106 protein-coding genes, 4 tRNA genes and 4 pseudogenes (1 of these 114 only partly in view) are annotated in these 112,591 nt (G+C 61.5%); 46 read left to right on the forward strand and 68 right to left on the reverse strand.

Annotated features, from left to right (window positions below):
• Window positions 1–149 precede the first annotated feature (149 nt).
• Both hisI and AC0L3N_RS10385 read left to right on the forward strand, forming a co-directional pair.
• The gene (gene hisI, locus AC0L3N_RS10380) at window positions 150–620 is read left to right on the forward strand and encodes a phosphoribosyl-AMP cyclohydrolase (protein WP_473547535.1); all 471 of its coding nucleotides are present in this window, start codon (window positions 150–152) and stop codon (window positions 618–620) included.
• 84 nt (window positions 621–704) lie between these two features.
• Window positions 705–1,673 (forward strand): patatin family protein, encoded by a 969-nt coding sequence (locus tag AC0L3N_RS10385; RefSeq protein ID WP_473547537.1) that lies wholly within the window; start codon window positions 705–707, stop codon window positions 1,671–1,673.
• A 34-nt stretch (window positions 1,674–1,707) separates the two neighbouring features.
• Here AC0L3N_RS10385 and recJ read toward each other — a convergent pair whose 3' ends face one another.
• The 5 genes from recJ to AC0L3N_RS10410 all read right to left on the reverse strand — a co-directional run bounded on the left by recJ (window position 1,708) and on the right by AC0L3N_RS10410 (window position 7,754).
• Complete coding sequence (gene recJ, locus AC0L3N_RS10390; RefSeq protein ID WP_473547539.1) at window positions 1,708–3,492, reverse strand: single-stranded-DNA-specific exonuclease RecJ; 1,785 nt, start codon at window positions 3,490–3,492, stop codon at window positions 1,708–1,710.
• Between the two features lie 61 nt (window positions 3,493–3,553).
• Entirely contained in the window at window positions 3,554–4,537 is a 984-nt protein-coding gene (glpX, locus tag AC0L3N_RS10395) for a class II fructose-bisphosphatase (RefSeq protein ID WP_473547541.1), read from the reverse strand.
• A 141-nt stretch (window positions 4,538–4,678) separates the two neighbouring features.
• Window positions 4,679–5,992 (reverse strand): homoserine dehydrogenase, encoded by a 1,314-nt coding sequence (locus tag AC0L3N_RS10400; protein WP_473547543.1) that lies wholly within the window; start codon window positions 5,990–5,992, stop codon window positions 4,679–4,681.
• A gap of 44 nt (window positions 5,993–6,036) precedes the next feature.
• On the reverse strand, window positions 6,037–7,254 hold the full coding sequence (locus AC0L3N_RS10405) for an LL-diaminopimelate aminotransferase (protein ID WP_192355510.1): 1,218 nt from the start codon (window positions 7,252–7,254) through the stop codon (window positions 6,037–6,039).
• Between the two features lie 62 nt (window positions 7,255–7,316).
• Window positions 7,317–7,754: a hypothetical protein gene (locus tag AC0L3N_RS10410; protein ID WP_473547545.1), complete on the reverse strand. Its 438-nt coding sequence runs from the start codon at window positions 7,752–7,754 to the stop codon at window positions 7,317–7,319.
• A 66-nt stretch (window positions 7,755–7,820) separates the two neighbouring features.
• On the opposite strand from AC0L3N_RS10410, the gene phaC reads away from it, so the two are divergent.
• The 3 genes from phaC (at window position 7,821) to AC0L3N_RS10425 (ending at window position 11,402) form a co-directional block, all read left to right on the forward strand.
• Window positions 7,821–9,656: a class I poly(R)-hydroxyalkanoic acid synthase gene (phaC, locus tag AC0L3N_RS10415; RefSeq protein ID WP_473547547.1), complete on the forward strand. Its 1,836-nt coding sequence runs from the start codon at window positions 7,821–7,823 to the stop codon at window positions 9,654–9,656.
• 215 nt (window positions 9,657–9,871) lie between these two features.
• Entirely contained in the window at window positions 9,872–11,137 is a 1,266-nt protein-coding gene (locus AC0L3N_RS10420) for a YcbK family protein (RefSeq protein WP_473547549.1), read from the forward strand.
• 190 nt (window positions 11,138–11,327) lie between these two features.
• Window positions 11,328–11,402 (forward strand) — tRNA-Glu (locus AC0L3N_RS10425).
• Between the two features lie 468 nt (window positions 11,403–11,870).
• Here the strand turns inward: AC0L3N_RS10425 and AC0L3N_RS10430 are convergent.
• Window positions 11,871–12,047: a Lar family restriction alleviation protein gene (locus AC0L3N_RS10430; protein ID WP_473547551.1), complete on the reverse strand. Its 177-nt coding sequence runs from the start codon at window positions 12,045–12,047 to the stop codon at window positions 11,871–11,873.
• Between the two features lie 174 nt (window positions 12,048–12,221).
• Window positions 12,222–12,464, reverse strand: coding sequence for a hypothetical protein (locus AC0L3N_RS10435; RefSeq protein WP_473547553.1), 243 nt, complete (start codon window positions 12,462–12,464; stop codon window positions 12,222–12,224).
• Between the two features lie 114 nt (window positions 12,465–12,578).
• Here AC0L3N_RS10435 and AC0L3N_RS10440 point away from each other — a divergent pair, with 114 nt between their 5' ends.
• On the forward strand, window positions 12,579–12,818 hold the full coding sequence (locus tag AC0L3N_RS10440) for a helix-turn-helix domain-containing protein (protein WP_258116554.1): 240 nt from the start codon (window positions 12,579–12,581) through the stop codon (window positions 12,816–12,818).
• Window positions 12,819–12,885: 67 nt separating this feature from the next.
• Here the strand turns inward: AC0L3N_RS10440 and AC0L3N_RS10445 are convergent, their stop codons facing one another.
• Entirely contained in the window at window positions 12,886–13,179 is a 294-nt protein-coding gene (locus AC0L3N_RS10445; protein WP_123150685.1) for a hypothetical protein, read from the reverse strand.
• Window positions 13,180–13,191: 12 nt separating this feature from the next.
• On the opposite strand from AC0L3N_RS10445, the gene AC0L3N_RS10450 reads away from it, so the two are divergent.
• Window positions 13,192–13,473 (forward strand): hypothetical protein, encoded by a 282-nt coding sequence (locus tag AC0L3N_RS10450; protein ID WP_473547555.1) that lies wholly within the window; start codon window positions 13,192–13,194, stop codon window positions 13,471–13,473.
• Window positions 13,474–13,607: 134 nt separating this feature from the next.
• Here AC0L3N_RS10450 and AC0L3N_RS10455 read toward each other — a convergent pair whose 3' ends face one another.
• A complete protein-coding gene (locus tag AC0L3N_RS10455; protein ID WP_473547557.1) occupies window positions 13,608–13,901 on the reverse strand; it encodes a hypothetical protein in 294 nt (97 codons plus the stop codon).
• Between the two features lie 43 nt (window positions 13,902–13,944).
• Here AC0L3N_RS10455 and AC0L3N_RS10460 point away from each other — a divergent pair, with 43 nt between their 5' ends.
• Complete coding sequence (locus AC0L3N_RS10460; protein ID WP_473547628.1) at window positions 13,945–14,154, forward strand: helix-turn-helix domain-containing protein; 210 nt, start codon at window positions 13,945–13,947, stop codon at window positions 14,152–14,154.
• A 172-nt stretch (window positions 14,155–14,326) separates the two neighbouring features.
• Here AC0L3N_RS10460 and AC0L3N_RS10465 read toward each other — a convergent pair whose 3' ends face one another.
• On the reverse strand, window positions 14,327–14,578 hold the full coding sequence (locus AC0L3N_RS10465) for a hypothetical protein (RefSeq protein ID WP_128181854.1): 252 nt from the start codon (window positions 14,576–14,578) through the stop codon (window positions 14,327–14,329).
• Window positions 14,579–15,110: 532 nt separating this feature from the next.
• Between AC0L3N_RS10465 and AC0L3N_RS10470 the strand changes: the two genes are divergently transcribed.
• The gene (locus AC0L3N_RS10470) at window positions 15,111–15,437 is read left to right on the forward strand and encodes a hypothetical protein (protein WP_473547559.1); all 327 of its coding nucleotides are present in this window, start codon (window positions 15,111–15,113) and stop codon (window positions 15,435–15,437) included.
• A gap of 22 nt (window positions 15,438–15,459) precedes the next feature.
• On the opposite strand, the gene AC0L3N_RS10475 is transcribed toward AC0L3N_RS10470, so the two are convergent.
• Window positions 15,460–15,690 (reverse strand): hypothetical protein, encoded by a 231-nt coding sequence (locus AC0L3N_RS10475; RefSeq protein ID WP_473547561.1) that lies wholly within the window; start codon window positions 15,688–15,690, stop codon window positions 15,460–15,462.
• Window positions 15,691–16,013: 323 nt separating this feature from the next.
• On the opposite strand from AC0L3N_RS10475, the gene AC0L3N_RS10480 reads away from it, so the two are divergent.
• Window positions 16,014–16,193 carry a hypothetical protein gene (locus AC0L3N_RS10480; RefSeq protein WP_192356397.1) on the forward strand — a complete coding sequence of 60 codons (180 nt, stop codon included), beginning with the start codon at window positions 16,014–16,016 and terminating at the stop codon, window positions 16,191–16,193.
• Window positions 16,194–16,486: 293 nt separating this feature from the next.
• Here the strand turns inward: AC0L3N_RS10480 and AC0L3N_RS10485 are convergent, their stop codons facing one another.
• Both AC0L3N_RS10485 and AC0L3N_RS10490 read right to left on the reverse strand, forming a co-directional pair.
• Window positions 16,487–16,720, reverse strand: coding sequence for a hypothetical protein (locus tag AC0L3N_RS10485; protein WP_123150678.1), 234 nt, complete (start codon window positions 16,718–16,720; stop codon window positions 16,487–16,489).
• Window positions 16,721–16,950: 230 nt separating this feature from the next.
• A complete protein-coding gene (locus AC0L3N_RS10490) occupies window positions 16,951–17,211 on the reverse strand; it encodes a hypothetical protein (RefSeq protein WP_473547563.1) in 261 nt (86 codons plus the stop codon).
• Window positions 17,212–17,497: 286 nt separating this feature from the next.
• Here AC0L3N_RS10490 and AC0L3N_RS10495 point away from each other — a divergent pair, with 286 nt between their 5' ends.
• Window positions 17,498–18,787 carry a CYTH and CHAD domain-containing protein gene (locus AC0L3N_RS10495; RefSeq protein WP_473547629.1) on the forward strand — a complete coding sequence of 430 codons (1,290 nt, stop codon included), beginning with the start codon at window positions 17,498–17,500 and terminating at the stop codon, window positions 18,785–18,787.
• Between the two features lie 318 nt (window positions 18,788–19,105).
• Window positions 19,106–19,348 (forward strand): DUF2905 domain-containing protein, encoded by a 243-nt coding sequence (locus AC0L3N_RS10500; RefSeq protein ID WP_473547565.1) that lies wholly within the window; start codon window positions 19,106–19,108, stop codon window positions 19,346–19,348.
• 1,094 nt (window positions 19,349–20,442) lie between these two features.
• Here the strand turns inward: AC0L3N_RS10500 and AC0L3N_RS10505 are convergent.
• Together AC0L3N_RS10505 and AC0L3N_RS10510 are read right to left on the reverse strand one after the other, a co-directional pair.
• Window positions 20,443–21,102, reverse strand: a complete 660-nt coding sequence (locus AC0L3N_RS10505) for a DUF2161 domain-containing phosphodiesterase (RefSeq protein WP_473547567.1) — start codon at window positions 21,100–21,102, stop codon at window positions 20,443–20,445.
• 116 nt (window positions 21,103–21,218) lie between these two features.
• Window positions 21,219–21,515: a DUF982 domain-containing protein gene (locus AC0L3N_RS10510; protein WP_473547569.1), complete on the reverse strand. Its 297-nt coding sequence runs from the start codon at window positions 21,513–21,515 to the stop codon at window positions 21,219–21,221.
• Between the two features lie 290 nt (window positions 21,516–21,805).
• Between AC0L3N_RS10510 and map the strand changes: the two genes are divergently transcribed.
• Window positions 21,806–22,633 (forward strand): type I methionyl aminopeptidase, encoded by an 828-nt coding sequence (map, locus tag AC0L3N_RS10515; RefSeq protein ID WP_123150673.1) that lies wholly within the window; start codon window positions 21,806–21,808, stop codon window positions 22,631–22,633.
• Here map and AC0L3N_RS10520 read toward each other — a convergent pair.
• Complete coding sequence (locus AC0L3N_RS10520; protein WP_473547571.1) at window positions 22,630–23,133, reverse strand: hypothetical protein; 504 nt, start codon at window positions 23,131–23,133, stop codon at window positions 22,630–22,632. The two genes, map and AC0L3N_RS10520, sit on opposite strands and share 4 nt — an antisense overlap.
• Before the next feature lie 236 nt (window positions 23,134–23,369).
• Between AC0L3N_RS10520 and radC the strand changes: the two genes are divergently transcribed.
• A complete protein-coding gene (radC, locus tag AC0L3N_RS10525) occupies window positions 23,370–24,125 on the forward strand; it encodes a RadC family protein (RefSeq protein WP_473547573.1) in 756 nt (251 codons plus the stop codon).
• A 51-nt stretch (window positions 24,126–24,176) separates the two neighbouring features.
• Here radC and AC0L3N_RS10530 read toward each other — a convergent pair whose 3' ends face one another.
• Window positions 24,177–25,628: an MFS transporter gene (locus AC0L3N_RS10530; protein WP_473547575.1), complete on the reverse strand. Its 1,452-nt coding sequence runs from the start codon at window positions 25,626–25,628 to the stop codon at window positions 24,177–24,179.
• A gap of 142 nt (window positions 25,629–25,770) precedes the next feature.
• On the opposite strand from AC0L3N_RS10530, the gene AC0L3N_RS10535 reads away from it, so the two are divergent.
• On the forward strand, window positions 25,771–26,679 hold the full coding sequence (locus AC0L3N_RS10535) for a LysR family transcriptional regulator (protein WP_123150670.1): 909 nt from the start codon (window positions 25,771–25,773) through the stop codon (window positions 26,677–26,679).
• Window positions 26,680–26,706: 27 nt separating this feature from the next.
• On the opposite strand, the gene AC0L3N_RS10540 is transcribed toward AC0L3N_RS10535, so the two are convergent.
• Window positions 26,707–26,844, reverse strand: a complete 138-nt coding sequence (locus AC0L3N_RS10540; protein ID WP_244603016.1) for a hypothetical protein — start codon at window positions 26,842–26,844, stop codon at window positions 26,707–26,709.
• A 67-nt stretch (window positions 26,845–26,911) separates the two neighbouring features.
• On the opposite strand from AC0L3N_RS10540, the gene AC0L3N_RS10545 reads away from it, so the two are divergent.
• The 7 genes from AC0L3N_RS10545 (at window position 26,912) to AC0L3N_RS10575 (ending at window position 32,713) form a co-directional block, all read left to right on the forward strand.
• The gene (locus AC0L3N_RS10545; RefSeq protein ID WP_473547578.1) at window positions 26,912–27,049 is read left to right on the forward strand and encodes a hypothetical protein; all 138 of its coding nucleotides are present in this window, start codon (window positions 26,912–26,914) and stop codon (window positions 27,047–27,049) included.
• 454 nt (window positions 27,050–27,503) lie between these two features.
• Complete coding sequence (gene coxB / locus AC0L3N_RS10550; RefSeq protein WP_077381602.1) at window positions 27,504–28,319, forward strand: cytochrome c oxidase subunit II; 816 nt, start codon at window positions 27,504–27,506, stop codon at window positions 28,317–28,319.
• 90 nt (window positions 28,320–28,409) lie between these two features.
• Window positions 28,410–30,179, forward strand: a complete 1,770-nt coding sequence (gene ctaD, locus AC0L3N_RS10555) for a cytochrome c oxidase subunit I (protein ID WP_473547579.1) — start codon at window positions 28,410–28,412, stop codon at window positions 30,177–30,179.
• Window positions 30,176–30,880, forward strand: a complete 705-nt coding sequence (locus AC0L3N_RS10560; protein ID WP_473547580.1) for a cytochrome c oxidase subunit 3 — start codon at window positions 30,176–30,178, stop codon at window positions 30,878–30,880. Before ctaD ends, AC0L3N_RS10560 begins: the two co-directional genes overlap by 4 nt.
• 13 nt (window positions 30,881–30,893) lie before the next feature.
• Complete coding sequence (locus AC0L3N_RS10565; RefSeq protein ID WP_123150667.1) at window positions 30,894–31,616, forward strand: heme-copper oxidase subunit III family protein; 723 nt, start codon at window positions 30,894–30,896, stop codon at window positions 31,614–31,616.
• A 31-nt stretch (window positions 31,617–31,647) separates the two neighbouring features.
• The gene (locus AC0L3N_RS10570) at window positions 31,648–32,052 is read left to right on the forward strand and encodes a cytochrome C oxidase subunit IV family protein (protein ID WP_123150666.1); all 405 of its coding nucleotides are present in this window, start codon (window positions 31,648–31,650) and stop codon (window positions 32,050–32,052) included.
• Between the two features lie 187 nt (window positions 32,053–32,239).
• A complete protein-coding gene (locus tag AC0L3N_RS10575) occupies window positions 32,240–32,713 on the forward strand; it encodes an aminoacyl-tRNA deacylase (protein ID WP_123150665.1) in 474 nt (157 codons plus the stop codon).
• Between the two features lie 57 nt (window positions 32,714–32,770).
• Here AC0L3N_RS10575 and AC0L3N_RS10580 read toward each other — a convergent pair whose 3' ends face one another.
• The 3 genes from AC0L3N_RS10580 to AC0L3N_RS10590 form a co-directional block, all read right to left on the reverse strand.
• A complete protein-coding gene (locus tag AC0L3N_RS10580; RefSeq protein ID WP_473547581.1) occupies window positions 32,771–33,589 on the reverse strand; it encodes a DUF2189 domain-containing protein in 819 nt (272 codons plus the stop codon).
• Window positions 33,590–33,995: 406 nt separating this feature from the next.
• Complete coding sequence (locus tag AC0L3N_RS10585; RefSeq protein WP_123150664.1) at window positions 33,996–34,925, reverse strand: heme o synthase; 930 nt, start codon at window positions 34,923–34,925, stop codon at window positions 33,996–33,998.
• Window positions 34,926–35,012: 87 nt separating this feature from the next.
• A complete protein-coding gene (locus AC0L3N_RS10590) occupies window positions 35,013–35,393 on the reverse strand; it encodes a c-type cytochrome (RefSeq protein ID WP_473547582.1) in 381 nt (126 codons plus the stop codon).
• Window positions 35,394–35,687: 294 nt separating this feature from the next.
• On the opposite strand from AC0L3N_RS10590, the gene AC0L3N_RS10595 reads away from it, so the two are divergent.
• Both AC0L3N_RS10595 and AC0L3N_RS10600 read left to right on the forward strand, forming a co-directional pair.
• Window positions 35,688–36,575 carry an alpha/beta fold hydrolase gene (locus AC0L3N_RS10595; protein WP_473547583.1) on the forward strand — a complete coding sequence of 296 codons (888 nt, stop codon included), beginning with the start codon at window positions 35,688–35,690 and terminating at the stop codon, window positions 36,573–36,575.
• A 72-nt stretch (window positions 36,576–36,647) separates the two neighbouring features.
• Complete coding sequence (locus AC0L3N_RS10600; RefSeq protein WP_473547584.1) at window positions 36,648–36,974, forward strand: antibiotic biosynthesis monooxygenase family protein; 327 nt, start codon at window positions 36,648–36,650, stop codon at window positions 36,972–36,974.
• 81 nt (window positions 36,975–37,055) lie between these two features.
• Here AC0L3N_RS10600 and tig read toward each other — a convergent pair whose 3' ends face one another.
• Together tig and AC0L3N_RS10610 are read right to left on the reverse strand one after the other, a co-directional pair.
• On the reverse strand, window positions 37,056–38,528 hold the full coding sequence (gene tig / locus AC0L3N_RS10605) for a trigger factor (protein WP_473547630.1): 1,473 nt from the start codon (window positions 38,526–38,528) through the stop codon (window positions 37,056–37,058).
• Between the two features lie 543 nt (window positions 38,529–39,071).
• On the reverse strand, window positions 39,072–39,779 hold the full coding sequence (locus tag AC0L3N_RS10610; protein WP_473547585.1) for a hypothetical protein: 708 nt from the start codon (window positions 39,777–39,779) through the stop codon (window positions 39,072–39,074).
• Between the two features lie 528 nt (window positions 39,780–40,307).
• Between AC0L3N_RS10610 and AC0L3N_RS10615 the strand changes: the two genes are divergently transcribed.
• Window positions 40,308–40,390, forward strand: a tRNA-Leu gene (locus AC0L3N_RS10615).
• A 76-nt stretch (window positions 40,391–40,466) separates the two neighbouring features.
• Here AC0L3N_RS10615 and AC0L3N_RS10620 read toward each other — a convergent pair.
• From AC0L3N_RS10620 to AC0L3N_RS10630, 3 genes are all read right to left on the reverse strand, one after another.
• A complete protein-coding gene (locus AC0L3N_RS10620) occupies window positions 40,467–41,915 on the reverse strand; it encodes an aromatic amino acid lyase (protein ID WP_473547586.1) in 1,449 nt (482 codons plus the stop codon).
• Between the two features lie 84 nt (window positions 41,916–41,999).
• Window positions 42,000–42,581, reverse strand: a complete 582-nt coding sequence (locus AC0L3N_RS10625; RefSeq protein WP_473547587.1) for a GDYXXLXY domain-containing protein — start codon at window positions 42,579–42,581, stop codon at window positions 42,000–42,002.
• Window positions 42,578–43,693 (reverse strand): DUF2157 domain-containing protein, encoded by a 1,116-nt coding sequence (locus AC0L3N_RS10630; RefSeq protein WP_473547588.1) that lies wholly within the window; start codon window positions 43,691–43,693, stop codon window positions 42,578–42,580. The genes AC0L3N_RS10625 and AC0L3N_RS10630 overlap by 4 nt, the downstream gene beginning before the upstream one ends.
• A 236-nt stretch (window positions 43,694–43,929) precedes the next feature.
• Between AC0L3N_RS10630 and AC0L3N_RS10635 the strand changes: the two genes are divergently transcribed.
• Complete coding sequence (locus AC0L3N_RS10635) at window positions 43,930–44,070, forward strand: DUF1127 domain-containing protein (RefSeq protein WP_091596947.1); 141 nt, start codon at window positions 43,930–43,932, stop codon at window positions 44,068–44,070.
• A gap of 54 nt (window positions 44,071–44,124) precedes the next feature.
• Entirely contained in the window at window positions 44,125–44,265 is a 141-nt protein-coding gene (locus AC0L3N_RS10640; protein WP_023802557.1) for a DUF1127 domain-containing protein, read from the forward strand.
• Between the two features lie 381 nt (window positions 44,266–44,646).
• Here the strand turns inward: AC0L3N_RS10640 and AC0L3N_RS10645 are convergent, their stop codons facing one another.
• Window positions 44,647–45,318 carry a hypothetical protein gene (locus AC0L3N_RS10645; protein WP_473547589.1) on the reverse strand — a complete coding sequence of 224 codons (672 nt, stop codon included), beginning with the start codon at window positions 45,316–45,318 and terminating at the stop codon, window positions 44,647–44,649.
• A gap of 30 nt (window positions 45,319–45,348) precedes the next feature.
• On the opposite strand from AC0L3N_RS10645, the gene trmFO reads away from it, so the two are divergent.
• The 4 genes from trmFO to AC0L3N_RS10665 all read left to right on the forward strand — a co-directional run bounded on the left by trmFO (window position 45,349) and on the right by AC0L3N_RS10665 (window position 47,947).
• On the forward strand, window positions 45,349–46,758 hold the full coding sequence (trmFO, locus tag AC0L3N_RS10650; protein WP_473547590.1) for a methylenetetrahydrofolate--tRNA-(uracil(54)-C(5))-methyltransferase (FADH(2)-oxidizing) TrmFO: 1,410 nt from the start codon (window positions 45,349–45,351) through the stop codon (window positions 46,756–46,758).
• Window positions 46,759–46,877: 119 nt separating this feature from the next.
• Window positions 46,878–47,276, forward strand: coding sequence for a hypothetical protein (locus tag AC0L3N_RS10655; RefSeq protein WP_473547591.1), 399 nt, complete (start codon window positions 46,878–46,880; stop codon window positions 47,274–47,276).
• Window positions 47,277–47,354: 78 nt separating this feature from the next.
• Window positions 47,355–47,645: a type II toxin-antitoxin system ParD family antitoxin gene (locus AC0L3N_RS10660; protein WP_473547631.1), complete on the forward strand. Its 291-nt coding sequence runs from the start codon at window positions 47,355–47,357 to the stop codon at window positions 47,643–47,645.
• A 26-nt stretch (window positions 47,646–47,671) separates the two neighbouring features.
• Complete coding sequence (locus AC0L3N_RS10665; RefSeq protein ID WP_473547592.1) at window positions 47,672–47,947, forward strand: type II toxin-antitoxin system RelE/ParE family toxin; 276 nt, start codon at window positions 47,672–47,674, stop codon at window positions 47,945–47,947.
• An 85-nt stretch (window positions 47,948–48,032) separates the two neighbouring features.
• Here the strand turns inward: AC0L3N_RS10665 and AC0L3N_RS10670 are convergent, their stop codons facing one another.
• The 4 genes from AC0L3N_RS10670 to yajC form a co-directional block, all read right to left on the reverse strand.
• The gene (locus AC0L3N_RS10670) at window positions 48,033–48,860 is read right to left on the reverse strand and encodes a phytoene/squalene synthase family protein (RefSeq protein ID WP_473547632.1); all 828 of its coding nucleotides are present in this window, start codon (window positions 48,858–48,860) and stop codon (window positions 48,033–48,035) included.
• Window positions 48,861–48,885: 25 nt separating this feature from the next.
• A complete protein-coding gene (locus AC0L3N_RS10675; RefSeq protein WP_126106226.1) occupies window positions 48,886–49,275 on the reverse strand; it encodes an Mth938-like domain-containing protein in 390 nt (129 codons plus the stop codon).
• A gap of 104 nt (window positions 49,276–49,379) precedes the next feature.
• Window positions 49,380–51,932, reverse strand: coding sequence for a protein translocase subunit SecDF (secDF, locus tag AC0L3N_RS10680; protein ID WP_473547593.1), 2,553 nt, complete (start codon window positions 51,930–51,932; stop codon window positions 49,380–49,382).
• A gap of 325 nt (window positions 51,933–52,257) precedes the next feature.
• A complete protein-coding gene (gene yajC, locus AC0L3N_RS10685; protein WP_065007771.1) occupies window positions 52,258–52,596 on the reverse strand; it encodes a preprotein translocase subunit YajC in 339 nt (112 codons plus the stop codon).
• Between the two features lie 292 nt (window positions 52,597–52,888).
• On the opposite strand from yajC, the gene AC0L3N_RS10690 reads away from it, so the two are divergent.
• Window positions 52,889–53,764: an ATP-binding protein gene (locus AC0L3N_RS10690; RefSeq protein WP_473547594.1), complete on the forward strand. Its 876-nt coding sequence runs from the start codon at window positions 52,889–52,891 to the stop codon at window positions 53,762–53,764.
• Between the two features lie 156 nt (window positions 53,765–53,920).
• Here the strand turns inward: AC0L3N_RS10690 and AC0L3N_RS10695 are convergent, their stop codons facing one another.
• The 13 genes from AC0L3N_RS10695 to AC0L3N_RS10755 all read right to left on the reverse strand — a co-directional run bounded on the left by AC0L3N_RS10695 (window position 53,921) and on the right by AC0L3N_RS10755 (window position 70,463).
• Complete coding sequence (locus tag AC0L3N_RS10695; protein ID WP_473547595.1) at window positions 53,921–55,414, reverse strand: peptidoglycan DD-metalloendopeptidase family protein; 1,494 nt, start codon at window positions 55,412–55,414, stop codon at window positions 53,921–53,923.
• A gap of 212 nt (window positions 55,415–55,626) precedes the next feature.
• Window positions 55,627–56,292 (reverse strand): protein-L-isoaspartate(D-aspartate) O-methyltransferase, encoded by a 666-nt coding sequence (locus AC0L3N_RS10700; RefSeq protein ID WP_473547596.1) that lies wholly within the window; start codon window positions 56,290–56,292, stop codon window positions 55,627–55,629.
• A complete protein-coding gene (gene surE / locus AC0L3N_RS10705) occupies window positions 56,289–57,047 on the reverse strand; it encodes a 5'/3'-nucleotidase SurE (protein ID WP_473547597.1) in 759 nt (252 codons plus the stop codon). The genes AC0L3N_RS10700 and surE overlap by 4 nt, the downstream gene beginning before the upstream one ends.
• Window positions 57,047–58,351: a serine--tRNA ligase gene (serS, locus tag AC0L3N_RS10710; RefSeq protein ID WP_473547598.1), complete on the reverse strand. Its 1,305-nt coding sequence runs from the start codon at window positions 58,349–58,351 to the stop codon at window positions 57,047–57,049. Before serS ends, surE begins: the two co-directional genes overlap by 1 nt.
• A gap of 298 nt (window positions 58,352–58,649) precedes the next feature.
• Window positions 58,650–59,459 carry a twin-arginine translocase subunit TatC gene (tatC, locus tag AC0L3N_RS10715; protein WP_123150775.1) on the reverse strand — a complete coding sequence of 270 codons (810 nt, stop codon included), beginning with the start codon at window positions 59,457–59,459 and terminating at the stop codon, window positions 58,650–58,652.
• Between the two features lie 44 nt (window positions 59,460–59,503).
• On the reverse strand, window positions 59,504–60,193 hold the full coding sequence (gene tatB / locus AC0L3N_RS10720) for a Sec-independent protein translocase protein TatB (RefSeq protein WP_473547599.1): 690 nt from the start codon (window positions 60,191–60,193) through the stop codon (window positions 59,504–59,506).
• Between the two features lie 29 nt (window positions 60,194–60,222).
• On the reverse strand, window positions 60,223–60,444 hold the full coding sequence (locus AC0L3N_RS10725; protein ID WP_095493766.1) for a twin-arginine translocase TatA/TatE family subunit: 222 nt from the start codon (window positions 60,442–60,444) through the stop codon (window positions 60,223–60,225).
• A 179-nt stretch (window positions 60,445–60,623) separates the two neighbouring features.
• On the reverse strand, window positions 60,624–61,403 hold the full coding sequence (gene scpB / locus AC0L3N_RS10730) for an SMC-Scp complex subunit ScpB (RefSeq protein WP_473547600.1): 780 nt from the start codon (window positions 61,401–61,403) through the stop codon (window positions 60,624–60,626).
• On the reverse strand, window positions 61,400–62,200 hold the full coding sequence (locus tag AC0L3N_RS10735) for a segregation and condensation protein A (RefSeq protein WP_473547633.1): 801 nt from the start codon (window positions 62,198–62,200) through the stop codon (window positions 61,400–61,402). The genes scpB and AC0L3N_RS10735 overlap by 4 nt, the downstream gene beginning before the upstream one ends.
• 127 nt (window positions 62,201–62,327) lie before the next feature.
• Window positions 62,328–63,347 carry a beta-N-acetylhexosaminidase gene (nagZ, locus tag AC0L3N_RS10740; protein ID WP_473547601.1) on the reverse strand — a complete coding sequence of 340 codons (1,020 nt, stop codon included), beginning with the start codon at window positions 63,345–63,347 and terminating at the stop codon, window positions 62,328–62,330.
• Window positions 63,348–63,510: 163 nt separating this feature from the next.
• The gene (locus tag AC0L3N_RS10745; protein ID WP_473547602.1) at window positions 63,511–67,314 is read right to left on the reverse strand and encodes an SPOR domain-containing protein; all 3,804 of its coding nucleotides are present in this window, start codon (window positions 67,312–67,314) and stop codon (window positions 63,511–63,513) included.
• A gap of 103 nt (window positions 67,315–67,417) precedes the next feature.
• Window positions 67,418–69,175 (reverse strand): arginine--tRNA ligase, encoded by a 1,758-nt coding sequence (argS, locus tag AC0L3N_RS10750; RefSeq protein ID WP_473547603.1) that lies wholly within the window; start codon window positions 69,173–69,175, stop codon window positions 67,418–67,420.
• A 73-nt stretch (window positions 69,176–69,248) separates the two neighbouring features.
• The gene (locus AC0L3N_RS10755; protein ID WP_473547604.1) at window positions 69,249–70,463 is read right to left on the reverse strand and encodes a deoxyguanosinetriphosphate triphosphohydrolase; all 1,215 of its coding nucleotides are present in this window, start codon (window positions 70,461–70,463) and stop codon (window positions 69,249–69,251) included.
• Window positions 70,464–70,536: 73 nt separating this feature from the next.
• Between AC0L3N_RS10755 and erpA the strand changes: the two genes are divergently transcribed.
• From erpA to AC0L3N_RS10780, 5 genes are all read left to right on the forward strand, one after another.
• Window positions 70,537–70,884: an iron-sulfur cluster insertion protein ErpA gene (gene erpA / locus AC0L3N_RS10760; protein WP_095493771.1), complete on the forward strand. Its 348-nt coding sequence runs from the start codon at window positions 70,537–70,539 to the stop codon at window positions 70,882–70,884.
• A 4-nt stretch (window positions 70,885–70,888) separates the two neighbouring features.
• Window positions 70,889–71,401 carry a hypothetical protein gene (locus AC0L3N_RS10765; RefSeq protein ID WP_473547605.1) on the forward strand — a complete coding sequence of 171 codons (513 nt, stop codon included), beginning with the start codon at window positions 70,889–70,891 and terminating at the stop codon, window positions 71,399–71,401.
• Between the two features lie 2 nt (window positions 71,402–71,403).
• The gene (locus AC0L3N_RS10770; protein ID WP_473547634.1) at window positions 71,404–71,796 is read left to right on the forward strand and encodes a VOC family protein; all 393 of its coding nucleotides are present in this window, start codon (window positions 71,404–71,406) and stop codon (window positions 71,794–71,796) included.
• Between the two features lie 7 nt (window positions 71,797–71,803).
• Window positions 71,804–72,598, forward strand: a complete 795-nt coding sequence (xth, locus tag AC0L3N_RS10775; protein WP_123150642.1) for an exodeoxyribonuclease III — start codon at window positions 71,804–71,806, stop codon at window positions 72,596–72,598.
• Window positions 72,599–72,696: 98 nt separating this feature from the next.
• Window positions 72,697–72,987 (forward strand): hypothetical protein, encoded by a 291-nt coding sequence (locus AC0L3N_RS10780; protein WP_123150771.1) that lies wholly within the window; start codon window positions 72,697–72,699, stop codon window positions 72,985–72,987.
• A 65-nt stretch (window positions 72,988–73,052) separates the two neighbouring features.
• On the opposite strand, the gene AC0L3N_RS10785 is transcribed toward AC0L3N_RS10780, so the two are convergent.
• The 9 genes from AC0L3N_RS10785 to AC0L3N_RS10825 form a co-directional block, all read right to left on the reverse strand.
• Window positions 73,053–73,889: a tetratricopeptide repeat protein gene (locus AC0L3N_RS10785; RefSeq protein ID WP_123150641.1), complete on the reverse strand. Its 837-nt coding sequence runs from the start codon at window positions 73,887–73,889 to the stop codon at window positions 73,053–73,055.
• Window positions 73,876–75,600 (reverse strand): dihydroxy-acid dehydratase, encoded by a 1,725-nt coding sequence (gene ilvD, locus AC0L3N_RS10790; RefSeq protein WP_123150640.1) that lies wholly within the window; start codon window positions 75,598–75,600, stop codon window positions 73,876–73,878. Before ilvD ends, AC0L3N_RS10785 begins: the two co-directional genes overlap by 14 nt.
• A 280-nt stretch (window positions 75,601–75,880) precedes the next feature.
• Entirely contained in the window at window positions 75,881–77,089 is a 1,209-nt protein-coding gene (locus AC0L3N_RS10795; protein WP_473547606.1) for an OmpP1/FadL family transporter, read from the reverse strand.
• A gap of 433 nt (window positions 77,090–77,522) precedes the next feature.
• Complete coding sequence (locus AC0L3N_RS10800) at window positions 77,523–80,306, reverse strand: valine--tRNA ligase (protein WP_473547607.1); 2,784 nt, start codon at window positions 80,304–80,306, stop codon at window positions 77,523–77,525.
• A gap of 222 nt (window positions 80,307–80,528) precedes the next feature.
• On the reverse strand, window positions 80,529–81,497 hold the full coding sequence (locus AC0L3N_RS10805) for a PopZ family protein (RefSeq protein WP_473547608.1): 969 nt from the start codon (window positions 81,495–81,497) through the stop codon (window positions 80,529–80,531).
• A gap of 216 nt (window positions 81,498–81,713) precedes the next feature.
• Window positions 81,714–83,126, reverse strand: a complete 1,413-nt coding sequence (locus AC0L3N_RS10810) for a TolC family outer membrane protein (protein ID WP_473547609.1) — start codon at window positions 83,124–83,126, stop codon at window positions 81,714–81,716.
• Between the two features lie 186 nt (window positions 83,127–83,312).
• The gene (locus AC0L3N_RS10815; RefSeq protein WP_473547610.1) at window positions 83,313–83,981 is read right to left on the reverse strand and encodes a protein-L-isoaspartate O-methyltransferase family protein; all 669 of its coding nucleotides are present in this window, start codon (window positions 83,979–83,981) and stop codon (window positions 83,313–83,315) included.
• Between the two features lie 107 nt (window positions 83,982–84,088).
• A tRNA-Cys gene (locus tag AC0L3N_RS10820) sits at window positions 84,089–84,162 on the reverse strand.
• A gap of 335 nt (window positions 84,163–84,497) precedes the next feature.
• A complete protein-coding gene (locus tag AC0L3N_RS10825; protein WP_029353198.1) occupies window positions 84,498–84,758 on the reverse strand; it encodes a hypothetical protein in 261 nt (86 codons plus the stop codon).
• Window positions 84,759–84,979: 221 nt separating this feature from the next.
• Between AC0L3N_RS10825 and AC0L3N_RS10830 the strand changes: the two genes are divergently transcribed.
• A tRNA-Asn gene (locus AC0L3N_RS10830) sits at window positions 84,980–85,054 on the forward strand.
• An 811-nt stretch (window positions 85,055–85,865) separates the two neighbouring features.
• Window positions 85,866–85,955 (forward strand): excalibur calcium-binding domain-containing protein, encoded by a 90-nt coding sequence (locus AC0L3N_RS10835; protein WP_128181921.1) that lies wholly within the window; start codon window positions 85,866–85,868, stop codon window positions 85,953–85,955.
• A 573-nt stretch (window positions 85,956–86,528) separates the two neighbouring features.
• Here AC0L3N_RS10835 and AC0L3N_RS10840 read toward each other — a convergent pair.
• Window positions 86,529–86,801 (reverse strand): annotated as a pseudogene (locus tag AC0L3N_RS10840) (peptidase); the annotation flags it as partial.
• 77 nt (window positions 86,802–86,878) lie between these two features.
• Between AC0L3N_RS10840 and AC0L3N_RS10845 the strand changes: the two are divergent.
• Window positions 86,879–87,343 (forward strand): hypothetical protein, encoded by a 465-nt coding sequence (locus tag AC0L3N_RS10845; protein WP_473547611.1) that lies wholly within the window; start codon window positions 86,879–86,881, stop codon window positions 87,341–87,343.
• 434 nt (window positions 87,344–87,777) lie between these two features.
• Here AC0L3N_RS10845 and AC0L3N_RS10850 read toward each other — a convergent pair whose 3' ends face one another.
• On the reverse strand, window positions 87,778–88,617 hold the full coding sequence (locus tag AC0L3N_RS10850) for an ATP-dependent DNA ligase (protein ID WP_473547635.1): 840 nt from the start codon (window positions 88,615–88,617) through the stop codon (window positions 87,778–87,780).
• 235 nt (window positions 88,618–88,852) lie between these two features.
• The gene (locus tag AC0L3N_RS10855) at window positions 88,853–89,113 is read right to left on the reverse strand and encodes a DUF982 domain-containing protein (RefSeq protein ID WP_473547612.1); all 261 of its coding nucleotides are present in this window, start codon (window positions 89,111–89,113) and stop codon (window positions 88,853–88,855) included.
• Between the two features lie 293 nt (window positions 89,114–89,406).
• On the opposite strand from AC0L3N_RS10855, the gene AC0L3N_RS10860 reads away from it, so the two are divergent.
• Window positions 89,407–89,643: a hypothetical protein gene (locus AC0L3N_RS10860; protein WP_473547613.1), complete on the forward strand. Its 237-nt coding sequence runs from the start codon at window positions 89,407–89,409 to the stop codon at window positions 89,641–89,643.
• Window positions 89,644–89,999: 356 nt separating this feature from the next.
• Here AC0L3N_RS10860 and AC0L3N_RS10865 read toward each other — a convergent pair whose 3' ends face one another.
• From AC0L3N_RS10865 to AC0L3N_RS10875, 3 genes are all read right to left on the reverse strand, one after another.
• A complete protein-coding gene (locus AC0L3N_RS10865) occupies window positions 90,000–90,200 on the reverse strand; it encodes a hypothetical protein (RefSeq protein ID WP_473487403.1) in 201 nt (66 codons plus the stop codon).
• Between the two features lie 75 nt (window positions 90,201–90,275).
• Window positions 90,276–90,575: a DUF1236 domain-containing protein gene (locus AC0L3N_RS10870; protein ID WP_473487306.1), complete on the reverse strand. Its 300-nt coding sequence runs from the start codon at window positions 90,573–90,575 to the stop codon at window positions 90,276–90,278.
• A gap of 304 nt (window positions 90,576–90,879) precedes the next feature.
• Window positions 90,880–91,245 (reverse strand): hypothetical protein, encoded by a 366-nt coding sequence (locus AC0L3N_RS10875; RefSeq protein WP_473547614.1) that lies wholly within the window; start codon window positions 91,243–91,245, stop codon window positions 90,880–90,882.
• A 226-nt stretch (window positions 91,246–91,471) separates the two neighbouring features.
• Here AC0L3N_RS10875 and AC0L3N_RS10880 point away from each other — a divergent pair, with 226 nt between their 5' ends.
• The gene (locus tag AC0L3N_RS10880) at window positions 91,472–92,356 is read left to right on the forward strand and encodes a class I SAM-dependent methyltransferase (protein WP_473547615.1); all 885 of its coding nucleotides are present in this window, start codon (window positions 91,472–91,474) and stop codon (window positions 92,354–92,356) included.
• A gap of 293 nt (window positions 92,357–92,649) precedes the next feature.
• Here the strand turns inward: AC0L3N_RS10880 and AC0L3N_RS10885 are convergent, their stop codons facing one another.
• From AC0L3N_RS10885 to AC0L3N_RS10900, 4 genes and pseudogenes are all read right to left on the reverse strand, one after another.
• Complete coding sequence (locus AC0L3N_RS10885) at window positions 92,650–92,898, reverse strand: DUF982 domain-containing protein (protein ID WP_374120258.1); 249 nt, start codon at window positions 92,896–92,898, stop codon at window positions 92,650–92,652.
• Between the two features lie 83 nt (window positions 92,899–92,981).
• Window positions 92,982–94,256: a hypothetical protein gene (locus AC0L3N_RS10890; protein WP_473547636.1), complete on the reverse strand. Its 1,275-nt coding sequence runs from the start codon at window positions 94,254–94,256 to the stop codon at window positions 92,982–92,984.
• Window positions 94,257–94,562: 306 nt separating this feature from the next.
• Window positions 94,563–95,099, reverse strand: a pseudogene (locus AC0L3N_RS10895) (cation efflux transmembrane domain-containing protein); the annotation flags it as partial.
• 45 nt (window positions 95,100–95,144) lie between these two features.
• A complete protein-coding gene (locus tag AC0L3N_RS10900; RefSeq protein ID WP_473547616.1) occupies window positions 95,145–95,438 on the reverse strand; it encodes a hypothetical protein in 294 nt (97 codons plus the stop codon).
• Window positions 95,439–95,680: 242 nt separating this feature from the next.
• On the opposite strand from AC0L3N_RS10900, the pseudogene AC0L3N_RS10905 reads away from it, so the two are divergent.
• Window positions 95,681–95,998: pseudogene (locus tag AC0L3N_RS10905) on the forward strand (alpha/beta fold hydrolase); the annotation flags it as partial.
• A 15-nt stretch (window positions 95,999–96,013) separates the two neighbouring features.
• On the opposite strand, the pseudogene AC0L3N_RS10910 reads toward AC0L3N_RS10905, so the two are convergent.
• From AC0L3N_RS10910 to AC0L3N_RS10920, 3 genes and pseudogenes are all read right to left on the reverse strand, one after another.
• A pseudogene (locus AC0L3N_RS10910) lies at window positions 96,014–97,259 on the reverse strand (adenylate/guanylate cyclase domain-containing protein).
• Window positions 97,256–97,645 (reverse strand): response regulator, encoded by a 390-nt coding sequence (locus AC0L3N_RS10915; RefSeq protein ID WP_473547617.1) that lies wholly within the window; start codon window positions 97,643–97,645, stop codon window positions 97,256–97,258. Before AC0L3N_RS10915 ends, AC0L3N_RS10910 begins: the two are co-directional and overlap by 4 nt.
• On the reverse strand, window positions 97,642–103,341 hold the full coding sequence (locus AC0L3N_RS10920; protein WP_473547618.1) for a GAF domain-containing protein: 5,700 nt from the start codon (window positions 103,339–103,341) through the stop codon (window positions 97,642–97,644). Before AC0L3N_RS10920 ends, AC0L3N_RS10915 begins: the two co-directional genes overlap by 4 nt.
• A gap of 820 nt (window positions 103,342–104,161) precedes the next feature.
• Here AC0L3N_RS10920 and AC0L3N_RS10925 point away from each other — a divergent pair.
• From AC0L3N_RS10925 to AC0L3N_RS10935, 3 genes are all read left to right on the forward strand, one after another.
• Window positions 104,162–105,940: an adenylate/guanylate cyclase domain-containing protein gene (locus tag AC0L3N_RS10925; protein ID WP_473547619.1), complete on the forward strand. Its 1,779-nt coding sequence runs from the start codon at window positions 104,162–104,164 to the stop codon at window positions 105,938–105,940.
• Window positions 105,941–106,691: 751 nt separating this feature from the next.
• A complete protein-coding gene (locus AC0L3N_RS10930; protein ID WP_473547620.1) occupies window positions 106,692–108,710 on the forward strand; it encodes a B12-binding domain-containing radical SAM protein in 2,019 nt (672 codons plus the stop codon).
• 142 nt (window positions 108,711–108,852) lie between these two features.
• Window positions 108,853–110,640, forward strand: a complete 1,788-nt coding sequence (locus AC0L3N_RS10935; RefSeq protein WP_473547637.1) for a S9 family peptidase — start codon at window positions 108,853–108,855, stop codon at window positions 110,638–110,640.
• Between the two features lie 10 nt (window positions 110,641–110,650).
• Here AC0L3N_RS10935 and AC0L3N_RS10940 read toward each other — a convergent pair whose 3' ends face one another.
• Both AC0L3N_RS10940 and AC0L3N_RS10945 read right to left on the reverse strand, forming a co-directional pair.
• On the reverse strand, window positions 110,651–111,205 hold the full coding sequence (locus tag AC0L3N_RS10940) for a SagB/ThcOx family dehydrogenase (protein WP_473547621.1): 555 nt from the start codon (window positions 111,203–111,205) through the stop codon (window positions 110,651–110,653).
• 264 nt (window positions 111,206–111,469) lie between these two features.
• On the reverse strand, window positions 111,470–112,591 hold the 3' portion of the coding sequence (locus tag AC0L3N_RS10945; protein ID WP_473547622.1) for a YcaO-like family protein. The gene runs 192 nt beyond the window's last position; the window shows 1,122 of its 1,314 coding nt (coding positions 193–1,314); the start codon falls outside the window, past its right edge; it ends in the stop codon at window positions 111,470–111,472.

Below are 112,591 nucleotides of genomic sequence, written 5' to 3' on the forward strand. Positions count from 1 at the left end.
CCGGGGCCCCCCCCCCGGCCCGGCGTCCCCCCCCCGCCCCCGCCCCCGCGCCACCCTCGTATCAAAAAACACACCCCACACACCCCCCCCCCCCCCCCCCCCACCCCCCCCCCCCCCCCCCCCCCCGAGGCTCTGAACAAGGACCGGCGATGTCGGCAGTGGAATTTCCGAAAGCTCCATCAGACAAGAAGGCACTGGAAGAAAGCATGGTCTTTTCGCCGCGCTTCGATGCCGGCGGCCTCGTCACCGTCGTCGTCACCGATGCCGAAGACGGCATGCTGCTGATGGTCGCGCATATGAACGCCGAAGCGCTGGCGCTGACGCTGGAAACCGGCATCGCCCACTACTGGTCGCGGTCGCGCAACGCTCTGTGGAAGAAGGGCGAAACGTCCGGGAATGTCCAGAAAATCGTCGAGATGCTCACGGATTGTGACCAGGATGCCATATGGTTGCGCGTCAAAGTGATGGGCCACGACGCAACCTGCCACACCGGCCGGCGTTCTTGCTTTTATCGGACGGTGGGACTGATCGGCGGCAAGGGGACGCTTGCCAGCGACGGCAGCAAGCCGCTGTTCGATGCGGAAAAAACGTATCGAAAGCCCCGTGAACCATCCATATGAACCATTCGCCGAACTGCAGCCACGTATATTCATGATTTCGGAACGGTCAGCCCGTATGTTGGCCGTGGGACAAGGGAGATTGTGATGCTCGAATGGGCGTCATCACGCAACAGACCGGACGTTCGAGAGGCCAATGGCCTGTCATCGTCCGCCGGTGCATCCGAAACGAACCCCGCCAAGAAAACAGGCATTTCGCTGGCATTGGGCGGCGGCTGCGCGCGCGGCTGGGCCCATATCGGCGTGCTGCGCGCGCTCGACGAAGCCGGCATCGAAGTGTCGATGATCGCCGGCACCTCGATCGGCGCGCTGGTCGGCGGCTGCTATCTTGCCGGCAAGCTGGACGAGTTGGAAGAATTCGCCAGAAGCCTGACCAAACGGCGCATTTTTGGCCTTCTCGACCTCAATCTGCGCGGCAGCGGCTTGTTCGGCGGCATGAAGCTCGATGCACGGCTGCGCGAGCACATGGCCGGCATCCGTTTCGAGGATCTGCCGAAGCCTTTCGTCTGCGTCACCTCGGAGATCCGCACCGGCCATGAAATCTGGCTGTCGGGCGGGTCGCTGATTACCGCCATGCGCGCCTCCTATGCGCTGCCCGGCGTTTTCGAACCGGTCAGTTGCAACGGGCGCGTGCTCGTCGACGGAGCGCTGGTCAATCCGGTGCCGGTCTCGGTCTGCCGCGCCTACGAGCAGCCGCTCGTGGTCGCGGTGAACCTTCACTACGATCTGTTCGGCCGCGCCGCCGTCATCAAGCACAGCGCCGGCGAACTGGTCATCGAAAAGGATGCGCCAAGGCCCGGCCAGATCGACGCAGGGCACCAGTACCAGACACGGCTCGGCATCACCGGCGTCATGGTCGAAGCCTTCAACATCATCCAGGACCGCATTTCGCGTGCGCGACTTGCCGGCGACCCGCCTGACATGTCGCTGCAGCCTAAACTCAGCCATATCGGCCTGACCGAGTTCCACCGCGCCGACGAGGCGATCCGCATCGGCTATCAGGTGACGATGGCCCAGATCGACGAGCTGGCCCGGCTGCAGACGGTTCTGGCTTAAACGCGATCCGCGCGGCAGAATCGGGAAGCGATTTTCAGGCGCATGCGGCATCGACGATGCGGAACTGCACCGTGCGGTTGCCGTTCCAGTGATTGCCCGACAGCGAACCGGCGACGTGCACCGGCTTGCCCCTGTTCTTGAACAGGAATTCGCCGAGCGCCGTATCGACGGCGCGAAAGGCGATCGCCTGGATGCGGCCGCCGCTTTCCGACTGCAACTCGGCGCGGATGTGATTGGTGCCGACCGGCCTTGCATCGGCGAGGCGATGGCGCGGCAGCGCGAAGATCGGTGCGACATGCCCGGCGCCGAACGGGCCGGCTTTCTCCAATGCATCGAGCAAGCCGAGCGTCGCGCCCTCGGCGGCCAGCGCACCGTCGATCGCCAGGCTTTCCTCGCCCTGCAGCCGGAACACGTCGGCCGCCGCTCGTTCCTCGAAGAAGGCCCTGAGCGCACCAAGTTTCGCCCGCTCCACTGTGATGCCGGCCGCCATGCCATGGCCGCCGCCCTTGACGATCAGCCCGGCAATGGCCGCCTCGCGCACCAGCCGGCCAAGGTCGAAGCCCGACACCGAACGGCCCGACCCCGTGCCGACACCGTTGGCGTTAAAGGCGATGGCGAAAGCGGGCCGGCGCGCATGGTCCTTGAGCCGCGAGGCCAGCAGGCCGACGATGCCCGGATGCCAGTTGGAGCTGGCGGTGACGACGATGGCCGGCCCATCGCCGCCGGCAAGCTCGGCATCGGCCTCCACGCGTGCCGCGGCCAGCATTTCCAATTCCATCTGTTGCCGCTCCTGATTGAGCCGGTCCAGCGTCTCGGCGATGGTGCGGGCCTCGACGGGATCGTCGGTGGCGAGCAGGCGGCTGCCGAGTGCTGCGTCGCCGATGCGCCCGCCGGCATTGATGCGCGGGCCGATCAGATAGGCCAGATGGAAGGTACTGACCGGCTCGCCGATGCGCGAGACCCGCGCCAACGCGGCCAGCCCTTCGTTCCTCTGCTGGCGCGCCATCTGCAGCCCCTTGACCACGAAAGCGCGGTTGACGCCGGTCAGCGGCACCACGTCGCAGACGGTCGCCAGGGCCACGAGGTCGAGCAAGCCGAGCAGGTCGGGCGATGCGGCATCCGGCAACCGGCCGCGCAGGACCTTCGCCGTCTGCACCAGAGCCAGGAAGACGACGCCGGCGGCACAAAGATGGCCCTGCCCCGAAAGGTCGTCCTCGCGATTGGGATTGACCACCGCAACCGCTGCCGGCAACGGACCGCCGAGCTGGTGATGATCGAGCACCACGACATCGGCGCCGGCAGCCTTCGCCGCGTCGATGGAGACGGCGCTGTTGGTGCCGCAATCGACGGTGACGATCAGCGTCGCGCCGCGCGAGACGAGTTCGCGCATGGCTTCCGGGTTGGGACCGTACCCCTCGAAGATACGATCCGGTATGTAGATCTCCGCTGGCACGGAGAAATGCGTGAGAAACCGCTTGAGCAGCGCCGAAGAGGCGGCGCCATCGACATCGTAGTCGCCGAAGATCGCCACCTTTTCCCTGGCAATGATTGCCCCGGCGATGCGGGCGGCGGCCTTGTTCATGTCGGTCAGCGACGCCGGGTCCGGCAAAAGGTCGCGGATGGTCGGATCAAGGAACCGCTCGGTCTGCTCGGCGGTCACGCCGCGCCCGGCAAGGACGCGCGCGACGATGTCCGGCACGCCATAGCCTTGCGCTATCGCAAGCGCGGTGATGTCCTGCCGCTCGGTCAGCCGGTGTTCCCAGGAAACACCTGATGCCGACTGCCTGACGTCGAGGAAGATACGGTTTTCGCCCGTCATGCGACGCGCCGTCTGCGGATTGTCATTTCTCACAATATGCGACGGCTAGCCGAGTCGGGAATCAAAACTTTTCCAGATCCTGATGCCTTGCCTTGATCTCGCGCACGGTGCGCGACGACGAGCGCAGCACGATCGTGTGCGTGGTGATGGAATTGCGGCCGAACTTGACGCCGGCCAGCATGTTGCCGTCGGTCACGCCGGTTGCCGCGAACAGCACGTCCCCGCGCGCCATGTCTTGCGCGCGGTAGACCCGCTTCGGATCCAAGACGCCCATCTTCGCCGCGCGCGCCAGCTTTTGCGGCGTGTCGAGGATCAGCCTTCCCTGCATCTGGCCGCCGGTGCAGCGCAACGCTGCCGCCGCCAGAACACCCTCCGGGGCGCCGCCGGTGCCGAGATAGATGTCGATGCCGGTTTCGTCCGGATCGGTGGTGTGGATGACGCCAGCGACGTCACCATCGCCGATCAGCCGGATCGCAGCGCCCGTGGCGCGCACCGCCTCGATCAGCGCGCCATGGCGCGGCCGGTCGAGGATGCAGGCGGTGATCTCCGACACCGGCACGCCCTTGGCCCTGGCCAGGCTGGCGATGTTTTCGGCCGGCGAGGCATCGATGTCGATGACGCCGTCCACGTAGCCCGGGCCAATGGCGATCTTGTCCATATAGACGTCGGGCGCAAACAGGAGACTGCCCTTTTCCGCAATGGCGATGACGGCCAGCGCATTAGGCAGGTTCTTGGCGCAGATCGTCGTGCCTTCGAGCGGGTCGAGCGCGATGTCGACCGCCGGGCCTTTGCCGGAACCGACCTCTTCGCCGATGTAGAGCATCGGCGCTTCGTCGCGCTCGCCCTCGCCGATCACCACCGTGCCGTTGATGGCGAGGCGGTTGAGCTCCTCGCGCATGGCGTCGACCGCAACCTGGTCGGCGGCCTTTTCGTCGCCGCGTCCGCGCAACCTTGCCGCCGCAACCGCAGCGCGTTCGGTGACACGCACCAGTTCCATGGTGAGTATCCGGTCTAGGCCGGCGACGATGTTCTGGGCAACGTTCATCGGTGGACAATCCTCGTTGGCACATTGCCTCCCGCCAGAGGCGCGCCGGTTGTGTCAAAGCTCCATGACAACAGCAAGACCTGGGCGGGACTTTTTTGAAAACACAACGATATCAATCGATTGAAGGAGAAGGAGAAATCCCTATTCCGCGCGCTCGATGCGGATAACCTGAGGCTTGTCGGTCAGATGATCGTCCTTGGTGATGCCGTCGACAGCCTTGCGGACCGCCGCTTCCGTCGTCTCGTGGGTGACGAGGATCACCGTCTTTTGCAAGGCGGTATCCGGCCCGGCGGCGTGCTGCACGATCGATTCCAGCGAAATGTCGTTGTCGGCCATGCGCTTGGCTATGGCGGCAAAGACGCCGATGCGGTCATGCACGGTCAGCCGGATGAAATAGCCGCCGGCATGGCTGCGCATCTGCGCCTTCTTGTACGGCCGCAATTCCTTCGCCGGCAGGCCGAAGACCGGACCGTGCTGGAAACCGGGCCGGCTCTTGGCGATGTCGGCAATATCGCCGACCACCGCCGATGCGGTGGCGTTGCCGCCGGCACCCGGACCGGAGAGCAGGAGTTCGCCCAGAATATCGGTCTCGATGGCCACCGCATTGGTGACGCCGTGCACCTGCGCGATGACCGAAGCCGTCGGCACCATGGTCGGGTGCACGCGCTGTTCGATACCGCTTTCCGTGCGTTGGGCGACGCCGAGCAGCTTTATCCGGTAGCCGAGATCGCTGGCCGCGCGGATGTCGGCCTGGCTGATGTTGGAAATCCCTTCCATGTAGATGTCGTTGGCGGCGATCCTCGTGCCGAAGGCAAGGCTGGTCAGGATCGACAGTTTGTGTGCGGTGTCGTGACCCTCGATGTCGAAAGTCGGGTCGGCCTCGGCATAGCCGAGCCGCTGCGCGTCCTTCAGGCAGTCGTCGAACGAGATGCCCTCGGCCTCCATGCGGGTCAGGATATAGTTGCATGTGCCGTTGAGGATACCGAAGACGCGGGTCACCGAATTGCCGGCCATCGCCTCGCGCATCGTCTTGATGACCGGAATGCCGCCCGCCACCGCCGCCTCGTAATTGAGCAGCACGCCCTTCCTCTCGGCGATCTCGGCCAGCGCCACGCCATGCTTGGCGAGCAGCGCCTTATTGGCGGTGACGACGTGGCGGCCGGCTTCAAGCGCTGCTTTCACGGATGATCGCGACGGCCCTTCGTCACCGCCGATCAGTTCGACAAAGACATCGATATCGGCGGCCTGCGCCATTCCTACCGGATCGTCGAACCACTTGACCGCGTCGAGATCGACGCCGCGGTCGCGTTTGCGATCGCGGGCCGAAACGGCTGACACGACGATCTCGCGGCCGCATTGCCGCGTCAGTTCCGCCGCCTTGTCGCGCAGCACGCGCGCCACCGACGCGCCAACGGTGCCGAGACCGGCGATTCCAACATGCAACGCTTCAGCCATGACCGCCGACGCCCCTCAAGGATTTGGTTGATGTGATCAAGCACTCAACGATGCGCGGCGAGCGGCACCACATTGTTGGGCTGTTTGGCGCTGGACGTTAGGAAGCGCTTGATGTTGCGCGCCGCCTGCCGGATCCGGTGCTCGTTCTCGACCAGCGCGATGCGCACATGATCGTCGCCATGCTCGCCGAAGCCGACGCCCGGCGCCACCGCCACATCGGCGTGCTCGATCAGAAGCTTGGAGAATTCGAGCGAACCGAGATGCTTGAACGGCTCCGGGATCGGCGCCCAGGCGAACATCGACGCCGCCGGCGCCGGAACAGTCCAGCCGGCGCGGCTGAAGGCGTCGACCATGACGTCGCGACGCTTGTGGTAGATGTCGCGCACTTCGGCGATATCGGCGCCGTCGCCGTTGAGCGCGTGCGCGGCCGCCACCTGGATCGGCGTGAAGGCGCCGTAGTCTAGATAGGATTTCACCCTGGTCAGCGCCGAGATCAGCCGCTCGTTGCCGACGGCAAATCCCATGCGCCAGCCGGGCATGGAAAACGTCTTCGACATCGAGGTGAACTCGACCGCCACGTCGATCGCGCCCGGCACCTGCAGCACCGAAGGCGGCGGATTGCCGTCAAAATAAATTTCCGAATAGGCAAGATCCGACAGGATGATGACGTCGTTCTTCTTGGCGAAGGCAACCACGTCCTTGTAGAAATCGAGCGAGGCGACCTGCGCCGTCGGGTTCGACGGATAATTGAGGATCAACGCCAGCGGCTTCGGGATCGAATGGCGAATGCCGCGCTCCAGCGCCGGAATGAAGCCGTCGTCCGGCTCAACCTGCAACGAGCGGATGACGCCGCCCGACATGATGAAGCCGAAAGCGTGGATCGGATAGGTCGGGTTGGGGCACAGGATCACGTCGCCGGGCGCGGTGATCGCCTGCGCCATATTGGCAAAGCCTTCCTTCGAGCCCAGCGTCGCCACCACTTGCGTGTCCGGGTCGAGTTTCACGCCGAAACGGCGGGCATAGTAATTGGCCTGGGCGCGGCGCAGGCCCGGAATGCCGCGCGACGACGAATAGCGGTGCGTGCGCGGGTCGCGCACGACCTCGCACAATTTGTCGACGATGGCCTTGGGCGTCGGCAGATCCGGATTGCCCATGCCAAGGTCGATGATGTCGGCGCCGCGCGAGCGGGCACTGGCCTTCAGCCGGTTGACCTGCTCGAAGACATAGGGCGGAAGCCGGCGGACCTTGTGAAATTCTTCCATGTCAATTCCAGACGGTCAAAGTGGTTTTTGGCAAAGGTGCTTGTCGGTCGCGCGATATAACCCTATTTGCAGGTAGGGTCGAGGGCGGGATCGCATTTGGCTTCGATCTGCTTCAGCGCGTCGGTGCCGTGCTTCCTTGCCAGTGTGTTCAGCGCCGCCTGGTTCGTGGCTTTGACTGCGCCGCCTTTTGAGCCCTGCGCCTGCTCGTCGGCTTTCAACTGGGCGAGCTTGGCGTTCTTTTCCGCCTCGGTGAACTGCTCTGCCGCTGCCTGCGGCGGGATATTCAGGTTGGGATAGGTGCCGGTGTTCTTTGGCCCGTCGCTAGCCGCGACAGGCGTGGTACCCTCGACGTTGGTGCTCGAACAGCCTGATATCGCCAGCAGGACGATCGCCGCCCCCATGCGGCAAAAACGACCAGTGCCAGAAAAACCAGTGGTAGAAAAAACAGCGTCGCCAATATTAATCGTCATATTGTTTCCTTGGCAGCCGAGGTAGAGCACGTTGGACCCTGTCGGACATCCCATGGTAATATGTCAAGAAAACGCTTCGGGAGGAACCCGCCAACCATGTCCAAAACACCCGATTCGGGAAAAACGGAAGATGAGCGGCCTTCCACCGTCGAGCAATATCTGGTGAAGGACCCGGAACGCTTCGCCTTGAACATGGCGCGCATGATCGAGCAGGCCGGCAAGGCGGCCTCCGCATGGGCCGAGCCGCGGGAAAAAGGTGAGGTGCGCGATCATGTCGCCGAGCCGGTCGTCGACATGGTGAAAACCTTCTCCAAGCTGAGCGAGTACTGGCTTTCCGATCCGCAGCGCGCGCTGGAGGCGCAGACGCGGCTGTTCTCCGGCTACATGACCGTCTGGGCCAACTCGATCCAGCGCCTCAGTGCCGGCGGCGAAGATGCCGACGACGCGGTCAAGCCCGAGCTCGGCGACAAGCGTTTCCAGGACCCGGAATGGGGCCGCAACGCTTTCTTCGATTTCCTCAAGCAGGCCTATCTCGTCACCTCGCGCTGGGCGGGCGAACTGGTCGAGCACGCCGATGGCCTGGACGAGCACACCCGCCACAAGGCCAGCTTCTACGTCAAGCAGGTATCCAACGCCATCTCGCCATCGAATTTCATTCTGACCAATCCGGAACTGTTTCGCGAGACCATCGCCTCGAATGGTGAAAACCTGGTGCGCGGCATGAAGATGCTGGCCGAGGACATCGCCGCCGGCAAGGGTGACCTGAAACTGAGGCAGGCAGATTACTCGTCCTTCGAGATCGGCAAGAACCTGGCCACGACACCCGGCAAGGTGGTGGGCCGCAGCGATGTCGCCGAGATCCTGCAATACGATCCTGCGACCGAGACCGTACTCAAGCGGCCGCTGCTGATCTGCCCGCCATGGATCAACAAATTTTACATTCTCGATCTCAACCCGCAAAAATCCTTCATCCGCTGGGCGGTCGAGCAGGGTCACACCGTCTTCGTCATCTCCTGGATCAACCCGGACGAGCGCCACGGCACCAAGAGCTGGGAGGCCTATATCAGAGAGGGCCTGCAATACGGCCTGGACACGATCGAAAAGGCCACCGGCGAAAAGCACGTCAACGCCGTCGGCTATTGCGTCGGCGGCACGCTTCTGGCGGCGGCCCTGGCGCTGATGGCGCAGGAAGGCGACCACCGCATCAAATCGGCCACGTTCTTCACTACGCAGGTCGATTTCACCTATGCCGGCGACCTGAAAGTGTTCGTCGACGAGGAGCAGGTCGCGGCCGTCGAAAAGGCGATGAACGAGAAGGGCTATCTCGACGGCACCAAGATGGCGACCGCCTTCAACATGCTGCGCTCGGGCGACCTGATCTGGCCCTATGTCGTCAACAACTACATGCGCGGCAAGGATCCCCTGCCCTTCGACCTGCTTTACTGGAACGCCGATTCGACCCGCATGGGCGCGGCCAATCATTCCTTCTACCTGCGCAATTGCTATCTCGAGAACAGACTTTCGCAAGGCATGATGGAGTTGGCGGGCCGCGTGGTGTCGCTGAAGGATATTACCATCCCAGTCTACAACCTCGCCTCGAAGGAAGACCATATCGCGCCGGCGCTTTCGGTTTTCCTCGGCTCCAAATATTTCGGCGGCGAAGTCGACTACGTCATGGCCGGCTCCGGCCACATCGCCGGCGTCGTCAATCCGCCGGCGGCGCAGAAGTATCATTACTGGACCGGCGGCAAGCCGGCGGGCGACTTCGACCAGTGGATCGCCGAGGCCACAAACCATCCCGGCTCCTGGTGGCCGCACTGGCAACGCTGGATCGAGGCCAAGGACAATACCCGCGTGCCGGCGCGTAAACCCGGCAAGCACATGAAAACCCTGGGCGATGCGCCAGGGACCTATGTCAAGGTGCGAGTGTAACCTTCTGTAATGTGTGGTGAGTTGACGCGCCGCCAAAAGAGGACGAAATGGTGTCGTCAACCCTTAAGCAGCCTCGATTCCTCTCTAGCCGTCGAATTACTCTGGGGCTTGCGGATTTGACACAGGTCTCGTTTCCGTTCGGGGACAAGGATTTATTTCGGCGAGTCGTTCCGACGCCGCGCCAATGATTTACCGGCCGGACATCGAGGGGGAATTTGGTTTTGAAATCAGCAGGATCGCGCCTCGCGAAGGGAGAAAGCCGCGCCATTGCGGTCGCGCTTTTCTCCGTGCTCCTGGCGTCCTGCACCTCGGCCGGTGACCCGTCCCTGTCAGTCGGCATGCCCGGTTATAACGCCTCTGCTACGGATATCAGCACGGCCTCTGGTACCCAACAGGTCGCCGTTGATTCGTCGTCGCAGATCACGACTTCACAGATGACGATGACCGCCGAGGGCGACGCAAGCCTTCCCGAGCAGGTCGCTTATGTGCCAATGGCCAAGCCGGGAACCCAGGGGGGAGCCCCCCAGGGAGGCGCCAAGTCCGATGCCGGCTTCCCCGTCACGGCTCCTGCGCGCGCAGACGCTACTGCGGGCCAGACGCCGCAGCCACAGGAACAGTCGGCGCAGACGGTTGAACAGGCCGACGCTGCTGCGCAGAAGACTGAAACCGCCGATGCAGGCACGGCCGCGCCGAAGTCCAAGGCCGAGGCCGCCGCGCCGGCGATGAACAACCCGGTTTATGTGACCGCCGGAGAGCCGCAGCCGCAAGCCTATGCGCCGAAGAAGAAAGGGTTCCTCGCCTCTTTGTTCAGCGCCACGCCCGCCTCGGCGGCCCCTGCCCCGCAGGCCAACAACAGGTCGGGCGAGCAACCGAAGGCGGCGCAGCCCAAGGCGGCGGCAAAACCGACCATCACCTTGGCCTCGGCCAAATCGGCTGAAAAGCCGGTGCAACTGGCTTCGATCGGCGATACCAGCCATTTCACCGATGACGCGCTGCCTGGCGTACGCAAGACCGCACTCTTCGAGATCAAGCGCAAATCCGGCCTCGACGACGACAGCGACGTCGATCTGAACGAGGATGAAGGCGGCGCCTATCAGGTGGCATCCGCTGCCGGGCTTGCCCGGCTGGCGCCCAACGGTCTTTTGAAGCAGACCGAGAATGTCGACGTTGCCTGCCTAAAACCTTCGCTGGTCCGCGTGCTCAAGACGATCGAGGGCCACTACGGCAAGAAGATGATCGTCACCTCCGGCTATCGTGACCCGGCCCGCAACCGCCGCGCCAACGGCGCCAAGAATTCGCTGCACATGTATTGCGCCGCTGCCGACATCCAGGTTCCAGGCGTCTCGAAAGCGCAACTGGCAAGCTACATACGCAGCATGCCCGGGCGCGGCGGTGTCGGCACCTACTGCCATACCGAATCCGTTCACATTGACGTCGGTCCCGAGCGCGACTGGAACTGGCGCTGCCGCCGGCGGCGGTAGCGGCTGGTTCTTCCCTCGTTTAATGCAACGTCCGCAATGCGCCGTCTCACGACGGCATACGGTGCCGCGTCGAACCGGGCTAAATCGCCGAAAATACGCGGTTTTGCGGCCACTGAAAAAAGTTGTCGCAGGCGGCTGCAGACGGGTTGCCGGTTTGGTGCAACGCAACTATAAGCGCTCACATCTGAGCGCGCCCATCGTCTAGCGGTCAGGACACCGCCCTTTCACGGCGGTAACAGGGGTTCGATTCCCCTTGGGCGTACCAGAAAAATCAAGCACTTAAGCCTCCCTGGCCTGATTTCATCGAATATCCACCGAATAAACCCCCGCGAATTTCAGCGAACAGAGAGCCAATGAAAAAGCCCGCCACCGTAAGGCAGCGGGCATTCCGATCAGACTTCGCGGAATAATGATGGACCTGAGACGTTGTCGATAGAGAACACCCTACCAAAGGAGGTTATCGATATGCGCCTTTTCATCCTGTTTTCGGTATTACTTTTGACTGCCTGCATGACAGCACCACGCGGCGAGGCTCCGCCCGCACCGCCAACCGCGTCTACATCGAGCGGGGGCAGTAGTGGCAGTGCCGGCGGTACTGGCGGTGGCGGCTACTAAAGACGCGATCGACACTCAGTTTTGGAAATCGCAGAGAACGCTAATCGCGCCGAACTGGACCGCCCCAGCAAAAAAGCCCGCCACCGTGAGGCAGCGGGCTTGCTGGTGTGTGTGCGGGTCAGTGCTTGTCGCTGCTGTCGCGATCATTCCAAAGCCGCTCGGCTTCTGCCCATGTGTCGGCAGTCGGCCCCTGTGCGCCGCAGCGCTTGCAGCGGACGTGATAGTCGCCGTCGAAATGCTCGACCGCGACGTCGCGGCTCTTGTCGAAGGGGCATTCCCGAAGGCGGGTTGGCATCAGGTTGGTTTCCGTTCAATCTCGATCGGTGCGGTGCTCATATTCCCCGTGCCCTCTTCACGTCCATGTGATTTTGCTGACACCGGGTTCTGACAAAATTCCTGATCGTTTGGAAATCGTCGCCTCGGGCGCACATCTCTTTGACTGCGGCGATGATCGCGAAAATTTCTAGCCTCAACCGCTGAGCCTCTTCCGGCGGCAGATCCAGCAGCATTGCATCGAGACTGGTTTTCTTCCGCGTAGCTGGATCGCGACATCGACAGGCGGCGCGGCGGTAGCGTCGATGATCATTGAAGCGGCAGCCAAGGCCGCCGCAGCGGCAGCGGCGGTTGAAGTAGCCGCGAGGCCAAGCAGAAGGCGGCGGCGGTTGATATCGGGCATGCCTTCGGCGGCTGCCCGAACAGTGATGTTCGACATGTGGTCTATTCCTCGTTAACTAGTTATATTTACCAGTTCACCATGAACCCGAATTATGTTACCGTCAACATCAAACTATGAAATATTCCTAGTAAGCCAATATGAGGACACAGAATGCTCACAACCGGAAACCAGCTTCGCGCAGCCCGCGCCTTGGCTGACATGGACCAAGGGACGCTTGCGAAGCGTGCCGGAATCAACATCAACACGGTAAGCGCCATGGAAAAGAAGGGCGCCGAAGGGCTCACGAGTGGCCTTGATAAGGTGCGCGCCGTGATGACCGTGCTGGAGGCGGAGGGTATCGAGTTTCTGAATCACGGAAGCCCAGGCGTCCGGCTGAAGGCGAAGCCGTGATCGTGGATGATCTGAGGCCAAGGGCTACCTGCCGAAAGGCGCAGCAGAATAGCTATGCTCGTCACCGTCAGCCGGGAGGAGTGTAGAGCGGCTCTCTGCATCGATGAACCAGGCACTGGCCATCGCGCGTCGGCACAAACCCTACCGCTGGGATTAACGACCAGTCGCACGCATTGCTGTACTGGCGGACGTAGAGGGCATAGGTGTTCGGGCCGGTGGTCAGCACCGCCGAGCCATGGCTCTGGATTAGCGCCTGCGTCTGTTGGCAGGTCATGGCGCGGGTGTCCGGCCTGGCCTGGGCGAGGGTTGTGAAGGCAAGCGTGACCGCTGCCGAGGTCAACGCAATCCGGCGAATGGACATGACGAGACTCCCATGATGAGCCATTTGGTTGACAAACTCGCATGTCGCAGGGCAGCTGTGCAATGGCGGCCTCCAAATCGGAATTCCCGACTGGAGCAAACCGCCCGCCCCGTGCGAACTGACGGCGTGCCGCTGGAGCCCGCAACCGAGGACGCTCTCAACTCCATCGCGGCTGAAATGAAAATTGGCCGGGCGGATCTCATTCAAACCGTGCTCCGCGAATGGCTGGAGACAAACGCCTATCTGCCAGTCCGAACGATCGACGAGGAAAGCGAGACGGACGGCAGCGCTTAGGGGGCTTCCGTGATCGCGTACCTACCGCCCGCCCCAACCTCTGTTAGCCTGGTCGTGCGGCGGACCCCAATCCGCCCGGCCGGCGCCCTACAGGCAATCTACCCCAACGCCCCCCACAGTGGCGCCAGCCACTTTCAGCCCCCTCGTTCGAATGTTGGCTTCCAGTCGCGATTGCGCGCCCGCTGCTGGCCTTCGTAGTCAGGAATGCATGTGAAGAACACCTGCCGGCGGTCACGACCGGCAGCCTTGCAATTTGCGCAGACAAAGAGCCCGACTAGGTCGTCATGCATCGAGCCGTGGTCACGGCCGAGCCTGTCAATCAGCGCCTGGATATCGAGCTTCGTCGATTTGGAGCACATGGGGTGTCCGCAATTGACATAGAGGGTTTCGCGGGCGGCCCGGCTGTCGGCGAGGGTCTTTTGGGGCATAGCGATCTCCGTTGAAGGGCTCGCCGCAACGGGGAGGAATATAATTCGGGCGGCGCGCGGACTGTTGAACTGGACTGTCCGCGATCTTGCCGACAAGTCGGGCGTGCACAGGAACACCGTGACCAGAATCGAGACTGAAGCGACAACGCCAGGGCACTCCATCGCGGCCGTTCAAGCATCCCTCGAAGCGGCCGGCGTCGAATTCATCCCGGAGAATGGCGGTGGCGCCGGCGTGAGGCTGAAGAAGGATTGACGCGCCGCCCATGCCCGCGCGATGCCTTAGCGAGGGTGCGAGAAGGCGCGAGAGCGCCGGCACAAGCGGATTCTGGACACGGTGCGCGACAACGACATCGCGATCATCGGGCGCTGAGATCAGGGCGATCCTGCAAGGCCTCCGGCTTTGCGGGTTTGTTAATCCCGCCCGATCAGGACGCTTCCTGCACTTCCTCGACTTGTGGCGTCACGGGTGCAGGATTAATGACGTAGGTGTTCGAGGTCAGGTCGCTTGTAGATCGGATGATGATACCGTCGTCTCTTAATCGGGCAAACGTTGCCCTTGCGATACGCATGGGCTTGCCTTTGGCATCTGCGGCTGTGACTTTGTTCGACCAGGGAACGTGAGTGATGGTGTCAACGCGCTTGAGAAAGCGCTTTTCCCTCTCGGTCAACTCGATCACGCCCGTTCCTCCATATCGTTGGCAGCGTTTGGCTGGCCGGTAACGCCGATGATGCGACTCCGTTCCAAGGACCCACACGCCAAGCGCTCGCGCGGTGCACCAAATTGAGATCGTGTCTTGCTGCCGGTCATCGCCCGTCCTTTGCCTTGCCGTACGCATTCGGGATGGTGTCGGGCGTGTAGATCAGCCCGACTTTCTTGCCGCCGCACTTGGCGCATTTCAGCTTTGGAATGAGGTCATCCGCGCCATTGCCGGCGCGTCTGGACGCGGCAGCACCGCTTAGGGCTTTCGCGCCCTTGCGGGGCGAAGCTTGCGAGTCACTAGACGTTGCTCCACGATGACCATCATGCGAGGGGCACAGCAATCATGGCCACAAGGTTTCAGTCATCTGAGAGCCGCAGCTTTTGGGCAGGCATTATCCTGTGGTCAATTTTGGATTTTGCGATCGTCCTGGCTATAGCGTCGATGTGGAACGATTGGCCGGCCATTGGTGGTAGCCGCGGCAGCCACCATCGCAATTTGGTTGGCTCAAATGGTGCTGGCCCTCTACAGCTTCGCTCGCTACATGGCATACTTCTGGTTTTTTGAGAGGGAGAGCCTAACTAGGGCAACGGTTGATCAGCTTGTTCAACTGAAAATGCCGGCTCCCAATGAGCTTTACAACGACGTTGATGAATATCTGCTGTCGGCGGCAAACGATCCATCAACATCAAACGACGGCAGATTGTTTGCTGGAGCTACGCTCGGCATTTTGGAAGCCACAAGGAAGTTCGGACCCAGGGGCGTCGCTATCTCAACCGCTATGGTCATCGAAGAAAGCCTCCGCCGATATAGTCGTTTGAAGCTGGCTCAAGAATGACCGGTTGCCGAGTGCTTTGCCGTCACTGCGAACGCTCGACAGCAAACGTTGGCGCGTCATCTCCCCCGCCGGCCTGGAGAAATTCAACGACAGCAGAAAGAAGTCGCTCGGCCACGATCCTATTCATGGCCAGCTCAATCGTGCCGCTGTCGGTCTCCAGTTCGAGCAGTCCGATCAGCGGATCGGCCGACATCCATGTGGTGTCGGCGGAGAGCAGTTTGGTGAATCCGGTTTTGCTGGGCTTGCGTTTCATGGTGCCTCCATCGGCTGGAGAAGCTTCCGGGGGCAGTGTTCGTTCGAATGATGCTTTTCGGTTGCCTTTGAGCGCAAGTTTTTGGTCAGCCAGCACAGCGCCTCCTCTTAAGCTCGCTGGTGGTCAAGGCCCGGCGGCCGGCTGATGGTCACCCCAATAGGGCTGCCGGGCCGCTAGAACTTGCTCAACGGATGGCGCGGACTTCATGACCCGGATTAGAACCAACAACCACACCAGCGGCATCCTCTTTGGCGAGGTGCTATATCATGCCGATCCCGAGCACCCGCCGCCATCCTATGTGTCGCAATATGGGGTGCAGGAAGATGAAACGGCTAATCAAATACGACCCTAAGCGCCACATGCGCTACGATCCGGACCTGCTGCCCCGCACGGGGCACAGGTACAAGCCAGCCAAACCGGCCCACGATGCCGTATGGTGGCCCAATGTCATTTCGGTAATTGCTATTGCCGGTTTCTTCTTCCTCACGTTCATCTGGAGCTGACGATGCTGCCTTTTGTGCAGGCAGATGGTCTCTCAGGCAGGCCGCTGCTCAGCCATTTGTGCAAGAAGTTCGTACCGCGGGTGCTCATTCCGTCACAAGCCGGCGGAGCGCATTAAGTTCCTTCGTCCCAGAAATCCTGCAGCGAGGCATGGCGAAGGTCTTCCTCGCCGCGCAGGTGCTTACGCGGGCTTTGATTCCCGGCTTGACCCACTGAGTTGCCGGCCGCTTCTTCATGTCCTTGGGCGCCGGACTATTCGGTCGGCATTGGTTGGACGCAAGCGCCATGCTCCTGATCAAGAGCCGTCGTCTACACGCTCGGCTATAGCGAACGCCTGTAGGTTTTTCGCCTTTCCGTCGTCCTGGTCGGCGTTGGCGATAATCGAAAAGAACGCCGCGCGGGCGATGTCTTTCTTTGACGCGTTCGGATGTTCTTTCCTTGCCGCCTTCAGCAGTTGTTTCGGCGTCATATCCGGCGTCACGATCCGCATCAGAGTATCGCTGATCGCCTGCAATTCGGCTGCATCCATTGCGACAACGCTCCTTCTTTGGCTCCCCACTGCCAAGTCTAGCAGAGCGCCTTTATGAGCTGAAACTAAAATTCACGCTACATGGAAGCCTCGCCGGCGCGTTCCGGCTGGCCGGCTGTCTCATACGGGCGAAAGCAGCCCTTCGCCAGAAGGGCGTTAACCAGCCAGGCCGTGCAGTGCCGCTCCGCAATGGGGCGGAGAGACAGAGAGAAGAAGCCGCGCCGAGAGTTTCAGTCTTCCTTCAAATCTCCGGCTTCGTCTTTGAGCTTGGCCCAGTCGGCACCATGTTTACGCAACAAAGCGCGCGCCTGTTTCGGCGAGACGTCGGTAATTTCAGTCAGGTGCTCTACCTCCAGCTCTTGCCCCTGCACCACGCGGCTCGCCTCCTTCTTTCCCTTCTTTTCTTTCTTTTCTTTGGTAGCCATCTCTGTGTCCTTCTCCTGCATCATCGGATGAACGAGGACTGAGAAGTGTGGTTCCGGCTCGCGCATTGTCGTTCGCCGGCTTGAGGTCCGGCCGCAGTTGGTCGAGGCGGGCGGTTGTTTGTGACAGTTTTATGACCCATCATGCGGTGGGGTGCCTCCGATTACCGTGAAGCGACGCTGCGCGAGGCCATCATGCAGGAAACGGAACTGAAGCTCGAGCTTTCGCGGTCGGGTGCAGGGTCGCTCCTGAAGAAAAATCCGTTCGGATCCTCGCCCACCATTCTTCAGCAGAGATCCATCTATTTCGACACCCCCCGGATGGGATCTGTCCAAGCGCGGCCTGTCGCTTCGCATTCGGCAATCGGGAAATGAACGGATACAAACCGTCAAAGCCGGCGATGGCGCCGCGGCCGGATCGATTACACGCGAGGAATGGGAGCGACCGGTCGCCGGCGATGCACCGATACTTGACGATCCGCAGATCCGAGACCTGCTTGCAGGGGCTGGCTCAAAGCTCGCGCCCTTGTTCGAGGTTCATGTCAAACGGCATTCCTGGAATGTGATTGATGACGACGCCACGGTCGAGGTCGCTTTGGATATCGGCAAGGTCGTTGCAGCCGATCGCGAGTCGCCGCTCTGTGAGATCGAGTTGGAAAAGAAGGCGGGCCCACCGAGAGCGCTGTTCGCGCTCGCCCGGAAAGTCGACCTGATCACGCCGGCGCATCTCGGGGTGATGAGCAAAGCGGAACGGGGCTATCGTCTGCTTGGCCCGGCGCCCGGTGCTGCGAAAGCGGCTCCGACCCCGCTCACGTCCGACATGAGCGCAGCAACGGCTTTCGCGTGCATCGCCGCGGCTTGTCTCAGACAGTTTCGTCTCAATGAGGCGGCGCTGGGCTGGTCCGGCGATGCCGAGGCCCTGCACCAAGCTCGGGTGTCGCTGCGACGGTTGCGCTCCCTATTCTCGATCTGCAAGTCGCTGTTCGATGACAGCCGTTTCGACCACCTGCGAGAAGAATTCAAATGGCTTACCTCGGAACTTGGCGATGCGCGCAATATCGACGTGATGATCGACCGTGCTTCGAGCGAGGCTCTTTCAAGCTGCCTTCGTGAAGCACGCGACGAGGCCTATGCGGCGGTCGAAGCATCGCTGTCCTCAACGCGCGCCCGCTCCTTGATGATCGATGCCACCGAGTGGATCTCCATCGAGGGCTGGCGAACCCAATCGGACGAAACGTTGCACGTGCAGTCGTCAAAGGATTTCGCCTCGATGGTATTTGATAAATTTCGGAAAAAGGTGGCGAAGGACGGCGACAACCTCATCGATGCCGATGACGAGAGCCGTCATAAAGTGCGCATCGCCGCAAAGAAACTGCGCTATGCGGCGGAGTTCTTCGAGCCGCTTTACAACAACAAGACGGAAGCCAAACGCCATCGACGGTTCATCAAGGCCCTGAAGGACCTGCAGGATCAGCTCGGAAGCCTCAACGATATCGCCACCGCCCCCGATATGCTGGCAGCGCTGGAGCTTTCGGAGGTGGCTGGGGCGAAGGATCTCTACAGCGCCGAAGACAAATCCAAGCTTCTTGAGGACGCCGCGAAAGCGCACGACGCCTTTGTCAACACGAGGCGCTTCTGGCGTTGAGGCAGCATGCAGAACCATAGGGACCGACGAAGCTCTAGCACCGCTTGCCAGCAGGCGACGAGGAGGCGGATCGTGCGGAGTGGAGAGAAGTTGTGACGGTTGTTTTTGGGCTTGACCCAGTGCTCGAGCCCGAGCGCGCGCGGCACACTCACGACACGCATCTCGCCCGAGCGCGTTGGATGACCGAGCATGGCTACCGACAACTTGTTCGAGCCGGTCACCATTGATTCCCAGCTAATGACAAAGCGAGTCATTTGAAACTGGAACCTTTGTTATCATCGCGTGTTCGACGGTCATGATCAGGTTCAGGGATGCCCGGTGCCAAGGTTTTACGCCGAGCAGATGGTCGGTGGTGCAGTCATGTCGCGAACCCTGATTGTCGTTGGTCTCATCATAGTTGCGGTGGGCTTATTGTGGCCCTGGTTGTCACGGATGGGCCTTGGCAGACTGCCTGGTGACATCGTGATCGAGCGTGAGAACGTCACGTTCTATGCTCCGATCGCCACCGGGATCCTGATCAGCGTCGTGCTCTCGATTATTCTGTGGCTGGTCAACCGGTAGCGGGACACTCGGGACCACAGCCGGCCCCCTTCTGGACTCTTCCTCGCGATGGTCGCATTCTCCCTTTGGGGAAGAAGGGCGTGGACAAATCTCGCTACGACAATCGGTCTGGCCGGTGGCGAAAGCGCGCCGGCAGAAGAACGCCGTCACGGCGGATGCCGCGACCGCTCTTGGGGCTGATCTTCCTCGGCGTCGGCACGCTTGCCTCCATAGCCACCCAATTCGTGATCCAGAGCACAGCAGGCCTCCAGAGCACGGTAACGAACTGGATTGAGCCGCCGCCTAGTGCAATGGAAGGCCGGGCCTCTGTAATCGACGGCGACACCGCACCGTGGGATGATCCCAGCCCCAGCTTCTCCTGTGGCTGCCTTGTGTGTCCTCGCCCTGCTCTGTCAGATTTGTCCATGTGATGTTGTTCGTGTTGCGCTTGCACGCTCCACCGATCAGGAGGCCATCGGCAACGGTATCGATATTGAGGGTTTGCCGGTTCCGTTTTGCTCAATGTCCGGTAGCTGTGCCGAATCCGATCGCGTTGTCAGATCAAACCCGACCACGCGCAACATCACCAGGAAGAGAGCGGGCCGGGCAGAAGTCGCCGCAACGTCGCCGCTGGACGCTGCCGGTTGCGCTCGAGCGATGCAGATGCCGGTGGCGGAGCCAGCGCCGTTCCCGGTATGATCGACCTGTTATGCCCGGGGCCGCAGCCTTCTCGCCCTTCAGCGGACGGATGAGGCGGCCCAGGCTTTCACGCTGGTCCTTGAAATGGATCGCCCGCGCCGGCGGAAACCGCCCTGCGCGCCAAGGCCCGGCGACAATTGCAGCAGTTGAGGACAGCCAAGCCGCTCTACATTCTAAAGAAACCTGAGCGCGAGACGCCCGTCATCCAGCCGTCGGTGCCGCTGGGGCTGACAAATCTGCTTAAGGTTGCGCGGCCGGCAACCACGAGCCGCTCCATCTCTTCTGTTGCTTGACGAGGGGCTTGCCTTAGGATCAGCACGCGATTGGCCCGTCCAGAGCGGCCAAACGCAACGGCAATCAAGTCGGGAGAGGTCCCCTGCCGCTGCAAGCCGCTCAAACAACTCGGCGCCGCCTCGTCATGGAGCCGGTTGGGGCCAGCGCTGCAACGCAGCACGGCCAAGGTCGCTCAGCGCATAGACGCCGCGCTCGGCCCTGGCGAACCAGCCATAGACGTTGTGAAGCAGGATCTTGGCAGCGCGCGGTGAAATGGTTTTCAAGTCGCGCGGACGCTTCGGGCCGTCAACCATCGCGGCGGCGCAGGCCAGCGCATCCTGCCGGTAAGCGGTCATTATCGGCGTACGCGAGCCACCGCCGACTACAGGGTCGCCTCGCCGGCGCCGATGCTCGTCCACCAGACGCGATCTTCGCCTCGGATCTCGCCTTGGCGGCAGGGCGGCCGGGCTGAGCAGCAATTCGACGTTGCCGGCGGAGCCAACCCCCAGAAGCCCGAAACCAAGCCGCCTGCAGAGTGCGCGGAACCGGCGATCATGCTCACGGCCTTTGCCGTGGGCCGACATCCGCGCCGCAAGCCAGACCTCATCGCATGACGCAGCACGATCGACACCTTGAAGTATGAGCTCGAGGTTGAACTGCAATTTCAATTCGCAGATGACGACCACGGGCGGCTCGCCGTCGCGCAACCCCACGACGTCGCAACCACCAACTTCGCCTTTTACGGTGAATTCCAGGCCCTCAAGAAACCGCTTCACCGGCATGTAAAGAGACGTTTCCTGCATGCGCGAGGCATAGCCGATTCGTGACTGGCTGGCACAGCATCACCAAAGGGCATGCCGCTCTGGGGCAGATTTGCCGCTCGTCGAACGCATGGAAGTGTGGGATGCCAGCTCGGCCGCTAAGCCCTCAGCCCCCTCGCCTCGCCAGAACGCTTGCCCGGAACGATCATATCCCTGGCCAGCAGGCGGCTGACTCGGCAGAACGCCATGAACGCCCGGCAAGCCTCCTCGGTCTCGACCAGGTCGACCGTGGCGCCGAAGCAGGCATTGAATGCGGCCTGATAGACCGGGCCCTGCCGACGAACCGGCCAGCCTTGCAGGAAATCCAGCGCCTGTTCGACGCTGTAGATTTCCTCGACCGGCAGGCCAGGCGCGGTCGTGATGCGCACCGGCACCTCGAATTGCAATCTGTCCATTCCTGTCTCTCCAGAACGCGTGCCCGCAGCAGCGCCGCTCGTCGCAAAAAAGTTGCTTTGACCGGCTTTTCGCTTAGGCCTCTCTTCTTGTTCAGAAATATGTCGTCAGTGCGGACGAGCACCCCGGCACGGGCCGGATAGGCACAAGATGAAGCCGCAAGACATGAATATCGCCGGCTTGAGCCCATCGCCGGCAGTTCGTCCTTGAACCTGGCGCCGTCCGGTGCCAAATCTGGGAGGATTTTCGCGCGGGCTCATTGGAAGCCCTTTCTTCCGGCAAGACGGACACAATGGTCACCTATCTCGACGCCGCCATGGCACCACTCAGAAACACCGGCCAGATCCGCCTCTATGGCGAAGAAGGCTTTGCCGGCATGCGCAAGGCCTGCGATCTCACCGCGCGCTGCCTCGACGAACTGGTGTCGATCGTCGCACCGGGCGTCACCACCGAAACCATCGACCGTTTCGTCTTCGAGTTCGGCATGGATCACGGCGCATTGCCGGCGACGCTCAACTATCGCGGCTACACGAAGTCGTCCTGCACCTCGATCAACCACGTTGTCTGCCATGGCATTCCCGACAACAAGCCGTTGAAGGACGGCGACATCGTCAACATCGACGTCACCTACATCCTCGATGGCTGGCATGGCGATTCCTCGCGTATGTATCCGGTTGGCACGATCAAGCGCGCCGCCGAGCGCCTGCTCGAGGTCACGCATGAATGCCTGATGCGCGGCATCGCGGCGATCAAGCCCGGCGCCCGCACCGGCGCCATCGGCGCCGCCATCCAGACCTATGCCGAAAGCGAGCGCTGCTCGGTGGTGCGCGATTTCTGCGGCCACGGCGTCGGCCAGCTCTTTCACGATGCGCCGAACATCCTGCACTATGGCAGCGCCAGCGAGGGCGTCGAGATGCGGCCGGGCATGATCTTCACCGTCGAGCCGATGATCAATCTCGGCCGGCCGCACGTAAAAGTGCTGTCGGACGGCTGGACGGCGGTGACACGCGACCGCTCGCTGTCGGCGCAGTACGAGCACACGATCGGCGTCACCGAAACCGGATGCGAGATTTTCACGCTGTCGCCAAAAAGCCTCGACCGTCCCGGCCTGCCGGCCTAAGCTGGAGGCAAGGGAATACCAGACAGTTTGCAACCATCTATTACCCGCTGCATAGCCTTGGTCGAACCACGGGAACTGAAGGAGGCGGAATCTTGGTTGCCGGAGATATCGTACCCGACGTTGATCTTTCCCTTTGAGTCTTTGATCTCTGCAATAACAGCCATCAACTCTGGTATTCGGCCTACCGCGACGACCCCTGCATAATTGTCATTCCACGTCCGTATTGTCGCCTCAAGCTTAAGCGGAGAGGCGCTGCTGCCTTGGATGTAGAGCATTGCCGGTGTTTCAGTTACCTCTTCAAACTCTTTCTTGCGGAGGACATAGGCAACAAATAACGTCTCTTTGCTATCGCATTGAACAACCAGCGAATCGCGAGCGCCACCTTCGGTCGCGATCACCTTTGTCACGCCAAACACATCTGGACCTTCGGTTCTGGCCTCCCAAGCACAAGCAGGCTGAATACTAATCGCCGCAGCAAGCAGAAAAAAAATCTTAAACATTTCAGAACCCTCCACCGAGATAAATAGAAGCAGATGGGCGAGGGTTTGTCGACTTCATATCCTCGGCCTGCCGTTTCAATTTCCTTCAGCGCACGCTAGTGCTGGACGCGCAAGAATACTCCAAGTTTTTTGAATCCATCCACCGTGCTTTCGAAAATTGATTCCGAATTTCGGGCCGATGCTGTAGTGCTTCTCCCTGCGTCGGATCTTCCCGGCCAGAGAATGCGGGCGGGCCTATGGGTAAAACCAGCGACGAAGACGACCGGATCTTCTTTCCCGAAAGACCGATAAAATCGCTCGCGAGAGCCACGTCGGTCGAAAAGCCGCACTATCTCGGCCATCGCGACCGCCTGCGCCAACGGTTCGCGGCCGCGGGCTCCGACGCCCTCCCCGATTACGAATTGCTGGAGCTCTTGCTCTTTCGCCTGATCCCCCGTGCCGACACCAAGCCCGTCGCCAAGGCATTGCTGGCGCGCTTCGGCACGCTGGCCGAGGTGCTTGGCGCGCCGGTCGCGCGGCTCGAGGAGGTCAGGGGTATCGGCCCGGCGGTGGCGCTCGATCTGAAGATCGTTGCCGCGGCCGCCCAACGCGCGGCACGTAGCGAGATCAAAGGCCGCGAGGTCTTGTCGTCCTGGACGCAGGTTCTCGGATACTGCCGGTCGGTCATGGCCTTCGAGGAGCGCGAGCAGTTCCGTATCCTGTTTCTCGACAAGAAGAACGCACTGATCGCCGACGAGGTGCAGCAGGTCGGCACCGTCGACCACACGCCGGTCTATCCGCGCGAAGTGGTCAAGCGCGCGCTCGAACTCTCCGCCACAGCGATCATTCTGGCGCATAATCATCCGTCAGGCGATCCGACGCCGTCACGCGCCGACATCGAGATGACCAAGCTGGTCATCGAGACGGCCAAACCGCTCGGCATCGCCGTCCACGATCACATCATCATCGGCAAGAAGGGTCATGCCAGCATGAAGGGCCTGCTGCTGATCTGACGCCCTGCTTGAACATGCGTCGGCTTCTCGCCGAAAGCGTCCCGTCTTGTGTCATGACACGCCAGGCAGCGAAGGACGTGTCGCGGGAGCACGGCTGCCAACCGCGATGGCGAGCGCGACGACGATCAGTATAGTCGCGACCGCGAACGTGATCCGCATACCGGCGGCAACGGCTCCGGGGCGCGCCGTTGCGATGTCGATCGCCTCTGAGGCGAACGCGAACACGGCACCCATGACGGATGCGCCGGTGATGAGTCCCAGATTGCGCGACAAATTGAGCAAGCCGGAAATGACGCCCCGCTGGTCCGGGCGGATATCCGACATGACGGCGGTGTTGTTGGCGGTTTGGAACAGCGCATAGCCCGATGTGATGACTGCGATCGGGGCGATGTAGCCAGGGATGCCCGATATTGCCGGCATCACGGATAAAATGAAGCAACCGGCGGCTATCGCGATGAGCCCAATGATGGTCATGCGCCCAGCGCCAAAACGGTCGGCTATGCGACCAGCCGGCACACCGGTCAGCGCGGCGACAAGCGGACCGACCGACATGACGATGCCAACAAGAGCCGCGTCGAGCCCGAGCGCACGAGACAGATAGAACGGCCCGACCACCAGCGTCGCCATCATCACCGTCGCAGCGAGCGCGCTCATGGCGAGGCTCGCACTCAGCATCGCATTGCGGAACGCGCCCAATCGGATCAAAGGCGACGCCACTCTCGCCTCCACAAGCACAAAGAAGCCGGCTCCGAAGACGGCAGCCACCAACAGAGCCATGTTGAGCGGACCAAAACTGCCACGCCCGATCGTCATCGCGAGCGCATACGCGCCAAGCGTCAAGGCAAGCAGCAGCGTGCCGACAACGTCGAAGCCGGCCCGATCCGTCTTCGGCCCCCGGCGATCAGCCGGCAGATAGCGATAGGCGAGAACAAATGCCAGCAACCCCAGTGGCACGTTGACGAGGAAGATCGCCCGCCAACCGGCTCCGGCAATCAGAAGGCCGCCGAGCGAGGGACCGAGAGCGGTGCCGATCGCCGACATCGTTCCGAGCAGCCCCATGGCGCTGCCGGTCCTTGCCTTCGGAACCGTCTCAGCGACAAAGGCCATGGTCAGCGCCATCATGATAGCCGCCCCCAAGCCCTGCGCCGTCCGGGCTGCGATCAGCAGCCAGAGCGTCGGCGCGAAACCACATAGGACTGAGGCCGTCGTGAACAGGAAGAGCCCGGCCAGCAGCAGCAGCCGGCGGCCGGTGATGTCACCGAGCCGTCCGACGCTGACGATCAGCGTGGTGATGGCGAGGAGATAAGCCAGCACGATCCACTGGACGTCCTGGAACGAGGCGTTGAACGCCTGCGCCAACGTCGGCAAGGCAACATTGGCGATGCTGATCCCGAGTGAGGACAGCAACATCGACAACGAAAGGCTGGCGAGTGCCCACCGAACCGAAGGTGCCCGTTCTGGATTTCCAGCGACTGCCCGTCCTGCATCGATTGGCTTCAACATGAACTCCGTTTTCTGGCGACTCCTGAAACGGAGCTGTCAGAGACGTAGTCCTTTGCCTAATATGGCGGAAGATGCATCATTTGCACTTAATCATTGCGTTTGACGCTATGTCAGATCGTGCTGACCGTGCTACGCTCAGCACATGTCGCATCCCGATCTCAATCTGCTTGTCACCCTTGATGTGCTGCTGACGGAAGGCAGCGTTGCGCGCGCCGCCAAGAGGCTGCGGCTGAGCCCGTCGGCAATGAGCCGGGCGCTGGCGCGATTGCGTGAGACGACCGGCGATCCGCTGCTGGTCAGGGCTGGACGCGGCCTCGTGCCCACCCCCCGAGCCATCGAGCTCCGCGAGCGCGTCGGTCAGCTTGTAGAGGACGCCGAATCCGTTCTGCGTCCTGTTGAGACGCTCGACCTGAAACGGCTCGTGCGAACCTTCACGCTCAGAAACCAGGATGGCTTTGTCGAGAATTTCGGACCGGATCTCATTGCGCGGGTCGGCCAACAAGCACCGGGCGTGCGGCTGCGTTTTGTGTTGAAGCCAGACAAGGACAGCACGCCCCTGCGCGACGGCAGCGTAGACCTGGAAACCGGCGTCGTCGGCAACGCCACGGGACCGGAGGTGCGCGCGCAAGCGCTGTTTCGTGATCGTTTCGTCGGCGTCGTGCGGATGGGGCATCCATTATGCGAGCTGACGATCACCCCTGCCCGTTACGCAGCCTGCCGGCACATCCTCATCTCCCGTCGCGGGCTCGACAGGGGGCCGATCGACGACGCCTTTGAGCCGTTAGGGTTGAAACGAGAAATCGTCACGGTCGTCGGCGGCTTTTCGGAAGCTCTGGCCCTGGCGCGTGCCTCGGACCTGATCGCCAGCGTTCCCGAACGCTATACGGGGAACCTGCGCGACGGGATGTTCTGTTTCCCTCTGCCGGTTCCCTTGCCGGAAATCACGGTTTCACTTTTGTGGCACCCGCGGCTCGATGCCGATCCGGCGCATCGCTGGCTGCGCGGTTGCGTTCGAGACGTTTGCGCCGGAATCACTCACTGGATTTCTTAGTGGTTGAGGCGAGCGTTGCTGGTCCGATCACGGCAACTCGGTGTTGCAGGTGCTGGCGATCTGGCCGACCGCCTCGCTGAGCCCGGCGAGGTCGAAATCGGCTTCGCCTCGCCCCGACAGCAGCCCGAACCGCCAGGACAGCTGGAGCCGGTCTGCAGAAACCAATCGCCTGATCCCGTCGACACCATCCCGAACGAGCCTCCTCCCGCGCTTGCTGACCGACTAGCTTTCGTTGACCTTGCAGGCCTTGTCGACGGTCACCGACACGGTGATGGTCCGGCTGGCGGAGACGGCATCGTTCAACTGCAGCCATTCGCTCCAGCGCGAGGAGGAACGCCGTGGCGACCGCGCCTCCAATGCCGACGAATAGCTTCAACGATCCCTCCAACGACCTGCACTTTGCAACTCGGCGCAGATAATGATCAAAACCTGGTATCGCCAGCCACCAACCGCTGCTTGGGCACGAATCTATCGCCTACCGCATCGGCTCGAAAATCGGAATCGATTCGCGGACAGCACGATGCGCAGATAGTGAGCGTGCAGAGTGTATTTTGTCCGTCTAAGTGGCCGCACGTCGCTCTAAGGTCAAAACCGCACATGGGGCGGCCTTTTACAATTCGGCGGAAACCCGTGTTGTTCGGCGCTTTTGGCGGGCTTTTTCTTCGCCGCAGCCTTCTTCTTCTTAGGTTTTTCCACATCACCGCCACTGCGGTTTCGGCTGGCCGGAAGACCGCACTAGAATTTCGATCAGAAATCGAGCTATGATGCATTTGGCATTTCCTGGGACGGCTTCGCGCCCTTGGAATGCCGGGAGGAAACGGGATATGGCCATAGCGCTTGTACTCGTTTTGGTAGTTGTGGGCTCAGTGTTGTTCCACTTCCTGAGCCCATGGTGGTGGACGCCGATTGCCTCTAACTGGGATTATATCGACAACACCATCATCATCACCTTCTGGATTACCGGCGTCGTCTTCGCCGCCGTCGTCCTATTCATGGCCTATTGCGTCTTTCGCTTCCGTCATCGGGAAGGCAATCAGGCGGCATACGAACCCGAGAACAAGCGGCTCGAATGGTGGCTGACGATCGTCACCGCAATCGGGGTCACGGCCATGCTGGTTCCCGGCCTGTTCGTCTGGAACCAGTTCGTCAGCGTCCCAAGCGACGCAACAGTGGTCGAAGTCGTCGGCCAGCAATGGCAGTGGAGTTTCCGGCTGCCCGGCAAGGACGGCAAGCTCGGCACATCCGACACCCGCAACGTCAGCCCTGAAAATCCCCTGGGCGTGAACGCCAGTGATGCCAACGGCCAGGACGATGTCGTCGTCGAAGCCGCCGATCTGCATCTGCCGGTCGGCAAGCCGGTCAAGATGCTGCTCCGCTCGATCGACGTGCTGCATGATTTCTACGTCCCTGAATTCCGCGCCAAGATGGACATGATCCCGGGCTCGGTCACCTATTTCTGGTTCACCCCGACCAAGACCGGAACTTTTCAGGTCCTGTGTGCCGAACTTTGTGGCCAGGGGCACCCGTTGATGAATGGCGTGGTCATGGTCGATACGCCGGAAGACTATCTGGCGTGGCTCGGCGAACAGCAGACTTTCGCGCAATTGTCGGCCCCCCAGCAGGTGGGCTCGGCAGAGTAGACGCCGGCAAGGACGGCGATTTTGGGTTGAAATTGCGGCAGGGCTCGAAACTGTCGAGCCCGGTCGAAAAGGGCACGGAGGTGTTCCTATATGGTCGATGTCACACCTGCAGATGCGGTACCGCCGGCCGAGGTCGCGGAGATGGAACTCTATCATCCGCACAGCTGGTGGACGAAGTACGTCTTTTCGCAGGACGCCAAGGTCATCGCCATCCAGTATTCGGCGACGGCCACGGCAATCGGCATGGTGGCGCTGGTGCTGTCCTGGATGATGCGGCTGCAACTCGGCTTCCCCGGGACGTTCGACTTCATCACCCCGGAAGCCTACTACCAGTTCATCACCATGCACGGCATGATCATGGTGATCTACCTGCTTACGGCACTGTTCCTGGGCGGCTTCGGCAACTACCTGATCCCGCTGATGGTCGGCGCGCGCGACATGGTCTTTCCCTATGTCAACATGCTGAGCTACTGGATCTACCTGCTCGCCGTGCTGGTTTTGGTCTCGAGCTTCTTTGCGCCCGGCGGACCGACCGGCGCCGGCTGGACCCTCTACCCGCCGCAGGCGATCATGACCGGCACCCCGGGCGGCCAGGACTGGGGCATCATCCTGATGCTCGTCTCGCTGATCCTGTTCATTATCGGCTTCACCATGGGCGGCTTGAATTATGTCGTGACGGTGCTGCAGGCCCGCACACGCGGCATGACGCTGATGCGCCTGCCGCTGACTGTCTGGGGTATCTTCACCGCGACAGTCATGGCGCTGCTCGCCTTCCCGGCGCTGTTTGTCGCCTGCGTGATGATGATGTTCGACCGTGCGCTCGGCACCAGCTTCTTCATGCCGGCCATCGTCGAGATGGGCGAACAACTGCAGCACGGCGGCGGCAGCCCGATCCTGTTCCAGCATCTGTTCTGGTTCTTCGGCCACCCCGAGGTCTACATCGTGGCGCTCCCGGCCTTCGGCATCGTGTCCGATCTGATCAGCACCCATGCGCGCAAGAACATCTTCGGCTACCGGATGATGGTCTGGGCCATCGTCGGCATCGGCGCGCTGAGCTTTGTGGTCTGGGCGCACCACATGTATGTCAGCGGCATGCATCCCTATTTCGGCTTCTTCTTCGCCACCACGACATTGATCATTGCCGTCCCGACCGCGATCAAGGTCTACAACTGGGTGCTGACACTGTGGCGCGGCGACATCCACCTCACCATACCGATGCTTTTTGCCCTGGCCTTCATCGTCACCTTCGTCAATGGCGGGCTGACCGGACTGTTTCTCGGCAACGTCGTCGTCGACGTTCCGCTATCGGACACGATGTTCGTCGTTGCCCATTTCCACATGGTCATGGGCGTTGCCCCGATCCTGGTGATCTTCGGGGCGATCTATCACTGGTACCCGAAGGTCACTGGCCGGATGCTGAACGAGGCGATGGGCCAGTTCCATTTCTGGGTCACCTTCCTCGGCGCCTACCTGATTTTCTTTCCCATGCACTACATCGGCCTGATGGGCGTACCGCGCCGCTACAACGAACTGACCGCCACGACGGTGATGACCGAGTCGGCCCACGATCTGAACGCGTTCATCAGCATCATGGCGTTCCTCGTCGGCTTCGCCCAGGTCGTGTTCCTGTTCAATCTGATCTGGAGCATCCGCCATGGCCGCGAGGCCGGCGGCAATCCGTGGCGCGCCACGACACTCGAATGGCAGACGTCCGAAACACCGCCCGCCCATGGCAATTTCGGCAAGGAACTGCCGATCGTCTATCGCTGGGCCTATGACTACAGCGTGCCGGGCGCCAAGGAGGACTTTATCCCGCAAAACATGCCGGGCTCCTTCGGATCCTCCAGGGAGCCGGCATGAGCGTCATTCTGGTCTTCCTCCTCGTCATCGTCGGCTTTGCCGGATGGTGGCTTTCCCATCAGCGGCTGATGGCCAAGCCATGGCTCGAGCAAGGTGTGATCGGGGATATTATCGGCCCGGAAGGATCAGCGCTGCCGACCGCCAAGATCGGCCTCGGCGTCTTCCTCGCCGTCGTCGGCTGCCTGTTTGCGCTTTTCACCAGCGCCTATTTCATGCGCATGGCGCTGTCGGACTGGCAGGCGCTGCCGCTGCCGCGCGTGCTCTGGTTCAACACCAGCGTGCTGGTCCTGAGCAGCATCGCGCTGCAATGCGCCTCGGTCGCTGCGCGCCGGGGTCAGGTCGACACGGTCAGGCTCGGCCTGGTCACGGCGGGGCTCACCGCGCTTGCCTTCCTGATCGGACAGCTTGTGGCATGGCGGGAACTGACCGCCGACGGCTACTTGCTGACCGCCAATCCGGCCAACAGTTTTTTCTACCTGATAACCGGGATGCATGGGCTGCACATACTGGGAGGGCTGGTCGCCTTGAGCAGAACGACTGCCGGCGCCTGGACCGGAGCACCGCCGGAGCGGCTTCGCCTCAGCGTCGAATTGTGCGCCATGTACTGGCATTTCCTGCTTTTCGTCTGGCTCGCCATCTTCGCGCTTCTGGCCGGCTGGGCCGCTACTTTTATCGAGATTTGCCTACAGTTGCTGACCTAGGAGGGCCGGGCGAATGGCAGACACGACACTGACTCATACTGGCCAAGCACAGCCGCGGCCGGCGGGCTTGCAAGGCGTCGCCGCCGACTGGTCCTCGGATCAGCGCGCGTTCAAGAACGTGTCCTGGGGCAAGGCCATGATGTGGATCTTCCTGCTCAGCGACACCTTCGTCTTCGGCTGCTTCCTGCTCTCCTACATGACCGCGCGCATGTCTACCCGAGTGCCGTGGCCCAATCCGAGCGAGGTCTTTGCCCTTCACATTGGCGGCTCGAATATTCCACTGATCCTGATCGCGATCATGACCTTCGTGCTGATCTCGAGCAGCGGAACGATGGCCATGGCGGTGAATTTCGGCTATCGCCACGACCGCCGCAAGACGGCGATCCTGATGCTTCTGACCGCAGCGCTCGGCGCGACCTTCGTCGGCATGCAGGCCTTCGAATGGACCAAGCTGATCACCGAAGGGGTACGGCCCTGGGGCAATCCGTGGGGTGCGGCGCAGTTCGGGTCATCCTTCTTCATGATCACCGGCTTTCACGGCACCCATGTGACGTTCGGGGTGATCTTCCTGATCATCGTGGCGCGAAAGGTCTGGCGCGGAGATTACGAAACCGGCCGGCCCGGGTTCTTCACCAGTCGCAGGGGCCGCTACGAGCACGTCGAGATCATGGGGCTCTACTGGCATTTCGTCGACCTGGTCTGGGTGTTCATTTTCGCATTCTTCTATCTTTGGTGAGAGGCAGATATGGCTTTGGTGAGAGGCAGATATGGCTGAAGCAACCGCAAATGGCCTGGGGCAACATACGCTGCACGGAGCTCAAGCGCATGATGCGACAGCAATCGGCATCGCCCCCGCGGAGGTTCATCAGGAGCACCCGATCAAGCTCTATCTGGTCGTCTGGGCATGGCTGTTCATCCTCAGCGCCTGCTCCTATATGGTCGATTATCTCGGCCTCCACGGCTATCTCAGATGGTCGCTGATCCTGATCTTCATGATGCTCAAGGCCGGGCTCATCGTCGCGGTCTTCATGCACATGGCCTGGGAACGGTTGGCGCTGACGTATGCGATCATCTTGCCGCCGATACTGGTGCTGGTGTTCGTGGCAATGATGGTCTTCGAATCGGATTACACGCTTCTCACCCGGACGGTGTTTTTTGGGGCCGGCCCCTGACACGCAATCCGGGTACAGGGTCGACGGCGTCTCCCGTCAAGAGCTGGAAGCGCTAGTTGCGGTCCGCTCCTGTCTGCCTTGAAACAATCGACAGCTGGCCCATTTTTGTTAGCACGGGAAACGACGGAAGGAGAATGATTGCCTGCGTTTCCACATGCGTCGCGAACTCCAGCAAGGGAGGCTCAGGATGACGATCGCAAACAGACTGAAGGACTTTATCGACGGGAAAGGAATTTCCTATGACACCGTCGAGCACCACCGCACGTCGACAAGCAGGCAGGCCGCCATAGCGGCGCATGTGCCCGGCAGCATAATGGCCAAATCGGTGGTCGTTCACCACGAACTCGGCTATGCGCTGGCCGTGGTTCCCAGCACGCACAGGATCGAGCTCGGCACGTTGCAGGATGTCATGGACAAACGTATCGGACTCGCCTCCGAAGACGAGGTGGTTTCGCTCTTCGAGGATTGCGACACCGGCGCCATCCCGCCGATCGGCGCGGCCTACGATGTGCCGGTGATTCTCGATGAGAGCCTCGGCAATGCCGCCGACATCTATTTCGAGGGCGGCGACCACAGGACGCTCGTACATGTCAGCGGCAAGGATTTCCGCAACCTGACCAGCGACGCACGCCAGGCCCGCTTTAGCTACCCGGCTTACTGAACACCCTGGCCAACTTGCCGCACCGATGCTCTCGCCGGTGCGGCAGGCAGGATTTTGTCAGTTAGCCGGTCTGGTGGAGGCCGGCGATTCCACAACTTTCCGATAGACGTGCCAGGTGGCGTGACCGAGGATCGGCAGCACCACCGCCAACCCGGCGAACACCGGCAGCGAGCCTATGATCAGGGCGACGGCGACAATCAGGCCCCACACAGCCATCACGATCGGGTTCGCCAGGACCACGCGCACCGAGGTGTGGATGGCTTCGTAGGCGCCGACGTCACGGTCGAGCAACAACGGGAACGCGACGACCGTGGTGCACAACACGACCGCGGCGAAGACGAAGCCGATGGCGTGGCCAAGGATAATCAGCGTCCAGCCGCGTCCGGTGGCGAATATTTCACTGATGAAGCTGGAGAGCGAATCCGGCGGGGCCGGGCCGAACACTTGCTGGTAAAATATCTGCGCGGTCAAAAGCCAGGCGATGAAGATCGCAAGCAGCATGATCCCGACCGCCGCGATGGCCGGCAGCGCCGGAGAATTCCTGACCCCGAAAGCGTGGCTCCAAGAGGCGTCGAGCCCGGCCTCCCGTCGCCGACTGATCTCATAGAGGCCGATCGCCGCGAACGGACCGATCAACGCAAAACCCGACACCAGCGGAAACAACAGCGGCAGCGCATTGTTGCCCGACGTCCAGACGGCGAGCACGACGCCGACAAGCGGATAGATCAGGCAGAGGAAAACGATATGCGACGGTTTGACCATGAAATCGTCGACGCCGCGCTTGAGCGCGTCGAAAAGGTCGGAAACGCCGATCCTTCGAATTCTGGTGTGCTCCAGCGTCTCGCTGGCGCCTGCAATCACGTGAAAACTTGCCATGACCATTCCTCCAGACCAGGTCCGGTAAGGTCGCGATTTTACGGTGCTGTCGTTCAGCGTGACTGGCCACGCAAAACCGCGACCTGCACCATGATCAACATACGCTCTTGCAGGGGATTTGTCGCCGCCCTTTGTCTTGAGAGGACGGCTCCGGTGATCCGGCTAGCTCTAACCGCCTTTCTTCGATATTCTCCAAGCTGGGTTGAAGGGTGAAGGTCATGGATGGAAAGACCGTTCTCATGCTCGGCCTTGGCGTAGTTATTCTGCTGTTGCTGGGATTCTGCGCAGTGCCAATGTGAGGTTTGAGCAGGTTCGGGGCGCACCTCGTTCAGCAATCGCCGATTCTCAACGCGGCAAGCAATCCGAGAACATCAGGATTCAATGCAGCCACGAGGCAGGTCTGCCGTCAATTTCCGGCTGACATGACGGCACGCATTGCAATGGTATCGGCAAGCAGCACGGCAAAGATCGCGAAAAGATAGAGAATCGAATAGGCAAACAGCGCCTTTGCGAATTTCATCTCCTTGTCGATCAGAAGCTTCCAGGCATGCCAGATGAAACCCGCGCCCAATGCGGCCGAAACAATCCCGTACAATCCGCTCGCGAATCCAAAAGCCCAAGGCAGCACGCCAATTGGTGCCAGGATCAGTGAATAGACGAAGATCTGTTTTCTGGTCGAGGCCTGGCCGGCCACGTTCGGCATCATGGGAATGCCGGCAGCAGCATAGTCGCCGATCTTGAACAGCGCGAGCGCCCAGAAATGCGGCGGCGTCCAGAGGAAGATGATCAGAAACAGGATGAGACTTTCAGCCCCGACGGCGCCGGTGGCCGCCGCCCACCCGATGACAGGAGGAAGGGCACCCGCGGCGCCGCCTATGACGATATTCTGCGGCGTCGAGCGTTTCAGCCACATCGTGTAGATGACAACGTAGAAGAAGATGGTGAAGGCCAGCAGCGATGCGGCAAGCCACCCAACCAGCACGCCGAGCGTCATGACCGAAAGTACGGAAAGCACCAGGCCGAAGCCGAGAGCTTCGCCTGGCATGACCCGGCCTGACGGGACCGGCCGCTTTGACGTGCGCGACATCAACGCGTCAATATCGGCATCGTACCACATGTTGAGTGCCCCGGCCGCTCCCGCTCCAACCGCAATTGCACCGATTGCAATCACGGCGATGACCGGATTCATTGCCCCAGGCGCCACCATCAGGCCGACGAAAGCGGTAAAAACAGCAAGCGCCATGACGCGTGGTTTCAGGAGCGCGAAGAAATCACTGACCGTCGCTTCAGAGATCTGGATACCGGTATCCTTGAGGCCGCTTTCCCGAGCCGACATTTCAGGCGACCACCGATGGAGGCCGGCAATCTGGCCGGTCCATCGGCCGGCGGAAGAACCGGGTTACTTCCTGGCGGAAGAACCGGGTCATTTGGAGAATTGCTTCAGATAGGCGATGACGTTGGCGAGATCCTCGTCCTTCTTGAGGCCGGGAAACGCCATCTTCCCACCTTTGATCATGGCCTTGGGATCGCGAAGGTAATTCGTCAGCGTAGCGTCGTCCCATTTGACGCCGGATTTTCCCGCCTCGGTCATGGCTTTGGAATACTTGAACCCCGGATGCGTGCCGGCCGTCCGGCCGATAACGCCGCTCAACGACGGACCGACCTTGTTCTGGTCTTTGTCCACGACATGACAGACCTTGCATTTGGTGAAGACCTTCTCACCCGCGGCGGCATCCTGTGCCTGCGATTGGTTTGTGACAAAGGTCGCAACGGACACGACGGCGAAAAACGCGATTGCACGCATGGCATTCCCTCCCCGATCGCCAAATCTGCCTTGACGATCTGCGCGTGCCGACAGTTTCGCCGGCATGCGCCCCTTGCACGACAGAGCGGAATATCCGCGTCTCCCGCATGGAATTGCGGCATCTACATACCACAGAAACTGGCCGGCAGATAGAAGAAGTCGACGAGCAGGATTGCCCCCGAAACGATGAGGCAGCTCGATCGGCGTCGAGCGCAGTCGGAACGCATACCGGCTAAAAGGCGTTAGACCAGCTACGGTTCAACGTCTGCAAGATCAAAGATCAGAGAAGCGTCCATGAACGACAGGAGCGTCCTGGACGTGCGCCACGGCACCCGCACGATCGAAGGCGAGACGGTCTTTTACAGAGACGCGGGCCCTCAAGCCGCGCCGGTGCTGCTGCTTCCGCATGGCTATCCCTGCTCATCCTTCCAATATCGCCGGCTGATGCCGGCGCTCGCCGATCGCTGGCGAACGGTCGCGCCGGATTTCCCCGGCTTTGGCTACAGTGGAACCCCCGATCCGGCACGGTTCGGTTATGATTTTGACGCCTACGCGACTTTCCTGGAGCGGTTCACCAACGCGCTGGGGCTCGGCAGCTACGCGTTATGGCTGCAAGATTACGGCTCGCAGATCGGCCTGCGCCACGCTATAGCGCACCCATCGCGGATCAGTGCCTTGATCATCCAGAATGGCGACATCTACGCGGATGCTCTTGGCCCAAAATACGAAACGGTCCGGCGTTTCTGGCGGGATCCTTCACCGGCGAACCGTGCGCCGCTCGAAAACGCGGTGAGCGAGGATGGCTTTCGCGCCGAGTTCGTCGGCGAAGTCGATGGTGACGTCGCTCGACGTGTCCCGCCCGATATGTGGAAGTTGCATTGGCCGCTGATGAATACGCCTGTGCGCCGTGCGCTTTCAGTCGGACTGATGGAGAAGCTCAAGGCTAATCTCGACTGGTTCCCTCGTTACCAGAAATACCTGCGCGAGCAGCGGCCGCCGGCGATGATCCTTTGGGGACCGAAGGACGAATACATGCCCGAACCGGCAGCGCGCGCCTATCTGCGCGATCTCCCCGAGGCCGAACTGCATGTGCTGGACGACGCAGGGCACTGGCTGCTGGAGACCCATTTCGAGGTCGCCTTGCCACTGGTGCGACGGTTTCTCAGCAAGGTCCTGCATTAATCGCCCGCACAACACCGCAGCGGATCCCGCCATCGCTGCCCCATCCTCATGACAACCCACCGAGCGCAAGTCATGACCGACAACGCCACAATTGCCCGGATCTGGCGGGGAAGGACACGCAGTGATTTGGCAGACGTCTACGAGCACTATCTACGCCGCGAAGGCATTCCGCCGCTTCAGGAGAAGGCACTTGGCGTGCAGTTGTTTCGCGAAGATCGCGAAGAAGAAACAGAGTTCGTGACGATCTCGTACTGGCCTGACGTCGAAGCCATGGCGAGCTTCACCGGCGGCGACCCGCACAAGATCCATCACCTGCCGCGTGACGAAGAGTTTCTCGTTGAACTGCCCCAACGAGTGACGGTGATGCGGATCCTCGTCAATCAATTACCTGGCAACTAGGGCGGCAGCGGCCTTGCGACGTCGACAGCATCGAAAAAGGCCGCCTCGAGGGCGGCCTTTCGCAATTCGCAGAATGCCGTGTTATTCGGCGTCCTTGGCGGCTTTCTTCTTCGGCGCGGCCTTCTTCTTGGGCTCTTCCGCATCGTCGGCCTTCTTGGCGTCGGCCTTCTTCGCGGCAGCTTTCTTCGCCGGCTTCGCCTTGGCCGTCTCGCTGTCCTCGTCGTCGGCCATCAGCTCTTCCTTGCTTACCTTGACGTCGGTGACCGAAATCTGGCTGAGTAGATGGTCGACCACCTTCTCCTCGAACAGCGGCGCGCGCAGCGTGTTCAGCGCTTCGGGATTGCTGCGGTAGAATTCGAAGGCTTCCTGCTGCTGGGCGGCCGGATAGCGGCGCACCTGCTCGAACAGGCCACGCTGCAATTCCTCGTCCGACACGGCGACGCCGGCCTTCTCGCCGATTTCGGCGAGAACCAGGCCGAGACGCACGCGGCGCTCGGCAAGCCGCATATATTCGGCGCGCGCCTCTTCTTCCGTCGTCTCCTCGTCGGCGAAGGTGCGGCCGGCGGCTTCCAGATCGCGGTTGACCTGGTTCCAGATGTTGTTGAACTCTGCCTCGACGAGCTTCGACGGCGCCTCGAACGAGTAGGCGGCGTCGAGCTGGTCGAGCAGCTGACGCTTGATCTTCTGGCGCGTCATCGAGCCGAACTGGTTCTCGATCTGGCCGCGCACCACGTCACGCAGGCGCTCCAGCGATTCCAGGCCGAGATTCTTGGCCGTTTCGTCGTTGATTTCCAACGCACCGGGCTTGGACACTTCCTTGACGGTGACGTCGAAGGTGGCTTCCTTGCCGGCCAGATGCGCCGCCTGGTAGTTTTCCGGGAACGTGACCGTGACCTGCGTCTCGTCGCCGGCCTTGCTGCCGATGAGCTGATCCTCGAAGCCGGGAATGAATTCCTTGGAGCCGAGCACCAGCGGCTGGTCCGTGCCGGCGCCGCCGCTGAAGGCTTCGCCGTCGATTTTGCCGACATAGTCAATCGTCACGCGGTCGCCTTCGGCGGCCTTGCCGGTCTTCGGCTCGTAGGTGCGCGCCGATTCGGCGACACGCCGGACCTGCTCGTCGATTTCGGAATCCGGTACGTCGAACACCTGACGTGTCACCTTGATGTCGGAGAAATCCTTGATCTCGATCGGCGGAATGATCTCGTAGTTCAGGCGGAACTCGAAGTCGGCGCCGCCGGCCAGGATCTTCTCGGCCTCCTTCTCGTCCTCGGTCATGATCACTTCGGGCTGCATGGCGGCCTTTTCGCCGCGCCCGGTGATGATCGAACGGGTCGAATCGTTGAGGATCTCATTGACCACTTCGGCCATGAACGACTTGCCATAGACCTTGCGCAGGTGCTGCACCGGCACCTTGCCGGGACGGAAGCCGTTGATGCGAACCTTGTTCCTGGCATCGGAAAGCCGCGCCATCAGCTTGGCTTCCATGTCACCGGCCGGCACGGTGATCTTGATCTCGCGCTTGAGACCGGAGTTGAGCGTTTCGGTGACCTGCATCATAGAACCTTTGTTTCCACCAATGAGGCAGCCAAACGGCTCCTGCCGTTTACAGCCTGCCGGTATGATCTTGCCGGGAATGGCTTTTGGTGCGGGACTTGGCGATTTGTCCGCCCAACGCGGCGCAAATCCTCCAGAAAATACACTCCAAAATGTGAATAAGTCTTTGTTTTTCCTACTTCTTATCACATTCTGCAGAAGCGGATCGTCGCATCCCGTCACATTCGACACGCCTTTTGTCACAGGCGCGGCTAATTTTCAACCATCTTCGCGTCTACAGCGCCGCGCGTCCTTCTTGGACGCGCAAGGACGCTGTAGCACCTTGATTTTGGCGCATGATCCCAAAAAACGATTTTTCGATTTTCGGGATCATGCGCCGGCGAACGGCCCCTATTTTGACCGCGACATTGACAGAATAATGGCTCAGCCCAGCGATCCTGATGCAGAGAAGCCCGCCACGTTGCGGGTGGCGGGCCGGCCGCGAAGCCAGGAGAGTATTGTCAAAGCCTCCACGGCCGATGCGACGCTCTCGTTTGCGAGTGCTCAGCGACGCGCGATCAGCATGCAAAGCTGCCGCAGGTCAAGGTCATAGGTGCCTTCGCTGCTGAGCACGTCGACACAGCGTTTCTTCATGCGCATCAGTTGGCTGCTGGACATCTGCGCGACCACGCTCGGCATGCCGGGAGTCCCCGGTGTTCCAAGAGTGCCAAGTGTCCCGGCAAGCGTTCCGCCGCCGACGCCGACACCGACACCGCTCGTGCGAGCGACGTTGGCACCCAGGCCCGCTGTAATGCCGCCGGTGCCGCCCACTTTTGCGCCTGCACCGGCAGTGGTACCACCAGTCCCACCGACATTGGCACCCAGGCCAGCCGTGACGCCACCATTGCCGCCCACATTGGCGCCGGCACCAGCGCTAACGCCCCTACTGCCGCCAATCGATGCACCGGCGCCTGCATTTACCCCGCTCCTGCCGCCGATCGAGGCGCCGGCACCAGCGGTAAAGCGCTTGCTGCCGCCAACCGATGCACCGACGCCGGCATTCACCCCGCTGCTGTCGCCGATCGAGGCGCCGGCTCCCGCATTGATGCCGCCACTGCCTCCGACCGAGGCGCCGAGACCGGCGTTTACGCCGCCTCGGCCGCCGACCGATGCGCCGGCGCTAATGCCGCCTGCACTGGAGGGAAAAGATAGAGATAAAACAAGTGCACCACTGGCCAAAGCTGTGGCGAAACTCTTAACGACCTTTGCCATGACACTCTCCCTTTCCTTTGGTAGTTACCTCACAGCAGCAGTTTCAGCGCCTGCTACTTTAGCGATAACGAACTCAGGGAGTTGTTGAATTGCTAACGCGAAACAATGTTTGCGATCGTAACTTACGGGTAGCAAAATATTCCGATTCAATTTGAAAGAATTTGGGAATACATCCTTGGGCAGGAAGACTTGCCCGCCGACGAGTTCGTTCGCGCCGCCGTCGCCTACTTTGGACGGAAGGTCCGCGCCGTGCCGCCGACGGCACCATCTCGTGTTCATCTTAGCCTACAGCTTGTAAGGAAATTGAATGTCCCATCACGACTTTATGCTCCAGCGGCAGACCTAATATGACCGTCAGTTTGGGCGCGATGCCGATGCATGGCGCGGCGTGAGCCCACGGTCCACGGGCTGGGACTTGCCCAAGCGACCGGCGTAGCCGGCAACGCGAGGCCCAAAAACCTCGAAAATCTAAGTCTTGAACTTGTGACATGGCTTGTGACATAGACATGTCACGGTGACACGAAGCCAGCGGGTATGGCGGAATTGGTAGACGCACCAGATTTAGGTTCTGGCGTGAGAACGTGGGGGTTCGAGTCCCTCTACCCGCACCACTGCTCCCCTCGAACAGTGGATTAAGGTTCCAGTGCCGAAAGGGTTCGAGTCCCTTCATCCGCACCAATTTGGTGCCTACTCCTCAAAGACCTGGCGCGTGAACCATCCGGTCAAAGTCGCAAGTTCAGGCCCCAGCACGCGATCGTCACCGACCGGCGGCACGATGCTTCTGATATCTGCGACGAACGACTGAAGCGCCAGAGGCGCCACGCGCTCGGTGACATGCAGTGCCTGCGAGGCGATCACCGCCAGCATCGCCATCGCGGCATCGAGGCAGCGGCCGGCGCGTGCTTCCTTCGTCCATGCGAGGAACACCGTCGTGGCGACGTCGTCCTGCCCGGCGCCGGCCGATTCCGTTCCCGGGATGAAGGTGCGCTGGGCCGCGAGTTTCGCCTGCTCCAGATAACCCGTGATCGCCATCGGCACATAGCCGACATTGCCGTGGCCGTCGCTGTCGCTCCAGTCCCGCCCCGTCAAAAGCAGATCGGGCAGGAGCGAGACCTTGCCGTTCAAAAGCTTCGAGGCGTGGCGGTCGCACAAGAGGCAGATATCGGCCCATATCGCTGCCAGGTCATCCAGGGCGGGTGTTGCCATGGCATTGTGATAGCCGCCCGTGCTGATGCAGCGCCCGAGCGGATGCTCGTCGTCTGGCGGGATGTAGGCCGGGTTGTCCGATACAGAGGCGAGCGACACGGTCGCCGCGCGTTCCGCCGATGCCAGCGCGCGATGCGCGTGCCCCAGGATGCGAGGAACGATGCGATAGCTGACCGGCGCCTGATAATTGCGGCGCCCAGTGCCGGCGCCGGCAAGAAACTCCCTCAATCCGCGCAGCGCCGCTGCTTCGTGTTCATCGCCCCAAAGCGCGTCGAGCGCCGGGTCGTAATGTTCGAGCGGCGCGCGAAACGCTTCGATCGAAAGCGCAAAGACTTTTTCGGCAAGGCGAATGCGGCGGCGAGCCGCCAAGGCAGCGTCGGCCACAAGTGCGGCAGCGCAGGGCGAGCCATTGATCAATGATCCCCTTTCCTTGACTTCCAGGTCGAAGCGCGTCGAAAGTTCTGCAAAGAGCGGATAGAGGGCGAGGATTTCACCGGCACCGCCCTGGCCGGAGGATGGCACCAGGGGCATAGGTCCGCCATCCAGCATCGCAGCGACGGCGAGCGCCATGCGTGGTGTGGTCGCAGCATTTCCTTCGAGGAAATTCGCCAGGCGGGCGAGCACGATCGCCCTCACCACGCGATCTGGCAAAGGCTCGCCGAACGATGTGGCGGCTGCGAAAGCCTTGATGCGCGCATGGCGACCCCGCTCCCCAAGTTCGAGCCGCCTGCTCGCCAATTCTCCCATAGCGGTGGTTACGCCATAGATGACCGGTATAGGGTCGGTTTCAATAAGACGCAGGAACGACGCGCGACACTCTGCGATGCGCTGCAAAGCCTTGCCGCTGATTTGCACCGTGTCTTTCTTCCAGGCGACGCGGAAAACCGAGTCGAGATTTATGTCTTCTCGTGTCGTCAGGATAATTGTCATGTTTGATGCTGTCCGAGCCGGCCACGCTTTCCAATTCTAATCCGGCCAGGCTTTCCAATTCTAATCCGGCCAGGCTTTCCAATTCTAATAAGGCGGTTCCTCGAACAGCGTCTTGTCGCCGTCCATCAGCGCCTTGATCTGCGCGGCGCCATCGGCCGCGATTGCAACACGGATGCCGAATGGCCGCACCCGCATGTCGTTCTGGATCGCCATCCCCTCGCCTTCCGGCAGATAGAAGCGTTCAATGCCGTAATTCGGCGCGATCGTCGTGGCTGCGCTGAGATCCCACCCCTCAGCCACATGCCCGACGATATCGGCTTCGTCGGATGCTGCCGGCGCAGGCGCTTGCCCGAACCAGGCCGCGGTCGCCTCCCAATAGCCGTCGGCGCCCTGCTTCAGCCTGACGACGATCGGCGTGTCGTCGCTCGTGAGCTTACCGGCCGGAATGTTGGCGATCAGCTTCACCGGTATGCGCGAAATCTCATAGCCAAGGCGAATAAAGTCGCCGCGCAGGAGATCGCGCGGATCGATCGGTTCGACCCTCAGCAGCACTTGCCTGCCGTCGCGCAAGATCGCCGCACGGCCGGCGATGATCCAACTCAGGAAGCCGATCTGGACGAGCGCCAGCACCACCGCCGAAACGATCAGTCTTTTACCGGTCATCATGCCGCCGCTCCTTCCACGATCGAGGCCCTCATGCGCTTTTCCACGCGGAGGATGACAAGGGCAAGCAGGCCAAGAAGCACAGCGGCTGCAAGGAAGAAGCCTGCTGTGTCGAGCATCGACTGCAACATCACCACATAGATGATGGCGAGTTCGAGGGCGAAGCCGGCATAGGCAACCCAGCGCAAGCCCCTGCTCTCGCGGCCTCCCAGCACAATCGCCGCGCCAATGCCGGCAAGCGCAACGGCCGAGGCAATGCCGAAGCCGCTGTTGTTGCTCTCACCGGCCAGTTCGAACTGGATCATCGCCAGACCGGTGAGAAATCCGATCAGCGCGTGTAAGGGCTGACGGCCGCCAAGCTGCAATATTCGGTCGACGGGCCCGGCAGCGAAGATCGCAGTCGCGAAAAGCAGCGTCGACACGACAATGAGCGGGACGGCGACCTGCAGCGTTTCGTATTCCGTAAACAACAGCACGAGATAGAAGATGACCGACAGGATGATCAGGTGCCGAGCCGCCTGGCTGCGGGTCCAGAACGAAATGGCGAACAACACGCTCGCCATGACGACGAAGAGATGCGGAAATTCCGCGCGCCCGAAATAGTCGAATTCCCTCAGGAACAGCCATGCGTCGGCAATGCCGACAGAAGCGACGGTCAGCGGGTTCGAGCGCAGCGCAACCGCCGCCAAGGCCGTGCCAGCGCCCCAGGTGATCAAGGCCGATGTTTCGTCGCCGGACAAATGATACATCTGGCCGATCAGCGCGATCGATCCGCCGAATGCCGCCGCGGCGATGATCCAGAGTGCCTCGCCGATAGCAGCATGGTCGCGTGTCTTCAGCACCGCGCCGCCGACATAGCCGGCGACGATGATGGCGAAGAGCGCTGCCACCCGCGCCAGCCGCGGGATGGCTTCCCAATTGGCAGCGACGAAGATAAGGACGGCCGCACCAAAAAGCAGCGCCGCCATCATCGCCAGGATCGAGCCGAAGCTCAGCGATTTGCGCTCATTGGCCTCGACGTCGCGCGTCAGCGCGTCGGCCGTCGAGGCGTCGATCAGGCCAGCCTGCAGCCATCGTGCGATATCGGTCCTGACGCGTGACGAATAGCTCGCCATGCCTTTCTCCCCAGCTTTCTCTTTTTTTCAGCCGATCCGGCCAAACCGTTGACGCTACGGCATTTTCCGATTCGGGCCTATCTAGGTCGAAGACGTGATTTGGCGGCAATGGTGCATTGCACAATTTGCATTGCTGCCATGCACCAATAGCGCTTTTAAATCGATATGACCCCACCTATCTTCAGGGCGTACACAAAGACGGAATGATCCGGAAGAAAGACGAAACGAGAAATACCATGAACCTGATCCGCAACTACCGCAACTGGCGCCGCTACCGGGACACCGTTTCCGAGCTGAGCCGCCTGAGCACCCGCGAACTGACCGACCTCGGCATCAGCCGCAGCGATATCCACTACGTCGCCCGCAAGGCGGTCTAATCCTCTTCGGACCGCAAATGGTCCGAACCAGTTTGACTTGAAAAGAGAACGACAATGAACCTGATCCGCAACTATCGTAACTGGCGCGTTTATCGCTCGACGGTTACCGAGCTGGGTCGCCTTTCGAACCGCCAGCTGCATGATCTCGGGATCGTCCGCGAAGAGATCAAGAGCATCGCCCGCAAGGCGATCTAGTCAAGGAATTTCGCCAGGGTCGACCTCCTCCCCGCCCCTGACGAATACGGTCAACCTTCACCTCCTCCCGAGGGTTGACCACAAAAACGGCGCCCGCCGCACCTCCTCCCGCGGCGGGCGCTGTTTCCCCGGGCGAAATGAATTTCGTCCCAGGGGCGAAACGAATTTCGTCCCCAAGGGTTTCGCCCCCTTTCATCAGGCGAAAGGAATTTCGTCAAAGCCGACCTCCTCCCCGGCGATGACGAATACGGTCGATCTTCACCTCCTCCCGAGGATCGGCCAGCAAAACGACACCCGCCGGACCTCCTCCCCCGGCGGGTGTTGTTGTTTTTCAGAGTGGAGGCAGTCTAAGAGCCGTTTTGGCCGGGATGTCCCTGCCCGTCAGTCCAGCGCACCGCTTTCCAGCACGCCCCGTTTCTTCCACTGGCTCAGCGGAAAAATGTCCGGTGCGCCGCCCATCGGCGCATACCAGGAATCCACCACCCATTCGGTGCCCCCGCGGTCGCTGATCACCGCCGTCCAATGAGGATAGCGTCCGTCGACAAACAGGCCTCGCGAAGCCTTGTCCTCGACCTTGTGAAACCTGAGCAGTTTTCGCTCGGCAAGATAGACCAGCAGCGCATGCGTATTGGTCGATTCGTCGACACAATCCATCTGGCCCCTGATGCGCGATGCACCGAATTCCGATTGCGGCAGATCGCGAATGCCGGTGGCCCGGAAAATGCGCTGCTCGAAATAGCGGACAGCCTTCGAAATAGCGGAGCGCTCGGCTTGGGGCGAACCCGCACCCGCACGCAGGATAGAGCGGAAACGCGCGCCGTCACCGGGGCCAAGCGCCAGCATCGTGCGATAGTTGCAACTGTAGCCGTGGCATATGGGGATCCGCCTGGAAGCCGTCGCGGCCAGTTCGCCGGCGGCCGCTGATCCGCCCATGGCGATCACGACTGTCAGAAATGTCGCTCTGGCAAAGCTCCCGAGCATCCCGTCCATTCTTCGACAGTAGACGATTGCAGCACTTGGCGGCAACAGCGCGGCCAACTCGCGTAATTGCATTCGCCGCGCCAAAGCATTATCTCGGCGCTCATGAACAAGAACCCCATTCACGTCATCGGCGGTGGTCTCGCCGGCTCCGAAGCCGCCTGGCAGGCAGCCGAAGCCGGCGTTCCAGTCGTGCTGCATGAAATGCGTCCCGTCCGCGGCACCGAAGCGCACAAGACGGATGGGTTGGCCGAGCTCGTCTGTTCCAATTCCTTCCGCTCGGACGATGCGCAAACCAACGCCGTCGGGCTGCTGCACGCCGAAATGCGGCTGGCCGGTTCGCTGATCATGAGCGCCGGCGACGCGCACCAGGTGCCGGCCGGCGGTGCGCTGGCCGTCGACCGCGACGGATTTTCCCAAGCGGTGACAAAAAAACTCGAAGCGCATCCGCTCATCACCATCCAGCGCGAGGAAGTGCCCGGCCTGCCGCCGGCGGACTGGGACCAGGCGATCATCGCCACCGGCCCGCTGACCGCACCTGGGCTCGCCCACTCGATCGCGGAAGTGACCGGCGCCGATGCGCTCGCCTTCTTCGACGCTATTGCGCCGATCGTCCATTTCGACACGATCGACATGGACATCTGCTGGTTCCAGTCGCGCTACGACAAGGTCGGGCCTGGCGGCACCGGCAAGGATTACATCAACTGCCCGATGGACAAGGAGCAGTACCTTGCCTTCGTAGGGGCGCTTGTGGAGGGCCAAAAGACCGAATTCAAGCAATGGGAAGGCACGCCCTATTTCGACGGCTGCCTGCCGATCGAGATCATGGCCGAGCGCGGCGTCGAGACGCTGCGCCATGGGCCGATGAAGCCGATGGGGCTTACCAATGCGCACAATCCATCGGTGAAGGCCTATGCCGTCGTGCAACTTCGACAGGACAATGCGCTGGGCACGCTCTACAACATGGTCGGCTTCCAGACCAAGCTTAAGCACGCCGAGCAGGTGCGCGTGTTCCGCACCATCCCGGGCCTCGAAAGCGCCGAATTCGCCCGCCTCGGCGGCCTGCACCGCAACACCTATATCAATTCGCCGACGCTGCTTGACCAATCGCTGCAGCTCAAGTCGCGGCCCGGCCTGCGCTTCGCCGGTCAGATCACCGGCTGCGAAGGCTATGTCGAAAGTGCCGCCATCGGCCTGCTTGCCGGGCGCTTTGCCGCCGCCGAGCGGCTGGGCCAAGCGCCGGCGCTGCCGCCGATGACCACAGCCTTTGGCGCGCTGCTCAACCATATCACCGGCGGTCACATCGTTTCCGACGACGAGCCGGGAAAGCGCTCCTTCCAGCCTATGAACATCAATTTCGGCCTGTTTCCCCCGGTAGAGGCGCCGAAAGCCGAGGGAAAGCGCCTGCGCGGCAAGGACAAGACCGTCGCCAAGCGGCGTGCGGTGACGTCACGTGCGTTGGGTGATTGCCGGCAATGGTTGGGGCTGGCCGCCCAGACGGAAGCGGCAGCGTAATTGATGCGTGATCTCTCAAGCCTGCCTCAACTTCTGCCGCCGGGTCAAGTGAAGAACCTTTCGCCGGTGATTACGAAATTTTCTGGAGCATCTACATCCGCTGCAGCAACCTGCGGAAATTGCGCGAAGTTCATATACCCGCGCTTGAATCGCTGATCGGCCAGCCCCACGGCGGCAGGGGCTGGATATTCGATAACGAAAATTACATTGAGAACCGCGATCGAAGCTTAAAGAGAATCGTTGCTGTACAGCGCCTCGGAGGTCCCTACACCGAGCAGTTCCTCCTCGATTTCATGAAGACGCTCTATTCGCTGTCGCCGTTTTGGGCCATCCAGGCCCGTCTGAACCCGTCACATCCTCATGGCGTGTATGTCCACGCTCATTTCAAGCAGGAAACTCCCGCTTCAGAGGCGCCGGCTGTAGTTGATGCGCTTGTCGAGTTGGAGCCAAATCTCACGGATGCCATAGGGGGTGAATCTGGGCGCTATGTTGGATCAGGTCGACGCATCAGGAGTTAAATGTGCGCCCAAGTTAAACGAAATTGGACACCTTGGATGAAGGATAAAATCCTATTTTATAGCGCATGGAGCTACGTCATGGAATCCGCAGAGAAATTGTCCGTCACCGTGACGCCCGCCATGGCGAGTATGATCCGTGAGAAAGTCGAAGACGGCTCCTTCGGATCGGCGAGCGAGGTCATCCGCGCAGCACTACGCGCCTTCCAACGCGAAGAGGAAGAACACGCCGAGCGGATGGCATCGATCAGAGCGCGCGTGAAGGCATCGATCGAAGATACAAGGCCGGGCTATTCAGGAGAGGAGGTTCGCGCTCACCTTCGGGGATTCGTCGCCCGACATTCGAGCCGTGCTGATGATTCAGCGGCTTGAAGTCGAGTATCGAGAAACCGCTAGGAATGATCTGGCCGACATTTCAGAAACATCGTAGAGGCCGGCGGAAGTACGGACGTCGCGCTGAAATTCGTCTTGCGTATCGAAGACCGCTGCCAAAGCATCCGCAATGCGCCTCGCGCGATGACATTGCGCCGGGACTGCGAACAGTGCCGTTCGAGCACTCTGCGGTAATTGCTTACGTTGTCAGCGATGATCTCGTTCGCATCGTCAACATCTTCTATGGCGGTCGCGACTATGAGACGCTGATGCGCGATGGCGAATCGAGCGATCCATCGTGATGGACAGTTACTCGCCCAGCTCAACGATCGCGGTGACAATTCCGGCTTTCCGTTCCCCCCCGGATTCCTTCATACTTGGCAGCTTTCAGGCGTCCGGCCAGCCTCGCATTGCGCGACGCAACAGCAGCCAATGCCGGCGCCAGGCCGAGAGCCGAGCCACGCCGTTCAGAGGTGACTGACGAGAGCCTTCGATCTTTCCGAGATAGGCGCGCGACAAGGCCAGCGGCAGAAATGCCGGTCGCAGCGAAACCGGCAACGCCGATGCGCCGCTTTCGAAAGCTGCAAGATGTTCTTGCGCCAGTGCGATCATCGCGGCGACAGCGCGTTCTGCGCCCGGCCCGCCATCGCCCGCAACGAACTCTTCCGGCGATGATCCTGCCGCGGCCAGAATGTCGGCCGGGACAAAGCACTGCCCGCGCTTGCGGTGCAACGGCAGCAGCAGCAAAAGGCCGGTCATCGCTTGTGCGCAACCTGCCCTGCCCGCAAGTTCGGCAAACCGCGGTGCTGCGACGGGATCGAGTACCATCGCTGCAAGCTGGATGAGCGCCGCTGCGGTCTCGCCGCAATAGCCTTCCAGGTCAGTGCGCGACGGCATAGGGTCGTCATACAGATCGAAAACGCGGGCTTCGAGCATGTTCTCGAAGGCGGGTATCGGCAGGTGGTGGGCGGAAATCGTAGCCTTTAGCGCGTCCGCGACAGGATGGCCAACCCCGTCCCCACTGTCCTCGGTTGCGATGACATCGCGCCACCATTGCAGCCGCACCTCGCCGGGTAGCGCCTCGCGAATACGGTCGCGAATGCCTGATATCTCGGCATTGAAGGCATAGAGCGAAAAAAGTGCGTCACGCTTGTCCTCAGGCGCATAGAGCGCGCAAACATAGCGGTCATGGTCGGCGGCTCGCACCGTTTCCATGACGATTTTGGCGTTTTCGGTCACGTCACTCGACGGCGATCAGTGCGGCGGCCACCGCACGGTTTTCCGCCAGAAGAACATTGTAGGTCCGCACGGCAGCACCAGTCGACATCGGATCGGCCGCAATGCCCGCCGCCTTCAGCGCAGCACGCAGGGCCGCCGGCAACGGCCTGAGATCCTTGCCGGCGCCAACCAGCAGGATCTCGACCTTGTCAGCCTCGTTGAGCAGCTTGGCGAAATCCGCCGCCGTCAGTGCCAGGGGATCAGCCGGCTCCCAGCCATAAATGCCCGACGGCAGGCACAGGAGCGAGCCGCGATGAGACATGTCGGCGAAACGAAACCCGCCATTGCCGTAGGCCTCGATCGGCGCACGGCCAGGGAAATGCGCTTCGCGGATGACGATGCCTTTTGCCACTAGTGGTCCGATTCTAACATTCGCATCCCATTCCAACAGCGTCGTTTGCGAATGTTAGAACGATAGGGACCACCAGCAAATAGATGTTTCTGCCGCGGCAATCGTCAGGTTGCCAAGGCTTTGCCGCCCCCCACCGGCTTCTCCTCATCGGCCGTCGCGGCCTGCGGCCGCAGCTTGAACAGGATGAGCAGTGGCGCGGCGATAAAGATTGACGAATAGGTTCCGAAGACGACGCCGAACAGCATCGCCAGCGTGAACGAGCGGATCACCTCACCTCCGAACAGCACCAGCGCCAGCAGCGCTAGCATCGTCGTCACCGAGGTCAGCGTCGTTCGCGACAGCGTCTCGTTGATGGCGTTGTTCAACAATTGCGGCAGCGGCATCCTCTTGTATTTTCGTAAGTCTTCACGAACACGATCATAGACGACGATCGTATCATTGAGCGAATAGCCGATGATGGTGAGTATCGCCGCAAGCGACGACTGGTTGAATTCGAGGCCGGTGATGACGAAGAAGCCGATCGTCATGACCACATCGTGGACCGTGGCGATGATGGCGCCGACCGCGAACTGCCATTCGAAGCGGAACCAAACATAGATCAGGATTCCGAGCAGCGCTATCAGCATGGCGATGGTGCCTTGCTTGGCGAGCTCGCCGGAAACTGTCGGTCCCACCACCTCGACGCGGCGGAAATCGTAATGGTCCTGCAACTCGCCGCGCACCTTGTCGATGACGGTCTGTTCGGCATTCTCGCCGCCCTCCTGCGTGCCGACGCGAATCAAGACGTCGTTCGGGTCGCCGAACTGCTGCACCTGCACTTCGCCGATGTTGAGTTCCGAAAGCCTGCCGCGAATGTCGGCAATGTCGGCGGTGCCATCCTTGGCCTGCACCTCGATCAGCGAACCGCCCTTGAAGTCGATGCCGTAATTGATGTCGACGGTCATGAACAGCACGACCGCCAGGATCGACAGCACGCTGGACAGCGCGAATGTCCAGCGGCGAATGCCCATGAATGGAATTCTCGTGCCCGCCGGGACGAAGGTCACCGGCGCGCGCGGCAACTCCTTCGGGCGGGCGCGGCGAAGCCAGATCGACACCAGCAGCCGGGTGAAGGTGAAGGCGGTGAAGACGGTGGTCAGAATGCCGATGGCGAAGGTCACGGCAAAGCCCTTCACCGGTCCGGTCCCGAGCCAGAACAGCACCACGGTCGCGATCAGCGAGGTGACGTTCGAATCGACGATGGTCGCCAGCGCTTTCGAAAAGCCCGTGTCGATCGCCTGGATTACAGAGCGACCGTTTCGCCGCTCCTCGCGGATGCGCTCGTAGATGAGGACATTTGAATCGACCGCCATGCCGATGGTCAGCACGATGCCGGCAATGCCCGGCAATGTCAGTGTCGCTCCGAGCAACGACAGCAACGCGATGATCATCGCCACATGCACCGCCAGCGCGATGTTGGCAATGAAGCCGAGAAAGCCGTAGGCCACAAACATGAACACGACGACGAGGATGGAGCCGATCACGCCGGCGACCTTGCCGGCGTGAATGGAATCCTCGCCGAGCCCAGGGCCTACTGTGCGCTCTTCGATCACCGTCAGCGTCGCCGGCAGCGCGCCGGCACGCAACAGCACGGCGAGGTCGTTGGCGCTCTCGGCGGTGAAATTGCCCGAGATCTGGCCGCTGCCGCCAAGGATCGGTTCGCGGATCTGCGGCGCCGAAATCACCTGATTGTCGAGGATAATGGCAAACAGCTTGCCGACATTCTGCGAGGTCGCCTGGCCGAAACGCGCCGCTCCCTTGGAATCGAAGGTGAACGAAACCACCGGCTCATTGGTCTGGGAATTGTACGTCGCCTGCGCATCGACGAGATTTTCGCCCGAAACGATGACGCGGTTCTCGATCAGATACGGAACCGGCGGATCATCCTGCGAATACAGCACCGAGGATCCCGCCGGCGGACGACCGTTGAGCGCGTCCTGCACCGGCATCGACTGGTCGACCATCTGGAAGGTCAGCTTGGCGGTCTGGCCAAGAATGTCCTTCAGCCTTTGCGGATCCTGCAGGCCCGGCACCTGGACCAGAATGCGGTCGTCGCCTTGGCGTTGCACGATCGGCTCGGTGGTGCCGAGTTCGTTGACCCGGCGCTCGACGACCTCGAGCGACTGCGCCAGCGCCGTCGACGTGCGGTATTTGATGCCGGCATCGGTAACGGTGAATTTGAGCAGGCCGGGCTCGGAGTCATCCAGCGACATCTCCTGGACGGAGCCGCCGCTGAACAGGCCGGCCGCCACCGGGTCGGTCAGTGTCTTCAGCGCCGTCTTGGCGGCATCGACCTGTCCGGGATCGGTGATACGGACCTGCACGGTCCGGCCTGATCCGGCAAGGCCGGTGTAACCGATCTTGGCGTCGCGCAGCAGTGTCCTGATTTGGTCGCGCGTCGTCTCCAGCCGATCCTTGGTCAGATCGTTCGGATCCATCCTGAGCAGGATATGCGAGCCGCCCTGCAGATCGAGGCCGAGCGTCATCTGGCGCTTCGGCACCCAGTCGGGAAGCTTGGCCAGCGTGCTGGCTGAGAATAGATTGGGCGCAGCGAAGATCACTGTGGCGGCCACGGCCAGCCAGATCAGGATCATCTTGAAGCGCGAGAAATAAAGCATATGGCCTCGTCCGTCAGGGCATTCTGGCGGATCGTTCCGCCTGGAATTGGGTTATTTCTTGGCGTTCTGGTTCGCCACCGGCTCGCCCCGCTCCGCACATCGGTGATTGTCGAACACAGGCAGTTCACTTTGGTGCTGCCATCGGGCTTTCTTCCACTGTTGTCAATCTTGCCGGCAAGAGACCAGCGCGCAATGGCATCACGAGATCGTTGGCGCCCTGGACCGGGTGGCCAGCCGGATCAGGGTCGTCTTGAAGTTCGAAAATACAGCAAATGGCGTCGTCCGTCAGGGGCGTATCCGCGGACCGCTCCGCCAGAAATTTCGGCTATTTCTTGGCGTTCTGGTTCGCCACTGGCTCGCCCTTGACGCGCACATCGGCAATCGTCGAGCGCAGCGCCGTTACCTTGGTGCCACCGCCGAGATCGATCTCGAGTTCGTTGTCGTCGATCACCTTGGTCACCTTGCCGACGAAACCGCCGCCGGTGATGACCGTGTCGCCGCGGCGAACCGCCGCCAGCATCTCGCCGCGCTTCTTCAACTGCGTGCGCTGCGGCCGAATGATCAGAAAATACATGATCACGAAAATCAGGACAAACGGCAAAATGCTGATGAACATATCCGGGGAGGTGCCGACGCCTTGGGCATATGCCGGTGTCACGAACATCGAGGTACTCCTGAATTTTGAAAAACAGCCGCCAAACCGTCCTAGGGAAATTTGGCGGCCCCGTGAAATTTGGCCGGAATATAGTCGGTAAAGTTGCCAATGCAACTGCGGCCAGGCATTTCGGCTGCTTTTCGGGCGGGTTGAGCCGTGTTAGAGCATGATCCCGAAAATGGAGCGCGGTTTTCGAAAAAGATCATGCTCTAACAAAAGGTTGGAGCCGGTTCCGAAACCGCCGGAATCAAATAGGTTCCGTTGTCACGCCTTCCTGAATGCAAAAACAAAAAGACAAGAAATGACCGACAGCACCATCGAAGCCCTGAACAAGAAGCTCGACCGCCTGATCGAGGCGGTCGCCCGCCTCGCTCCGCCGCCGGTGCCGGAAACCGATCTCGGCGGGGCCGACTGCTTCGTCTGGCAGGCTGATCCCGGCTATCTGGAGCCGGTGCTCAAGGTCAACCGGGTCGACATCGGCCTGATCCGCGGCGTCGATCGCGTCCGCGACATACTGGTCGACAACACCGAGCGCTTCGCCGCCGGATACGCAGCCAACAACGTGCTGTTGTGGGGCGCGCGCGGCATGGGCAAATCCTCGCTGGTCAAGGCCGTGCATGCCGCTATCAACGCGTCGGCAAAGCTGGACCTGCCGCTCAAGCTCATCGAGATCCACCGCGAGGACATCGACACGCTGCCGAAGCTGATGAATTTGCTGAAGGCGGCACCTTACCGTTTCATCCTGTTTTGCGACGACCTCTCCTTCGACCACGACGATACGTCCTACAAGTCGCTGAAGGCGGCGCTCGAAGGCGGCGTCGAGGGCCGCCCGGAGAATGTGATCTTCTATGCCACGTCGAACCGGCGGCATCTGTTGCCGCGCGACATGATCGACAATGAGCGCTCGACCGCCATCAACCCGTCAGAGGCAGTCGAGGAAAAAGTCTCGCTGTCCGACCGCTTCGGCCTCTGGCTCGGCTTCCACAAATGCTCGCAGGACGAGTATCTCGACATGATCGACGGTTATATCAGCCATCACGGCCTTGCCATCGCTCCCGAGGCGCTGCGCGCCGAGGCGCTGGAATGGGCGACGACGCGCGGCAGCCGTTCGGGCCGCGTCGCTTGGCAATTCACCCAGGATCTGGCAGGCCGGCTCGGCAAATCTCTCAAAGATTAGGGACAAGGACTGAAAAAGCCCGCCCCTGCGGGGCGGGCTGAGCCGGCGGGCCGGACTGGAGGTCAGGCGGCGCGCAATTGCTTTTCTTGTTCTAATTGAGATAGGTCGAAGGGTCGATTTTCTTTATTCAAGATAGGTCGAAGGATCGACTTTCTTTTATTCAAGATAGGTCGAAGGATCGACCGGTGCCGAATTCTTGCGGACTTCGAAATGCAGTTTCGGCGAGTCGGTGGTGCCGCTCATGCCGGACTGCGCGATTTCCTGGCCGCGCTTGACCTTCTGGCCGCGCTGGACCTCGATCGAGCGGGCGTGGCCATAGACTGTAACCAACCCGTTCTCGTGGCGCACCAGAACCGTATTGCCGAATTCCTTGAGTCCATCGCCGGCATAAATGACGACGCCGTTCTCGGCCGCCTTGACCGGCGTTCCTTCCGGCACGGCGATGTCGACACCATCCTTGCCGCCGCCAAAGCTTGAGATCACGCGGCCGCGCACCGGCCAGCGCATCTTGCCGATACCGGTGGCGTTTGGCGCCACCGCGTCGTCATCCTCTGCCTGCTCGATGACCTTCGCGGCCTTTTGGGGCGGCGTGTAGGCGGCGAGCGTCTCCGACGGCGTAGTCTTTGCCGCAGGCGGGGTGGTGGCAGTCGTTACCGGATCGACCTTTGCCGGCTTGGCGCTGGCAACTGTCGCGGTTCCGTCAGCCGGCACCTTCAGGGTCTGGCCGATCTTGAGCAGACCGTCCTGCAAACCATTCGCCTGCTTCAACGCAACCACGCCGACGCCTGTCTTCCTGGCGATGGCCGACAGCGTATCGCCCTGCTGGACCGTGTAGGTGCCACCGGCACCAGCCGCCTTGGGTGCGGCGCCCTTCGGCTGGCTTGCTGCGGCCGATGCATCCACCTGCGCGGCGGACTTGCCCTCCTTGAGCTTCGGCTGCTGCGGCAGCACGGCCACCATCTCCGGCGCCTTGGCCGGCAAATCGAGCTTGGTGTCGTTCGCAGGCTTGGCGTCGGCAAGCTTCGGCGTCGGTTTTTTGCCTGAATAGGCATAGGCCGGGATGACGAGCTTCTGGCCGGTCTTCAGCCCGTTGGTCGCGCTCAGCCCATTGACCTTCATGAGGGCGTCGGCGGGCACGCCGTAGCGCCGCGACAGGCCGGAAATGGTCTCGCCATCCCTGACGATGATCTCGGTGGCACGCGGTTCGCCGCCTGCCGTCGCCATGCGCGGATCATCGGGTTGTGCGTTCTTGAACGGCTTTGCCGCTGTCCCGGTCGCAGTACGGTCAACCTGTGAAGCGGCTGGCACAGAAGCGGTGCGAGCCGGACTGGCGGTGGCGGCCGGCTGCGACTGGCTGACCGGCGGCAGTTGCTGCGTCGTAACCGGCTCAAGGCTTGAGCGGCTGACCGACTGGGTATGGCTGCCGTCGAGCGGCGCGGCGGACACCGGCGCATCGCCCGGATAAGGCTGGGCCGCGTCCTGCTTGTCGATGATGGCGCGCTGGTTGTTGGTCGAGGAGGTGAAGACGTCATCGACGCTGTTGAACCGCGAGACTTGGGAACTGCATCCCGCCGCGGTGCCCGCAACCATAAGGACAGCGAAACCACGCGCCAGGTTGCGTCCGTTTGCCTTCAAAATACTGAATTGCATCGCTTTTACCCGCAGATACCCGGTACAGACTGACTGCGATTAAAGCGCGTTAATGTTACTGGTCGGTTAAACCTCTAGAATCAGACGCAAATTTTCTTAAAATATTTAAGGCTGGACCGGGTCGGGTTGAGGTTCAGGTAGGGCCGAGTCGGAGACGGGCGCGAAGCGACCAACAGGTCGGTTGCGGGCATCACCTGAATATCAACAGAACCCTAGATGACCGCGGCTACGCTGCGCAGGATCGGCTGCAGGCGGACGAGTCCGATGTCCTCGCGTTCGAAGCGGCTGCCGACCTTGGTCAGTTTGGCCAGCACCTGCTCGCCCTCTTCGGGTCCGATCGGAGCGATGACGATGCCGCCGCTCGACAATTGGTCGAGCAGAAAGCGCGGCAGGCTGTCGAAGGCCGCCCATACGACGATACGGTCGAACGGCGCTTCATTGGCCAGTCCGTTGGAGCCGTCCGCCTGGCGCATGATGACATTGCCGATGCCGAGCGCCTCGAAGCGCTGCTTGGCCTTCTCGGCCAGCGTCTTGTAGCGGTCGACGGTGACGACCCGCGCGGCAAGCCGCGACATCACCGCCGCCGTGTAGCCCGACCCGGTGCCGATCTCGAGCACGCGGTTGCCCGGCTCGATGGCAAGTGCTGCGATCACCGCAGCTTGCAGATCGGCGCCCTCGATCGCCTCGCCGCATTCGATCGGCAGCATGCGGTCCGACCAGGCGATCGGATGGAACTGCGCGGAAAGGAAGCCGCGCCGCGGCGTCGCCTCGAAGGCGGCGATCAGCGCCTTCGGCACGACGCCCTTGCCACGCAGGCGGAGCAGGAAAGCGGCGAAGCCTTCGCGGTCGTCGACCGTCGGACCGTGGTTCAGGTTCATGCGAGCGCCTTGGTCAGTTGATCGCGGATTTCATGAGCGGTGAGATCGAGCTGCAGCGGCGTCACCGATACCAGCCGGTTGCGCATGGCATGGAGGTCGGTGCCTTGCTTGCCCTCGACCGGCTCGCGGCCGAAACGCAGCCAATAATAGGGAAGCCCGCGCCCATCGCGGCGCTCGTCGACCCAAAGGCTGTGGACGAGCTTGCCTTGCGAGGTGACCACCGTGCCGGCGACCTCTTCTGGCGCGCAATTCGGAAAATTGACGTTGAGCAGCACGCCGTCCGGCAGCGGCATGGCGACAAGCTTCTTGAGCAGCGCCGGCGCCAGCGCCTCGGTGGTCTCATAGGGAACGACGCGATCCTCGCCGAGATAGGAATAGGCCTGGCTGAGCGCGATCGAACGCACGCCGAGCAGCGCGCCTTCCATGGCGCCGGCAACGGTGCCCGAATAGGTGACGTCGTCGGCGATGTTGGCGCCGGAATTGACACCGGACAAGATCAGGTCGGGTGCTGCGGGCAGGATCTTCTTCACGCCCATGATGACGCAGTCGGTCGGCGTGCCGCGCACGGCGAAGTGTTTTTCGCCGATCTTGCGCAGGCGCAGCGGCTCCGAGATCGACAGCGAGTGCGCGTAGCCGGACTGGTCCTGCTCCGGCGCCACCACCCAGACGTCGTCCGACAGCGTGCGGGCGATGCGTTCGAGCGATGCAAGGCCCTCGGCATGGATGCCGTCATCGTTGGTCAGGAGGATGCGCATTATTTTGATTCGATCTTTTCCAGACCGCCCATGTAAGGCCGAAGCGCTTCAGGAATGGTTACGCTGCCATCCTCATTCTGATAGTTTTCGATGACAGCAATCAGAGCGCGGCCGACGGCGGTGCCGGAGCCGTTCAGCGTGTGGACGAAGCGGTTGCCCTTGCCGTCCTTGTCCTTGTAGCGGGCGTCCATGCGCCGCGCCTGGAAATCGCCGCAGACCGAGCATGACGAAATCTCGCGATAGGCGTTTTGGCCCGGCAGCCAGACCTCGATGTCGTAGGTCTTGCGCGCGCCAAAGCCCATGTCGCCGGTGCACAGCGTCATGGTGCGGAACGGCAGGCCGAGCCGCTTCAGCACTTCCTCGGCGCATTCGGTCATCCGCTCGTGCTCGGCGAGCGAGGAGCCCTGGTCGGTGATCGACACCAGTTCGACCTTGTAGAACTGGTGCTGGCGCAGCATGCCGCGCGTATCGCGTCCGGCCGAGCCCGCTTCCGAACGGAAGCACGGCGTCAGCGCTGTATAGCGCAACGGCAGCTTTTCATGCGGTATGAGTTCTTCGCGCACGAGATTGGTCAGCGGCACTTCAGCGGTGGGGATGAGGCCAAGCCTGCCGTCTCCACGCGGGGCGAAGAAGAGATCCTCCTCGAATTTCGGCAGTTGCCCCGTACCGAAAAGAACCTCGTCTTTGACCATCAGCGGCGGCTGAATCTCTTCATAGCCGTGCTCGGTCGTGTGCAGGTCCAGCATGAACTGGCCGAGTGCGCGCTCCATCCGCGCCAGTCCGCTCTTGAGCACTGTGAACCGCGAGCCGGAGAGCTTCGCCGCCCGCTCGAAATCCATCATGCCGAGCGCTTCGCCGATCTCGAAATGCTCCTTCACCCAGTTCGGGCGCGTCGGCACTTTGCCGACGATGCGCTTGACGACATTGTCGTGCTCGTCCTTGCCGATCGGCACGTCGTCGAGCGGCACGTTGGGCAGCACCGCCAGCGCATCGCTCAGCGCCTTGTCGAGCTCGCGTTCGCGCGCCTCGCCGTTCTGGATGAAGGCCTTGATCACGCCGACTTCGGCTTTGAGTTTTTCGGCAAGGGCGGCGTCGCCCGAACGCATGGCGTTGCCGATCTGCTTCGAGGCGGCGTTGCGGCGCTCCTGCCTGATCTGCAGCTCGGTCAGATGTTCGCGCCGCGCCTCGTCCCTGGCGATCAGATCATCGACCGTGGACTGCGCGTCCTCGCTGGACCACGAGCGCTTCTTGAGCGCCTCGACAAGGGCCTTCGGGTTGTCGCGAATCCATTTGATGTCAAGCATTGTCCTGAACGCTCCTGAGCTAGGTCAGAGGGCGTAAACCGCATCCTTGGCCGATGCAAGATGTCAAGATCGAGTTCCTTCGCGCCCCCTCTGTCCTGCCGGACATCTCCCCCACGGGTGGGGAGATTGGCTGTCATCGCGGGCTTTCGCCAATCTCCAGCGTTGAAGGAGCGGGCCGTCGACGAAGCTGCCAATCTCCCTCCTTGTGGGGGAGATGCCAAGTTTTGGCAAAGAGGGCAGGACAGAGGGGGGCGCTGTCCCGCAGATTTTGAAGAAAGTGCTACCCGCCTGATGCAGCCTACGTCGACGACGCGTCCGCTGCCTTTTCAGCCGCCGCTTCCGCAGCTTCCCGCTTCTCGCGCGCCAGACGTTCCCGTTCTTTGCTGCGCTCGATCAGCCGGGCCGACCAGATCGAGACCTCGTAGAGAAGGATCGTGGGAACTGCCAGGCCGATCTGGCTTATCGGATCGGGCGGTGTCAGCACAGCCGCGACGACGAAGGCGATGACGATCGCCCATTTGCGCTTTTCGACCAGCGCCTCGGACGACAGCATGCCGACCCGCGTCATCAGGCTGGTCACTACCGGCAACTGGAACACAAGGCCGAAGGAGAAGATCAGCGTCATGATCAGGCTGAGATATTCCGACACTTTCGGCAGCAGCGAAATCTGCACCTGGTCGTCGGTGCCGGCCTGCTGCATGGCGAGGAAGAACCACATCACCATCGGCGTGAAGAAGAAATAGACCAGCGACGCGCCCATCAGGAACAGGATCGGCGAAGCGATCAGGAACGGCAGGAAAGCGTTGCGTTCGTTCTTGTATAGGCCGGGAGCGATGAATTTGTAGATCTGCGTGGCGATCAGCGGGAAGGCGATCACCATGCCGCCGAACATCGCCAGCTTGACCTGAGTGAAGAAGAATTCCTGCGGCGCCGTGTAGATAAGCTCGACCTTGTGCGGGTCGAGCCCTGCCCATTGAGTCGCCCATTTGAACGGGATGACCAACAGATTGAACAGTTGCTTGGCGAAGAAGAAGCAGAACAGGAAGGCGACGAAGAATCCGCCGATCGACCACATCAGCCGCCGGCGCAACTCGATCAGATGCTCCATCAGCGGAGCCGCCGATTTGTCGATCTCGTCCTTTTCCGAAATGCTCACTTGGCGGCTCCCGCCGTCTTTTTGGCGGCTGCAGTCGGCTTCTTCACCGCTGCCGGTGCAGGCTTCGGCTCGGCCTTCTTAGCCGCGGTCTTCGTCGCAGCAGGTTTTGCCGCTGCTGCCGCTGGCTTCGCTGCGGCCTTGGAGGCCGGCATCGCTTTCGCTGGCGCACCCTTCGCCTTCGCCGCCGAGGCCTTTTGCGGTGCAGCCGGCGTCGCCGCCGCGACAGGCGGCGTCACCACCGACTCATCGGTCATCGCCGGAAAGGTCGGCGCCGCCGGCGCCGCTTCCGGGGCTTTGACGCCCGGCAGCACCGTCGCGCCATTCTTCAGCTCGGTATCCTGCGGCATAGAAGCTGGCGTGACCGGGTCGACGGCCGGCTTCGGCTTCATCACCGCGTCGACACCCGAACGGACATCGGCTGCTGCCTGCTCGAACGGGTTGAGCTGTTTCCTGATCTCGGCGGCCGGGTTGAGGCTTCTGAGTGAATCGACCGACTTCTTGACGTCGTCAAGCTCGGCCTCCTTCAGCGCGTCGTTGAACTGTTTCTGGAAGTCGGCTGCCATACCGCGCATCTTCGCCGTCGTGCGGCCGAAAGTGCGCAGCATCTTGGGCAAATCCTTAGGCCCGACGACCACGATCATGACAATCGCGATCACCAGCATCTCGGTCCAGCCGATGTCGAACATGGCGATACGTTCCGACTAAAGTTTTGGGCTCAGCTCTTGCTGGCCTTTTCCTTCACTGCCGAAACGGTTTCGTCGGCACGGTGTTCAACGGTGCGCTTGTCCTCGGCAACCTCGTCGTCGGCTATGCCCTTCTTGAAGCTCTTGATACCCTTGGCCATGTCACCCATCAGCTCGGGAATCTTGCCGCGGCCGAACACCAGCAACACGATCACCAGAACGATCAGCCAGTGCCAAATCGAAAATGAACCCATAACAATCTCTCTCGAAAGTTTTCTCTGACGATGATCTATGCGCTTTCGCGTCGGGATTCAAACACAACCGCGACAGAGTTCATAAATGAGTGGCCGAAGTCACGCACTTTCGGCGCCATAGCCCGCTACCAATCGGCGCAGCCGCGAAATACCAACGGCTTTCGGCACGTCGTTTGCGGTCAATCTTCCTCGACGCGCGGCGTCAACAGGCCGAGTTCCTCGAGGTCGATGTCGGTCAGCGGATCCTCGTCGTCGGTCAGCGCATCCGGATCCGCCGGCGGCAGCGGAATGGAAAAATTCGACGGCATGCGGCCCGAAAGCAGCCCGGCGCCCTTCAATTCGTCCATGCCGGGAAGATCGCGGATCTCCTCCAGCGCGAAATGGTCGAGGAAGATGTCGGTCGTGCCGTAGGTGACGGGACGGCCAGGCGTGCGGCGCCGGCCGCGCATCTTCACCCATTCGGTCTCCATCAGCATGTCCAGCGTGCCCTTCGAGGTCTCGACGCCGCGAATATCCTCGATCTCGGCGCGCGTCACCGGCTGGTGGTAGGCGATGATCGCCAGCACTTCGAGCGCCGCGCGGGAAAGCTTCCTCTGCTGCACCGTGTCGCGGCTCATCAGGAAAGCGAGATCGTCGGCGGTGCGGAACGCCCAGGCATCGCCGACGCGCACCAGATTGACGCCGCGCCGCGCATAAATCTGCTGCAGTTCGGCCATCGCCGCGGTAATGCTGATGCCGTCGGGCAGGCGCGCGGCAAGCTGCTTTTCGCTGACCGGCTCGGCGCTGGCGAAAACGATCGCCTCGGCCATTCGCACGGCTTCCGCCATATGCAGCCGCTCGCCAGGATTCTGGGACAAGTTCTGGGCTTGATTTTCTGCCGGTACCCCGGCGAGCACGCCCTCTTCGGTCTCGTCGTCGACGTTGAACGGAATGACCGACGCGTTGGCGCGTTCACTCATGATGCCACCTCGACTGCCCTGATGCCTTGCGCACGGCCGCGCAGATAGAGCGGCGCGAACACCTCGTCCTGCCGCATTTCCATTTTGCCTTCGCGCACCAGTTCCAGCGTGGCCGCGAACGAACTGGCAATCGCGGTACGCCGCTCGTCCGGGCCGGTCAGATATTCGACCAGGAAACTGTCCAGCGCCGTCCAGTCGCGAAGCGAACCGATCAGCCTGTTGAGGATGTCGCGTGCATCCTTGAGCGACCACACACCGCGCCTGGCGATCGTCACATTGGTGATCGCCTGCTTCTGGCGTTGCGCCGCATAGGCGGTCAGCAGATCGTAGAGCGAGGCCGAATAGGCGTTGCGTTTCTCGACCATGACCATTTCCGGCATGCCGCGGGCGAACACGTCTCGTCCGAGCCGGTTACGGTTGACCAGGCGTGCCGCCGCGTCGCGCATCGCTTCCAGCCGCTTCAACCGGAATTGCAGCACCGCCGCCAACTCCTCGCCGCTTTCGCCGTCGTCACCGGGTTGCTTGGGGATCAAAAGCTTCGACTTGAGAAACGCCAGCCACGCTGCCATCACCAGATAGTCGGCGGCAAGCTCCAGCCTGAGCGCCCTCACCTTCTCGACGAAGGCCAGATATTGCTCGGCCAGCGCCAGGATCGAGATGCGCGACAGATCGACCTTCTGGTTGCGGGCAAGATGCAGCAGAAGATCGAGCGGGCCCTCGAAACCGTCGACATCGACGACCAGCGCGGGATCGCCGGTCAGCCGCGAATCGTCGTTCTCGGCCCACAGACGGTCCATCGGTGCGGCCTTGCCGGCCTTGCTATCCAATGTTTCCGCCACTTCCTGTCGCTTTCCTTTGCTTCTAGCTTCTTGTTTGACCATGATCTGTTCCGAAAAACCGGCTCCCATTTTTCGGGATCATGGTCTAGGCCACCGCATCGAAATAGGTGGCGAATTCGGCGCGTATCTCGGCTTCATCAGCCCGATCGCGCTTCTTGATATAGGTCAGCGCCCGTTGCGCGCGTTGCAGCGACGTGCCTTCAAGCCCTGTTGTGCGCGACGCAATGCCGGCCATTTCCTCGAAAACGCCGTTGCAGTGAAGGACCAGATCGCAGCCCGCCGCAAGGATCGCGGCCGCCTTTGTCGGGAAATCCCCAGAAAGTGCCTTCATCGAGGTGTCGTCGCTCATCAACAGCCCGTCGAAGCCGATTTCGCCGCGGATGATCTCGTCGATGACCTTGCCGGACGTCGTGGCCGGGTTCTTCGGGTCGATCGCGCTGTAGACGACATGCGCCGTCATCGCCATCGGCAAATGATTGAGCTCCCTGAACGGGGCGAAATCATGCCGCTGCAAGTCGCTCATCGAGACATCGACGGTCGGCAGTTCGAAATGCGTGTCGGCAAAGGCCCGTCCATGCCCGGGAATATGCTTCATCACCGGCAGCACGCCGCCCGACATCAGGCCTTCCGCCGCGGCGCGACCCAGTTCGATGACGGCACGAGGCTCCTTGCCATAGGCGCGCGCGCCGATGACGTCGCTGGCGCCCTCGATCGGAACGTCGAGCACCGGCAGGCAATCCGCCGTGATGCCGTAGCGCAGCAGGTCGAAGGCATGCAGCCGTGCCATCAGCCAGGCGGCGCGGTTGCCGGCGTAGTGGTCGTTGCGCCACAAGGCCCCGAGCGCACCACCGGCCGGATAATTCGGCGCCAACGGCGGCCGCAGGCGCTGCACCCGGCCGCCTTCCTGGTCGATGAACACCGGGGCGTCCGGGCGCTCAATACAGTCGCGCATCGCCGCGACCAGATCGCGGATCTGCTCGGTCTCGCCGATGTTGCGCGCAAACAGGATGAAGCCCCACGGGCATTCATTGCGATAGAAATTGATTTCGTCGCGTGTGAGCGATTTCCCGGCGCAGCCGAGGATCATGGATTTTGATTCGGTCATGAGCAGGAGTTTAGAGCTTCACGCGGACAAAGGGAATCGCATCGAACCACATGCGGTTGAGCCACAACCCCTTCCACACAAAGAACTCCCTTCCGCCAAAAAAACCGGCGCGGTTCGTGACCGCGCCGGTTCTTTCCGCCCAAGGGCGGGATATTCGAAATGGCTAGCGCGACACGAAGCAGTTGCCGCCGGCAGCCTTGTAGTTGGTGCACAGGTTGATCGCATCGTTGCGCGACTTCGCCGGGACGCGGACGCGATAGAACGTTCCCTTGCCGGCGATCTCGGCCTTGACGATGTTGGCGGTGTGGCCGGAAAGCACGCTGCCGTAGCGGCGCTGCAGATCCTGATAGGTCGACTGGGCGCTTTCGACAGTCGGTTGCGAAGCGATCTGCATCGACCACGAGCCACCGCTGGTCGAGGCGGCCGCCGGACTGATGGACGCAACCTGGTCGGGCTTGACCTCGCCGACGACGTCGACCGGCTGGTCGGACGGACGCTGCGGCGCCACCGGAACCGTGGCCGGCGTATTGGCAGGCTGGGCGGTTTGGGCCTCAGCCTCAGGCGCGGCTGCCGGCGCGGTTGTCGGATCGACTGTTTCCGGCTTGGCTGTTTCCGGCTTGGCGATTTCGGTCTGATCGCCGCCCACCGGGTCGCCACCCAACAGATCGCCACTTGCCTGGTCGGCAACAGGCGGTACCGTACCGGTCTGTTCTGCTGCGTCGTCGGCCTGTCCCGCTGGGGCCACATGCTGCGGCGCCGGATCGACAGGTTCGACGGCAGCCATCTGCGGTGCAGGCGCCGGATCCTCGCGCGCAACCAGCGAACCATCTGATTTGACCACCATGGTTCTCACCTTGCGCGGTGCAACGGCGACGACGTCGGGCTCGATGCCCTGGTCGGCCTCTTGCAGAACCTGGGCGATACGATCCTCGGACTTGGGTGCCGGCGCGGCGGCGACGTCGGCATTTCCGGCCGCTTGCGTGCCGCGGATCGCATTGGCGCCTTCAGCGGCGGCGGATTCGGCATTGCGGATTGCATTGGCGGCTTCAGCCGTGTCGATATCGTCGGGCGAAAGATCGACCACACGGCTCTGCGGCGGCTCCTTGGCCGCCACGTTCACCGGCTCTTCGGTGTTGGTGACCAGTTTTTCCTGGACCGGTTCGGCAGGCTTTGGGCCACCCTTGGCCACTGCGTCATAGACCTTATTGTCCTGGTTCGGCACGACGGTGCCGCCCGGATTTTCAGGCCTGACCTTGATCGGTGCGTTGTCCGCCTTGACGATGACCGGCGCATCGGCGCCGCCGGCGCCGCCGAAAGACAGCGCGAAGGCGCCGAGACCGCCGGCGAGCGCCACGGCGCCGACGACTGCGGCGACCAGCAGGCCGCGGCTCCGCGGCCTCGCGGCATCGTGCCCAGCCAAGCCGGGAACCGACATGGCCTCATCCAGTTCGGGGTCGTAGTCGAGTTCGTCCAATCCAAAGTCGTCGGCCTGCGAGGCCGGCCGGCCGTTGGGCAAGTCGCCCCAATCGAAGCCGCTGGCGGCATCGGCATAAGACGCACTGACAGACGCTTGTGCGGGTCTCGCCGCATAGGTCCGCGTTTCAACGCGTTCGGGCTCATAGGCTGACTGGAACCCGGCCGCTGACTGGATTCCGGCCCCTGACTGGAAACCTGCATTGTAGGTTTCGTCGTCATACGACGCACTGCGCGCCGGGGCAGCAGCGACGTCTACGGTGTTCATTTCGGTGAGAAGGCTGGCGAACTCGGTGTCGAGATCGTCATAGGCAGGCGCCGCCGGTTCGTCGTCATTGAAGTCGAGTTCCGGAATATCGAGGTCGTCCGCCAGCGCCACGACGCGCTCGGGCACATCGACCGTCTCGACATCAGGCATCTCGTCATACGCCGAAGACTGTTCGCTTTGCGCCGGCGCAGATGCAGCATTGGCGGCATCGACTTGCGCCGGCTCATCCTGATAGGATGGTACCGCAGCCATCGGCGGCGGCGCTTCCGTGGCCTTCCCCGAGGCCACTTCCGTGGTCCTCGCCAAAGCCGTCGGCTGGGCTGCAAAGGCAGGTTGCGACTGCGCGACCGGCGTTACGCGGCTCCACGAATGGGCCGGCGCCGGCGGGGCGGAGCGTGCGGCCATCCAGGTGAGCGCGTCGTCCTGGGAAGCGGCGGCCGCAACGTTCTCGCCGTCGCCATGGTCCAGACCGATGTCCTTGGCGAAGGCGGTATGCAATGCATCATCGTCGAAATCAACATCGGCCGGCCCGGCGGCATCTTCAGCGCCGAAATCCTGACCCTCGAGCTCATCGAGGAGAACGGAGTCGAGATCGGCCTCGGCCGCCTGAACCGCGCCATCCGATGGCTCCGAAAGGTCTTGCTCGTCGAGGCTCCAGTCCAGTTCGTCGATGGGATCCACTGGTTTGTCGGCGGCTTTTCCAGCCGCGGCCACAGACTGTTGAACCATGGCGGGTTCATTGGCCGCGGACGCAGCCACGGGGGCAGCCCGTGTGCGCATGGTGCCCAACAGCGCATTCAACTCGTCTTCGAGGCTCCGCTCGTCAGCGACGGGGGCAGGCGCCGCCGGTTGGACTACGGCGGCCGGCGCCGTCGGTTGGGCTGCAACGTCGGAGGCCCGCGCAACCGGCTCTTCGGCTTCCTCGGCAAGCGCATCGTCGAGGCTCAAATCAAAATCGGCGTCGAACGCATCTTCCGGGGTTTCGACCGAAGGCCCATCCTTGGTGGCGATAGCCTCCGGTTCGTCAATTTCTGGCTCGTCAATTTCGACCGGTTCAGCCGTGCGAACCTCGAAATCCATGTCGACATCGGCCATGGCGTCGTAATGGCGGGCAAAGTCCTCACCGGACGCTTCCGAAACGGCCCGATCAGGCGCAGCAGGAGCTTCAACAGCGGGCTGCTCCATCGGCACATGTTCGTCGAGCATCAACTCGTCTTCGAGCGAGCTTGCGACGGCATTGTCGAATTCGTCATCGAAGACGGGTTCGGCGGCCGGAGCGGAGATTTCGGCTTCGGCAGCCTGCGCCATCGGCACGTGTTCGTCGAGCATCAGCTCGTCTTCGAGTGAGCTTGCGACCGCATTGTCGAATTCATCGTCAAAGGCGGGTTCGGCGGCCGGCGCGGAAACGGCGGCGGCAGTATTCTGTTCGGCCTCGTCCGTCGCATCGTCGTCGAGCAGTAAATCCTGTTCGAGCGACGCGGCAAGCTCGTCGTCCACCGGTAAATCGTCTTCGAATGGCGACACATCTTCGAGCGAACTGGCGAGCCCATCGTTGAAATCGTCATCGAAGGCAGCTTCAGCAGCCGGCGCCGATGCTTCGGCAACGTCAGAACGAACGTCATCGGCAGCAACGGCATAGGCGGTTTCGTCCGTCGCATCGTCGTCCAGCAGGAAATCCTGTTCGAGCGACGCGGCAAGCTCGTCGTTCCCAAGCTTGTCGTTCACTGGCAAATCGTCTTCGAAAGGCGACACGTCTTCGAGCGAACTGGCAAGCGCATCGTCGAAATCGTCATCGAACGCAGCTTCAACAGCCGGCGCGGTTGCTTCGGCAACACCTGCACGCGCGTCGTCGGCAGCAACCGCATGGACGGCTTCGTCCGCCGCATCGGCGTCGAGCAGGAAATCCTGTTCGAGCGACGCGGCAAGCTCGTCGTCCCCAAGCCCGTCGTCCATTGCGTCAGTGGCGGCCGCTTCGAAAGCCGGCTCGCGAATCTCGGTTGCGCCGTCATTGTCGTCGGCGCCGAATTCGCCCATCAACTCCTTTTCGAGATCGATGTCGAAATCGCCGTCGTCCGCCGGCTGGCTGGCTGGAGCCGCCTTCGGCTGGGCCTGCGGCTTGACCGGCTGGCGCGGGTCGAACCCCATGATCCTGGTCAGTTCCGCGAACGGATCATCGTCGGCGATATCGTTTTGGGCGGCTGCTCTCAGCTGGGTTCTGTCTGCCATTATTGTTCCCGAACTCGCACTCATTCGGACGCCATGGACGTCGCGTAGGGTTGGCCCTTACCAGCGCAATGTGGGCAAAAGGTGACAGGTTTTTTAGTCAAACCTAACGCATTTCGGTGGGCGCATCGGCTCCGATCAGCGTCAGGCCGGACGTCAAAACGTCCGAAACAGCCTGCACCAGCCCTAGTCTGGCATGCGTCAATTGTCGGTCGTTAACCTTAACAAAACGTAAGTCCGGATTCTCGGTGCCGCGGTTCCAATGTCCGTGGAAGCTGGAGGCGAGATCGTAGAGGTAGAATGCCAGTCGGTGCGGCTCGAGCGCAAGGGCCGCGGATTCAATCAGCCGCGGATATTCGGCAAGCTTCCTGATCAGGCCGATCTCGCCTTCGTCGGTCAGCGAAGCGGTGGCGGCGGCCAGCCGACTGCGGTCAAAATTGGCCTCGCCCAACTGTTCGCTCGCCTGCCGGAACACCGAATGGCAGCGCGCCGAGGCGTACTGCACGTAGAACACCGGATTGTCCTTCGACTGTTCTGTCACCTTGGCGAAGTCGAAATCGAGCGGCGCATCGTTCTTGCGGTATAGCATCATGAAGCGGATCGGATCGCGGCCGACCTCCTCCACCACTTCGCGCAGCGTCACGAAATCGCCCGACCGCTTCGACATGCGCACCGGTTCGCCCTCGCGAAAAAGCCTCACCAACTGGCAAAGCAGCACGGTAAGCTTCACCTCGTCGCCGGAAATCGCCCGGGCGAGCGCTTCCAGGCGCTTCACATAGCCGCCATGATCGGCGCCAAGCACATAGATCAGTTCGACGAAACCGCGATCGACCTTGTCCTTCAAATAGGCGACGTCCGCGGCGAAATAGGTGAAGGTGCCGTCCGACTTGACCAGCGCCCGATCCATGTCGTCGCCGACCGCCGTCGAGCGGAACAGCGTCTGCTCGCGATCCTCCCAGTCGTCCGGCTTCTCGCCCTTGGGCGGCGGCAGCTTGCCCTTGTAAATGTGGCCCTTGAGCGTCAGGTCGTTGATCGCCGAGCGGATTTTCCGGGCGTTGTCGGCGTGCAGCGTGCGCTCCGAGAAAAAGACGTCGTGATGCACGTTGAGCAGCGCCAGATCCTCACGGATCATCGCCATCATCGCATCGATCGTCCTGTCCTTGACGATGGCAAGCGCTTCCTCGTCGGCCATCCGCAGCAAGGAGCGGCCGAATTCGCTAGCCAACCCCTGGCCGATCGGGATCAGATAATCGCCCGGATAAAGCCCGGCAGGAATCTCGCCGATATCATCGCCGAGCGCTTCGCGGTAACGCAGCATGGCAGAGCGGCCGAGCACGTCGATCTGCGAACCAGCGTCGTTGATGACATATTCCTTGGTCACGTCATAACCGGCGAAGGCCATCAGATTGGCGAGCGCATCACCCACCACAGCGCCACGGCAATGGCCGACATGCATCGGCCCGGTCGGGTTGGCCGAGACATATTCGACATTGGCCTTTCTGCCGCCGCCGACCGTCGAGCGGCCGTAATTGCGGCCTTCGCCGAGCAGCGCAGTCAGGTGCACCTGCCAGAATGCGTCCCTGAGCCTGAGATTGACGAACCCCGGACCGGCGACGTCTGCGGCGGCGATGTCGATGTCGGCACGCAGCGCCTGCGCCAGCTTTTCAGCCAGTGCGCGTGGCGACTGGCCGGTCGGCTTGGCCAGCACCATCGCGGCATTGGTCGCCAGGTCGCCATGGCTGGGGTCGCGCGGCGGCTCGACAGCGATGCGCGATAGGTCCAGCGAACCCCCGTCCTTGTCTTTCAAATCAAGCGCTTCGACAGCTCTGGTGATTCGCGCGTTGAAATCGGCGAAGATGTTCATTGGTGTGGCTCTGGGGTGTGGCTCTGGCGGCTTTGCAGGAATCCGGCTTATTGGCCGGCAAATCGAGCTCGGCCTAGCTTAATTCAGGCGTATGGTCAAACAAACGGCGGTGTTCTTTCAATGCGTAGGTATCCGTCATGCCCGCCAGGAAATCGGCGACGCTGCGCGCCTTGATGCGATCGTCGGCCCGGTCGAGCCCTTCGCGCCAGCCATCGGGCATGGCGCGCGGATCGGCGAAATAGACCTCGAACAGGTCGTTGACGATCTGCTCGGCCTCGTTGCGCACGCGCATGACCTCGCTGTGCCGGTAGAGATGCTTGTAGAGAAAGGCCTTCAATTCCTTTTCGAACGCGGCCATTTCGGCTGAAAAGGTGACCATCGTCTCGCCTGCTGCCCTTACCGCGTCGGCGCTGTCCGGCTTGATGCGGGCCAGATTGGCGGTGGTGGAAACGATGACATCCTCGACCATCATCGTGATCTGCCGTCGCATCAGTTCGTGCCCTGTCCTCACATCGTCCAGCGCCGGATAGCGCCGGCGCACGCCTTCAAGGATCGAGCCGGGCAGCGAGACCTTTTCCAGCATGTCCAGCGTCAGGATGCCTGATCTCAGGCCGTCGTCGATGTCATGGGTGTTGTAGGCGATGTCGTCGGCGATTGCCGCGCACTGCGCCTCGATGCCGGCGAAGCGGTCGAGCTCGAGGTCGTGCAGCTCCGAATAGTCTCGGATCGCTTGCGGCACCGGCCCCTTCAGGCCTTTTCCCCTGGCGTCGGTCAGCGGGCCGTTGTGCTTGACCAGCCCCTCCAGCGTTTCCCAGGTGAGGTTCAGCCCGTCGAATTCGGCATAGCGGCTCTCCAGCCGCGTCACCACGCGCAGCGATTGCGCATTGTGGTCGAAACCGCCCCAGGCGGCCATCTTGTCGTTCAGCGCGTCCTCGCCAGTATGGCCGAAGGGCGTGTGACCGAAATCGTGCACCAGCGCCACCGCCTCGGCCAGATCCTCGTCGCCGCGCAGCGCCCGCGCCAGGGCGCGCGCAATCTGCGCCACCTCTATCGAATGCGTCAGCCGGGTGCGGTAATGGTCGCCCTCATGCGCGACGAACACCTGCGTCTTGTGCTTCAGCCGGCGGAATGCCGTCGAATGGATGATGCGGTCGCGGTCGCGCTGGAACGGCGTGCGGGTCGGGCTCTCCACCTCGGCGAACAGGCGCCCGCGCGACTTTGCCGGATCGCAGGCATAGGCTGCGCGCGGCCGATAGCCGAATCCGATGTCGCCTAACTCATTTGTCATCGCCGCTGCCGCAGTTGACTTGCCATCTCGCGCTTCATACCTATCATGGGAAACCGAAAGCAAGGTGACGCCCATGGGCGCTGATGCCAAGACTGCCATGAAAGTCGAGATGACCGACGCCGCCGCCAGGCGGATCGCCAAGATTATATCTGGCGAAGCCGGCAAGAAGGCGCTGCGCGTTTCGGTCGAGGGCGGCGGCTGCTCCGGTTTCTCCTACAAATTCGACCTTGTCGACACGCGCAACGATGACGACGTCGCCATCGAGAAGGACGGCGCCACCGTGCTGATAGACGACCTCTCGCTGGTCTATATGGGTGGCTCGGTGATCGATTTCGTCGACGACTTGATGGGCCAGTCGTTCCAGATCAGGAACCCGAATGCGGTCGCGTCGTGCGGCTGCGGCACTAGTTTCAGTATATGAAATTATGAAGCCGCTGCTCGAGGGCCATGAGGATCCTTTGACGGTCCTTGTCGCCCGCGAGATAGAGGCAATTTCCGATGTCGATATCGTTGGTTGGGCCAAGCGCCACACCGCACTTTCGTGCTACGCCGAAGACGCTGCCTACGTGCAACTCGCGCGATCCAACCCGCGGAATGCCGTTAACCTTGCGAAAGCTCATGGCCATTTGAGGTCGCTGATCGCGCGGTGTTTTCCCGATTTCAACGACAAGTCCGATGAAGCCAAGGAAATAGCACGTAAGCTGTTCCTTCGACGCATTCGGACTTACCTTGACGGCGAACTGGAACCCTTTCAGGTCTGCCGTATGGTGTCGCCGATTGAAGAAAGATACGATTTTCTAAACTGGCTTGGAGACCTTTACAACGGCTGTGATTGGATGGACGAGAATGCAACGCGCGAGCAGGCATCGCACCTGCGATGGATGATAGAGCAAATACTCGCGGAAAATGCCGAAGCCCAACCTTTCGGGAGTGAATGAACATGCGCCGCGTCGGCGCGGTCCGTCAGGTCGCGCTTTCAGCCGGGCGCGATCTCGATGCAACGCTGACGTTCTGGCATGACGTGCTCGGCATGACGGTGCACGCACGCTTTGATCCGCCCGGCATCGCCTTCATCATGGCCGGCGACGTGCGGCTGCTGTTCACCGATGGCCTGCCGGCCGGCACCGTCTATCTCGACATTTCGGGCCTCGACGATTTCCACGCCTCGGCAAAAGCCGCCGGTGTCCCCTTCACCGCGCCGCCGATGCTCGTCCATCGCGATACCGAAGGCCTGTTCGGGCCGGCGGGGGAAAGCGAATGGATGGCCTTCCTAAAGGACCCGGCAGGCAATACGATCGGCCTCGTCGAACGTCATCCGCCGGAACATCAATGAGGCCGTCATGAAAATCGTCACCTGGAACATTAACGGCGTTCGGGCCCGCATCGGCAATTTGACCCATTGGCTGACGGAAAGCGCGCCTGATATCGCCTGCCTGCAGGAGATCAAGACGGTCGACGAGCAGTTTCCGCGCGCCGAGATCGAGGCGCTTGGCTACAACGTCGAAATCTATGGCCAAAAGGGTTTTAATGGCGTCGCCATCCTGTCGAAACTGCGCTTCGACGAGGTTATCAGAGGCCTGCCGGGCGACGATGCCGACGATCAGGCGCGTTTCATCGAGGGCGTGTTCTCGACCGACAAGGGCGCGTTGCGCGTTGCCTCGCTCTACTTGCCGAACGGCAACCCGATCGATGACGAGAAGAAGTTCTCCTACAAGCTGTCCTGGATGGCGCGGCTGGAGCGCTGGGCCGAGGAAAGGCTCTCGCTCGAAGAGGCCCTGGTGTTGGCCGGCGACTACAATGTCATCCCCGAATACATCGATGCGAAATTCCCGGAGAACTGGCTCAGCGATGCGCTGTTCCAGCCGCAGACCAGGCAGGCGTTTCGCCGGCTGAAGAACCTCGGCTTCACCGAAGCCGTGCGCGCGGTCACCGACTCGCCGGACATTTTTACTTTCTGGGACTACCAGGCCGGCGCCTGGCAGAAGAACAACGGCATCCGCATCGATCACTTGCTGCTCTCGCCCGAGGCCGCCAACCGCTTTTCCTCGGTCTCGATCGAAAAGCACGTGCGCGCCTGGGAAAAACCCTCCGACCATGTGCCGGTGGCCGTCGAACTGGCTTTTGCGCCGATCTGATCATTTCGAGGTCCGGACCGCCGGATTCCCGGTTGATGGACCGTCATATCGCCACAATCGGGGGTTCCGCTGCAGTCCGGGTTCGGCCGGGGTTCAGAATGACGATCAGGTTTGCGATTTGCCTATGTGCCGCCGCGCTCGCCCTCGCGGCGACGCCGGCTTTTGCCGATCCTGAATGCCTGGCCAACGGAAAGTCATTCCAGATCGGCCAGGTCGCCTGCCTGACGCTTTCCGGCCGGAGCCACCTCGCCCGCTGCGACATGGTGCTCAACAACACGTCATGGACAAAGATTCGGGACGATTGTCCGGGAACCACGCTGGTGCCGCCGGCCACGCCGATTTCAACGCCGGAGTCCGGCCTCGTTCCGACGAAACCGACCGAGAATTGATCTCGGCTGTCCGACTTCGAGATACCCATTCTTCCTGACTATTGGCTTTGTGACTGGCTTCGCGACTACCGGTCGCCGCCGCCCTTTGTGAGGATGTCGTCGGCCAGCGAAATCGCGGTGCGGCGGTCGGCCTCGCCCGCGGCGGCAAACGCCTCTTCCTGCATGCCGCGTATCCATGGCTGGTCGGAAGGCGAGGCCCGCTCGAGTGCCGCGGTCATCATCGCCAGCCCCCGAACGATCTTGCCGCTCTGGAAAAGCAGGTGGCCGAGCGTCGCCTGCGCGCCGGCATGCCCTTTTTCCGCAGCGAGCTGGAACCACCGCCCGGCCTGCTTCAGGCTAGCCTTGACGCCGCCCTTGCCATTCAGAAAGATCTGGCCCATCTCGAACTGGGCATTCGGGTTGCGGTAATTGGCGGCGGCGCGCATGTAATATTCCTGGGCCGCCACCTCGTTCTCTGTGATGGGGCTGCCGGGGATGCCCTTCCTCAGATAATCGCCGAGCGCCACGAGCGCGTCCGACACATAGCTCTCTTCCGGCGAACCGGGCTCGACGTCCTGGTCGACGATCTCGCTGAAGAACTTGAACGCCGCATAATCGTCGCGCTCCACGCCGTCACCCTCGGCATACATACGCGCAAGCTTCCAGGTGGCGCCGATCTGGCCGTTTTCGGCCGCGTACTTATAAGCCTCCGCGGCCTGCTCCTTGCGGCCGTTCTTATAAGCGGAGAAGCCGAACTGAAACACCGCCCACGGGCTGGACTGCGGCTTCACGCCGGTCTTGTCGTCGAACACCTTATCGTCGAAGGCCATGGCCTGGCCCGCGGCGCCCAAGGTCGCGCCAAAAGTGGCGATCGCGACCAGTGCCGAAAAGACAGACAACCTCAGCAACTCAGATATCCGCATAACAATGTGTTTCTTTCGCACCACCGGGATGGGTGACCGCGCCGTCGCGGGCAGGCCCTACCGTTTGCGCATACTTCCAGATCGCGCCCGACTGATAGTCGGTCGCGCGCGCCTTCCATGCCTTCGCCCTGGCCGCCAGTTCGGCGTCGGACAGCGCCACCTCGATCGTGCCGCTCACCGCGTCGATCGAGATCAAATCGCCATCCCTGAGCAGCCCGATCGGACCACCCACGGCGGCTTCCGGCCCGACATGGCCGATGCAGAAGCCGCGTGTCGCGCCCGAAAAACGTCCGTCGGTGATGAGAGCCACCTTGCCGCCCATGCCCTGGCCGTAGAGAGCAGCTGTCGTCGATAGCATTTCGCGCATGCCCGGACCGCCGCGCGGTCCCTCGTAGCGGATGACGAGGACCTCGCCTTCGCTGTAGCTGCGATCCGTAACCGCCTGGAAACATTCCTCTTCCGAATCGAAGCAGCGTGCCGGACCAGAGAATTTCAGCTCCGACATGCCCGCGACCTTCACGATCGCGCCTTCGGGGGCAAGGTTTCCCTTCAAGCCCACGACGCCACCCGTTTGGGTGATTGGTCGGTTGGCGGGACGGACCACATCCTGGCTATCATTCCACGCAACGTGCTCCATATTTTCGGCTAAAGTGCGGCCGGTCACCGTCAGGCAGTCGCCATGTAGATAGCCGTGGTCGAGCAACGTCTTCATCAAAAGCGGAATGCCGCCGGCCTCGAACATGTCCTTGGCGACATATTTGCCGCCCGGCTTCAGGTCGGCGATGTAGGGCGTCTTCTCGAAGATCCTGGCGACGTCGAACAGGTCGAACTTTATCCCGGCCTCATGCGCGATCGCCGGCAAATGCAGCGCTGCGTTGGTCGAGCCGCCGGTGGCCGAAACCACGGTCGCCGCATTCTCCAGCGCCTTCAGCGTGACGATGTCGCGCGGGCGGATATTGTTTGCGATCAGCTCCATGATCTTTTCGCCGGCGGCGAAATTGAAGCGGTCGCGCATCTCGTAGGGCGCCGGCGCTCCGCAGGAATAGGGCAGCGCCAGGCCGATGGCCTCGGCGACGGTGGCCATGGTGTTGGCGGTGAACTGGGCGCCGCAGGAGCCGGCCGACGGACAAGCGGCTTGTTCGATTTCGAGGAGTTCGGCGTCACCGATCGTGCCGACCGAGTGCTGGCCGACGGCCTCGAACACATCCTGCACGGTGATCTGGCGGCCCTTGTAGGAACCGGGCAGGATCGAACCGCCATAGATGAAGATCGACGGCACGTTGAGCCGCACCATGGCCATCATCATGCCGGGCAGCGACTTGTCGCAACCGGCAAGGCCAACCAGTGCATCGTAGCAATGGCCGCGCATGGTGAGTTCGACCGAATCGGCGATGACCTCGCGCGACACCAGCGACGATTTCATGCCCTGGTGGCCCATGGCGATGCCGTCGGTGACGGTGATGGTGCAGAATTCGCGTGGCGTGCCGTTAGCCGCGGCGACGCCCTTTTTGACCACCTGCGCCTGGCGCATCAGCGAGATGTTGCACGGTGCCGCCTCGTTCCAGCAGCTCGCGACACCGACCAGCGGCTGCGCGATCTCGGCCGCCGACAATCCCATCGCATAGAGATAGGAGCGGTGCGGCGCGCGCGCCGGACCGACGGTCACATAGCGGCTGGGCAGCTTGGTCTTGGAGATGACTCTGGCGTTCATACTCTTCCCTTGCCGCGAGCGGTGCGACCTGCCCCATTGCCGAGCCTTTTGGCACATGCCCTGAGACGAATTCGAGGTGCGCCGGGTTTATGGCGGGAAGTAGGCAATGTCGGCGGGCGCCCTTGTGGCGCGAGGGTTGTTCAGAAACTGTTGCCAAAACATCACGATCGCGTGAGGCAGAGGGAAGCGGCGTCGTTGCAACGCCGCTTGGTTGCCGGGAAGCCCCCCTCAAGTAAAAAAGTCGGGCATGACCCGGCTTTTTACTATTGAAAACATGCATTTAGAACTTGACTTTAACCGAAGCTGAGCCGGCAAGGAGCAGATCGTCGTCGTACGTGTAGGTGATGGCATTTGCCGTGTCGCCAACACCGGTGAAGGTCGACGACCCACTGGTCAGAACACCGATCGAGCCACCAAGTCTGACCTCGATCTTGTCGTTCGGCGAATAAGAAATGCCGCTGGCCACGGACCAGGTGTCCGACTGATAGCCGGAGGTCGTCGAGGTCCCACGGTCCCAGGTCAGCGAAACCGCGCCAGACAATTGGTCGGTGAACTTGTGAGCTATGCCGCCCGAAACCGTCCAGCCATCGCGATAAAGCAGATCGAAAGAAACGGACGAGGGTGTACCGAAAACCGGGTTAATCACGCCGTTAATTGGAATAATGCCAAGCTTGCTCCACTCCTGCCAGCGAACCGAGCCAAAGGCCAACCAGCCAGGCGCTATCCCGCTCTGCAGCTTGAATTCCACGGCCTGGGGTATCTCGGCCGAGGCGGAGACAGGGAACACTCCGGTAACATTTCCTAGCGGCCCACCTGCAAATCCGGTCGTGTCGACGGTTCCCGACAGTCCGTCATATTTGTAGCTCGAAGAGTACATCAAGCTTGCGCGCAAGGCGATTTCGGGAATTTCATAAGCGGCGCCCACGCGCCAACCCCATGCCTCGTCGGAAAGCTTGAATTTTCCGAGGCCGGTATTGCCGAAGGCCAGCAAGGTCTGGCGCGACAGAAACGCATCGACCTCCTGGTAGGAGACGCCGCCGATGAACCGCAGGGAGCCCTTGCCGACGTTTATCTTGTAGGAGCAGGTAAGGCCGAAATCATTTGTTTTGACGTAGTATTCGACCGCGGTTGGCGAATAGGCGTTGTTCATTCCGAAGTCTGCCTCCGCACCATACGGTTCCGTATAGCTCGCAAGGCAATCCACTGGTTCAAAAATGTTGGCCTTGATACCGATGCGCGGCACCGCATAGTCGCCGTCGACATCCACTGACGAAGACGACATTCCCGAGCCATCCAGGCGCTGCACATTCTTCAGTGTGCGCTGTGGCGAAACATAGGTGACGCCGGCGTCGAACGAATATGGCGCGGCATCAAACAACTGGTCAATGTTGACACCGCCCCGGTCGAAGCCGCCCGCGTTCGCAACGCCCGAAATCAACAGCGAAAAGCACCCCGCCCCCAGCAGCGCTTTCAGACGCAAATTGTTCATGACTCTCCTCCCCGAATACGAATGGACGAAGCTAGAACCAAATCAGGTTAACGGCGCAACAACGAATTCTCGACGCGTACATGTACGCCTTCGCCGACCGCATTTTAGACAATGTGACAGCTTCACCGCAGAGCGGGAAAACGGCTCATTTGGCTGCAAATCTAGAAAAAACTCGGAAAACTCGCATGGAACGGCGCAAAAACGGCCCGTTTTGCGAGAACGAACCCCATTTGTTACATTATGGCAACAATAGGGCTAAAACATTCCGTTTACGTCAAGATTTACGCTGCGGAATGCCTATTTTCGTGGCAGGGACCCCGTCCGAAAAGCAGGTTCGGAGACTCGCGAACCTAGAGCATCGGACCCAAAGCGGCGCCCGGTTTTGGGACAATCCGATGCTCAGAAAATCTGATTCTCAAACACCAGAGATAGGTCAACCGGCTTCACGCACCCGCGTCAGCGCCACCGAAAGCTTTTCTTGCGCCTCGCGATATTCGGCGAGTTTTTCGCGCTCGGCTTCCACGACATCTTCCGGCGCGTTGGCGACGAATTTCTCGTTGGACAGCTTCTTGTGCAGGCGGGCGATCTCTTCGGTCACCTTGACCAGCTCCTTCTGCAGCCGCGCCGCCTCGGCGGTAAGGTCGATCAGGCTGCCGAGCGGCAAGCAGATGGTCGCCTCGTTGAGCACGATCTGGGCGGAGCCTTTGGGCGCCGCATCGACCAGCGAGATGTCGCCGACCCGCGCCAGCCGCTTGATGGCCGACGCCTGGCGCTCAAGCCTTTCGTGGGTTGCGGTATTGGCGCCGATCACCATCAGCGGCGCGATCGCCGCCGGAGGCACGTTCATTTCCGAGCGTACGGAGCGGATGCCGGAGACGAGATCGACCAGCCAGTTGATGTCGGCGGCCGCTGCCTCATCCTCGAAGCCTGGCGACGGCCACGCGGCATGGCACAGCAGCGACGGCCGTTCCTTGCCCTCGCCTGATGTCTCAGCCCACAGCTCTTCGGTCATGAATGGCATCATCGGATGCAGCAGCTTATAGATCTCGTCGAGCACGAAGGCGACACAAGCCCGGCTTTCGGCCTTGGCAGCCTCGTCCGGACCTGTGAACACCGGCTTCAGCAGTTCCAGGTACCAGTCGCAGAACAGGTTCCAGACGAAGCGGTAGGCCGCACCCGCAGCCTCGTTGAACCGGTATGAGGTGATGCCATCGGTGATTTCGCGCGCGGCGCGCGTCAGTTCGGTCAGGATCCAGCGGTTGACCGCCAGCTTGGCGTCGTTCAGCCAGAACTCATCGTTCCTCGCGACGTCGTTCATCTCGGCAAAGCGCGTCGCGTTCCACAGCTTGGTGCCGAAGTTGCGGTAGCCGGCGATGCGGGCCGGATCGAGCTTCACGTCGCGTCCTTGCGCAGCCATCACCGTCAGCGTGAAGCGCAGCGCGTCGGCGCCGTATTCGTCGATGAGTTCGAGCGGGTCGATGACGTTGCCTTTCGACTTCGACATCTTCTGCCCGTTCTTGTCGCGCACCAGCGCATGGACATAGACGGTGTGGAACGGCTCCTCGTCCATGAAATGCAGGCCCATCATCATCATGCGGGCGACCCAGAAGAAGATGATGTCGAAGCCGGTCACCAGCACGTCGGTCTGGTAGTAGGTCTTCAGCTCCGGCGTCTGGTCCGGCCAGCCAAGCGTCGAGAACGGCCACAGCGCCGACGAGAACCATGTGTCGAGCACATCCTCGTCGCGGGTCAGGATCTCGCCCGGCTTGAAGTTTTCGAGCTTGTCCTCGACCCAGGCCTTCCATGGCCCTTCCAGCGCCAGATAATATTCGACGGCGGCTGCGAGCGCCTCCTCCTCGGTCTTCTCGACGAAGACGCGTCCGTCCGGCCCGTACCAGGCCGGGATCTGGTGACCCCACCAGAGCTGGCGCGAAATGCACCAGGGCTGGATGTTCTCCATCCAGTCAAAATAGGTCTTTTCCCAGTTTTTCGGCACGAAATTGGTACGGCCCTCGCGCACCGAGGCAATCGCCGGCCTGGCGAGCTCCGCCGCGTTCGCATACCATTGTTCGGTCAGGAACGGTTCGATCGGCACGCCGCCGCGATCGCCATGCGGCACGGCATGGCGATGCGGCTCGACCTTTTCGAGGAAACCGCCCGCTTCCATCAGCTCGACGATCTTCTTGCGCGCGACGAAACGATCGAGGCCGTCGAGTTCATCCCAGACGGCCTGGCGCTCGGGCGTCATCTCCAGCCCGGCGAGAAAGTCGTCATTGTCCGTGAGGGCGACCGCCGCCTCGACGGTGAGGATATTGATCGCTGGCAGCTTATGGCGCCTGCCGACCTCGAAGTCGTTGAAGTCGTGCGCCGGCGTGATCTTGACCGCGCCGCTGCCTTTCTCCGGATCGGAATATTGGTCCGCCACCACCGGGATCTTGCGGCCGACGATCGGCAGGACGAGGTTCTTGCCGACCAGATCCCGGAAACGCTCGTCGTCGGGATGCACCGCCACCGCCGTATCGCCCAGCATCGTTTCGGGACGCGTCGTCGCTACGGTGATGAAGGTTTGTGGATTTTCCGGATCGAAGACCTCGCCCTCGACGGGATAGCGGAAATGCCAGAGATTGCCGTTGACCTCCTGCTGTTCGACCTCGAGGTCGGAAATCGCAGTCAAGAGCTTCGGGTCCCAGTTCACAAGGCGCTTGTCCTTGTAGATCAGGCCTTCCTTGTAGAGCGTGACGAACACTTCGAGCACCGCCTTGGACAGGCCCTCGTCCATGGTGAAACGCTCCCGGCTCCAGTCGGCGGAGGCTCCCAGCCGCTTCAACTGGTTGAGGATCGCGCCGCCGGATTCGGCTTTCCACTCCCAGACTTTCTCGATGAACTCATCGCGCGTCAGGTCGCGGCGGTGGATCTGCTTCTCCATGAGCTGGCGCTCGACCACCATCTGCGTGGCTATGCCGGCATGGTCCATGCCGGGCTGCCACAGCACGTTCTTGCCGCGCATGCGCTCGAAGCGCACCAGAATGTCCTGCAGCGTGTTGTTGAGCGCATGGCCCATATGCAGCGAACCGGTGACGTTCGGCGGCGGGATGACGATGGTGAAGGCTTCCGCGCCCTCCTCGGCGCCTGCGCCGGCACGAAACGCGTCGGCCTCCTCCCAGATTTTGGCGATCTTCGGCTCGACGATTTTGGCGTCGTAGGTTTTTTCGAGCATAGGGAAATGGTCCGAGCTGTCGGGTTTTTGCTGGTCCGGTGTAAATCGGAAGGTTTTGGCCAAGTCAACCGCGAGGCGGCAGGCGAGCGGGCTCGCCTGCCATACAGATAGATCGGACAAGATCACAGGCAATGCCACTGCCGAGGCCGTGGGCATTGCATCGCGCATCAACGAAGACGCCGCCCGCAAGCGGCGGGGTTCATCTGTCGACCGTCGGAATTATTACTGCGCGCCGCGCGCCACGCGTTCGATTTCCTCGCGCACCAGCCGCTCGACCAGCGTTGGCAGATTGTTGTCCAGCCAGTCCTGCAGCATCGGCCTCAGCATCTCCTCGGCCATCTCGTCGAAGGTTTTCTTGCTGCGGCTGGCGAACGCATCGGAAAGCTCGCCGAAGGCGGCGGCGACCTGCCGGCCCGTATGTTCGGAAAGGATCGCCGGACGAGTGGGCAGTGCCTCGCTTGTCGCCGGGCGCGTCAACCCGCTTCTGGGCGGGGCCGGCTCGAAAGCAGGTTCGGCCGCGTCGAAAACCTCGGGCTTCGGTTCGGCGTCCGGCGTCCGTCGCCCCTCGGCCGCGTCCGGGGTGTTGTCCGGCTTGGCCGCGGTCACCGCTTCGCCGACGGCGCCGATCTCACGCCGCCAATCGGCAACGATGCTGTCGGTCGTCTCCGCAACCCTTGCCGTCGCAGGCGCATCCGGCTCCGGCCTGGCGGCTGGGGCCGGCTCGGCAGCGATCCTGGCACCAGCGAGCGTCACGGGCGCTTTGACCGGAGCCGGATCGGAACGCACCCGCGGCTCCATGCGTGCGATGACGGGCTCGACGGCCGACGGTGGCGCCTGCACCTCGGTCAGCGTGACCGGCCCCCTGGCGTCCAATCCTGAACGCAATTCGGCGCGAAACGTGCTCACCTCAGGCGGCGTCCTGGCTGCCTCCGGCGGCGCTCCGCCTGCCGCCGCTGGCGCCCCGCCTGCCTCCGGCGGCGCTCCGCCTGCCGCCGCTGGCGCCCCGCCTGCCGCCGCTGGCGCCCCGCCTACCGCCGGTGCCGGCACGGCAACCGACGCCAGATCCTGCAGCAGGTCGTCCGCCTCATCCGGCTGCTTGCGGCCGGTATCGTTGTCCTCGATGATCCTCCTGATGGAAGCCAGTATCTCCTCCATCGAAGGTTCGCGCTGTACGCTGCTTGCCGTCGCCATCGTCACATCCGCCGCCCTTGTGACTCGTTGCAGATTTCCTGTCCGGCCAAAGCCGGATTCGAATCATGCCAACAGCGTAACCCACGGATCGACTTACGAGAATCCCCAATCTGAGGGCATGTTGGATTTCAACAGATTAGAGCCCGCGCGCCCTTTTTTGCCCGCGCGGGCTCTAAATAGCTTGAAACTGGACGGAAGTTGAAACTGGTGAGGTGATCAGCGGCCGTCTGGCGTGCGCAGGCCGAACCACTTGTCCTTGACCGCATTGTAATGTTCTTCGGGTCTGTATTTCGTCACCTGAAGGGCGAGACGATCGACCGAAAGACGACCGATAGCAGACAGGATGGCATAGCTCGCCACCACCAAATCGCGTTCGGAACTGGCCTGGTTGATCTTGGCGTTGATGAGGGTGGCCTGGGCGTTGAGAACGTCGAGCGTGGTGCGCTGGCCGACATTGCGCTCCTCGATGACCCCGCTCAAGGCAAGCTGCGCGGCGGCGATCACCTGCCTGTTGGCCACCACGCTTTGCTGGGCGGCGATATATTGCGTCCACGCCGAGGTCACGGCTTGCCGCACGGTGTCGCGGCTTACATCGACCTCGATCCGGGCCTGGCTGAGCGATTCCTTGTTCTGACGCACTATCGCCGACGTCCGCCCGCCCGAATAGATCGGTATAGTCAAGGTGGCACCGATGTTGGCCGAATTGGTTGTGCCATCCTGCCCCGTCCCGAGATCGCCGCCCGGACTCTCCCTGAGATAGTCGCTGGAAACGCCCGCAGAAGCCGAAAGCTGCGGCAGCAGCGCGCCTTCGGCCGATTTCACCGAAAACGCCGCCGCGTCGACCAGATGCTGGGTGGAGAGGATGGCCGGGTGCTCGCTGGCTGCAATCGCGATCGCCGCATCGAGGTTCGACGGCAACAGCTTCGACAGCGGCGAAGCGGCCCTGAGCCTGCCTGGCTCATCGCCGACGATCTGGCGATAAGTCGCAGCGCTTGCCAGCGCCTGCGCGCGGGCGGCGGCCAGTTCCGCCACAGCGGAGGAGCGCTCGGCATCGGCCTGGGCAACGTCGGTGCGGGTGCCTTCGCCGACTTCGAAGCGCGAACGCGCGGCGCGCGCCTGCTCGGTCAGGAACTGCAGGTTCTGCTCCGTCAGCACCGCCACCTGGCGGTCGCGAATCACGTCCATGTAGGCGCTTGCCGCGTTGAACAGAGTGTTCTCTTCGGTGTTGCGCAGGCTCTCGAACGAGGCGCGGACCTGGGATTCGGCTGCAGCGACGTTGTTCCTGGTCTGAAAGCCGTCGAACAGGGTCTGGTCGATCTGGACGCCGAAGTTGCCGGTGGTCAAACGCGTGCTTCGGTTCGCGCCGGGTACATTGCCGCGGGCATTGAAATGTTCGCTGGAGTAGTCGATGTTGGCAGAACCGGTGATGGTCGGGCGCCAGCCGGACTTGGCGATGGCAACGCTCTCATCGGTGACGCGGACGCCGGCACGAGCCGAATTGAGCTCGGAATTGTTCTGGTAGGCTTTTGAAAGTGCGCCGAGAATGGTTTCCGCCGAGGCGCCCAGCGGAGAAAGCGCGGTCGCCGAGAAGAGGACGGCGGCAAAAAGGCTCTTGCGTAAAGACGGCACGTTATTCCCTCATTCGTTTTGCATGGGAACCACACCGCGCCGGCTTCTCCCATTTGAGCAGCCGACGCGGTGTGTTTCAGGTCCCCTGCTGTCAGCCCCCAAAAGAACACCCCGGTTATGCGGATCAGCAACGATTGTTCAAGCGCAAGCGAACATGACAACGCCTTTGCCGCAAGCCAAAATTACTCAGAATTCAAACGCATGAGCACGTTCAAATCCCGGTAGTGGCTTAATTGCCGCATTAAATGCGCCTCTTCCGGTTACAACCCCCCCTGTTTTCAGAAACAATCGGGCCACGCCCGAATTCCCCTGCCCTTCGACGGCGACGAGCCGGCCGCCTTCCGCAAGCTGGTCGAGCAGCGATTCCGGCACCTTCTCCACACTGCCGCCGATGAAAATGACGTCGTAGGGTGCTCCCGCGGCATGGCCTTCCTGCAGCGGCCCCTTGACCACGCTGACATTGTCGCAGCCCAGCGCCGAAAGCGTCGACATGGCGGTCTCGACCAATGCCGGATCGCTTTCCAGCGCGACGACCGACTTTGCCAGCCGCGACAGGATCGCCGCCGCATAGCCGGTGCCACAGCCGACATCGAGCGCCGAATCGCCAGGGCCGATCTCGGCCAGTTGCATCAGCTTGGCCAGCGGCGAAGGCTCCATGAGATAGCGTGGGCCGTCCGCTGCATTGGCGATGCGGATGTCCTCGTCGATATAGGCCAGATCGCGCTGGCCGGGGGCGACAAAGGCCTCGCGCGGCACGACAAGCATCGCCTCGAGCAGCGGCGCGCTGGTCACGTCGGTGGTGCGGATCTGGCCATCGACCATTTTCACCCGACGTTCGGCAAAATCAGCGCTCATGTTCCAACCAATCCGCCCAAAACCAATCTGCTTGCCGCGCCAAGACCGCGGCTCATTTCGACCGGAATTCAAGCCCCCTGGCGCCGGTGCGCGGGAGCTTGGGCATTTGGAGGCCTCGCCCGGAATCGAACCGGGGTGCAAGGATTTGCAGTCCTCTGCGTAACCACTCCGCCACGAGGCCTCATTGCTCCCGGCGTTCCACCCGGTTCCAATAGGTTGCGGCGAAAATGCCGTCAAGCGGCCATGGTGCATTCCGGACGGTTTCCCCTCGGCCATGATGCCACGCATCGAATCGTCGATACGCATATCCTGCAATTAAGATATTAGTTAATTGTTAAGTACGGAGCATGGCAAAGGGAAGCCCGGGACCTGGACCCTTACGTCGGGTAAGCAGAAGATCCGCCATTCTGAAGGAGAGCTGCGAAGGGCCGGAAAAAAGCGCTCCGGGCATTGGCCAGATTTAGTCGAGCCGGAAAGGCGCCCCTTCACAGAAGCTTGCCCTGCGGTGCAAACCCTTCAATTCGGCCGCCGCCGCCGCTCCCACCACACGACAAGCCGTCGCCGGTGGCGGCGCACCAAGGCAAACTCGTAGGAGAGCACCAGCAATCCGATCGGAATCATCCAGAATCCCAGGATCGGCAGGAAGCCGAGAATGCCGCCGAAGATCAGCACGACGCCGATCGCAATCCTGAGGCCGCGCGAACGCGGCATGGTGAACTGACGGCCGAAGACCGATATTTTCCGTGCCGGTGGATGGTTGTGGCTCGCTGCGCTCATGTCTGGTCGATGATCCGTTCGGGCAAAGTAAAAGCACCAGCTGACGAAAGCCGCAACCGCGTTTTCGGTTCCGCGCACCCCGTCAGACGGCTCATATGAGGACGCGCGCACATGATTGCCAGAAATCGTGGCGCGAAAAAGCGTCGAAAAATACGAAATGCTTCTTTGCAAAGCCGAAACGGGTTTGCTATAGGCTGCGCCACTCACATGAGAGCCTCTGTTCCCCGGTAGCTCAGTGGTAGAGCAACCGGCTGTTAACCGGTTGGTCGCTGGTTCGAATCCGGCCCGGGGAGCCAACATTTTCAAAGACTTACCACATCCTGAAAATCTTCGGATAACGGCTGATCTACAGCATATCTACAGAATCGGGTTTCGCTATTGGCCTGATCTGATGATTGCCGCGATTGGCGTGACAGGATGGCTTTGGACGAATTTCAGTATCGCCCAGCGCCCTCTCACGGCGGGAACAGGGATTCGATTTCCCTTGGGCGTACCAAGGATTCCAGCAACTTAGCGGGGCGGTGGGTAAAACCGTCAAATAACGGTCAAATAAGGCCTCCGCGCGTGGTCCATTTCGAATGCTGTAGCCCTAAGAGGCTTGCACTATTGGGTGAGGCTTAAAGGGGGCAAATCTGTTCGCGCGATGTGACATCACCAAAACCTTGGCCATGGGCACGCCTACGGCGAGGAAGAGCAACGTCACCGTATGCCGACGAGCGCAGCCGTTGTGTCGCCGTAGCGTCAACCGGCTGAAGCCCGGCGGTGCTTTCTCAGCCGAGTGATTGCCGACCTGTCGACCGTAATCACGCCGCCGCAGTCAATCCGCACGGTGAGTTTGTCCGCTCCGCGATCGATGCGGGTGACGTCCCCAACAAGAACTACTCGGTCGCCGGCCCGGGCTTTGGGTGGCGGCTCTAGCGTGTAAGGATGGTCATAGGATGGAATGCTCACTCTGGCTCGGCCGCTAGGGAGAATGGTGATGACGGTACCTGCTAGCGCAACCTCATCGCCGACCTCAAATTCGCCAGGCATGTTAAGGTGCAGCATGGTCTTCCTCCCGATGCTTTCCTATTTGATGCTTTGCTAAATTAATGCCCGGCCACCGCGTTGGTTGCGTGCAATCCGCTTCGTACGGTTCCGCACATTTCCAAGCTGGATCGCGATGGCGACGGGACCCCGTGCGAAACGCTGTGCTAGCGGAGCCAGCAACCGGCGGGTCTTCCGATCAAACTTCGAGGAATAATGATGGACCTGAGACGTTGTCGATAGAGAACACTCTACCTACCATAGGGAGAATCGATATGCGCCTTTTCATCCTGTTTTCGGTATTACTTTTGACTGCCTGCATGACAGCCCCACGCGGCGAGGCTCCACCCGCACGGCCAACCGCGTCTACATCGAGCGGGAGCAGCGGCAGTAGTGGCAGTGCCGGCGGTTCTGGCGGTGGCGGCTACTAAAGACGCGATCGACTCAGTTTTGGAAAATCGCAGAGAACCTTAATCGCGCCGGACTGTCCGCCCCACAAAAAGCCCGCCGCCGTGAGGCAGCGGGCTTAGGCAGTTTTTGCCGGGGTCAGTGATGGTCGCCCAACCCGCGTTTTTTACGGGGTTGCTTCGTAATCGGATGCGCTGCAAGAAACGCCTCGTCCGCCGCGATGAGCTTGGCGACTTCGTCCTCGCCGATCGGCAGATAGCGGTCCTTTGCGGCTTCTCGCTTCCACTGGACGGCCAGGAGATCGGGTGCTGGAACTCGGATTTGATCGGCCACAGCCAGTGGCTTGGAATCATAGGCTGGGTCGAAGCTCGACTGATCCCACATTTCGCAAAACTCAGCGCAGTCGTCGTAATAGGGGCTGTCTTTGAGCGCCTCGCGCTTGTTGGGATCGGCGCCGACATGCTCACCGTAATAGTGCAACTGGAAGTCGCCGTGTTTTTCGACGACCCAAGCGCACTGCTCGCGAACGAATGGTCGAATGATTGCCGCTGCATACTCGTCGTGATTGTACGGCGCATAGATATCGCCGACATCGTGTAGACGCGCCGCCGTTCATCGACGGTTCAGGCTCCTTGGCGTAAACTGGATAGCCAGCAACTGCGTCTTCCTATTCAGAGGAGTCCGCGATGAAAAGGCTCTTATCAGCACTAGCGGCCACAATCTTGGCCGCATCTTTCGCCTTGCCGGTCAACGCCGCGCCGATGTTCATGCAGAAACCCGAGCAAGCCCAGGCCAACGTGGTCGAACCCGTCAAAAAATGGAAAAAGGGGCACGGTAATCGTCACTGGCGGAATGGCCGCCACTGGAACAACCGGTACGCAAGGCGGAATGGCCGCCACTGGAACAACCGGTACGCATGGCGAAATGGCCGCCACTGGAACGACCGGTACGCATGGCGAAATTGCGGCTACTATGGTTCTTGTTATCCACGCCGCTACTACGGCTACCGTAACTACTATCCGCGCTACTATCGGCCGTACTATCCGGGCTACTATCCGGGCTACTACCCAGGCTACTACCCTGGCTACTACCCTGGCTACTATCCTGGCTACTACCCTGGCTCGGGAGTGAGCATTTATCTGTCGTTCTAGCCAGCTGGATGCCCCTGCTGAAATCGTCAAGCACGCCCCTTGCGGGGGCGCAGCTTGCGCTTGTGCAGCCCTTGCGCGATGGTAGCCGGGCTTGGGGGGCCATGCATGAAACCGGGTTCATCCGGGAAATGTCGGTCTCCATAAGTTTCTGAACGGGCCTCGCTTCCGGTCGGCGGCCAGGCACCAGCATGACATCCGTGCTAAGTGCCCCCAATTCGGAGGAAAAGATGCGACTATTTTTGGTGTTGATTTTGATGGCGCTGAGCGGCTGCGTATCCAATGTTTCCCCGGATAGTGATGGTATACCACGCCGCGCGTCCTTTGCTGGAAGCCATTAGCCCGCTTAATTTGGCTGATTGCCAACGCCTATTTGCCGGTGCCTCAGCACTTGACGAGGAAAGCGAGACAAGCGGCAGCGCATCGAACGCGGAAAGCTAGCTTTCATCCCAGAAGTCCTGCATCGAAGCGTGGCGAAGGTCGTCCTCGCCCCTGAGGTGCTTCACGCGGGCTTTAATTCCCGCCTTGACCCACTGCGTTGCCGGCCGCTTTGGCATGTCCTTTGGCGGTGGCCCGGCATGTTCCTGGACCCGTTTCCATAGCCGCTCGCGCATCTCGCGATTGACGCTCACGAACGCACTGCCGACATATTTCCGGGTGCCTGGCTCGGCCATCAGAGCGAAGGCCGGCTTACCCCGCTCGCGCTCGACGCCGAGAAGTTCAAACTCGCTTTCGGTGAAGGATTTTGTTTTCAGCCAATTGGTAGTCGGGCCGCTGCGGTATTTAGAGTCCGCGCGCTTTGACACCATCCCCTCCAGGCCCGCCTTATCGACTAGATGGTAAATCGCGTTCGCCTCGCCCGGCAGCGCCTCGCTGAATTGGATTCGGCTGCCAGGTTCAATAAGACCGGCCAAAATTTCCCGTCGGTCCTCCAGTGCCATGTCGCGCAGATCGTGGCCATTGAGATGCAGCAGATCGAACGCCACGAAATAGAGGTCGTGCTGGCGCCGCGTGATCGCCTTCCGCAGGGTGGCAAAGTCCGAAATACCATCCTCGTTCAAGACGATGATTTCGCCGTCGATGATGGCATTCTCGACGTCCAGCGTTCGCGCCGCCGCAGCTAGGTCGCGGTATTTGGATGTCCAGTCGAGTTCGCGGCGGGTGAAAATCCGCGCACCGTCAGCGTCAATGATGATCTGGGAGCGGTAGCCGTCGAATTTGACTTCGTGAGTCCATCCGTCACCTTGGGGCGGCTTAGCTACCAGGGTCGGCATCATCGGAGGAATAAATTGTAGCCGGCCGCCGGCACTCACTCGTTTAGGCACCAAATTGACTCTAGGCTTATCCGATTTGACAGCCAGGGGAACGGAACGTGACCATTTTACTAAATTAGCAATGATGCATGTAGAGCTTATGGTAGAACCAGCTGGCGACCGCCCCCGCAAGATACCCCCGCCGGTTAGGGCCCGGCGGCTTCTCGTGATCCTTGAGGGGCTGTCGGGCCGCTCGAACCTAATGAGTGGAGCGTAGCAACCCCTCCTCCTCGGCAGCGGCCTCGAACGCCTTTCTTACATCGTCGGGCGTGCGCTCGCCTTTAATGAGAGCGACGCAGGCCTCGATTGCCTCCTTCCACTTAGGTCCCCGCTTGGTCCACTTCATGAGTTCCGCCGCGGCCCTCGACATTGGTACATACGTAGGTGAACCCAGGTCGGTCGGTTCCGATGTAGACCGGAGGGTGAAACCAATGGATACCCATGAGGGTGCCGCCGCCATTTTCGCCTGAGTTAAGAACGGTTGGATCGCCAGCCATGGACTACCTCTCCTACCTCTGAATTATCATTGGCCGGCAAACGGGGCGGGCAGCACTCGGTTCCGCCGCTGGGCTATGGTCGACAAGCGGTAAGACTGAAGTCCCTGCGTCATGGACATAGGGCTGAGGGCCGGCAACCAAGACATTACCATTGCATTGGTATTGGGCCGCCGAGCAAAGTCCCTTCATCGGTGGTTCCCCGGGTGCCCGCGGTTTGCCCCCCGAACAGCGGGCACCCGAAATCACGGAGAGAACTGTGACCCTTATTCAAAGCAGACAGAACGTCGATGAGGTCGCAGGGCGACCCGCAAACGACAATCAAACCCCTAGCCCAACGGATTTCTCGGTGGTTGATCTCGTTTCGTCGAGCGACGATGAGGTTGCTGCCCTTGTCAGGCGAACAGAGAACCTGGCCCTTGCCGTTATTATAGTAATGGCGATCTTCCTGATCTTTGCACCGGTGGTCTTCATTGCTCTGAGGTATGGGATCTAGGATGAGATCTGAGATGTCCCGATTAGCGCCAGTAACTCCCAATTTTGCGCGCTAATTCGGTTCTAGCGGCCGGCTTACATTAGCCAGAGTGAACGGAACGTGGTTCCGCGGCTCCCGGCGGGGTCGTGGCCAAGTGCGCGTGCTTCTGGAAGATAGCAATCTTGTCGGGGTAGGTAATCCGAATCTCGCGTCCGCATCCCTCACACTTGTAATGGGAAACGACCTGAAACCAGCTGCCGTTCTTGATGACGGCGAAGTCGCATTGCGGGCATTGGAAGGTCAGGCCAACAGAGAATAGACTGGGGGGAGAGGGTCATTGCAACGTTTCGCTTTCTGAAGAGCTAAAGCCAGTTTGGCTAGTCCAGCGGCTCGACGACGAAGGATGCGGCAATCAAATCGTCGGCATCGATTCTGCCCTTGCCGTCCTCCATGACGGCTGCGACCTTTTGAAAGGTCTTCAGTTCACTTTCGGTAATCCGGGCGCCGCGCATCCTCTCATTGAGGTCGGCCACGCGCATTCGAAGCGCCTGGGACGCTTCAATCTCACGGTTCGACATGGTGATCACATTCCTCCCTTGCTGGCTACCCGCCGCACCTTTCGGCACGGCGGGCTGTGCTCCCAGTCGCTTTGGTCAGTCGATAATTTTGATGATCTTACGTGTGCCCGGATCAACGACAACGGTCCTGTTGTCGACGACTACGTAGCGGTATTCGGTGTCGGGGACTTCATGAAGCTCGACCGTCTCGGGCAAGGTTGAGCCGATATTGAGTTCTACTCCAGGGATTTTCACCGAGGCGAGCGGCTGTTTCTTCACATATTCCCTGATGACCGTCTCCTGTTCAGGCGCGATGACAACGTCCTGAGCGGTAGCGGCGCCAATACCTGCCAGCAGCAGAAATCCCGCGGCGAAAGTTGAAAGACGCATTCTCATAAGTGCCTCCTTGCGTGAGTTCTGTTGCGCTGCACGACATCGTCTTCGCGCCAGCCCCACCCAACCTCGGGCGGCCGTAAACGTTCCTTGATTGGGCTTCGATCTTCTCAAAGATAGGACCTAAGTCTGACCTTGCTGGCAAAGGACGAGGGCCGAGTGCAGCCCGGAACCGCGACTGCCGGCCACTCGTTGCTCGCCAGGTGCTCACCGGAGGAGACCATGGAGAATAGTGTCCACCAAGCTCGCTGGTTACTCGCTCCGGTCTTTGCCGTCTCCGTCGCATTCCGGGCGATAGGGATCATCGTTAGCTAGGGGCCGCCCGATTTGAGATCTGCGCAGCTAAGTCCCTTCCTGCGCTGATAAGGGGATCACCCGCCATTCCTCGATTTGGCGGGTGGTCCGCAGAAAAGAACGGCTGACCAAGTCCGCCAACTGTTGAAGGCTGAACCGGTAGCCGGTCCTTAGCGCCCAAGGGCAGTTTGGAAGACGAGACAAGCTCGTCCTCATCCGTAATACCAGCCGAATAGTTTGCAATGATTCGGGATGCGAGCGCTTCGGGCCGCTGTTCGGATTGCCCCTCGATCTTGAGCCGGTCGAACACGCGACCCAGCAAGGCGACATCGGACGGATTGAAGACGCCAGCTTCTTTAGCTTTCCGATAAATCGGCATGTGACCCTCCGGATGGACTTGCGGAGCTAACCTGACTTAGCGAATTGCACAACGCAAAAAAGCCCGCCGCACCTTTCGGCACGGCGGGCGAGACGCGTCAGTCGTTCACCAGGCACGGGGTGTGGGCGGGGGGTGGTGTGCCCGGTGCGCAGAATCCTACGCGCGCCGTCGGCCGCACGTCTACCAACCGGCGGTTGGCCCGGTTGCTTGTTTGACAGACACGCTTATGCTGCTCAAAGCGCCGATTGGGCCTTTTGCCGAGCGGCTGTTGTGCGGGAGGGACGCGGTGGGCCAGCAGGAGCAGTCGCAGCTGGAAGGCAGCGCCGCGGAACTCTACGAGCGCTACCTGGTCCCGGCAATCACAACCCTGTGGGCTGCCGACCTCGTGGATCGCGCTGCCCCTCTATCTGGTGAGCGGGTTCTGGACGTAGCTTGCGGCACCGGCGTGGTGGCACGCTCGGCGGCCGAGCGTATGGGAAGTGGGCAGCTCGTCGGCCTCGACATCAACACGGGCATGCTTGCCGTTGCTCGATCACTCCCGAGAGGCGCTGGACCGCGTATCGACTGGCACAAGGGAAGCGCGCTCGAAATGCCGTTCCCTGACTCCACCTTCGATCTGGTTCTTTGCCAACTCGGACTGCAGTTTTTTCCGCACCGGTCGAGTGCGCTACGTGAGATGTTCCGGGTGCTGGTGCCTGACGGCCGACTGGCCTTAAGCGTTTTCAGCGCTATTGAGCGCACTCCTGCGGCAAAGGCGCTGGTGGACGCCTTGGATCGACACCTCGGTCCAGGCGCTTCGGCAACGAAACGGTCCGAGCATTCACTTGCCGATGCGGACGAGCTTTACCGATTGGTGGCCGGGGCGGGATTTCGTCAGGTGACCATCCACACGACGACACAGAACATCCGATTCCCCTCGTCAAAGGAATATGTGCGATTACAGCTGGCAGCGACTCCGCAGGCTGGGCTGGTCAGCGGAATGGATGCCGGACAGCGGGACGCAGTCATCGCAGCGATCATGAGTGATGTAAGTTCCTCGCTGGCAATCTATTCAACTGGAGGAGAGCTGATGTTCCCCCAAGAGGCTCACGTCGTGCTCGCACGCAAATAGCGCAGCTGACTCTGCGGCATCCGGTGTTCAACAGCGTCCACGCAAAGTGAGCCTAATTAGAGGAGGAGCGTAGCAAACCCTCCTCCTTGGCAGCAACCTCGAAGGCCTTCCTTACGTCGTCGGCTGTGCCCTCGCCTTCAATGCAGGCCTTAACCTCACTTGGGTCCCCGCTTGGTCCACTTCATGAGTTCCGCAGCGGCACCCTCGACGTTGTTGCAGCCGTAGGTGAGCCCAGGTCGGTCGGTCTCGATGTTGACGGGAGGGTGAAACCAATGAAGAGGCCATGATACCTCCTACTCGGGCGAGAGATACATCTCCGCCTCCTTAGCGGCAGCCACGAAAGCCTTTCGTATCACATGAGGGTCGATCGGATCGCCCTCCAGTGCTGACAGGCAGAGGGTCCACGCCTTGTGCCAGCGAGGCCCTCTCCGGGTCCACCTCTTGAGCTGCTCAAGAGCTGCCCTCGTATTGTTGCAGCCGTGCCTGACACCGTCCGTTTCAGTCTTCACGAACACCGGAGGGACGAACCAAAGAGTTGCCATGGCACCTCCTACTCAGGCGAGAGATACACGCTCGCCTCCCTGGCAGCCGCCTCAAAGAAGCGCTGGCGCCGTCGAATGCCGGATCAGATCGATTTGAGGTACTCGATCAGATCACTCTTTTCCTGATCGGTCAGATCAAGGCGAAGATGGCCGTCATAATGCTTGACAACATCATTGAGGGTGGCGAACCGGCCGTCGTGGTAAAAGCCGCCCTTGTGGATCTTTTCCACGTCCCACAAGGCCCGCAAGGACGCCGTCCGGTAGCGCTCGTCCGGAGATCGCATCGCCTGGAAATCATCGATCCCTATCTCGTCGGCAGTATGCAGGTTCCAGCCCGGTTCCGTGAAGAGCGGCGGCACGTGGCAAGTGCCGCATTTGGCCTTGTCGTTGAAGAGAACCTCTCCTTTCTCCGCAGCGGCGCTGTCGAAGGCGCCCTCCGGCGGTTTCGGGGTTGGCAGCGAGAGCTGATAGAAATGGAGTGCCGGCAACTTGGCTGTAATCCGGTCCTGCTTGTCCTGCTTGTGGCCCTGCTTCGTTCGTGCTGCGACCGGATACTTCTCGGCGTCATCAAGGCGCGGATCGTAAAACACGCCTTTCCCGTGCATCTCGAGATTGCTGACATAAGCGTTCCAGTAGCTCACCGTGCCCCAGGCTCCGGTCCATGTGTGGTTGTTTACACCGGCCAATCCGAACGCCGGCGGATTGAGCGTGGCGGCCGTCTTGCCGTCCGGCCGAAATGCTTTGCCGTCGAGGTTCAGTTCGGCATCGAATTTCCCGGGACCCCACGCCTCAACCGCCTTCTTCACCTCCGCTTCGGATATCTGCAGCATCTCGGTGAATGCCGTGAGATCAGGTGCGAGGGCAACGATCGCCCCGATATTGAGGTCACGGTTGGGCCAGCCGTCCAGCCTTTGCCCGATCCCGGGTGCGTAGGTGTCGTCGACGGTTGAATGGCACACCGCGCATTGGATGCCCACCGAAGTCAGCGTCTTTCCGTCCTCAGCGAAGAACCCGGTCACCCCGACAACGGCATTGGCTTTCAGCAGAACAAGCGTGCTCGCGGGATCCGCGAGGTCGACCTCGCCCTTGTTGAGCGCATCGGCCACATCCTTGGGAATGGCGTTCACATCGACCTTGAGGCCGAGTTCGAGGGCTTTCTCCGGGCTCAGGCCGGGTCCTGTGCCGCCCAGCTTCTCACCTGCGATTGCCTCGTGGAGTTTCAGTTTGCCGCCCCAGAAATCCTCGCTGCCGAAGGTGTCGAAGCGGAATGTCTCGCGGCCTTCCTCGAGATATCGCTTGGCCTGCTCGGCGGCAGCGTTGTCGAAATCCTTCCCGCTTGTTTTTCCTTTCGAGCTCATTTGAGCCGCGGCGGGGATCAGCGTTGATGATAGGAAAACAGCGAAAAATATACCGTGGAGACGCTTTTGCATGTCACGTTCCTCCCGAAGAAGATTGCCACTCGGCGGACATCTCGGGTTCGCGGGTTCTGGTTCCGCGAAAACGGAATGCAGCCGAACGATAATAAACGCTGCACGGGACCAAAAAATTCCGTCACCCCCCGCCGCCTCGTGAGCCATGCCGATAACATGGCGCGGTGAGTATCGGGCGCGCCTTAAGGACCTCGCCATGGCAGCTCTTGGCCTCGGGGCGCACTGAGTCTCGACCCGATGCTCCTCGCGCGCGGCCTCCCAAACTTCGCGGGCTGCGTCGGCATTGAAGGCCGATCGCCAGCCCCACGATCAGGTCGGGCCAGGCCGTCGCCCAGACATACGCCGTTAACAGGCCCGCGCCGACAATTTATGTTGGCAAGCGCGTCATTGCGCGCTGACAGAAAGGCCGCGCGAGTGAGGCTGCCGCTGTGGTGCCGATAGTGGGCGAGGAAGAGTGCGCAGGTCAGATTGACGGCGAGCGCACCAAGACCCGCGGCCGACAAATGAAAGGTTCAGGGGCCACGGGGCATTGAACTTCTGCCAGGCCGTCCACAGTGTCGCCAGACCGGGGATCAGAATGACGCCCGCCAGGACCATGGCAAGCCGTGCCCGATTGTGGGCCGTCCAGCCCAGCCCTAAGGCGATCAGCAGATTGATCGAGGTATCCTCGAGGAAATCCACGCTGTCGGCGAAAAGCGACACCGAGCCGATGGCCAGCGCCACGGGGAACTCGATGCCAAAATAACTCAGATCGAGGGCCGTCACGACGATGACGGCACGGCGGAGCGACGATGATCCATTGTTGCGGAGGGCACCTTACTTAAGCTGACGGAACTTGCCGCCCTTGGATTGCTCTGGTGGCTCGGCGCCGCGCTCCAAGGAAACATGCTCGAGACCGTGCTCGGCGAGCAGACGCTCAAAGCCGTCCTTGATGGACTCCCATACGCGATCTGGATGAGTACCGTGCACCTTCAGGCGCAGCCCCGGTGTGCGATCGGCCAGCGTCGAACAGCCAGAACGAGTACGTTGCGCCAGAATTAGCCATTCGGAAGTGCATTTCGGAAGGACCGGAAGGTGGCCGAAGGCTGCCAGTCGGCTTTGCGCAGCCAAGGTGGAATAGCAGATATTCGCCTGGATGAGGCGGCCGCCCGGATCTCACCCAAGTCGGACGAGCTGGAAGAAAAAGCCCCGAGAAACGATAGAGAGAGGGCGGCGGCACTCGTTCAACGAGCGCTGCTAATTCGGAATGGGCAGCGATTGACGCTTCGCCTCATCCGAGCCGGCTTTGCGAAGTCCTTCGATATAAATTGCCCGGTCCCCGGACGGACGAGCGGATGGTGCTTCTCAACCCAATCGGGCTCGCTCGCGAAGGTGTCGCTGTCCTACGCTTCGACTTCACGGGCTTGGGATCGAGCGAGAGCGAATTCGCCCTGACGAATTTCTCCTCGAATGTCGCCGGCTCCTTTCGGCCGTCTACTATCTGAGCGATCATTACCGCACACGGTCCTTGCTGATCGGCTATTCGATCGGAGGTGCGGCAGTCCGCGATGGCCAAGGATGTTCCCGAGGTGCGCGCCATCGCCACGATCGGGGCGCCAGCCGATGCCGTTCATGTATTGAAGAATTTCGGAACGAGCCTCAAGGAGATCGAAGGAGCGGAAGCGGACATTTGAACGTAGGCTCGATCAATCCATGTTGATCCGCGGACCTGTCGCCCCGTTCAGCAATCGCTTCAAGTGGAAGCTCGCAAGCTGGTCCTCTGCGCGCCTGCCTACTTCAGCAGCGAATGAGGTGACCGCACTAGGGTCGCCGGCTTCCAGCTTGGCGAAGGCCGCGAGGTAATCCTTCGTCGCGAGGTCATCGCATTGTTCAGGCCGCAGTGGCTCGAAAGCGCGCAGCGACTCCGTTCGTCCTCTCAACACGAGGTCACCCACCGGCCGCCCTCGAAAATTCGCAACTTGCCTGGCGACGCTCTCGCTCACGCAAATACGGGTGCCTAGTTGCTTGTTGGCGGCTTCCAGCCGCGCCGCGATGTTGATGGTGTCGCCATAGGCGGAGTAGTCGAAGAAGCGGGCGCCGCCGAAATTGCCGACGATCGCCGGCCCGGCGTGGACGCCGATGCGGGTGGGGCCGAGCGCCACGCCCCTGGCGCGCCAGCCGGCGCGGAAGTCTTCCGAAAAGTCGTCGAGGTCAAGCGCGCAGGCGACGGCGCGGGCGGCATGGTCGGGCTGCTCGCCCGGCGCGCCGAAGAGCACATGCAGTGCGTCCCCGACGATCTTGGCTACCGTGCCCTCGTGGTGGAAAACGATGTCGGTCATGGCGGCGAGGTACGCGTTGAGGAGTTCGCCCAGTACCGCCGGGTCGAGCGTCTCCGCCATCGCAGTGAAGCCGGCGATGTCGGTGAACAGCGACGCCACCTGGCGTCGCTGCCCGGCAAGCTCGCCAGCGTCGCCGGCGAGCCGCTCAGCTAGGTTGGGCGAGAAGTAGCGCGACAGCGAGGCGTGCGCGCGCTCGGCCGCCACCTGCTTGCCCCGCGCCTCGCGCAGAAGGGCAAGGTGCCTTAGCGTCTTGGAGATAGTCGTCTCCAGGTCGGCGAAATCGATCGGCTTCATCAGGAAGTCGAAGGCGCCGCGGTTCATTGCCGTGCGGATGTTGGCCATGTCGCCGTAGGGCCGACACGATGATGGTCGACAGGCGCTCCTCGGCGTCCTGGAGCTTCGCAAGCAGCGACAGCCCGTCCATGCGCGGCATGTTGATGTCGGTAACGACCATTTCGATGTCAGGATTGGCGGCGATCACTTCGAGCGCCTCGACGCCGTCGCGGGCGAAGATAAAGCTAACGGCGCCGTCGCGGATCTGGCGGCGGAACTTTTGCAGGACCAGCGGCTCCAGATCCGGCTCGTCATCCACGACAAGGATTAGCGCTGTCACGCCGCGAGCCCGACGCGAGCGTCGATCTCGCCGCGCAGTGCGACGAAATCGAGCGGCTTCGTTAATAGCGCCTCGGCGCCGTTTTCCAGCGCCTTCCTCTTGGTCTCTGCGTCGCCATAGGCGGTGATCATGATCACGGGCACATCGGGACGCAACGCCTTCGCTTTCGGCAGAAGCTCCAGGCCGCTCATGCCCGGCATGTTGATGTCCGACAGGATGAGGATCAGCGAAGCGCTTTCCGCAGCCTCGATCAGCGCCAGCGCCTGCGGCGCCGAAAGCGCGAACGCCATCTCGAAGCGCCCGGTTCTAAGATCTCGCCGGAACTGCTGCCGGAACAGCACCTCGATGTCGGGCTCGTCGTCGACGACCAGGATGAGCAGGCTCAAGCGTTGCCTCCTGCTTTGGCGAGCGTCGCGCCGCCGCGCGGCAAAACGATGCGGAACTCGGTGAAGGCGCCCGGCTCGGTCTCCACCTCTATCGTGCCGGCGTGCTGTTTCACGATGATGTCGTAGCTCAAGGACAGGCCAAGCCCCGTGCCCTCGCCCGCCGGCTTGGTGGTGAAGAAAGGGTTGAACATTTTTTCCTTCACGTCCGGCGGGATGCCGGTGCCGTTGTCGCGGATCCTGATCTCGACCGCATCGCCCAGGCTTTTCGTCGATGCCTCCAACACCGGCTCGTAGCCGGTTTCGCCTTCGGCCGCCCGCCGTTTCGTCGTCGCGTAAAAGCCGTTGGAGATCAGGTTCAACAGCACGCGGGTGATCTCCTGCGGAAAAAGGTCGACCTCGCCGGCGCCTGGATCAAAATTCCTTTCCAACATGATGTTGAAGCCTTTCCCCTCGGCGCGGGCGCCATGATAGGCGAGGTTCAAGCTCTCCTCCACGACCGCATTGATGTCGACCGGACGGTGCTCGCCCGAGCCCGAGCGCGAGTGGAGCAGCATGTTCCTGACGATCGAGTCGGCGCGCTTGCCGTGCTGCACCACCTTGTCGAGATTGCCCTTCAGCATATCCGACAAGTCGTCGATCTCCGCGCGGGTCTTGTCGTCAAGCGCCGCGCCTTGCAGCGCTTCGCGCAACTCCACGATCAGGTCGCCGGACAGCGAGGAAAAATTGTTGACGAAGTTGAGCGGGTTCTTGATCTCGTGCGCTATTCCCGCGGTCAGCTGGCCGAGCGAGGCGAGCTTTTCGGTCTGCACGAGCCGATCCTGGGCCTTCCGCAGGTCGTCCAGCGAGCGCGACAGTTCCTCAGTGCGCGCCTGCACCTGATCGAACAGCCTGACGTTCTCGATCGCGATCACGGCTTGGTCGGCGAACGTCTGCACAAGTTCGCCTTGGCGCGAAGTGAATGAATTCGGTTCCATCTTCCCGAGGAAGAACACGCCCTCGACCTTGCCTTCCCTGAGCATCGGAACACCCATCAGCGCCCTTGTGTCGGTGATTGCCCGGAATTCCTGCAGATTGAAATCCGGATCCTCCTCCACGTCGGGTATGTACTCGATACTACCCGAGAGTGCTACGCGTCCCGAAAGCCACCGGCGGTCGATTGCGATCGGATGATCCATCGTCCAATCGGTTTTTCTTTCGGAGATAGTGGCGCGGCCACGCAGCATGTTGCCGTAACGAAGGAAGATCCCGCCATAGCTTGCTCCGCACAGCTTGGCGGCCGATTCGACCAGAGCGTTCAACACGGTGGGCAGGTCGAAAGCCGCGCGGCTGATCACCTTCAGCACATCCGCCGTCGCCGTCTGCTGCCTCAGCGCCTCGCTGACATCTGCGGTACGTGCCTGCACCTCGTCGAACAGGCGCACGTTCTGGATGGCGATCACCGCCTGGTCGGCGAAGGTTTTGACCAGTTCGATTTCCCTCTCGTTAAAGGGCCGCACCTCGGTGCGGATCATGGCAAAGGTGCCAAGGAGTTCGCCTTCACGAAGCAGCGGCACTGCAAGGACGGTGCGCATGCCGCCGACCGCGGCAATCGCCGAATGTGTATATTCGGGGTCCACGGTGACATCTTCGACCTGGATGACGCGCAGTTCTTCGGCAGCGCGCCCAACAGCCGATCCGCGGCCGGGTTCCGTCTGGTGCGTTTCGCCATACTCCCTGAAGCCCGGGGGAAATCCGGTGATGGCCGCATATTCGAACCTGCCATCGATAATTCGTTCGAGGCAACCCTTGTCCGCGCGACACAGCCGGACTGCCGATTCCACGAGAGTGTCCAGCACCGTCTGCAGGTCGAAGGCGGATGCGCTGATGACTTTCAGCACATCTGCGGTCGCCGTCTGCTGCTGCAGCGCCTCGCCGAGTTCGGCCGTGCGCGCCTGCACCTCGTCGAACAGGCGGACATTCTCGATGGCGATGACCGCTTGGTCGGCGAAGGTCTTCAGAAGTTCGACTGGCTTGGCGGCAAGAAGGCCCGTCTCGGCGCGCCCGACTGCTATGCAACCGATGGGCAGGCCGTCACGCAGCATCGGCACGGCGACAGCGCTGCGCAGGCCCGACAAAGCCGCCGCGGCGCGACGCGTGAATTCACTATCCACGGTGAGGTCCGGGATCTGCGCCACCTCAAGATAGAGAATCGCCCGTTCGGCGGCACTGCCGCGAGTAGGTGCCACGGGAAAGGTGTTGCGTATGATCTCAACGCTTTCTTCGGTGATGCCGTGATGCGCGACGAAATGCAGAAGCTGGCCATCATACCTGTAGACAAGGCAGAACTGCGCTTCGCACAGACGTGCGGCACTTTGCGCGATCATGTTGAACACCGGCTGCACATCAGTGGGCGAGCGGCTGATGACGCCAAGCACATCGCTGGTCGCCGTCTGGTACTCTAGCGCCTCGGTGGCCTCCCGCGTCCGCTGCTGCACTTCCTCGAACAGGCGGACGTTCTCGATCGCGATGACGGCCTGGTCGGCGAAAGTCTGGACGAGTTCGATCTGGCGCTCGGAAAACGGGCCTGGCTTTGCACGCGCCATCGAGAAGACACCAATCGGGATTCCTTCGCGCAACAACGGCACCGATAACCCAGCTGCGAACTTTCCTATTTTTGGCACATCTGGAGTACCATACTCCAAGTCCAGGGTCACGTCGGGGACATGAACGACCGCCCTTTCCAATGCGGCGCGACCAACCCAGGAATCACGGCCAACCCGATTGGGATGGGCTTCCTCATGGGCTCTCAACTCAGGCGAGTCCCCATGCGAAGCGGATATGTGGTAAACGTCGCCGTCGAGCATATATATGCCACCCAATTCGGCCCCGCATAACTTCACCGCGGATTCTATCAGCGTCTGAAGCACCGCCTTGAGATCGAATGTCGAGGCACTGATAACCTTGAGCACGTCCGCCGTCGCGGTCTGCTGAGCAAGCGCTTCGGTCAGTTCGGCCGTCCGCGCCTGCACCTCTTCGAACAGCCTGGCGTTCTCGATCGCGATCACCGCCTGGTCGGCGAAGGTCGTGATCAGTTCGATCTGGCGGTCCGAGAAGGGCACCGTGCGCCTGCGCGCCGCCGCGATGACGCCGATCGGATCGCCATTGCGCAACAGCGGTACGCCAAGAAAGGTGCGCGCGTCGCTCAGCTTGATCCATTCCGAGCGCGTATAGGCCGGGTCGGCGGTCGCGTCCGGAATATGCACCGTTCGCCGCTCCAATGCCGTGCGTCCGGTGGTCGTGCCGCGGTCGAGGCTGACCGGATTGGCGCGCCAGTAGTCGATCTGCGCGGCGTCCGCCGGGTGCGCCGCCACCAGATGATATTTCCCGTCATCCTTGCGCATGTAGACATAGGCATAGTCCGCCTCGCAGAGGTGGCCGGCGGTCGTGACGATGGTGTCGAGGACCGGCTGCGCCTGCGCCGGCGAGCGGCTGATCACGCCGAGCACGTCGGAAGTGGCGGTCTGGTATTCCAGGCTTTCCTGCAGATCCCTCGTCCGCGCCTGAACCTCCTCGAACAGCCGGACGTTGGAAATGGCGATGACGGCCTGGTCGGCGAACGTCTTGAGCAGCGCGATCTGCTTGTCGGTGAAGGGCCGCATCTCGATGCGCCGGATCATCAGCGCTCCGACCGCCTCCCCGTCACGCAGCAGTGGGCTCGCAAGGATGGTGCGGAAGCCGAGCCGGTGGGCCATTGCCCTGCCCGTTGCAAAGTCTACACCCGCCTCGGTCAGGTCATGAACATGGACCGGTGCCCGGTCGAGCACCGCGCGACCGGTGACGACGTCGCGGGCGACAGGCAGCCCGGCGTCGTCGACCGGGATCGGCCCATGATGCGCCCCGACCGCCAAACGATCGCCCTGCCTCAGATAGATCGTCGCGTCATGGGCATCGCAGAGACGCGCGGCGCTTTCAGCGACGGCGTCCAGAACCGGTTGGATGTCAGTCGGGGACCCCGCGATGACGCGCAGGATGGAGCCGGTCGCGGTCTCCCGCTCCAACGATTCGGTCACCTCGCGGTTGCGCGCCTGCACCTCGTCGAACAGGCGGACATTCTCGATCGCGATTACCGCCTGGTCGGCGAATGTCTGTACCAGCTCGATCTGCCGCTCGCTGAACGGGCCTGGTTCGGACCGCGTCAGTCCGAAGACGCCGATCACGGCTCCCTCGCGCAGCAAGGGCACGCAGAGGACGGCTGAAAAACCGCCGATCTTCGCGATCTCAAGATATTCGGCCTCGGTGTCCGTGCTGACGTCGGGTACGTGCACCACCGCCTTCTCGATCGCGGCACGGCCTACCCAACTGCCGCGTCTGGGAGTCTGAGGATTGGCACGTTCATAGGCAAGGTGTTCCGGCAAAATGCCGATCGCTGCGCTGATGTGATAGGCGCCGTCCTTCAACATGAAGATCCCGGAAGTGCCGGCGTTGCAGAGCGCCGCCGCCGACGTCGTCAGCGCCGTCAGCACGGTGTCGAGATCGAAGGCCGAAGCGCTGATGACCTTCAACACGTCCGCGGTCGCCGTCTGTTGCTGCAGCGCCTCGCCGAGTTCTGACGTGCGCGCTTGCACCTCGTCGAACAGGCGCACATTCTCGATCGCGATCACCGCTTGGTCGGCGAAACTCTCCACAAGTTCGATCTGGCGTTGTGAGAACGGCCCCACGGTTCGCCTCGCCATGCCGAAGACACCGATCACCTCTTGGCCTCGCTTGAGGGGGATCGAAAGGGCCGCGCGGAAATCGCCCATGGTCGCCGCTTCCGGCCTTTTGTATTCCGCATCCTTGGATACGTCGGGCACATGAACGGTTGCCCCTTCGAGGGCGGCTCGACCTTGAAATGTCCCACGCCCGATCGGGTGTGGATGGCTCTTCTCATAAGCGCGAAGTTCATCGGTCCAACCGGTCCCGGTCATGACCCGTAGCCAATCGCCATCGCGCAGTGAGATCGCGCCCATATCACCGCCGGCCAGGCGGATCGCCGAATCGAGTAGCGTCTGCAGTACGGGTTCAAGGTCGAAGGCCGACCGGCTGATTACCTTGAGCACGTCGGCCGTCGCGGTCTGCTGAGCCAGCGCTTCGCTGATTTCGGCCGTCCGCGCCCGCACTTCTTCGAACAGCCGCACGTTCGAGATGGCGATCACGGCCTGGTCGGCGAAGGTCTTCAGAAGCTCGATCTGCCTGTCGCTGAACGGTCTCACCTCTCTTCGCCGCAGGCTAATCGCACCGATCGCTCTTCCATCGCCCACGAGAGGTATCGCCAGAATGGTGCGAAAGCCGTACTGAATGGCCATTTCCCGGCCTGCCGCGAATTCGGCCCCGGCCTCAGACAGGTCTTCGACCTGCACGGTCCTCGCATCGATCACCGACCGCGCCATTACCCGGTCGCGCTCCAGCGGCCACGGCGCCTCGTCGACCGCAATCGGGCCCGAATGCGCACCGAGATGGAGCATATTGTCCTTCTTGAGCCGGATGATCACGTCGTAGGCGTCGCAAAGACGGGCGGCGCTCGCCGCCACGGCGTCGAGGACCGGCTTGATATCTGTCGGCGACGAGGCGATGACACGAAGCAGCTCGCCGGTCGCCGTCTCGCGTTCGAGCGCTTCGTTGAGTTCCCGCGTGAGAAGCCCAATCCTAGCTTCGAGTTCGCCGTGTGATTCCCGCATGTGCAGGTTCTAGCCCTCGGTCGCAGCGCTGCCCACTAGGTCGAGACGCGAACCATAGGCAGAATGAAAGTAGAAATACTAGGTCACCCGACGGTCAATCGATCCGACCCCATTCGCAGCGAGGAAGATCGGTAGCCGGACTCTCGAAGTTTTTTCCACCAATAGAGCGGTTCGCCAGTAATCAGAATCGTTAGGTGGCACTTCCTGCCAAGGGCCTGCGCGGGCTTGAGCGCGACCTTCCTGTATCTAACAGCAATGTCAGGTGTTGGCGCAACTGCGATGTCCAGGGTGGTCACCAGCAAGGTCTGCTATCGGGCCGGAGCAAAGATCACCTCAACGGCCGACACTAGGCGCGAAGCGGCCGGCCATGAGGAGGTCCCGAACCAGAACGCTCGGGGCGGTTGGGCCCCACATTCACCCCCCACCCCCGCGATCGACAAACCCCGGCGGGGCGGTGTCGGCGGCCGGCGGCGGCGATCTCGCACGCCGGCATTAGGGGTCAAAACTCTACCTGGCCGGGGCGCCAACGGCCGAAATGGATGGGAAGTTGCCGTTCGGCTGAACAGCCAGAGCGAACACGTCGCGCCATTTGCTGACCTTCATGGCGCTGCTCCAAACCTGCCGTTCGCGCTACGACCTGATGCGACCCATTCTCTGCCCTTCCATCGCGCTCAGCCTACGGCAAAACTTGACCCCGTTCCGGTCGTTCGGGTGGAGCACACAACGACGCGATTGACCCGTTCCCCAAGGCACATTCCGGATAGACTCTTGAATCGGGCATCAATACAATTTCGTGCAGCGCATTCAATGAAGGCGCGGTATGGCCGACGAACGCTTCCAACGCCGCCTCGCTGCCATCCTGGCTGCCGATGTGGTCGGGTACAGCCTGCTCATGGGGCAGGATGAGTCCGGAACGCTCGCAACGCTAAAGGCACGGCGGAGGGAGGTGTTGGAGCCCCTCGTTGCCCGGTATCATGGCCGCATCTTCAAGTTCACCGGCGACGGTGTCCTTGTCGAATTCGGCAGCGCGGTCAATGCCGTGCAATGCGCGGTCGATCTTCAGCATGACATGGCCAGCGCGAACAGCGATCTGCCGGAGGCTCGGCGTATCGCGTTGCGCATCGGCGTCAACCTGGGTGACATCATAGTCGAGGGCAGCGACCTCTACGGTGACGGCATTAACATCGCGGCTCGTCTCGAGGGGATCGCCGAACCGGGGAGCGTCCTAGTCTCTGGGACTGTCTTCGACTACGTCAGGAACAAGGTCAAGGCAGGCTTTGAGGACCTGGGCACTCAAACATTGAAGAATATTGCCGAGCCGATGCGCGTCTACCGGGTCGCTGGCACGGGACGCGTGCCTGTTACCACGCCCAGAGCAGCAGCGGACAAACCGTCCATCGCCGTGCTGCCGTTCGTCAACATGAGTGGTGACCCCGAGCAAGCGTACTTCGCCGACGGAATCACCGATGACATCATCATTGAACTCTCCCGATTCCGCGAACTATCGGTCACCGGGCGGAACTCCTCATTTGTCTACCGCGACAAGGCAGTGAATCTGCGGCAGATCGGTCGCGAGTTGGGGGTGCAATACCTGCTTGAAGGTAGCGTGCGCAAGCTGGGGAGCCGCGTCCGCATTACCGCTCAGCTCATCGATACTGCAACCGGCACCCACGTCTGGGCAGAACGCTACGACCGCGACATTCAGGGCATCTTCGACGTCCAGGACGAGATAATCGGAATGATCGTGGCGACTTTGTTAGGACACATCATAAGTGCCACTACGATGCGCGCCAAAAGGCAGCCGACCTCAAGCTGGCAGGCATATGACTGCTTCCTGATGGGGATGGAGTGCTACGGACTGCCTCGAACCCGCGAAAATGTGAATCGCGCCATTGAATTTTTCCAGAAAGCAATAGAAACGGATCCGCAGTATGCGCGCGCCTATGGCAAGTTAGGCGCTAGTTACACCCTCTTAGCCGTCAACACCCGAGGAGATTTCGACGCTCGAGCAAGGGCGATGGCATCCGCGCAAAGGTATGCCCAAAAGGGAGTGTCACTCGATGGTTCGGACGCGGATTCGCTCCTTGCCCTCGGCTATGTTCTGTTGGACAGCGGCAGCTTTGTAGAAGGCGAACACCTCATCGCGCGTGCCTACGCCCTCAATCCTCACAACGTCGACATCGCGATGAGTTACGTGACGGCTCTGTCCATTTTCGGTCAGGCGGAGCGGGCCATTGCGCTGGCTGAGGCCGTGATCCACCGCAATCCAGGCCATTCCGACGCCGATCTGTTCGATTTGGCGGTGGCCCATTTCTTCGCGCATCACAATGTTGAGGCAATCGCACTATTCGACCAGCTACCTGAGGTCCCCGAGAATCGCGAGATTGTTTCCGCCGCGTACGCGCATGCCGGCCGAATCGAACAAGCGCGCCGACACGCTATGCAATATGTCGAGGAGTTACGGGGAAGCTGGGTCGGCGACCCAGCCGCCGACGTGTCCGATTACCTGAGGTGGGAATTCAAATACAATTGCCCTTGGAAGCGGCCCGAAGACATCGCCCATGTCCTCGATGGACTGCGCAAGGCAGGCTTGCCATGACGGCTCAAGATCTCGATACCTAGCGGCGAAGTGCCACGGGTCACCTGGACTTCCGCTGATGGCGCTTCCTGCGCGTTCAGATCAAGAGCAGCAACGTGAACTTTCCACCCGATTGAGACGTAGAACGCTCCATCGCGGTATTATCCGAGCCCATGCGCCGGCCGGCTCGGTCGCGCCAGGAGCGGTCCTTCAAGCCGCTGTTATGGAACGACCTATGTTGGGCCGCAAGCGGACAGACAGCTTCGAAGCTCGGGAATGTCGGAAGCGGACATTCGAAGTGTATGGCTAGGAGCGGACTTTGCCGGGATGAAAATGGCTCGCGAGCGGCTTAGCTGTCCCATCGCTTTGTAGCGTGTTGCAGAAGGGACTTCGCCAAAGATTCTCTTATGGAACGCGGCGAACCGTCCCAAGTCGGTAGTCAAGCGCCGCTTGCGCTGCATCACAGCCGCCGTCTGAATGATATATTAGAGAACTTGAGAAAAAATTGAGATAAAATCGCCTTCGTTTTTACATATTCTATAGATAGGATTTGAAATTCTTTGACTATCGAATGCATCTGCGGTAAAATTATTCTCCAAGATTAAGTAGAGATGTTGAGATCAATTCGTCCACCGACTCGGAACGCTCACGGTGAGTGAGCGCGTTACTGCGTCGGCATGACAAGTAAAAATTTGGTCGGGCCGGACCTGGCGAAGCTCGACCGGTGCATTTGTCCTTGAAATGAAGTTGTCACTGCTCGCGGCTCATGCGGATGAAAATACTCCTGACGTCGATCTCCATAGAATTCCCGCTTGCGACCTATGGCCTTGCCGCCGAATTGCGGCGTAACAGCCAACTCGCCGCCTGTCAGGTGGAAATGATCGACCTCGATTGGGCGTGCCTTTCCCACTACGAGCGCAAAAACTCGGAAATCTGGCGCTACCTGGCGAAAATCGACGCCGTGAAGCCCGACATCGTCTGCTTCTCGATCTATCTGTGGAACAACCTCGCCTACCGCGAGCTTGCCACGATCACCCGAAGGCTGTTCCCGACGATCAAGATCGTCGCCGGCGGGCCTGAATTGGCGACGCCCGAGGCGGCGGAACCCTGGCTTGCCTCCCGTGACGTGGACGTGGTGGTGCGGGGTGAGGGTGAACGGACCCTCGGCGAAGTTGTCTTGCGAACTGCGGAGCAAGACACTCCGCGCGGTATCCCGGGCACGAGTTTTCTCGGCGACGGCCTCGTCGTACACGAAAAACCAAGCGCGCCCATCCGGGCACTGGACGAGCTTGAATCGCCCTTCCTGGCGGGCGCCGTTCCAATCGAGCTGTTTGACCGGTCGGGGGCCTCGCTGGCGCGCTACCCCAGGGTTCTGCTGGAGACCTATCGCGGCTGCTACATGAAGTGCGCCTACTGCCAATGGGGCAACGGATCAAACACGCGCTTTGCCTTTCCAATGGATCGCCTGCACCGCGAACTCACTTGGCTTCTCTCACACAATGTCGGCGCCATTTTCATCATTGACGCCATGTTCGGATACAAGAAGCAAGGCGCGATCGAACTGCTCGAATACATCGTTCAGGAGAAAAAGCGGCTCGGAGCCTCGACCAAATTCAACGTCTATCACAATCAGGATTTTTTCGACGACCGGCTGTTCGACCTCTACCGCGAAGCGGACGTCCATGTGGAGATCGACCTCCAGAGCACCAATCCGGATGTGCTCGAAAAGCTTGGGCGCGGACGTTGGAAGACCGACAGCTTCGAGCGCCACCTGGCGGCGATCCAGAAAAAGAAGGTTCCGACGACGGGCGCGGCGGACCTCATCATCGGCATACCGGGCGACAATCTGAAATCGTTCGAGGATTCTGTGGACTACCTGCTGGGCAAGCACATGCGGGTCAATCTCTACCAAGCCTCCATTCTGCCCGACACCGACTGGGCGCGGCGGGCAGGCGATGGCAAAACGGCGCACTCGCCCTTGCCGCCGCGCGCGATCTTCGAGAGCGCCGATTTCCCCCTCAACGATATGATCGCGGCGCGGCTGATCGGCCACGGGACCGATTTCTTCAACAGCTTCCCCCACACGGCCACGCTGCTCTCGAAGGGCTGGTTCGAGCGTCCCGTCGATCTTTGCCGTGCGCTGGGTGCCCTTGTCTTCAAAAACCACGACCTCATGTATGGTGAAAGCCATCAATACGAGGGCGTGATGCAGGCCTATCTTTCAAGTCTGCCCGACACCATCAGGGCGCTGTGCCCAGACAAACGCAAGGCCGAGATCCTGGTTGAACTTGCCAGCTTCGAAGGCATCCTCGCGGCTCTGAAATGGAAGCGGGGCGGCACCGTTCTGTCCCCAGTCCGGGGCTGGCATGTCGAAGCGGACCAATGGCTGACGCAGACGCCGCTCTATCGGCGGGAGGGCGTGACAGAAATGGAATTCCGCTTCGCCGTCGGCCAGCTTGCCATGGACTGCGACCGGCTGCCCGACCCGGCGCTCCTGGATTCGGTCGCAGAGCGGCGCCACGCACTCCTGTTCTTCAACGACAGCCGGCCACGCCATTTCATGATCGACACCGGTTTCACCGCACCTTTGCTACACCGCCTCAATGGCTATTTCACTGTCGCGGAGGCGCTCGCGAATCTCGCGGTTCCCCTTCCGGACATGGCGCCTGTTTGGACGATCCTGTCGCTGCTGTCGGAAGCGGGCCTGATCGTACCCAGTCATCCGGGGACCCAGATCGGGCACAGGGCGCCTAAGGCCGATCCGGTACCGGCCATGGCGGCAACCGCGTAGCGTGGCCAACAAAGGCGAAATTGCTCCCGCTTTGCTGGCGCGAAAGGTCGTGTTTGCCGATCCACTCCGATCGCATCTGCGACTGAGCGACGACGGCACCCGGATCGCTTGGCTCCAGAATGAAGGAGGGATGTTGAGCGTGATGGTGGCGGAGGCGCTTGATACGGCATCCGCCAGGCGCCTGACGGGCGGACCTGTCCGCCCCGTTTCGCCGGCGCTGTTTTGGGCGGCGGACGGACGGCATGTCGTCGTCTTTCGCGATTCTGCCGGTGATGAGAACTATCAGGCATTCAGCATCGACGTGGACACGGGAGCGGAGATCGCGCTGACGCCTGGTGGCGGTACGCGAACGCTTTTCAATCGCACCTCGCCACGTATTCCTTCCGACATCCTGTTCAGTGTCAACGACAGGAACCGGCAAAGCTTTGACCTCGTTCGGGTCAACGCAACGACCGGTCGGCGGATGACAGTGTTCGAGAATCCGGGCTTCAGCCGGCTGCATGCCGACGCCGGCCTCGCTGTGTGCTTCGGCGAGCGGGTGCGGCAGGACGGGTCGATCGAAGTCCTCAAGCGACAAGGGGATGGGGAATGGGTTCCCTTTCTTGAAATACCTCCAGAGGATTCCCTGGCCACGCATATAGATGGCTTGAGTGCCGACGGTGAGGTGGTGTTCTTGCTCGATTCGCGCGGCCGCGATCGCACTGCCCTCGTCGCGATTGATGCACGAACCGCGGTATCGACGGTTCTGGCTGCCGACAGCGAGGCCGATATCGCGGAAGTCGTCTACGATCCCGATACGGGCTGGCCTCTTGCCGCGGCCGCGCTGGCCGCAAGACGCCGCTGGCACTCTATCGATGCGACATTCAGCGCCGACCTCGCGCGGCAGCTCGAGGACGCTGCCGGTCTCGATCTGGTGATCGTGGGCGTCAGCGCCGGGAGACGGCGCATGGTGATCCGCCTCGAAGCGAGCGACGCTCCCGCACAGTTGCGCGTGTTCGATCGCGGCAAGCGGCGCACGCTTCAACTCTTCCCCGAGCGGGACGATCTTGAAGGCATGCCGCTGAGGGCGATGTTGCCCGTTGCGATACGCTCGAGAGATGGTCTGACGCTGCCCGCCTATGTCACCGTTCCGGCCGGTCGCGCGCGCCGCTCGCCGCTGGTTATCGTCGTTCACGGCGGGCCTTACGACCGAGACGACTGGGGTTTCTCGCCCTTGCATCAATGGCTGGCGAGCCGCGGCTATGCCGTACTGAGCGTCAATTTCCGCGGGTCGACCGGCTTCGGCAAAGCCTTCACCAATGCGGCTGATCGCGAGTGGGGCGGCCGCATGCAGGATGATCTGGACGACGGCGTCGCATGGGCGGTGAAGGAGGGCATTGCCGATCCCGACCGGGTCGGGTTCTTTGGAGCTAGCTATGGCGGCTACGCCGCCCTGATGGCCGCGGCGAGGAGTCCCGATCTCTATAATTGCTTCATCGATATCTGCGGCCCTTCGGATCTTCTGTCCTTCATCGAGCGAATACCGCCTTACTGGCACAGCTGGTTCGCCATGATCCAACGCCGGCTGGCGGACCCCGCGACCACGCAAGGACGAAAATGGCTCCAGGAACGCTCGCCGCTTGTTCATGTCGAGCAAATGATCCGTCCGATGTTGATTGCGCAAGGACTGCGCGACGTTCGCGTCAATCCTGCCGAGTCAAGGAACATCGCGCATGCCCTGCTGCGAAGGAACGTACCGGTGACCTTGGTCACGTTTCCCGATGAAGGCCATTTCCTGGTAGGCCAGCGCAATCGTATCGCTCTGATGGCCGTCGTAGAACAATTCCTGGCCTGTCATCTCGGTGGCTCACACGAGCCGTTGGGTGATGATCTGCTGGGGTCAAGCCTCACAGTCGAGATCGGCGGAGAGTGGCTAAGGCCGCTTTCCTAGATGGCGATGTTTAGCCGTCGACTTTGTCGAGCGAGCCGATGAGCGCCGCGTAGAGTACCGCTTCCTCAACGCCGTCAACGTCAAGCAGATCGTTCAGCTCGTCGTCGACGAAACCACCCACGGGACATACGCCAAGGCGAAGCGCGGTCGCCGCAAGGCAGATGTTCTGCATGACGTGACCCGCTTCCAACAACGAAAAACGATACGCCCGCTCACCGTATTTGATCTTCGAGCGGCCGAATACCGCCGTCAGGATGAAGACGGCCGCAGCGTTGTCGACTGCATCGGGAATGAACACCGCCTTCTTTACCGATGCAAGGCCGTCCGCTCGGCCAAGTTCGCACAGGGCATGCGAGCGCGGATCGTAGTGATAAAGACCGGCTGGCAACTGCTCCACACGAGCGGCCATCACATAGAGTTCGAGTGGATAGAGCCCGCCGCCTGACGGCACGCAGCGTCTGTGTCCCTTGTCCGGCGTGCCCAGCGCGTAAAACGCCAGGTCCGATATGCACTGGAGATCAATCTCCTGACCCGAGTAGCTGCGCCCCGATCGGCGCGACGTCATGATATCCCAGATGCTATCCGCCTCAGCCGCGCTTGGATCGGGCAAGGCAACGCGGGGAGCATAGATGTATCGCTTGAATCCCGACGGAGCGACGAGAGCAGATTGCGGGCTCTGCGCAATCCGCGGCGCGGATCGGCTGATCCTGCTGTTCTCATGAAACAGCTCCGAGACGGAGAACAGATTGCGTTCGCCTAGAAGCCGGCCTCGGATTTTGGATATGTCAGTTCCATGAGGATTGGGCATGGGTGACCTTTGCGAGATCGACTAGGGGAAAGGATGCGGGTGGAGGTTGATCCGCTCGCTCGCACGATCGACATATTCGGCGCTGGTGGCGCGAACACTGATCCTGTGCAGGCCGCTGCCAAAGTAGAGCGGCTGCGCACCTGGAATGATCGCGCGGAATACATGCAGCCCGCACTCCCTGATATCCGGGGAGGTCACATCGACTGCAATGACTTCCAGCCCGGCGCGCGCGATGCGTTCGACACAATGCGTAATCGAATCGAGTATGTCGGCAGGCCCGTCCGGGTCTTGCGGTATCCCTGTCTCACAAGAAGAGGAAAGGACGAATTCGAAGGCCTGGCGGTTTTCCGGCAAGAGGGGCCATAGAACGTGCTCCTCGATCTGCGCAATGTCCTCAAGCGAGGGGTTGGGCAGGTGCGCCCGCTTGTCGATAAGGCTGTTCACCCACAACAGGCATTGTGCCAGTTCGGTGAGCGCACCAACGGCCGCGCGGCTGGCGACCAGATTGGCGCATGAGGAAAACGTCGCGCCGCGCTTTCCGGCCATGGATACATCGGAGACGGCAACATAGGTTGGAATGGCAAGATCAGTCGTGACGTCGAGCAAGGTGACGTTGCCTTCGATCGGTCCGAAGCGGGCAAGGGTCTCCTGTACCACCTTGGGGGTGCGCAAGTCGATGACGGCCTTCGGCGGACGACGGCTTTGAAGCCACATGAGCATCGCGGCGTCGCGTTCCACGACCTCGCAGATGGCCGAAAGGATCGCTTCCTCCGCCGTATTGCCGCAGGCCAGACCCGTCGTGATCTGTTGCACCACCGGCGCTTCTCCAGTGCGACCTATATAGGGTTGATAGACCGCGAATGCCGGAACGAGGATCGGCTGTTTGCGCGTGAGCGAGAAGCCGATGACCCAGCCGATCGTGTCATCAGGCCGCAGGGCTCTATAGCCGAAGCCGGGCCGTGCCAACTGGACCTCGTCATACAGCGAGAGCGACCAGGGCGAAACCGCGGTAGCCGACACGACGCTGATGGGGCGATAAATGATCTCGTCGTAGGGAACATAGGCGGCGGAATACCGTTCGACAGCCTCGCCGATCGCCCCGACAAGCGCCTGGTCGCGCACGAGTGACGTGGAGCCGCTGAT

The organism is Mesorhizobium sp. WSM4807, from assembly GCF_055811615.1.

Bases quoted from the DNA above. Each gene is read 5' to 3' on its own strand.
- AC0L3N_RS10630 (WP_473547588.1), bottom strand. From the start codon at position 43,693: ATGGCGAGCTATTCGTCACGCGTCAGGACCGATATCGCACGATGGCTG.
- AC0L3N_RS10405 (WP_192355510.1), bottom strand. From the start codon at position 7,254: ATGGAAGAATTTCACAAGGTCCGCCGGCTTCCGCCCTATGTCTTCGAG.
- AC0L3N_RS10575 (WP_123150665.1), top strand. From the start codon at position 32,240: ATGACGATCGCAAACAGACTGAAGGACTTTATCGACGGGAAAGGAATT.
- AC0L3N_RS10780 (WP_123150771.1), top strand. From the start codon at position 72,697: ATGACGATCAGGTTTGCGATTTGCCTATGTGCCGCCGCGCTCGCCCTC.
- AC0L3N_RS10625 (WP_473547587.1), bottom strand. From the start codon at position 42,581: ATGATGACCGGTAAAAGACTGATCGTTTCGGCGGTGGTGCTGGCGCTC.
- map (WP_123150673.1), top strand. From the start codon at position 21,806: ATGGTCACCTATCTCGACGCCGCCATGGCACCACTCAGAAACACCGGC.
- AC0L3N_RS10535 (WP_123150670.1), top strand. From the start codon at position 25,771: ATGTCGCATCCCGATCTCAATCTGCTTGTCACCCTTGATGTGCTGCTG.
- AC0L3N_RS10520 (WP_473547571.1), bottom strand. From the start codon at position 23,133: ATGTTTAAGATTTTTTTTCTGCTTGCTGCGGCGATTAGTATTCAGCCT.
- AC0L3N_RS10885 (WP_374120258.1), bottom strand. From the start codon at position 92,898: ATGGCAACTCTTTGGTTCGTCCCTCCGGTGTTCGTGAAGACTGAAACG.
- AC0L3N_RS10480 (WP_192356397.1), top strand. From the start codon at position 16,014: ATGAAACGGCTAATCAAATACGACCCTAAGCGCCACATGCGCTACGAT.
- AC0L3N_RS10735 (WP_473547633.1), bottom strand. From the start codon at position 62,200: ATGGACCGTCTGTGGGCCGAGAACGACGATTCGCGGCTGACCGGCGAT.
- AC0L3N_RS10620 (WP_473547586.1), bottom strand. From the start codon at position 41,915: ATGACAATTATCCTGACGACACGAGAAGACATAAATCTCGACTCGGTT.
- glpX (WP_473547541.1), bottom strand. From the start codon at position 4,537: ATGAACGTTGCCCAGAACATCGTCGCCGGCCTAGACCGGATACTCACC.
- argS (WP_473547603.1), bottom strand. From the start codon at position 69,175: ATGAACATCTTCGCCGATTTCAACGCGCGAATCACCAGAGCTGTCGAA.
- AC0L3N_RS10595 (WP_473547583.1), top strand. From the start codon at position 35,688: ATGAACGACAGGAGCGTCCTGGACGTGCGCCACGGCACCCGCACGATC.
- AC0L3N_RS10795 (WP_473547606.1), bottom strand. From the start codon at position 77,089: ATGAACAATTTGCGTCTGAAAGCGCTGCTGGGGGCGGGGTGCTTTTCG.
- AC0L3N_RS10725 (WP_095493766.1), bottom strand. From the start codon at position 60,444: ATGGGTTCATTTTCGATTTGGCACTGGCTGATCGTTCTGGTGATCGTG.
- nagZ (WP_473547601.1), bottom strand. From the start codon at position 63,347: ATGACCGAATCAAAATCCATGATCCTCGGCTGCGCCGGGAAATCGCTC.
- ilvD (WP_123150640.1), bottom strand. From the start codon at position 75,600: ATGAACGCCAGAGTCATCTCCAAGACCAAGCTGCCCAGCCGCTATGTG.
- AC0L3N_RS10805 (WP_473547608.1), bottom strand. From the start codon at position 81,497: ATGGCGACGGCAAGCAGCGTACAGCGCGAACCTTCGATGGAGGAGATA.
- AC0L3N_RS10485 (WP_123150678.1), bottom strand. From the start codon at position 16,720: ATGGATGCAGCCGAATTGCAGGCGATCAGCGATACTCTGATGCGGATC.
- AC0L3N_RS10580 (WP_473547581.1), bottom strand. From the start codon at position 33,589: ATGGCAAGTTTTCACGTGATTGCAGGCGCCAGCGAGACGCTGGAGCAC.
- AC0L3N_RS10440 (WP_258116554.1), top strand. From the start codon at position 12,579: ATGCTCACAACCGGAAACCAGCTTCGCGCAGCCCGCGCCTTGGCTGAC.
- AC0L3N_RS10445 (WP_123150685.1), bottom strand. From the start codon at position 13,179: ATGTCCATTCGCCGGATTGCGTTGACCTCGGCAGCGGTCACGCTTGCC.
- AC0L3N_RS10475 (WP_473547561.1), bottom strand. From the start codon at position 15,690: ATGAAACGCAAGCCCAGCAAAACCGGATTCACCAAACTGCTCTCCGCC.
- AC0L3N_RS10745 (WP_473547602.1), bottom strand. From the start codon at position 67,314: ATGGCAGACAGAACCCAGCTGAGAGCAGCCGCCCAAAACGATATCGCC.
- AC0L3N_RS10610 (WP_473547585.1), bottom strand. From the start codon at position 39,779: ATGGCAAAGGTCGTTAAGAGTTTCGCCACAGCTTTGGCCAGTGGTGCA.
- AC0L3N_RS10930 (WP_473547620.1), top strand. From the start codon at position 106,692: ATGAAAATACTCCTGACGTCGATCTCCATAGAATTCCCGCTTGCGACC.
- AC0L3N_RS10455 (WP_473547557.1), bottom strand. From the start codon at position 13,901: ATGCCCCAAAAGACCCTCGCCGACAGCCGGGCCGCCCGCGAAACCCTC.
- scpB (WP_473547600.1), bottom strand. From the start codon at position 61,403: ATGAGTGAACGCGCCAACGCGTCGGTCATTCCGTTCAACGTCGACGAC.
- AC0L3N_RS10865 (WP_473487403.1), bottom strand. From the start codon at position 90,200: ATGTCGAACCGTGAGATTGAAGCGTCCCAGGCGCTTCGAATGCGCGTG.
- AC0L3N_RS10870 (WP_473487306.1), bottom strand. From the start codon at position 90,575: ATGAGAATGCGTCTTTCAACTTTCGCCGCGGGATTTCTGCTGCTGGCA.
- AC0L3N_RS10920 (WP_473547618.1), bottom strand. From the start codon at position 103,341: ATGCGGGAATCACACGGCGAACTCGAAGCTAGGATTGGGCTTCTCACG.
- AC0L3N_RS10800 (WP_473547607.1), bottom strand. From the start codon at position 80,306: ATGCTCGAAAAAACCTACGACGCCAAAATCGTCGAGCCGAAGATCGCC.
- tatB (WP_473547599.1), bottom strand. From the start codon at position 60,193: ATGTTCGACATCGGCTGGACCGAGATGCTGGTGATCGCGATTGTCATG.
- AC0L3N_RS10695 (WP_473547595.1), bottom strand. From the start codon at position 55,414: ATGCAATTCAGTATTTTGAAGGCAAACGGACGCAACCTGGCGCGTGGT.
- AC0L3N_RS10490 (WP_473547563.1), bottom strand. From the start codon at position 17,211: ATGCGCGAGCCGGAACCACACTTCTCAGTCCTCGTTCATCCGATGATG.
- yajC (WP_065007771.1), bottom strand. From the start codon at position 52,596: ATGTTCGTGACACCGGCATATGCCCAAGGCGTCGGCACCTCCCCGGAT.
- AC0L3N_RS10935 (WP_473547637.1), top strand. From the start codon at position 108,853: ATGGTGGCGGAGGCGCTTGATACGGCATCCGCCAGGCGCCTGACGGGC.
- AC0L3N_RS10925 (WP_473547619.1), top strand. From the start codon at position 104,162: ATGGCCGACGAACGCTTCCAACGCCGCCTCGCTGCCATCCTGGCTGCC.
- AC0L3N_RS10765 (WP_473547605.1), top strand. From the start codon at position 70,889: ATGAAGCCGCTGCTCGAGGGCCATGAGGATCCTTTGACGGTCCTTGTC.
- AC0L3N_RS10665 (WP_473547592.1), top strand. From the start codon at position 47,672: ATGATCTGGCCGACATTTCAGAAACATCGTAGAGGCCGGCGGAAGTAC.
- AC0L3N_RS10640 (WP_023802557.1), top strand. From the start codon at position 44,125: ATGAACCTGATCCGCAACTATCGTAACTGGCGCGTTTATCGCTCGACG.
- AC0L3N_RS10430 (WP_473547551.1), bottom strand. From the start codon at position 12,047: ATGCCAACCCGCCTTCGGGAATGCCCCTTCGACAAGAGCCGCGACGTC.
- AC0L3N_RS10845 (WP_473547611.1), top strand. From the start codon at position 86,879: ATGAAAAGGCTCTTATCAGCACTAGCGGCCACAATCTTGGCCGCATCT.
- surE (WP_473547597.1), bottom strand. From the start codon at position 57,047: ATGCGCATCCTCCTGACCAACGATGACGGCATCCATGCCGAGGGCCTT.
- tig (WP_473547630.1), bottom strand. From the start codon at position 38,528: ATGCAGGTCACCGAAACGCTCAACTCCGGTCTCAAGCGCGAGATCAAG.
- xth (WP_123150642.1), top strand. From the start codon at position 71,804: ATGAAAATCGTCACCTGGAACATTAACGGCGTTCGGGCCCGCATCGGC.
- AC0L3N_RS10400 (WP_473547543.1), bottom strand. From the start codon at position 5,992: ATGGCTGAAGCGTTGCATGTTGGAATCGCCGGTCTCGGCACCGTTGGC.
- AC0L3N_RS10855 (WP_473547612.1), bottom strand. From the start codon at position 89,113: ATGGCGGCGGCACCCTCATGGGTATCCATTGGTTTCACCCTCCGGTCT.
- AC0L3N_RS10850 (WP_473547635.1), bottom strand. From the start codon at position 88,617: ATGATGCCGACCCTGGTAGCTAAGCCGCCCCAAGGTGACGGATGGACT.
- AC0L3N_RS10530 (WP_473547575.1), bottom strand. From the start codon at position 25,628: ATGTTGAAGCCAATCGATGCAGGACGGGCAGTCGCTGGAAATCCAGAA.
- trmFO (WP_473547590.1), top strand. From the start codon at position 45,349: ATGAACAAGAACCCCATTCACGTCATCGGCGGTGGTCTCGCCGGCTCC.
- hisI (WP_473547535.1), top strand. From the start codon at position 150: ATGTCGGCAGTGGAATTTCCGAAAGCTCCATCAGACAAGAAGGCACTG.
- AC0L3N_RS10645 (WP_473547589.1), bottom strand. From the start codon at position 45,318: ATGCAATTACGCGAGTTGGCCGCGCTGTTGCCGCCAAGTGCTGCAATC.
- AC0L3N_RS10815 (WP_473547610.1), bottom strand. From the start codon at position 83,981: ATGAGCGCTGATTTTGCCGAACGTCGGGTGAAAATGGTCGATGGCCAG.
- AC0L3N_RS10635 (WP_091596947.1), top strand. From the start codon at position 43,930: ATGAACCTGATCCGCAACTACCGCAACTGGCGCCGCTACCGGGACACC.
- AC0L3N_RS10600 (WP_473547584.1), top strand. From the start codon at position 36,648: ATGACCGACAACGCCACAATTGCCCGGATCTGGCGGGGAAGGACACGC.
- coxB (WP_077381602.1), top strand. From the start codon at position 27,504: ATGGCCATAGCGCTTGTACTCGTTTTGGTAGTTGTGGGCTCAGTGTTG.
- AC0L3N_RS10690 (WP_473547594.1), top strand. From the start codon at position 52,889: ATGACCGACAGCACCATCGAAGCCCTGAACAAGAAGCTCGACCGCCTG.
- secDF (WP_473547593.1), bottom strand. From the start codon at position 51,932: ATGCTTTATTTCTCGCGCTTCAAGATGATCCTGATCTGGCTGGCCGTG.
- serS (WP_473547598.1), bottom strand. From the start codon at position 58,351: ATGCTTGACATCAAATGGATTCGCGACAACCCGAAGGCCCTTGTCGAG.
- radC (WP_473547573.1), top strand. From the start codon at position 23,370: ATGGGTAAAACCAGCGACGAAGACGACCGGATCTTCTTTCCCGAAAGA.
- AC0L3N_RS10570 (WP_123150666.1), top strand. From the start codon at position 31,648: ATGGCTGAAGCAACCGCAAATGGCCTGGGGCAACATACGCTGCACGGA.
- tatC (WP_123150775.1), bottom strand. From the start codon at position 59,459: ATGGAGCATCTGATCGAGTTGCGCCGGCGGCTGATGTGGTCGATCGGC.
- AC0L3N_RS10565 (WP_123150667.1), top strand. From the start codon at position 30,894: ATGGCAGACACGACACTGACTCATACTGGCCAAGCACAGCCGCGGCCG.
- AC0L3N_RS10505 (WP_473547567.1), bottom strand. From the start codon at position 21,102: ATGCAGGAAACGTCTCTTTACATGCCGGTGAAGCGGTTTCTTGAGGGC.
- AC0L3N_RS10875 (WP_473547614.1), bottom strand. From the start codon at position 91,245: ATGCCGATTTATCGGAAAGCTAAAGAAGCTGGCGTCTTCAATCCGTCC.
- AC0L3N_RS10470 (WP_473547559.1), top strand. From the start codon at position 15,111: ATGGTGCTGGCCCTCTACAGCTTCGCTCGCTACATGGCATACTTCTGG.
- phaC (WP_473547547.1), top strand. From the start codon at position 7,821: ATGTCCAAAACACCCGATTCGGGAAAAACGGAAGATGAGCGGCCTTCC.
- AC0L3N_RS10560 (WP_473547580.1), top strand. From the start codon at position 30,176: ATGAGCGTCATTCTGGTCTTCCTCCTCGTCATCGTCGGCTTTGCCGGA.
- AC0L3N_RS10785 (WP_123150641.1), bottom strand. From the start codon at position 73,889: ATGCGGATATCTGAGTTGCTGAGGTTGTCTGTCTTTTCGGCACTGGTC.
- AC0L3N_RS10385 (WP_473547537.1), top strand. From the start codon at position 705: ATGCTCGAATGGGCGTCATCACGCAACAGACCGGACGTTCGAGAGGCC.
- ctaD (WP_473547579.1), top strand. From the start codon at position 28,410: ATGGTCGATGTCACACCTGCAGATGCGGTACCGCCGGCCGAGGTCGCG.
- AC0L3N_RS10700 (WP_473547596.1), bottom strand. From the start codon at position 56,292: ATGAACCTGAACCACGGTCCGACGGTCGACGACCGCGAAGGCTTCGCC.
- AC0L3N_RS10585 (WP_123150664.1), bottom strand. From the start codon at position 34,925: ATGTCGGCTCGGGAAAGCGGCCTCAAGGATACCGGTATCCAGATCTCT.
- AC0L3N_RS10890 (WP_473547636.1), bottom strand. From the start codon at position 94,256: ATGAGCTCGAAAGGAAAAACAAGCGGGAAGGATTTCGACAACGCTGCC.
- AC0L3N_RS10755 (WP_473547604.1), bottom strand. From the start codon at position 70,463: ATGACAAATGAGTTAGGCGACATCGGATTCGGCTATCGGCCGCGCGCA.
- recJ (WP_473547539.1), bottom strand. From the start codon at position 3,492: ATGACGGGCGAAAACCGTATCTTCCTCGACGTCAGGCAGTCGGCATCA.
- AC0L3N_RS10435 (WP_473547553.1), bottom strand. From the start codon at position 12,464: ATGTCGAACATCACTGTTCGGGCAGCCGCCGAAGGCATGCCCGATATC.
- AC0L3N_RS10880 (WP_473547615.1), top strand. From the start codon at position 91,472: ATGCTGCTCAAAGCGCCGATTGGGCCTTTTGCCGAGCGGCTGTTGTGC.
- AC0L3N_RS10510 (WP_473547569.1), bottom strand. From the start codon at position 21,515: ATGGACAGATTGCAATTCGAGGTGCCGGTGCGCATCACGACCGCGCCT.
- AC0L3N_RS10590 (WP_473547582.1), bottom strand. From the start codon at position 35,393: ATGCGTGCAATCGCGTTTTTCGCCGTCGTGTCCGTTGCGACCTTTGTC.
- AC0L3N_RS10770 (WP_473547634.1), top strand. From the start codon at position 71,404: ATGCGCCGCGTCGGCGCGGTCCGTCAGGTCGCGCTTTCAGCCGGGCGC.
- erpA (WP_095493771.1), top strand. From the start codon at position 70,537: ATGGGCGCTGATGCCAAGACTGCCATGAAAGTCGAGATGACCGACGCC.
- AC0L3N_RS10670 (WP_473547632.1), bottom strand. From the start codon at position 48,860: ATGGAAACGGTGCGAGCCGCCGACCATGACCGCTATGTTTGCGCGCTC.
- AC0L3N_RS10660 (WP_473547631.1), top strand. From the start codon at position 47,355: ATGGAATCCGCAGAGAAATTGTCCGTCACCGTGACGCCCGCCATGGCG.
- AC0L3N_RS10825 (WP_029353198.1), bottom strand. From the start codon at position 84,758: ATGAGCGCAGCGAGCCACAACCATCCACCGGCACGGAAAATATCGGTC.
- AC0L3N_RS10940 (WP_473547621.1), bottom strand. From the start codon at position 111,205: ATGACGTCGCGCCGATCGGGGCGCAGCTACTCGGGTCAGGAGATTGAT.
- AC0L3N_RS10450 (WP_473547555.1), top strand. From the start codon at position 13,192: ATGATGAGCCATTTGGTTGACAAACTCGCATGTCGCAGGGCAGCTGTG.